The sequence below is a fragment of the Acinetobacter portensis genome (assembly GCF_009372215.1).
Lineage (GTDB): Bacteria > Pseudomonadota > Gammaproteobacteria > Pseudomonadales > Moraxellaceae > Acinetobacter > Acinetobacter portensis.
In genome coordinates this window covers 1-95718 of the sequence record NZ_LWRV01000082.1, presented here as the reverse complement: position 1 = coordinate 95718, position 95718 = coordinate 1, and the positions used below count along the sequence as shown (strand labels likewise).

General features: G+C 37.3%; 94 protein-coding genes and 3 pseudogenes. 42 read left to right on the top strand and 55 right to left on the bottom strand.

The genetic code is table 11. From position 1 onward, the window contains the following. The first annotated feature begins 177 nt into the window (after window positions 1–177). The 7 genes and pseudogenes from A6M14_RS10250 to A6M14_RS10220 all read left to right on the top strand — a co-directional run bounded on the left by A6M14_RS10250 (window position 178) and on the right by A6M14_RS10220 (window position 6086). Window positions 178–1065, top strand: coding sequence for an MlaA family lipoprotein (locus A6M14_RS10250; RefSeq protein WP_152874843.1), 888 nt, complete (start codon window positions 178–180; stop codon window positions 1063–1065). Window positions 1066–1168: 103 nt separating this feature from the next. Continuing rightward, entirely contained in the window at window positions 1169–2137 is a 969-nt protein-coding gene (gene gigA, locus A6M14_RS10245) for an RsbU family protein phosphatase GigA (protein WP_152874842.1), read from the top strand. A gap of 112 nt (window positions 2138–2249) precedes the next feature. Then, window positions 2250–2768 (top strand): anti-anti-sigma factor GigB, encoded by a 519-nt coding sequence (gene gigB, locus A6M14_RS10240; RefSeq protein WP_152874841.1) that lies wholly within the window; start codon window positions 2250–2252, stop codon window positions 2766–2768. 23 nt (window positions 2769–2791) lie between these two features. Continuing rightward, window positions 2792–3616 carry a carbon-nitrogen hydrolase family protein gene (locus tag A6M14_RS10235; protein WP_152874840.1) on the top strand — a complete coding sequence of 275 codons (825 nt, stop codon included), beginning with the start codon at window positions 2792–2794 and terminating at the stop codon, window positions 3614–3616. 94 nt (window positions 3617–3710) lie between these two features. After that, a pseudogene (locus A6M14_RS10230) lies at window positions 3711–4102 on the top strand (DUF4951 domain-containing protein). Window positions 4103–4334: 232 nt separating this feature from the next. Next, the gene (locus tag A6M14_RS10225) at window positions 4335–5156 is read left to right on the top strand and encodes a hypothetical protein (protein WP_152874839.1); all 822 of its coding nucleotides are present in this window, start codon (window positions 4335–4337) and stop codon (window positions 5154–5156) included. Between the two features lie 9 nt (window positions 5157–5165). Then, a complete protein-coding gene (locus tag A6M14_RS10220) occupies window positions 5166–6086 on the top strand; it encodes a mechanosensitive ion channel family protein (RefSeq protein WP_152874838.1) in 921 nt (306 codons plus the stop codon). A 70-nt stretch (window positions 6087–6156) separates the two neighbouring features. Here A6M14_RS10220 and A6M14_RS10215 read toward each other — a convergent pair whose 3' ends face one another. Then, the gene (locus A6M14_RS10215; RefSeq protein ID WP_152874837.1) at window positions 6157–8877 is read right to left on the bottom strand and encodes a DUF2339 domain-containing protein; all 2721 of its coding nucleotides are present in this window, start codon (window positions 8875–8877) and stop codon (window positions 6157–6159) included. 163 nt (window positions 8878–9040) lie between these two features. Between A6M14_RS10215 and polA the strand changes: the two genes are divergently transcribed. Then, a complete protein-coding gene (gene polA / locus A6M14_RS10210) occupies window positions 9041–11806 on the top strand; it encodes a DNA polymerase I (protein WP_152874836.1) in 2766 nt (921 codons plus the stop codon). 147 nt (window positions 11807–11953) lie between these two features. On the opposite strand, the gene A6M14_RS10205 is transcribed toward polA, so the two are convergent. Genes A6M14_RS10205 through ppx form a run of 5 tightly spaced genes read right to left on the bottom strand, consistent with a single transcriptional unit; the run spans window position 11954 to window position 17068 of the window. Beyond that, entirely contained in the window at window positions 11954–12523 is a 570-nt protein-coding gene (locus A6M14_RS10205; RefSeq protein WP_152874835.1) for a YggT family protein, read from the bottom strand. Between the two features lie 27 nt (window positions 12524–12550). Beyond that, window positions 12551–13381 (bottom strand): pyrroline-5-carboxylate reductase, encoded by an 831-nt coding sequence (gene proC, locus A6M14_RS10200; RefSeq protein ID WP_152874834.1) that lies wholly within the window; start codon window positions 13379–13381, stop codon window positions 12551–12553. A 9-nt stretch (window positions 13382–13390) separates the two neighbouring features. Further along, a complete protein-coding gene (gene tilS, locus A6M14_RS10195) occupies window positions 13391–14755 on the bottom strand; it encodes a tRNA lysidine(34) synthetase TilS (RefSeq protein ID WP_152874833.1) in 1365 nt (454 codons plus the stop codon). Then, window positions 14692–15516: an acetyl-CoA carboxylase carboxyltransferase subunit alpha gene (locus tag A6M14_RS10190; protein ID WP_152874832.1), complete on the bottom strand. Its 825-nt coding sequence runs from the start codon at window positions 15514–15516 to the stop codon at window positions 14692–14694. The genes tilS and A6M14_RS10190 overlap by 64 nt, the downstream gene beginning before the upstream one ends. A 31-nt stretch (window positions 15517–15547) precedes the next feature. Then, window positions 15548–17068, bottom strand: coding sequence for an exopolyphosphatase (ppx, locus tag A6M14_RS10185; RefSeq protein WP_152874831.1), 1521 nt, complete (start codon window positions 17066–17068; stop codon window positions 15548–15550). 266 nt (window positions 17069–17334) lie between these two features. Here ppx and trxA point away from each other — a divergent pair, with 266 nt between their 5' ends. From trxA to A6M14_RS10170, 3 genes are all read left to right on the top strand, one after another. Next, on the top strand, window positions 17335–17661 hold the full coding sequence (gene trxA, locus A6M14_RS10180; protein ID WP_152874830.1) for a thioredoxin: 327 nt from the start codon (window positions 17335–17337) through the stop codon (window positions 17659–17661). A gap of 324 nt (window positions 17662–17985) precedes the next feature. After that, complete coding sequence (gene rho, locus A6M14_RS10175; RefSeq protein ID WP_152874829.1) at window positions 17986–19254, top strand: transcription termination factor Rho; 1269 nt, start codon at window positions 17986–17988, stop codon at window positions 19252–19254. Window positions 19255–19672: 418 nt separating this feature from the next. Then, window positions 19673–19906: a hypothetical protein gene (locus tag A6M14_RS10170; protein ID WP_152874828.1), complete on the top strand. Its 234-nt coding sequence runs from the start codon at window positions 19673–19675 to the stop codon at window positions 19904–19906. Between the two features lie 182 nt (window positions 19907–20088). On the opposite strand, the gene A6M14_RS10165 is transcribed toward A6M14_RS10170, so the two are convergent. The 3 genes from A6M14_RS10165 to pheS form a co-directional block, all read right to left on the bottom strand. Beyond that, window positions 20089–20385 (bottom strand): integration host factor subunit alpha, encoded by a 297-nt coding sequence (locus A6M14_RS10165; protein WP_004649746.1) that lies wholly within the window; start codon window positions 20383–20385, stop codon window positions 20089–20091. Then, on the bottom strand, window positions 20382–22763 hold the full coding sequence (pheT, locus tag A6M14_RS10160) for a phenylalanine--tRNA ligase subunit beta (protein WP_152874827.1): 2382 nt from the start codon (window positions 22761–22763) through the stop codon (window positions 20382–20384). Before pheT ends, A6M14_RS10165 begins: the two co-directional genes overlap by 4 nt. 147 nt (window positions 22764–22910) lie before the next feature. Further along, window positions 22911–23891, bottom strand: a complete 981-nt coding sequence (pheS, locus tag A6M14_RS10155) for a phenylalanine--tRNA ligase subunit alpha (RefSeq protein WP_152874826.1) — start codon at window positions 23889–23891, stop codon at window positions 22911–22913. 157 nt (window positions 23892–24048) lie between these two features. Here pheS and A6M14_RS10150 point away from each other — a divergent pair, with 157 nt between their 5' ends. Beyond that, window positions 24049–25101: a hypothetical protein gene (locus tag A6M14_RS10150; RefSeq protein WP_152874825.1), complete on the top strand. Its 1053-nt coding sequence runs from the start codon at window positions 24049–24051 to the stop codon at window positions 25099–25101. A 101-nt stretch (window positions 25102–25202) separates the two neighbouring features. Next, the gene (locus A6M14_RS10145) at window positions 25203–25607 is read left to right on the top strand and encodes a DUF1398 family protein (RefSeq protein WP_152874824.1); all 405 of its coding nucleotides are present in this window, start codon (window positions 25203–25205) and stop codon (window positions 25605–25607) included. 57 nt (window positions 25608–25664) lie between these two features. On the opposite strand, the gene rplT is transcribed toward A6M14_RS10145, so the two are convergent. Beyond that, entirely contained in the window at window positions 25665–26024 is a 360-nt protein-coding gene (rplT, locus tag A6M14_RS10140; RefSeq protein ID WP_152874823.1) for a 50S ribosomal protein L20, read from the bottom strand. Window positions 26025–26036: 12 nt separating this feature from the next. Then, on the bottom strand, window positions 26037–26231 hold the full coding sequence (rpmI, locus tag A6M14_RS10135; RefSeq protein ID WP_004278281.1) for a 50S ribosomal protein L35: 195 nt from the start codon (window positions 26229–26231) through the stop codon (window positions 26037–26039). Window positions 26232–26455: 224 nt separating this feature from the next. On the opposite strand from rpmI, the gene A6M14_RS10130 reads away from it, so the two are divergent. Continuing rightward, the gene (locus tag A6M14_RS10130; protein WP_152874822.1) at window positions 26456–27709 is read left to right on the top strand and encodes an MFS transporter; all 1254 of its coding nucleotides are present in this window, start codon (window positions 26456–26458) and stop codon (window positions 27707–27709) included. A gap of 110 nt (window positions 27710–27819) precedes the next feature. Continuing rightward, window positions 27820–28551 (top strand): TonB family protein, encoded by a 732-nt coding sequence (locus A6M14_RS10125; RefSeq protein ID WP_152874821.1) that lies wholly within the window; start codon window positions 27820–27822, stop codon window positions 28549–28551. Window positions 28552–28619: 68 nt separating this feature from the next. Here the strand turns inward: A6M14_RS10125 and A6M14_RS10120 are convergent, their stop codons facing one another. From A6M14_RS10120 to A6M14_RS10080, 9 genes are all read right to left on the bottom strand, one after another. Beyond that, window positions 28620–29048 carry a YqaA family protein gene (locus A6M14_RS10120; RefSeq protein ID WP_152874820.1) on the bottom strand — a complete coding sequence of 143 codons (429 nt, stop codon included), beginning with the start codon at window positions 29046–29048 and terminating at the stop codon, window positions 28620–28622. Between the two features lie 6 nt (window positions 29049–29054). Beyond that, window positions 29055–29342, bottom strand: coding sequence for a hypothetical protein (locus A6M14_RS10115; protein WP_152874819.1), 288 nt, complete (start codon window positions 29340–29342; stop codon window positions 29055–29057). Between the two features lie 63 nt (window positions 29343–29405). Then, entirely contained in the window at window positions 29406–30023 is a 618-nt protein-coding gene (locus A6M14_RS10110) for a glutathione S-transferase family protein (RefSeq protein WP_152874818.1), read from the bottom strand. Window positions 30024–30299: 276 nt separating this feature from the next. Beyond that, entirely contained in the window at window positions 30300–30848 is a 549-nt protein-coding gene (infC, locus tag A6M14_RS10105; RefSeq protein ID WP_163124574.1) for a translation initiation factor IF-3, read from the bottom strand. A gap of 5 nt (window positions 30849–30853) precedes the next feature. Beyond that, window positions 30854–32776: a threonine--tRNA ligase gene (thrS, locus tag A6M14_RS10100; RefSeq protein ID WP_152874816.1), complete on the bottom strand. Its 1923-nt coding sequence runs from the start codon at window positions 32774–32776 to the stop codon at window positions 30854–30856. 224 nt (window positions 32777–33000) lie between these two features. Then, window positions 33001–33777 carry a ChbG/HpnK family deacetylase gene (locus A6M14_RS10095; protein ID WP_152874815.1) on the bottom strand — a complete coding sequence of 259 codons (777 nt, stop codon included), beginning with the start codon at window positions 33775–33777 and terminating at the stop codon, window positions 33001–33003. Continuing rightward, window positions 33774–34199, bottom strand: a complete 426-nt coding sequence (locus A6M14_RS10090; RefSeq protein WP_152874814.1) for a GtrA family protein — start codon at window positions 34197–34199, stop codon at window positions 33774–33776. Before A6M14_RS10090 ends, A6M14_RS10095 begins: the two co-directional genes overlap by 4 nt. Further along, entirely contained in the window at window positions 34172–35161 is a 990-nt protein-coding gene (locus A6M14_RS10085) for a glycosyltransferase family 2 protein (protein WP_152874813.1), read from the bottom strand. Before A6M14_RS10085 ends, A6M14_RS10090 begins: the two co-directional genes overlap by 28 nt. 9 nt (window positions 35162–35170) lie before the next feature. Continuing rightward, window positions 35171–36649: a glycosyltransferase family 39 protein gene (locus A6M14_RS10080; RefSeq protein ID WP_152874812.1), complete on the bottom strand. Its 1479-nt coding sequence runs from the start codon at window positions 36647–36649 to the stop codon at window positions 35171–35173. Between the two features lie 284 nt (window positions 36650–36933). Here A6M14_RS10080 and A6M14_RS10075 point away from each other — a divergent pair, with 284 nt between their 5' ends. Next, window positions 36934–38574: an acyl-CoA synthetase gene (locus A6M14_RS10075; protein ID WP_152874811.1), complete on the top strand. Its 1641-nt coding sequence runs from the start codon at window positions 36934–36936 to the stop codon at window positions 38572–38574. A gap of 83 nt (window positions 38575–38657) precedes the next feature. On the opposite strand, the gene yjgA is transcribed toward A6M14_RS10075, so the two are convergent. From yjgA to A6M14_RS09950, 25 genes are all read right to left on the bottom strand, one after another. Continuing rightward, window positions 38658–39191 (bottom strand): ribosome biogenesis factor YjgA, encoded by a 534-nt coding sequence (yjgA, locus tag A6M14_RS10070; protein WP_163121293.1) that lies wholly within the window; start codon window positions 39189–39191, stop codon window positions 38658–38660. A gap of 2 nt (window positions 39192–39193) precedes the next feature. Next, the gene (locus A6M14_RS10065; RefSeq protein ID WP_152874810.1) at window positions 39194–39463 is read right to left on the bottom strand and encodes an HPr family phosphocarrier protein; all 270 of its coding nucleotides are present in this window, start codon (window positions 39461–39463) and stop codon (window positions 39194–39196) included. Beyond that, window positions 39460–40311: an RNase adapter RapZ gene (gene rapZ, locus A6M14_RS10060; RefSeq protein WP_152874809.1), complete on the bottom strand. Its 852-nt coding sequence runs from the start codon at window positions 40309–40311 to the stop codon at window positions 39460–39462. The genes A6M14_RS10065 and rapZ overlap by 4 nt, the downstream gene beginning before the upstream one ends. A 24-nt stretch (window positions 40312–40335) precedes the next feature. Beyond that, a complete protein-coding gene (gene panC, locus A6M14_RS10055) occupies window positions 40336–41181 on the bottom strand; it encodes a pantoate--beta-alanine ligase (RefSeq protein WP_152874808.1) in 846 nt (281 codons plus the stop codon). Between the two features lie 2 nt (window positions 41182–41183). Further along, a complete protein-coding gene (gene panB, locus A6M14_RS10050; RefSeq protein WP_152874807.1) occupies window positions 41184–41993 on the bottom strand; it encodes a 3-methyl-2-oxobutanoate hydroxymethyltransferase in 810 nt (269 codons plus the stop codon). A 40-nt stretch (window positions 41994–42033) separates the two neighbouring features. Next, complete coding sequence (gene folK, locus A6M14_RS10045; RefSeq protein ID WP_152874806.1) at window positions 42034–42522, bottom strand: 2-amino-4-hydroxy-6-hydroxymethyldihydropteridine diphosphokinase; 489 nt, start codon at window positions 42520–42522, stop codon at window positions 42034–42036. Further along, window positions 42519–43979, bottom strand: a complete 1461-nt coding sequence (gene pcnB / locus A6M14_RS10040) for a polynucleotide adenylyltransferase PcnB (RefSeq protein WP_152874805.1) — start codon at window positions 43977–43979, stop codon at window positions 42519–42521. The genes folK and pcnB overlap by 4 nt, the downstream gene beginning before the upstream one ends. A gap of 133 nt (window positions 43980–44112) precedes the next feature. Further along, a complete protein-coding gene (locus A6M14_RS10035; protein ID WP_152874804.1) occupies window positions 44113–44547 on the bottom strand; it encodes a ComEA family DNA-binding protein in 435 nt (144 codons plus the stop codon). Next, entirely contained in the window at window positions 44525–45319 is a 795-nt protein-coding gene (mazG, locus tag A6M14_RS10030; protein ID WP_152874803.1) for a nucleoside triphosphate pyrophosphohydrolase, read from the bottom strand. The genes A6M14_RS10035 and mazG overlap by 23 nt, the downstream gene beginning before the upstream one ends. 507 nt (window positions 45320–45826) lie before the next feature. Continuing rightward, complete coding sequence (der, locus tag A6M14_RS10025; RefSeq protein ID WP_152874802.1) at window positions 45827–47236, bottom strand: ribosome biogenesis GTPase Der; 1410 nt, start codon at window positions 47234–47236, stop codon at window positions 45827–45829. 168 nt (window positions 47237–47404) lie between these two features. Beyond that, window positions 47405–48553: an outer membrane protein assembly factor BamB gene (gene bamB, locus A6M14_RS10020; protein ID WP_152874801.1), complete on the bottom strand. Its 1149-nt coding sequence runs from the start codon at window positions 48551–48553 to the stop codon at window positions 47405–47407. Beyond that, window positions 48550–49254, bottom strand: coding sequence for a YfgM family protein (locus A6M14_RS10015; protein ID WP_152874800.1), 705 nt, complete (start codon window positions 49252–49254; stop codon window positions 48550–48552). The genes bamB and A6M14_RS10015 overlap by 4 nt, the downstream gene beginning before the upstream one ends. A 30-nt stretch (window positions 49255–49284) precedes the next feature. Further along, complete coding sequence (gene hisS, locus A6M14_RS10010) at window positions 49285–50580, bottom strand: histidine--tRNA ligase (RefSeq protein WP_152874799.1); 1296 nt, start codon at window positions 50578–50580, stop codon at window positions 49285–49287. Between the two features lie 3 nt (window positions 50581–50583). Beyond that, window positions 50584–51705, bottom strand: coding sequence for a flavodoxin-dependent (E)-4-hydroxy-3-methylbut-2-enyl-diphosphate synthase (gene ispG, locus A6M14_RS10005; protein ID WP_152874798.1), 1122 nt, complete (start codon window positions 51703–51705; stop codon window positions 50584–50586). A 23-nt stretch (window positions 51706–51728) separates the two neighbouring features. After that, window positions 51729–52523, bottom strand: a complete 795-nt coding sequence (locus A6M14_RS10000; protein WP_152874797.1) for a helix-turn-helix domain-containing protein — start codon at window positions 52521–52523, stop codon at window positions 51729–51731. Beyond that, window positions 52514–53317: a type IV pilus biogenesis/stability protein PilW gene (gene pilW, locus A6M14_RS09995; protein ID WP_187349135.1), complete on the bottom strand. Its 804-nt coding sequence runs from the start codon at window positions 53315–53317 to the stop codon at window positions 52514–52516. Before pilW ends, A6M14_RS10000 begins: the two co-directional genes overlap by 10 nt. Window positions 53318–53335: 18 nt before the next feature. Beyond that, window positions 53336–54571 (bottom strand): dual-specificity RNA methyltransferase RlmN, encoded by a 1236-nt coding sequence (rlmN, locus tag A6M14_RS09990; protein WP_152874796.1) that lies wholly within the window; start codon window positions 54569–54571, stop codon window positions 53336–53338. A 122-nt stretch (window positions 54572–54693) separates the two neighbouring features. Further along, window positions 54694–55125, bottom strand: coding sequence for a nucleoside-diphosphate kinase (gene ndk, locus A6M14_RS09985; protein WP_120401584.1), 432 nt, complete (start codon window positions 55123–55125; stop codon window positions 54694–54696). A gap of 107 nt (window positions 55126–55232) precedes the next feature. Then, window positions 55233–55433 (bottom strand): Fe-S cluster assembly protein IscX, encoded by a 201-nt coding sequence (gene iscX, locus A6M14_RS09980; RefSeq protein ID WP_152874795.1) that lies wholly within the window; start codon window positions 55431–55433, stop codon window positions 55233–55235. A gap of 128 nt (window positions 55434–55561) precedes the next feature. Further along, entirely contained in the window at window positions 55562–56113 is a 552-nt protein-coding gene (locus A6M14_RS09975; RefSeq protein WP_152874794.1) for a phosphatase PAP2 family protein, read from the bottom strand. A gap of 30 nt (window positions 56114–56143) precedes the next feature. After that, entirely contained in the window at window positions 56144–57418 is a 1275-nt protein-coding gene (locus A6M14_RS09970; protein WP_152874793.1) for a glycosyltransferase family 4 protein, read from the bottom strand. Window positions 57419–57539: 121 nt separating this feature from the next. After that, window positions 57540–58490, bottom strand: coding sequence for a hypothetical protein (locus A6M14_RS09965; protein ID WP_152874792.1), 951 nt, complete (start codon window positions 58488–58490; stop codon window positions 57540–57542). A 164-nt stretch (window positions 58491–58654) separates the two neighbouring features. After that, a complete protein-coding gene (gene ilvC, locus A6M14_RS09960; RefSeq protein WP_152874791.1) occupies window positions 58655–59671 on the bottom strand; it encodes a ketol-acid reductoisomerase in 1017 nt (338 codons plus the stop codon). 112 nt (window positions 59672–59783) lie between these two features. Next, a complete protein-coding gene (gene ilvN / locus A6M14_RS09955; protein ID WP_152874790.1) occupies window positions 59784–60275 on the bottom strand; it encodes an acetolactate synthase small subunit in 492 nt (163 codons plus the stop codon). After that, window positions 60272–61999 carry an acetolactate synthase 3 large subunit gene (locus tag A6M14_RS09950; RefSeq protein WP_152874789.1) on the bottom strand — a complete coding sequence of 576 codons (1728 nt, stop codon included), beginning with the start codon at window positions 61997–61999 and terminating at the stop codon, window positions 60272–60274. The genes ilvN and A6M14_RS09950 overlap by 4 nt, the downstream gene beginning before the upstream one ends. 722 nt (window positions 62000–62721) lie before the next feature. Here A6M14_RS09950 and A6M14_RS09945 point away from each other — a divergent pair. The 8 genes and pseudogenes from A6M14_RS09945 (at window position 62722) to A6M14_RS09915 (ending at window position 72426) form a co-directional block, all read left to right on the top strand. Next, the gene (locus A6M14_RS09945; RefSeq protein WP_378226893.1) at window positions 62722–63018 is read left to right on the top strand and encodes a DUF4124 domain-containing protein; all 297 of its coding nucleotides are present in this window, start codon (window positions 62722–62724) and stop codon (window positions 63016–63018) included. A gap of 142 nt (window positions 63019–63160) precedes the next feature. After that, the gene (gene leuS, locus A6M14_RS09940) at window positions 63161–65782 is read left to right on the top strand and encodes a leucine--tRNA ligase (RefSeq protein WP_152874788.1); all 2622 of its coding nucleotides are present in this window, start codon (window positions 63161–63163) and stop codon (window positions 65780–65782) included. Between the two features lie 256 nt (window positions 65783–66038). After that, window positions 66039–66566, top strand: coding sequence for an LPS-assembly lipoprotein LptE (locus A6M14_RS09935; RefSeq protein WP_152874787.1), 528 nt, complete (start codon window positions 66039–66041; stop codon window positions 66564–66566). Window positions 66567–66583: 17 nt separating this feature from the next. Continuing rightward, on the top strand, window positions 66584–67573 hold the full coding sequence (holA, locus tag A6M14_RS09930; protein WP_152874786.1) for a DNA polymerase III subunit delta: 990 nt from the start codon (window positions 66584–66586) through the stop codon (window positions 67571–67573). Between the two features lie 121 nt (window positions 67574–67694). After that, a pseudogene (locus tag A6M14_RS09925) lies at window positions 67695–68690 on the top strand (efflux RND transporter periplasmic adaptor subunit); the annotation flags it as partial. A gap of 72 nt (window positions 68691–68762) precedes the next feature. Then, window positions 68763–69017: pseudogene (locus tag A6M14_RS14430) on the top strand (permuted SH3 domain-containing protein); the annotation flags it as partial. A 1-nt stretch (window position 69018) separates the two neighbouring features. Further along, window positions 69019–71001, top strand: a complete 1983-nt coding sequence (locus A6M14_RS09920; protein WP_152874784.1) for a MacB family efflux pump subunit — start codon at window positions 69019–69021, stop codon at window positions 70999–71001. 9 nt (window positions 71002–71010) lie between these two features. Beyond that, window positions 71011–72426, top strand: a complete 1416-nt coding sequence (locus tag A6M14_RS09915) for an efflux transporter outer membrane subunit (protein ID WP_152874783.1) — start codon at window positions 71011–71013, stop codon at window positions 72424–72426. A gap of 74 nt (window positions 72427–72500) precedes the next feature. Here the strand turns inward: A6M14_RS09915 and A6M14_RS09910 are convergent, their stop codons facing one another. The 3 genes from A6M14_RS09910 to orn form a co-directional block, all read right to left on the bottom strand. Further along, the gene (locus A6M14_RS09910; RefSeq protein WP_152874782.1) at window positions 72501–73304 is read right to left on the bottom strand and encodes an enoyl-ACP reductase FabI; all 804 of its coding nucleotides are present in this window, start codon (window positions 73302–73304) and stop codon (window positions 72501–72503) included. Window positions 73305–73447: 143 nt separating this feature from the next. Next, window positions 73448–74182, bottom strand: a complete 735-nt coding sequence (locus A6M14_RS09905; RefSeq protein ID WP_152874781.1) for a Bax inhibitor-1/YccA family protein — start codon at window positions 74180–74182, stop codon at window positions 73448–73450. Window positions 74183–74348: 166 nt separating this feature from the next. Continuing rightward, window positions 74349–74906: an oligoribonuclease gene (gene orn, locus A6M14_RS09900; protein WP_152874780.1), complete on the bottom strand. Its 558-nt coding sequence runs from the start codon at window positions 74904–74906 to the stop codon at window positions 74349–74351. 123 nt (window positions 74907–75029) lie between these two features. On the opposite strand from orn, the gene rsgA reads away from it, so the two are divergent. The 4 genes from rsgA to secB all read left to right on the top strand — a co-directional run bounded on the left by rsgA (window position 75030) and on the right by secB (window position 77362). Continuing rightward, window positions 75030–76088: a ribosome small subunit-dependent GTPase A gene (gene rsgA / locus A6M14_RS09895; protein WP_152874779.1), complete on the top strand. Its 1059-nt coding sequence runs from the start codon at window positions 75030–75032 to the stop codon at window positions 76086–76088. A 94-nt stretch (window positions 76089–76182) separates the two neighbouring features. Next, window positions 76183–76590 carry a rhodanese-like domain-containing protein gene (locus A6M14_RS09890; protein WP_188110892.1) on the top strand — a complete coding sequence of 136 codons (408 nt, stop codon included), beginning with the start codon at window positions 76183–76185 and terminating at the stop codon, window positions 76588–76590. Between the two features lie 23 nt (window positions 76591–76613). Then, window positions 76614–76871 carry a glutaredoxin 3 gene (gene grxC / locus A6M14_RS09885; protein ID WP_152874778.1) on the top strand — a complete coding sequence of 86 codons (258 nt, stop codon included), beginning with the start codon at window positions 76614–76616 and terminating at the stop codon, window positions 76869–76871. A 35-nt stretch (window positions 76872–76906) separates the two neighbouring features. Then, a complete protein-coding gene (gene secB, locus A6M14_RS09880; RefSeq protein ID WP_152874777.1) occupies window positions 76907–77362 on the top strand; it encodes a protein-export chaperone SecB in 456 nt (151 codons plus the stop codon). 59 nt (window positions 77363–77421) lie between these two features. On the opposite strand, the gene A6M14_RS09875 is transcribed toward secB, so the two are convergent. Together A6M14_RS09875 and coaBC are read right to left on the bottom strand one after the other, a co-directional pair. Next, entirely contained in the window at window positions 77422–77814 is a 393-nt protein-coding gene (locus A6M14_RS09875; protein WP_152874776.1) for a cytochrome b562, read from the bottom strand. Between the two features lie 77 nt (window positions 77815–77891). Next, window positions 77892–79166 carry a bifunctional phosphopantothenoylcysteine decarboxylase/phosphopantothenate--cysteine ligase CoaBC gene (coaBC, locus tag A6M14_RS09870; protein WP_188110891.1) on the bottom strand — a complete coding sequence of 425 codons (1275 nt, stop codon included), beginning with the start codon at window positions 79164–79166 and terminating at the stop codon, window positions 77892–77894. A gap of 113 nt (window positions 79167–79279) precedes the next feature. On the opposite strand from coaBC, the gene radC reads away from it, so the two are divergent. Further along, complete coding sequence (radC, locus tag A6M14_RS09865; protein ID WP_152874774.1) at window positions 79280–79966, top strand: RadC family protein; 687 nt, start codon at window positions 79280–79282, stop codon at window positions 79964–79966. A gap of 79 nt (window positions 79967–80045) precedes the next feature. Further along, complete coding sequence (locus tag A6M14_RS09860) at window positions 80046–80957, top strand: bestrophin family protein (RefSeq protein ID WP_152874773.1); 912 nt, start codon at window positions 80046–80048, stop codon at window positions 80955–80957. Between the two features lie 102 nt (window positions 80958–81059). Here the strand turns inward: A6M14_RS09860 and A6M14_RS09855 are convergent, their stop codons facing one another. Then, the gene (locus tag A6M14_RS09855; protein WP_152874772.1) at window positions 81060–81911 is read right to left on the bottom strand and encodes a PHP domain-containing protein; all 852 of its coding nucleotides are present in this window, start codon (window positions 81909–81911) and stop codon (window positions 81060–81062) included. Window positions 81912–81956: 45 nt separating this feature from the next. On the opposite strand from A6M14_RS09855, the gene A6M14_RS09850 reads away from it, so the two are divergent. The 4 genes from A6M14_RS09850 to mnmC are packed head-to-tail and all read left to right on the top strand — an operon-like array spanning window position 81957 to window position 85382. After that, on the top strand, window positions 81957–82568 hold the full coding sequence (locus A6M14_RS09850; RefSeq protein WP_152874771.1) for a septation protein IspZ: 612 nt from the start codon (window positions 81957–81959) through the stop codon (window positions 82566–82568). 29 nt (window positions 82569–82597) lie between these two features. Next, entirely contained in the window at window positions 82598–82900 is a 303-nt protein-coding gene (locus A6M14_RS09845) for a YciI family protein (RefSeq protein ID WP_152874770.1), read from the top strand. 5 nt (window positions 82901–82905) lie between these two features. Then, window positions 82906–83409 (top strand): SH3 domain-containing protein, encoded by a 504-nt coding sequence (locus A6M14_RS09840; RefSeq protein ID WP_152874769.1) that lies wholly within the window; start codon window positions 82906–82908, stop codon window positions 83407–83409. Between the two features lie 47 nt (window positions 83410–83456). Next, window positions 83457–85382, top strand: a complete 1926-nt coding sequence (gene mnmC, locus A6M14_RS09835) for a bifunctional tRNA (5-methylaminomethyl-2-thiouridine)(34)-methyltransferase MnmC2/FAD-dependent 5-carboxymethylaminomethyl-2-thiouridine(34) oxidoreductase MnmC1 (RefSeq protein ID WP_152874768.1) — start codon at window positions 83457–83459, stop codon at window positions 85380–85382. A gap of 145 nt (window positions 85383–85527) precedes the next feature. On the opposite strand, the gene A6M14_RS09830 is transcribed toward mnmC, so the two are convergent. Next, complete coding sequence (locus A6M14_RS09830; protein WP_152874767.1) at window positions 85528–85842, bottom strand: rhodanese-like domain-containing protein; 315 nt, start codon at window positions 85840–85842, stop codon at window positions 85528–85530. A gap of 91 nt (window positions 85843–85933) precedes the next feature. Between A6M14_RS09830 and A6M14_RS09825 the strand changes: the two genes are divergently transcribed. Together A6M14_RS09825 and A6M14_RS09820 are read left to right on the top strand one after the other, a co-directional pair. Continuing rightward, a complete protein-coding gene (locus tag A6M14_RS09825) occupies window positions 85934–86422 on the top strand; it encodes a YajQ family cyclic di-GMP-binding protein (RefSeq protein WP_152874766.1) in 489 nt (162 codons plus the stop codon). A 26-nt stretch (window positions 86423–86448) separates the two neighbouring features. Further along, complete coding sequence (locus tag A6M14_RS09820; RefSeq protein WP_152874765.1) at window positions 86449–86949, top strand: DUF4442 domain-containing protein; 501 nt, start codon at window positions 86449–86451, stop codon at window positions 86947–86949. A gap of 53 nt (window positions 86950–87002) precedes the next feature. Here A6M14_RS09820 and A6M14_RS09815 read toward each other — a convergent pair whose 3' ends face one another. The 3 genes from A6M14_RS09815 to A6M14_RS09805 form a co-directional block, all read right to left on the bottom strand. After that, on the bottom strand, window positions 87003–87368 hold the full coding sequence (locus tag A6M14_RS09815; protein WP_152874846.1) for an acyl-CoA thioesterase: 366 nt from the start codon (window positions 87366–87368) through the stop codon (window positions 87003–87005). 72 nt (window positions 87369–87440) lie between these two features. Continuing rightward, complete coding sequence (trxC, locus tag A6M14_RS09810) at window positions 87441–87872, bottom strand: thioredoxin TrxC (RefSeq protein ID WP_152874764.1); 432 nt, start codon at window positions 87870–87872, stop codon at window positions 87441–87443. After that, window positions 87873–88769, bottom strand: a complete 897-nt coding sequence (locus tag A6M14_RS09805) for an alpha/beta hydrolase (RefSeq protein ID WP_152874763.1) — start codon at window positions 88767–88769, stop codon at window positions 87873–87875. A gap of 136 nt (window positions 88770–88905) precedes the next feature. Here A6M14_RS09805 and A6M14_RS09800 point away from each other — a divergent pair, with 136 nt between their 5' ends. From A6M14_RS09800 to A6M14_RS09775, 6 genes are all read left to right on the top strand, one after another. Further along, window positions 88906–89241 (top strand): protein tyrosine phosphatase family protein, encoded by a 336-nt coding sequence (locus A6M14_RS09800; protein WP_152874762.1) that lies wholly within the window; start codon window positions 88906–88908, stop codon window positions 89239–89241. Beyond that, on the top strand, window positions 89234–89656 hold the full coding sequence (locus A6M14_RS09795) for a protein tyrosine phosphatase family protein (RefSeq protein WP_152874761.1): 423 nt from the start codon (window positions 89234–89236) through the stop codon (window positions 89654–89656). Before A6M14_RS09800 ends, A6M14_RS09795 begins: the two co-directional genes overlap by 8 nt. Window positions 89657–89862: 206 nt before the next feature. Further along, window positions 89863–91233: a dihydrolipoyl dehydrogenase gene (locus tag A6M14_RS09790; protein WP_152874760.1), complete on the top strand. Its 1371-nt coding sequence runs from the start codon at window positions 89863–89865 to the stop codon at window positions 91231–91233. A gap of 141 nt (window positions 91234–91374) precedes the next feature. Beyond that, complete coding sequence (locus A6M14_RS09785) at window positions 91375–91998, top strand: CDP-alcohol phosphatidyltransferase family protein (protein ID WP_152874845.1); 624 nt, start codon at window positions 91375–91377, stop codon at window positions 91996–91998. Between the two features lie 16 nt (window positions 91999–92014). After that, the gene (locus tag A6M14_RS09780; protein WP_152874759.1) at window positions 92015–93763 is read left to right on the top strand and encodes a bifunctional alpha/beta hydrolase/class I SAM-dependent methyltransferase; all 1749 of its coding nucleotides are present in this window, start codon (window positions 92015–92017) and stop codon (window positions 93761–93763) included. Window positions 93764–93783: 20 nt separating this feature from the next. After that, window positions 93784–95163: a phosphatase PAP2/dual specificity phosphatase family protein gene (locus tag A6M14_RS09775; protein WP_152874758.1), complete on the top strand. Its 1380-nt coding sequence runs from the start codon at window positions 93784–93786 to the stop codon at window positions 95161–95163. Window positions 95164–95718 lie beyond the last annotated feature (555 nt).

Sequence of the window (95718 nt, the reverse complement as noted above, 5' to 3'; positions counted from 1 at the left end):
CCCCCTTTTTTAATTTATTTCAATTTTTTTATCCGTCTGTTTATTTATTCTACAAAATGGAGGTTTTTTTCTCATATTTGTTTAATTTAGGAGCATTACGAATACTAAAAATACTGCTATTATTGTTTTACTACTTTCTTCATTTGCTTTTTTATATAGAAAGCACTGGAATTACTTATGCAAGATAAAAAAATTATTGGGTTAGCACTTTGCTCATTTGGGATTTTTTCTGGGCTTACTCATGCATCTGATAGCACGGCTAATACAACCAATAGTAATCAAGAAATGAGTATCGATGAGACATCATCTACATCAGCTTCCATTAAAGAGTTAAGAAACATTAAAGCAAAAAACTTTAAAGTTAATGCCAATGCTGCTCAGCCAGATGAAGTTAAAGATCCATTACAACCTTTAAACCGAAAAATATTTGCATTTAATGATGCCTTGGATAGAACAGTTGTGCGCCCTATCGCTGTTCAGTATCAAGCAAAAATTCCAACTGATGTTCGTGAGTCTCATCAACAGTTTCGTTCAAATTTGGGTGAACCTTGGAATGCAGTAAACCAAACCATTCAAGGTCGCCCTTTACGTGCGCTTAAAACTTTAGGTCGTTTTACCTTTAATACACTTACCACTTTAGGTCTTGCAGATCCTGCTCGTAGACTTGGTTTAGATGCCGAGAAAGAAAACTTCGGAACAACGCTAGGCTACTATGGAGTTTCATCTGGACCTTACCTTGTTTTACCTATTTTTGGTCCAAGTACAATTCGTGATGGTTTTGGCTTAGCGGTTGACACTTTTGGTCGCCCTCAAGCATATATGAATAAAAATAGTCTTTATTGGTCTGACCAAGCTTTACGTGGTATAGATGCTCGATCTCAATTGCTTGACCTTGAAAGCGTTTTACAAGGTGATAAGTATTCCGCAATGCGAGATATTTATTTACAACGTAAAAACTTTGTTATTGCAGAGAAAAAAGGTCTCGATACAGATGGTCTTAGCTTTATTGATGATATCTCAGATGATGATCTAGACGACACAGATACGACTCCAGCTAGCAAGTAAACACACATTACAAGAGATGGAGATGATTAACTTTTTCTAGTAATTCTCCATCTTATTGTTATAGTACTTTTATATTTACCATTTAGGCCCATACACACTTTCTATGTATTTCATTCAGCCCACACGCAATATTCCTCAATTAGATTATGTACTTGAGACGCTTCCGAGTGTGCAAATGATTCGCATAGAAGATATTTCTTTGTATGATCCAACCATTATTGCAATTGCAGATGTTCAAGACTATTTAACGCATCAATGGTCTTTACCAACTATTGTTTTGGCTTTCGATTCTGAGGGAATTGCTTTAGCCCAAGCTTGGGAAATGGGCGCTTTAGCAGGATGGTTATGGAATAATTTACCTAGTAATCCACAAAAAGCCCTTTCTAAAATTGATGCACAATATAAACGCAATCAAGATAGTCGTGATTTACCATCAGCAGCAGAATTACAAAAACGCTTACTTCCAAATCCTATTGAACTAACGAACTATAAAGTTGAAACATTATTTAAGCCTTCAGCTTACTTATCTGGTGATTGGTTCGATTATTGGAAAATCAGCGATAAAGAAATTATGTTTTACCTCGCCGATGTTTCAGGCCACGGTGTAACGAGTAGTTTATTAACGTCTTGGATGGCTGCCTTTCATGGTCGTTCAAAATCTCCAAGAGAATTAATTAAAAAATTAAATGGCATGCTTGTTCAAGAAAATATTGAAAAGCATATCACGATGATTAGCGGTATTTTAAACTTAGAAACACATCAATTACGTTGGTCTAGTGCAGGACATTATCCTCCTGCAATTATTTTTGAACCCAACCAAGCACCCAAAGTTTTAAATACCAGTAGTTTCCCTTTGGGCTTAACGGAAGATTTAGAAGTTGAAGAGTTTGAATGCACTTTAAATAAACAAGCTCGCTTTATTATTTGCTCAGATGGCGCACTTGAACCCTTTGATGGTGGACTGAGTGAGCAGTTCGAACAATTGGTCTTCCATTTGAAAAACCAATCTTTTCAAGCACCTGAACATGTTGCTGATGATATTGCTATTCTCAGCTTAAAAAGAATGAATTAATTTAATTTTCAATTGCTTATAGAATAAACCCATCGTATACGACTGTTTAATACTTGAGTCTACAGATTGGCTATGGGATAATTTTCTATCCTTCTCTGCAAATGGCATTTATATGTCAACAGGTCATGTTGAATACGCAAGCTTGGATGGAACGCATATATTTAAGCTTATTGGCGAAGTGCGTGCCCAATCTTGCATCAGTCTAGACAAACTACTTAGTAAAATTGAACAGCAACAAAATGTCGTTGGCGCTATCGTAGATATGACGCAAACAACATTTATAGATAGTACAGTTTTAGGCATTTTGGCAAAACTGGGTTTAAAACTTAAACAAGTTCATAAAATTCAGGCCGTAATGCTATCTACAAATCCGGACATTACCACCTTAGCCAATAGTATGGGCTTGGGTCAGGTTTTTGTGATCTTAAATTATTGTGGCGATCCATCTGTTTGCACACTTGCTCTTATGGAAGAACATATTACGCATAGCGCAATGCTCACCACCGTTTTAGATGCTCACAAAACACTTATGAAGCTAAACCACAGTAACGAAAATATGTTCGAACCTTTGGTGAAACAACTTCAGAAAGAACAAGATAACCTTGAACAAACGTCTAATCAGAACGTTTAATCTACTTTTTGGTATCTCCTCCCATGACTTTACTTTCCGTTGCACAAATGAACTCCCAAAACAGCATTGAAGCAAATTTCATTGTTGTTGAATCATTAATTCAACAAAGTAAAGCAGATGGTGCCGAACTTATTGTATTTCCAGAAAACTTCATTTGTTTTGCTGCTGGAAAACAACGTGAAACTGCTGAACAATTTCTAAGTATTCAGAAACGTCTTGAAGACTTAGCACACAAATATCAAATTTGGATTATTGCGGGCACTCTCCCATGCCCGTTCCGTCCAAATGGTGATGTCATTTCAGATGGTCGAGTAAGGACTTCTAGCTTATGCATTAGTCCCGAAAGAACCGAAGCGCGTTACGACAAAATTCATTTATTTGATGTTCAAGTGAGTGATGCTGTTGGTGGATATCAAGAATCTAAAAACTTTGAACCGGGGACAGATGTTGTTGTTGCAAAAACACCATTTGGCAATATTGGTTTAATGGTTTGCTACGATTTAAGATTCCCAGAACTTGCACTAATACTTCGTAATCAAGGTGCTCATATTTTGACTGCGCCTGCCGCTTTCACCTACACCACAGGTGAAATGCATTGGCAACTTCTATTACAAGCGCGTGCAATAGACAGCCAATGTCTAGTTTTAGGTGCAGCACAACAAGGTTGGCACGGTGAAAAACGTCAAACATGGGGACACACCGCCGCATCCAACTCACGTGGAAAAATTTTAGCTAGCGTTGAAAATGAAGGCGCTCAACTCATTACTGTTCCTTTTGATTTAGCAGAACAGCAAATTATTCGTAACTCTATGCCTCTAATGCAGCATCGTGTATTGATCAAATACTAAACCTTAAAATCTATTCAACTTTTATATTCATATTTTAAATTTATTGATTCCTATATATAATAATGATTCTTATTTACAGCATCTCCCAAAAATCATGTTTAAAACCTCTTTAATCGGTGCATTACTTATTTGTATTTCTTCATCATCATTTGCAGAAATTCAAATTTCAGAAAAGGTTAGACCTCAAGCTAAATCATTGGTGAATCCTAATATTCAACGCCTAGATATCCCCCCACACCAAACAACATGAGTCTTCCCTCTTTTGGACAAGGTATTATTGGCTGGGGAACTGGTCCAGATGGTGCAGAAAAACGATTAAATAACATTACAAAACAAGATGTCGATCATTTAAAAACTCAAGATGTTTCTTTGGAGATGATTCAAACTTGGCAAAAATTTTATGAAAATGAAACACATCGTAACGCAGGTAATCCTACTGCACCATTTCGCGCTCAGCTCATGAAAAAAATTACCGAACTTTGGTAAAACCATTTATAGATATTAGAAAGTCAGTAGTCAAAACTACTGATTTTTCTTTTTTGTAGATTAAAAAGAACTTTTAAAATTGTGTTATATATTTATATTTACTGATTTGTAATTATTTAACCAACTTGTGTTTGTTTCCATAATAATAGTGAAATAATTAAATTTGCGTATACTTTAGAAAATAGCAGCGCAAAGCCTGCTTTAGCGCTTAAAAATTGAAAGGGATATTGAATTGTCAGAAAATAATACTTTCTTAAAATCTAATCTTCACGATATTCAATGGTGGGGAGAAAAAGAATTTGAGCTCAATATTCCTCAAGCATGGCAATTTGGTTCTTTACTCTTTCGCATTACGCGTAGCATGCAAGAATGGCGTTTAGAATACCATCGCCCACAAGTTCAGTATGATTATGAACAAGCTTGGCATAAAATTGATGATCCCAACTTTGGGTTTCCTCAGCCTGTAGAAATTGAACGCTACATGTTTAGAAGCACGCAAAGTAAATTACAGCTCAAGCCTCGTCTTGCAAACCGTTCTGTTGTGATTAAACCTGTAGATCCAATTTACATTCCTGCGGGTCAACGCGGAACTTTGTATATTAGTACGCCTTTATGGTTATCTGGTTTTATTGAAGGTCATAAAGAACCTATTTTCGATTTACCTATTATTTTGCCAAAAGACACTTGGTTTGGACCTAATCCACGTACAGGTGAAATTTGTTATGCCACTTCAGTAGATGGTCGTACCGAGTTAAAGAATCTTACACGTCGTGCTTTTCGTGCAGTCACGCCTATTGAGTTTCACAACACAAGCAATCAGCAACTTCGCTTTGACCGAATGAGTGTTCCTGTTCCTGCCTTACCCCTGTTTTATAGTGAAACTACAGGGCGTTTGTGGACATCACAAATTAAAGTGATACATGAAGGTTTAGATAAACCACCACGCATTCGTTTAGAAAACAGAACTCCACCACTTGCAGGTGAAGTCACTTATCTTCATCCTCCTCGTGAACCCGCAGGTATGTTGTTTAATATGTTTGAATCATTTTTCTAGGGGGATAACATGTCACAAAATCAAATTACAAAAGATGTTACCCAAACCCTCACAGGTATTTTTACCAATATTAATACAGATCGATTAACTGAGTTTTTAGTTGCGATTCTTTTATGTTGTATTGGTTTTTTGATTGCACGTTTTATTTCAAATACCTTTATTCGTACTGTTGGTTCTCGTTTCAATGCGCATCAACACCTGATTTGGCGACGTGGCATTTTCTACACAATCTTCCTATTTTTTATCATAGCAAGTTTAAAAGAAGCAGGTTTCAAACTCAGTGTTTTTCTAGGTGCAGCAGGTATTTTAACGGTTGCTCTTGGTTTTGCATCGCAAACATCTGCATCGAACTTAATTAGTGGTATTTTCCTGATTGGTGAGGGTTCATTTGAAATTGGCGATACCATTCAAATTACCCTTATTCGTGGACACACCATTGAAGGTGAAGTAATTTCGATTGATTTACTCTCTGTCAAATTACTTACTCAAGATAATATTTATGTCCGTTTGCCCAATGAGCAACTTATTCGAGCCCCTGTGCAAAACTTATCTAAGTTCCCCATACGGCGAATCCCGATTACGCTTGCCATTAACTTCCATGAAGACATTATTAAGGTTCGTGAAGTTTTATTGGATGTTGCCAATAAATATCCGTTGGTACTAACAGATCCAAAACCTGCGGTTACTGTAACAGCATTCCGTGAATCTTCTATTGAATTGCTATTTGCAGTTTGGTGCCAACAGCAAAACTTCTTAAAAGTTCGAGATGAAATGCAGGAACGTATTCGAAATGGTTTCCTTTCAAATCAAATTGAAATTCCTGTACCCAAAATGGGCTTTGTTGATCACCCACTTCGCCCATTAAGCAATGAAGATATTGATCAATATGCGAATGCCAAAGAGATCATCCGAGAACCCGACTTGAAGTAATCTATAAAAAATCCCTCATATAAGAGGGATTTTTTATGCTTTAACAATTCTAAATTGTCTATGGATTGGCTTACTGAGATTTTAAGATCTCTTTTTCACCTTCTGGCATAGGTGCTATATACGCAATAACTAACATAATAAAACCTGCACCTAAAAATGAAATCACCCGTGTTAATGTTCCAATGTGAGATAAATCGAAAAGTACCAGTTTTAAAGTCACAATCACTAAAATGCTTCCGCCCAAAATCCACATCGCACGTAATTGTTTACGACTCGCAATACTCATGGTGATAAATGCCAAACTTACCCAGAGCAAAGTTAAACTGAGTTGAATAATGGCATGATCCCAAATGGCTAATTCATTAATTGGTGTTCCCAAATAAACATGTAAGGCACGTAGCACCATATAACTACTCAGCCAAAGCAAACTCAGCACCATGAGAACAGCAACCATGCCTTTGTCTAAACCTGTTTTAATTTGCAAAGAAAGCATCCAAATAAAACTTGCAAGAATTGCCAAACTCACTAAATCAAATGGATTAAGAATTGGAAAAACATAGCCATAAAATGCTTGCTGTGAAAATAATTGCGAACAAATAATCCATGCTGCGGTTAACAACAAAGTGCTTCGAGCTTGCCAAAATATTTTCCAATCTGAATCTTCAACTTTCCAATAGCACCACGCACAAAATACCAATGGAAGAATGACCATACTAATAAATGGCATAGTCGGAAAAATGGTTAAGCTTGCTAAAGCTAAACTGCTTAATGTTCCTAGACTGACCCACTCTTTTTCAGCACGAACACCCATAAGTGGTCTTAACCATAAAATGGTAAATAAAATACCAACCACCGCAAAACACACACGCTCTATAGATGAATCCCAAACTAAATAACCTTGTTCCGAATAACCCACAACTAAAAGTGTTGCATAGATATAGATTGGAACAAGTCCCGCCCACTTCGGAATAAGCCAAGACCACGTTGCTTTGGCAGAAAGTAGCAACTCATTAATCATTAAATAAAGTGTACTGATGATGAGAAGCACCAATACATCGGTGAGCTTTCCATGTATTTCGTATTGCAACAAAACAATCAATAAAATGGTCGATGAAAAACTGAGAAAGCTTAAAAAAGTAATGGTTGCCGTACTGAGTTGTTGTTGAAATTTTTCGGTACAATTCGCAATGATCACCACCAATAAATAACAAACACTTAATACCCAATACATTGTACTTGGGAACGTACTATGCTCTGCCACAGAATGAAAACTCGATAAACCTGCGACAACTAACAACCCCATCGCCAAGTAACGACTCATTGCAGATTGTTGATATAAAGAAAAAGTGAAGATGAGTAATCCTTCTATCGCCCATCCCATCACACTCCATTGATCTGGCAATAAAATAGGTGGAATAAGCGCAAGAAAGATGAGCGCAAGACTTAAATAACTTTGTGAAATGAAATCAACCATCTGACTTCGTTTTAAAAGCAGATAAAGCAGAGCAAATAAAATTGCGAAAATAAAACTTAATCCTGCTTGCCATAAAGTTTCATCAATATGCATAACATATAAAAATGCATACCCCACAATAGGCGCACCAAAAATAAGGGCAATATCTAAAGCAGGCTTGAACTTAAATTCGGATAAATCTGCTTTTGCAATCAATTGACTAAAACGAAATCCAAGCCAAATAAATACCGCGCTATGTGCAAGAACAAGCGCAGTGAGTTGATTTTTTTCTGTAATGTATCCTTTATAAAGTGCATATCCACCACCAAAGAATACAGTCATTAAAAATGCAATTTGATTGAGGAACTTCCATGGACGTAAGGTGCTTAATATCGCTACGGCTACATTAATCACCAAATAATATGCAATAAATTCTACGGCTGTTGCATCTCGAACAGGTAGCGTAAATGGGGCTAAATATGCAATCACCATTGCCATAATCGCCAATTCAACAGATTGCTGTTTTAAACTTAGCCACAATGTTGGCAACATAACAGCAATAAAGCAGATTGAAGCGATGGCAATATTTGGAATCACACTATTGTAATAAGCAAAAAATAACGTCAAAAATAAGCCTGCTAAACCCAAGCCTTCTAAAGCCAAAGCAAAACTACGATTATTTTTATATAAGGCATAACCTAAAACTGAAACGCTTCCACTCACCAAAGCCACAATAGCAAGTTTCATCACTAAGCTTAATTGCCAATGTTCCGTAGCAAAGCGAAGTAAAAGTACAACGCCAATCACTAAAACAACAATTGCAACTTTTAATACAGGATTGCCCTGAAAAATCCATTGTTTAATTTGTTCAGACAAACTTTGTTCTGAATTTTCACTTAATTGTTCAGATGCCACTATTGGAACAATGGGTGGTAGCTGAAAATTGTCTTGATGTGTCACAAAAGGCTGTTGTTGTAATTTAAGTTCAACATGGATGAGTGAATTTTCTATTCGTTTTAGCCATCTTAAAAAGAAGAAAATCCAAGCCGTAATACCAATGGTTAGCCCTAAATGCCACTCCATAAACCCTGAAATAAGTGCAAAAAACGATGATAAATACAAAGGCACTTTAGATGTGGGTTGTAATGATACATGCGATTTTTGAGATAGGTCATCCATAGAATGACTAATTCCATCTGCATATTGCATGACGCTCATTACAAAAGCGATTCCACAGATATAAGTCAGAATGCGAATATCTAAAAACCATGCAGAGACTGCAACAATAATTAGCACCATCAACCAGATCATGCGAATTTCATTTTGCCTTTTTAACATCTTATAAATTGGCTCATTACATTTTTAACCATCATAACACCCACATTCATAGAGATATTTAACATTCATCAGATATTCGGTAATCTAGAGTTGTAATCATGTTTCTGCGACAACCTTAAAAATCACGTACAATAATGCTGTTATTTGGATAAGGATTTTATCAATGCCACCATTTGTCTTGGTCGATGGCTCATACTTTTTATTTCGTGCATTTCACGCTGTGCCCCCATTAACCACGTCAACAGGTTTGCAAACAAATGCAGTCCGTGGTGCAATTGCCGCAATTCAAAAATTAATGCGTCGAATTCAACCTACGCACATGGCTGTTATTTTCGATACGCCAGAACCTACTTTCAGACATGAACTTTCACCTATTTACAAAGGTGACCGTCCAAGTATGCCTGATGAACTATCACAACAAATTCCATATTTACATGCACTTATTCGTGCCTTAGGTATTCCTTTACATACACTTCCAGGTGCTGAAGCCGATGATGTTATTGGTACTTTAGCAAAACGTGCAGAAGCTTTAGGTCACCAAGTTCTTATTTCAACTGGCGATAAAGACATGGCGCAGTTGGTTACAGACAAAGTCACTTTGGAAGATAGCTTTAAAGAACGCCCGCTCGATATAAATGGCGTATTTGAAAAATTTGGCGTTTGGCCAAATCAAATGATCGACTACCTAACCCTTATGGGCGATGCCTCTGACGGTATTATGGGTGTTCCGGGTGTTGGTGCTAAAACTGCTGCAAAACTTTTAACCGAATATGGCTCTATTGGTGGCATTTTAGAAAATGTCGACAAAATTAAAGGCAAAGTCGGTCAAAATATTAAAGACAGTGTTGAAGGCATTACGCTCGATCATCAACTTGCAAGTATTGTCATCAACCTCGATTTAAACTTTGGCTATGATGACTTAAAACTACAAGATCCAAATGTCGAAGCGCTTCGTAATTTATATACAGAACTCGAATTCCGTAACCAATTACAATCTTTAGATCATCCGAATAATCCAAACAACTCAAGCTACAAACAAACAGCAAAAGCCGTTGTGAAAAATGCAACTGAAGATGCGCCTGTAGCCAATGAAGATCAAGCTTCTGTTACGAGTATCGATGATCAATTGGGTCAAGCAACGTATCACTCTGTTTTAACGCAGGCAGATTGGGATAACCTATTCCAACGTTTAAGCACAGAAAAACGCTTTGCTTTTGATACAGAAACTACAAGCTTAGATTATCGTATTGCACAAATTGTTGGTTTTTCTGTGGCTTTCGATGCGAAAGATGCTTATTACGTTCCGCTTGCACATGATTATGAAGGTGCTCCTGAACAGCTCAATCGTGAAACAGTTTTAGCTCAAATTAAACCAATCTTAGAAAATCCTGAAGTTCAAAAAATTGGTCATCATTTAAAATATGATGCTCACGTTTTAGAAAATCACGGGATTCAGCTACAAGGTTGGTATTTCGATACCATGCTTGCATCTTATGTGTTGAATTCTGTTGCAACACGTCACGGCATGGATGATGTTTCACGTTTGTATTTAAGTCACTTAACCACAACGTATGAACAAGTTGCGGGTAAAGGCGTTAAACAAAAAACATTTAATCAAATTGAGATTGAAACTGCTGCACATTATGCTGCTGAAGATGCGCATGTCACTTATCGTTTATACGAAGTTTTTGATGCAAAGCTACAGAAGCATCCTGAACTATTAAATCTTCTTCATAATATTGAAATGCCTGTTGCTCGTGTTCTAACCATGATGGAAGAAAACGGGATCGAACTTGATTTAAGTTTCTTAGATCAGTTAGGCGTTGAATTTGCTAATACCATTCAAGACTTAGAAAACCAAATTATTGAAATTGCAGGTGAAAGCTTCAATGTCAGCTCACCAAAACAAGTTGGTGAAGTTTTATTTGATAAGTTAGGTCTAAAAGGTGGCAAAAAAACATCGACTGGGCAATACAGTACAAGTGAAAGTGTTTTAGAAAAAATTGATCATCCTATTACAGATTTAATTTTGGAATATCGTGGTTTATCTAAACTCAAAAGTACATATACAGATGGTTTATTGAAGCAAGCAAATGATGAGTCGCATCGTGTACATACAAGCTATCACCAAGCTTTAACAGCTACGGGGCGTTTATCTTCAACAGATCCGAACTTACAAAACATTCCTGTACGTGAAAAAATTGGACGCCAAATTCGTAAAGCATTTATTGCTCCGAAAGGTCGAATTTTACTTGCAGCCGATTATTCGCAGATTGAATTACGCTTAATGGCACATTTTTCACAAGATGAAGCCTTGGTTGATGCATTTAAAAATGGACAAGATGTACATAGTCGTACAGCTGCCGAAGTTTTAGGAATTGCACTTGAAGATGTAACGAGTGATCAACGTCGTCAAGCCAAAGCGGTGAACTTCGGTTTACTTTATGGCATGTCAGAATTTGGTCTAATTCGTCAACTTGGTTTTACTCGCCAAGAATCTCAAGACTATATTAAGCAATATTTCCATCGTTACCCTGGCATTTACGAATATATGCAACGTACTCGTCAAGTTGCTTTGGAACAAGGTTTTGTAGAAACTATTTTAGGTCGTCGTTTATATACACCAGATATTGATGCTCGAAATATGATGGTTCGTAAAGCTGCTGAACGTGCTGCCATTAATGCGCCACTTCAAGGTTCTGCTGCCGATATCATTAAAATAGCAATGATTGAAGTGGAAAAAATGCTTCCGAAAGATCAAGCCAAAATGCTGTTACAAGTACACGATGAATTGGTATTTGAAGTTGATGAAGATATTGCAGATGAGCTTGCACCAAAACTTGCTGAAGTGATGCAATCTGTTCTACAAATTTCGGTACCTCTTATTGTAGAAGTAGGTAAAGGCAAAAACTGGGATGAAGCGCATTAATGTAAAGCTCCTTCCTCCTTGTAGGAGGAAGGTTGGGATGGAGGTTTTCAGCCTAAGACCTCTCCTTCTAGGAGAGGGTCAGGGAGAGGTGTTCAAATCGCCCAAAATAAAAAAGGACGCATCAGCGTCCTTTTTTATTCGGTCAAATTAGAGACCCGTAAGCAACACAATTGCCACTTCATTCATAATAATTTCAATTACGAACAACGTTAAGAAAGCAAAAATTGGCGATAAGTCAATCATCCCCATATTCGGCAAAATACGACGAAATGGTGCAAGTAAAGGTTCAGCCAATTCTTGAATGACTTCAATATAAGGTGAACGTGATTGTGTAAACATCACCACCCAACTTAAAATAATCGTTGCGAAAATTAAATAACGACAGAAACGAATTAAGTCTTGAATCATCGTTACAAAAGTCAAAATCATCAAATGAATTGGACTATTTGGCATTGCACCCGACAAATACATCACACCAAAAATTTTTAGTAAATACAGCACAATAACCAAAGCTAATGCCGCTAAATTTACTCGACCTTTTGCAACTGTTGGAAAAATGCGACTAAAAACATCGACAATTTTCGTTGCTTTCACCGTTGAAAGAACAACTGGGTTATAAGGACTTACCGCAGCTAATTGCATTAGAAAACGGAAGAATACGAGCAAAATCGCTACGTTAATGATGATGCCAAAAATTAGCGCAGAATTTGCACCCATATATAAACTTTCCTAATTAAATCAATCTTATTTAACGCTATCACTCAAATCTTGTGCAAGCACTTGACTACGTTTTTGTGCAGCAGCCAAAGCAGCTTGAATGGTTTGTGAAACTTGACCATGATCAAACACTTCAATCGCAGCTTGTGTTGTACCATTTGGTGACGTTACATTTTTGCGTAATTCAGCAGGCGTATTTGCACTTGTAATTGCCATTTGCGCTGCACCCAATGCAGTTTGCAAAGTCAAATCCGTTGCAACTTTTTCATCTAAACCTAAATTTTTACCTGCACGAATCATACTTTCCATTAAATAGAAAAAGTACGCAGGGCCTGAACCTGAAACCGCAGTTACAGCATCAATTTGTGCTTCAGTATTTACCCAAATGGTTAAACCTGTTGCAGCCAAAACTTGGCTTGCTAAGTTACGGTCTTTTTCAGATACAGCTTCTGTCGCATATAAACCATGTGCACCTGTTTGAACCAATGCAGGTGTATTTGGCATAACACGCACAACTTGGTCTGTGCCAAGTAATTCTGAAATAGTTGAGATTTCTGCACCAGCAACAATTGAAATCACTAATTTACCAGCAAAAAGACCTTTTAATGGCTTTAAAACTTGTGCCAAAACTTGTGGTTTTACTGCAAAAACAACAACATCTGCTGTTTGAATTGCCGCCATATTATCTTCAGTAACTTGCACATCCTTTTCTTGCAATAACTGACGTACTTGTTCTACTGGATCTGAAACTGTAATACGAGTTGCAGGCAAACCTCGAGCAATCAAGCCACCAATTAAGGCTTGAGCCATGTTACCGCCACCAATAAAACTAATATTACAATCTAAAACTGCCGTCATTTTTCACGCTCATCTATGAGTTTGATCTTTGTTCATTAACTTTGGTTGCCAACCACCTGTTTCACAATACACAGATTGTGCCAACCAAAAACCTTTCGGTGTAAACGCACCTAGCATAACATTATCTATGCTTAATATTTGAATTGTATGACGCTGCCACGGAAAAATATGTGCTTCTTGTATGGCTTTCTTTAACGGCCAAGAACCAATACGTCCGTACAAATGAATTTTTTCACCACCTTTTCGTTGCTCAATAGTGAGCTTCTTATTTAACAACTCAAAAGATAGTCCAATATTTTCAGTTTGAATTTTATATTGCCCAGATGCTAACGAAACAGATTCATTTAGCTCAAATTTAATATTTTGAATTTCAAAAATTTCTGTCTTTTCAGCTAAATATTCTTCTTTTTTAATGCGATACAATTGATCTTGATAGCGCACGTAAAAATAACCATTCCAATGCAAAGCTGCTTGAGAATCTTTCTTTGAATGAATGACTTCATTTTGAATACGCTCAACCATATCAAAAGATGGACGATACTGATCACCACCTTTCATCCAAGCAGACAATAATTGACGTTGTCTTGGCGGATTAAGCTGATTAAAAATATGAAGACCTAATTCAACGTCATTTCCACATAAGGCTAAATCTTGCAATAAAACCTCATGCAAAATATCTTCAGCATCTTGCATTAAATAACTGGTTCGACTTAAAGCTTGCTGCATTTTAGAATAGCGACTTTGCAAAATATGCCACAATTCTTCACGGCACCATGCTCGATCATAATGTGTGTCGTAATTTGTTGGATCTTGAATATTTTGCACATTCAACTGACTTGCCCATTGGCAAATTTGCTCATGCGAAATATTTAAAAGTGGTCGCCAGATGGTTAAATTTTGCCGAACATCTATTTCACGCATAGCAGCCAAACCATGAATTCCTGCACCCGAAAGTAATCGAAGCATTAATGTTTCAGCTTGGTCTTGTTGATGATGTGCAAGTAATAGAATTTCGTGAGGCTGAATATGATGTGAATAGGCTTGATATCGTGCAGATCTAGCTTGGCTTTCTAAATTGCCATCCGCAACATCTACCGTTTGAACAATACAAGGAATATTCAGTTGCTGGCATTGCGCCAAAACAAACTGTCCCCATTGCTCGCTTGAAGATTGCAATTGATGATCGACATAAATTGCACGAACTTTTTCAGGGCACAAAAATGACATTAGATGCAGAAGCAACATGGAATCCATGCCACCGCTACATCCAATTAAAAACGAAGAATTTTCTGAAAAATTCTGAAGCTGTTTTAAGCAGTTAGACCTAAATTGTCGCTGCCAAACTTCATTAAACGCTGGTAACGCGCTTCGCATCGTTCATTCGCATCCATTGGTTGCAATTCTTCAAGTGCTTGTTTTAACACAGACTTGAGGCTTTGCATAACTTGTTCAGGATTTAAGTGAGCACCCTCACCTTCATCGACAACATATTCAACAATGCCCATCTTTTTCAATTTTTCAGCTGTAAGAGCTAGTGCTTCACTTGCTTGCTCAGCTTTTTCAGCCGTTTTCCACAAAATAGATGCACAACCTTCAGGTGAAATCACTGAATAGATACTATGAGAAAGCATCACCACACGGTCAGCAACGCCAATACCTAAAGCACCGCCCGAACCACCTTCACCAAGCACTGTTGCAATAACAGGTACTTTCAAGTTTGAAAGTTGTGCAAGACTTGTTGCAATTGCTTCAGCTTGACCACGTTCCTCAGCACCAACACCTGGGTACGCGCCCATTGTGTCAATAAATGTCAAAACAGGAAGATTAAAACGCTCAGCCATATCTAAAAGACGCTGAGATTTACGATAACCTTCTGGGTTACTCATACCAAAATTATGTTGTAGTTTTTCACGCGTGCTACGACCACGATGTTGACCAACAATCATCACAGGTTGACCATCAAAACGCGCTAAACCACCGACCATTGCACCATCATCACCAAATAAGCGATCACCATGCAAAGCATCGAATTCTGTAAAAATTTCACCAACGTAATCTAAGAATTGCGGACGTTCAGGATGACGTGCAATTTGAACTGTTGCCCATGCTTTAGATTGGGCTGTTTTATTTTTCATAGGTCGACCTTATCCGTAAATTAACCATACGTTAATGAATGAATTGTTCCGCCTGAATATTCAATTCAATGTCACAATGCTTGAACTGCGCTTGCTCATCGTGCAAGTCTGCAACAAGTAAAGGCCACTGTTTTGCATCGCCAGAAACACTTAGTTGCCATTGTTGCGCATTATGTACTATCAATTCAATGGCAGGAAGCATCTCATCGCTACGACTGTGATTTAATAAAACAGATAATCGAAGCAATAGACATAAGTGCAGTAATTTGCTACCACCCACTTTCATAATGTCAAATTTAGCGTCACTTCTAAGCTTTCTACGATGATGTGCAACTAAATGCGAAAGATGATTTTGGTCAATTTGCGAGAAACCAGCAATGTCCGAATGTTGCAATAAATATGCACCATGACGATGATATCCTGCATGACTAATTGCTAAACCGATTTCATGTAAATATGCCGCTCTGCGGAGCAAATCACCATCATCTGAGGTTAAATCCAACTCTTTTGCAACACCATCAAATAAGTTTTGCGCAGTTTTTACAACACGCTCAGCTTGTTTAGCATCTGAGCTATAACGCCCCATTAAAGCTTGAACACTTCGATCTCGGATATCTTCGTGCTGGAAACGACCTAAAAGATCGTACATTACGCCTTCACGCAACGCACCATCGGAATATAAAAGTGAATCGATTTCCAAAATATCAAATACCGCATATAAAATCGCAATACCTGCTGGCAAAACTGCTCGACGATCTTCTTTTAAACCATCAAATTCCATATCGGAAACATGTTTATATTTAAAGAGCTTATCTTTTAATTTATCTAGACCTTCGCGCGTTAAGCTTTCTTTTTCATCGCTCCAGCCCATATTAACGACAATTTGGCGACAGGCTTTAATTGTTCCACTTGAACCAACTACCGTATCCCAACCTTCTTTTTTATATGTATTGGCAATACCAGACAATTCTTTACGGGCAGCAACAACGGCTTTATCAAAAGCTTTATGACTAATTTCACCGTCTTGGAAAAACTTTTTGGTGAATGCAACACAACCCATTTGCAATGATTCCGTATGAATGGGTTCAAATTCTTCACCAATAATCAACTCGGTAGAGCCACCACCAATATCGACAACTAAACGTCGTCCACTATTTGCCATGGTGTGAGATACACCCAAATAAATTAGACGAGCTTCTTCACGCCCCGCAATAATTTCAATAGGCTTTGGTAAAATTTCAGCTGCTTTTTGGATAAATTCGTGACCATTTTTTGCTTGACGCAAAGCATTGGTTGCCACAATACGCAAGCGATTAGGCTGAACTGCTCCCAAACGTCCAACAAAACGCGCCAAACATGCTAATCCACGTTGTTGCGCAGCTTCTGTTAAGTTTTTATTTTCATCTAAGCCTGCTGCCAATTGTACTTTTTCTGACATTGACGCAACTTTTTTTACTTCTCCGTGATCAACACGGGCAATTGCCAAATGAAAACTATTTGACCCCATATCAATGGCTGCAAGTAACTCTTCATCAATTAAAAAATCAGACATTCTTTAAACAAACCTATTCAGAACTACGACTAGAGTAATTCACCTACATGCAATTTAAAAGCCATTTATAATGTGTTTTTTTAACACGCTGATATTTCCCTTATTTATGACAATTGTGTTACACGATAATCACCATCGTGAGCATCAATTAGACAAAAAATTGCGAAAGGTTGAAAATTTAGTTATACCCCTACATTGTTAAAGATGGCTATGTAATACTAAGAACATTGATACCATCTTTAAAAGATTATTTTTGGAGCAAAACCATGTCTGGCAATATTGTAAACACAACAGATGATAACTTCACAGCAGACGTATTAGAGTCTGACACACCTGTACTTGTAGATTTTTGGGCAGGTTGGTGTGCACCTTGTAAAGCAATTGCACCTGTATTAGAAGTTTTAGCTTCAGAATACGAAGGTAAAGTTAAAATTGTTAAAGTTGATGTAACTTCATGCGAACAAACTGCTGTGAACTACAACATCCGTAACATCCCTGCACTATTAATGTTCAAAAATGGTGAAGTTGTAGCGCAACAAGTTGGTGCTGCACCTAAATCAAAATTAACTGCTTTCATTGATGAAAACATCTAAGAAGTTAGTCTTTTTAAAATACGCTATTAAAATATAGCGTATTTTTTTCGGCTATAAATTGACAAACCACAAATTCTCTCTTATATTGCATAATCAAGAAATGTAGGGTTTCTATTCCCTTTCTTTCTTACAAGACACAACACATAAGATGCCGCTCGGCAACAGAAATTGTTTTCACACTTCTTTTTATTTTAAATAAAATTTCAGTTCTTTGAATTGTTATTGTGCGAACCAATTACTTTCGTTTTTTGCATGTCTGCGGCCTACTCATTGTGCTTCCTATCTAACTTGTACCTCAGAATTTCACATTCTATCTGATCACATATGAATTTAACCGAACTCAAGAAAAAACCGATTGGCGAACTCATCAAAATTGCCGAGTTTATGGGCCTCGAAGGAGTTGCTCGTAACCGCAAGCAAGACATTATTTTTGCCATCTTAAAGCGCCATGCGATGAATGGTGAAGAGATTTTTGGTGATGGCGTTCTAGAAATTCTAACAGATGGCTTTGGCTTCTTGCGCACAGCTGCAGGTTCGTATTTAGCTGGCCCAGATGACATTTATATTAGTCCATCTCAAATTCGTCGTTTCAACCTTCGTACGGGTGATACCATCACTGGTACTATTCGCCCACCAAAAGAAGGCGAACGTTATTTTGCATTACTAAAAGTAAATCAAATTAACTACGACACACCTGAAAATGCACGTAATAAAATCTTATTTGAAAACTTAACCCCTTTATTCCCGACTGAACAGTTAATTATGGAATTAGGTAATGGTACAACTGAAGATTTAACTGCGCGTGTTGTCGACTTAGTTGCTCCTATTGGTAAGGGTCAACGTTCAATTATTGTTGCTCCGCCAAAAGCGGGTAAAACAATGTTGTTGCAAAACATCGCACAATCAATTGTACGTAACAACCCTGAAGTCTTCTTAATCGTTCTTCTTATCGATGAACGTCCTGAGGAAGTAACTGAAATGGAGCGTACTGTTCGTGGTGAAGTAATTGCATCTACATTTGATGAATCTCCTGCTCGTCACGTTCAAGTTGCCGAAATGGTCATTGAAAAAGCAAAACGTTTAGTTGAGCACAAGAAAGATGTTGTTATTCTTCTTGACTCTATTACCCGTTTGGCACGTGCTTACAACACTGTTATTCCATCATCGGGTAAAGTATTAACTGGTGGTGTAGATGCGCATGCTTTAGAACGTCCTAAGCGTTTCTTTGGTGCTGCACGTAACATTGAAGAAGGCGGCTCACTCACCATCATTTCTACTGCTTTAATTGAAACAGGCAGTAAAATGGATGAAGTGATCTACGAAGAATTCAAAGGTACGGGTAACCAAGAGATTACACTTGATCGTCGTATTGCAGAGAAACGTGTGTTCCCTGCTATGAACATTAAGAAATCTGGTACTCGTCGTGAAGAACGCCTTATGAGCGAAGATAATCTACGTAAAGTGTGGATTCTACGTAAGCTTCTTCATACTCAAGACGAATTAGCTGCGATGGAATTCTTGCTCGACCGCATGAAAGAAACCAAAACAAATGATGATTTCTTTGATCAAATGAAACGTAAAGCTTCAAATTAATTTTCATTTGATTTAAAAATAGAAAGGCTATCGTAATGATGGCCTTTTTTTTAATTGGTTGACTTTAATTACATAACGCAACAAACATCATAAATTCGTGTAAAGTTATTTTTAAGTTAATGATTATTAAAATAAATAGAAATAAAACATTAATAATTTTAGAGGGTTATATTGTATTTATCCAATCTACTTTCAATTATTAATAGTTATTTTCTGTTAACAAATAGCCAATTTACCCACTTTTAATACACTTTTTTTTTATCAACCAGTAGCAATTCAAAAGGCTCAGTGATAGCATAGCCGCAGACCAGTTAGACTGCTCCTGCATTGTTACTGCCTAACAAATTTAGGAATAATAAGAGCATACTACAGGCTAACGTAGGTTTTTTTTAATCTAATTCTTTTAGAGAGTGATGCCATGTTATTCAAAAAAATCGCTATTGCTGCTGCAGTTGCTACTACTTTAGCTTTCGTTGGTTGTGCTAAAAAAACTGAAGAAGCTCCTGCTGCTGCATCTGAAGTTGCTACTTCTGAAGTTGCTGCTGCATCTGATGCTGCTGTTCAAGCTGAAGCTGCTGCTTCTGAAGCTACTGTTGCTGCATCTGAAGCTATCGATGCTGCTTCTGAAGTTGCTGCTTCTGAAGCTAAATAATCTAACGATTATTTACTTAAAAAAAGAGAACCTTACGGTTCTCTTTTTTTATACCTGAAATTTATAGAGTATGAACAACAATTAGATTATTCCTCGCCAAACAAAAGAACTAAAAATAATTAGGACTCACTCGAATTAAAATTTAAGACACATCATCAAATTTAAAGCATTAAAAAAGCAGATCAATCGATCTGCTCATTTCCAACGCGTTGGCGGAATTTTTGTCCCGCACGGAAGGTAACTACACGGCGAGCGGAAATCGGAATTTCCTCACCTGTTTTAGGATTACGACCTGGACGTTGACGTTTGTCACGTAGTTCGAAGTTCCCAAAACCTGAAAGTTTAACTTGTTCCCCAGAGATTAGCGCTTGGCTAATCTCATCGAAGAATAACTCGACCATTTGTTTTGCTTCACGTCGATTTAAACTCGTGAGCTCACTTAAATGATCAGCCATTTCTGCTTTTGTTAGTGCTGTCATGAGGCCCTCAATGTTGCTTGGTAAGTTTGTTCTAAAATTTGAAGTATGTTGTCCATACCAGATTTAATTTCAGCATCTTCTAGTGTACGTGATGGATGTTGCCATAACAATGCAAATGCGAGTGAACGCTTGCCTTCTTCAACACCTTGACCAGTATACACATCGAACAACCAAGTAGAGTCTAATAACTCTCCACCTGTTTTTTCGATAAGCTTCTGAATTTCGCTAACATTAATCTTATCATTAATTAAAAGGGCAATATCACGTCTAACTGAAGGAAAACGTGATAATTCTGTAAAATTAGATACATAAGTTTGCAAAACAGCCTTTTGATCGAGTTCAGCAACCCAAGTTGTGCCCAAATCTAGTGCACTTTCTAAAGATGGATGTAAACGACCTAAATAACCAATTGATTGACCATCTACTAAAATTTCAGCAGATTGACCTGGATGTAACCAGGATTTTTCTGAACGCACATACTCAACATTCAAACGAGCAGCAGCTAAAACCTCTTCTACTTCACCTTTGAAGTCGAAGAAATCCATTGCTTGTGGCTTAGCATGCCAAGATTCAACAGTTTTTGAACCAACCGCAATAAGCGCTAAAGTTGGAATTTGTTTTAACTCTTGAATTGAAGATGCATTTTGATAATCAAAACGCAAACCTAATTCAAAGAAGCGCACACGACTTTGTTGACGATTAATATTGTGTTGAACACATGGAATTAAACTTGAAAGCAATGTAGAACGCATTACTGCTAAATCGCTTGAAATTGGGTTAGCCAATGCCAATGGATTTACCTCAGGATTCAATTGCTTCTCAAGTTTCAAATCTGCAAAGCTAAAGCTAATTGCTTCTTGATAACCTAAAGCAACAACTGTTTGACGTAATTGAGTAAGTTCAAACTGATCTTGATATTTCGCAAGTTTGACATCAATAACAGGCAAGCTGATTTGAATGTTGTCATAACCGTGAATACGTGCAACTTCTTCAATTAAGTCTTGGTAAATAACCATATCAAAACGGTGTGATGGAGGAAAAACTGTCCACTCACCTTCCGCTTTCACAGTAACATTACAACCTAAACGTGTTAATGCATCTGTAATGAAATCGCTTTCAACTTTATAACCCAGTAGTTGATCGACTTGAGCTTGATTTAATTCAATCGCATCACGCTTTGGTAATAGCTCTGTTTTTTCTGCAACAGTAATTGGACCAAATTCACCACCTGCAAGATCAGCAATCAACTGAGATGCACGGTGCATAGCAACCAATGGCAATTCAAAATCTACACCACGTTCATAACGTTGAGATGCATCTGTATGTAAACCAAAGCTACGCGCACGACCTGCAATATGTAATTGATCGAAGAATGCAGATTCTAAGAAAATTTCAGTTGTTGTATCTGAAATAGCTGAAGATAAGCCACCCATGATGCCTGCAATTGCCAATGCTTTATTGTCATCTGCAATAACCATGATTTTTTCAGAAAGCTCAACTTCTTGCTCATTTAACAGTGTTAACTTTTCAGCTGCAGTTGCTTGACGAACATGTACAGCACCTTCAACTTTACCACCGTCAAATGCATGAAGTGGTTGACCCAACTCCATCAATACATAATTGGTAATATCGACAAGAATACTGTGTTGACGAATACCTGAACGAGCCAAAGCACGTTCCATCCATTCAGGTGTTGGCGCTTTAGTATTTACGTTTTTGATCACACGACCTAAATAACGTGGGCAACCATCAGTTTCAACAACAACTTTTTTCTCATCTGAAATTGTTGCAGCAACTTCTTTAATTTCAGGTGCTGTTACAGGAAGTTGGTTAATTACACCAATTTCACGTGCAATACCACGAATACTGAAACAATCACCACGGTTTGGCGTAATGCTGATATCAATCACATTGTCATCTAAGTTTAGATATTCACGGATGTTGACACCAACAGGTGCATCAGCAGGAAGTTCTAAAAGACCATCAATTTTGTCTTCTAAGTCAATTTCAGATGCACCGCAAAGCATACCTTGTGATTCAACACCACGTAGCTTGCCTTTTTTGATTTTGAAATCGCCCGGTAATACAGCACCAATCGTTGCTACAGGCGCTTTCATACCTTCACGTACGTTTGGTGCGCCACATACAATTTGTAAAGGCTCGCCAGTACCAATGTTTACAGTGGTTACACGTAAACGGTCAGCATCAGGATGTTGTACAACCGTAAGCACTTCACCAACAACAACACCAGTAAATGGTTTTGCAGCAGGAGATAAATCATCAACTTCTAAACCAAGCATTGTTAGTTGGTCTGAAAGTGTGTCGCTATCAATGGCAGGATTTACCCACGTACGTAACCAATTTTCGCTAATTTTCATTTATAAAAACCTATATATCTAAATTCTTAATCCCCCTCTAACTCCCCCATTATTTAAGGGGGAGGACTCCTCTACTTTTAATTGATTTCGAGAAGTCCCTCTCCTTTTATAAAGGAGAGGTTAGGAGAGGATTTACAAAAAATCTGTTTAAGCAAATTGGCGTAAGAAACGCACATCATTTTGATAGAACATACGCAAATCGTTAATGCCATAACGAAGCATTGCAAAACGCTCTACACCTAAACCAAATGCAAAACCTTTGTATTTGTCAGGATCGATACCCGCAGAACGTAATACATTTGGATGCACCATACCGCAACCCAAAACTTCTAACCATTTACCGCGCTCATCCATAATATCCACTTCAGCACTTGGCTCAGTGAATGGGAAGTAAGATGGACGGAAACGTACTTTCAAATCTTTTTCGAAGAATTCGTTAAGCAAATTAACCAACAAACCTTTTAGTTCTGCAAAGCTTGTGTTTTCTGCAACGTATAAACCTTCAATTTGATGGAACATTGGTGAATGCGTTTGATCTGAGTCACAACGATACACACGACCTGGACACACAATACGAATTGGTGGCTGAGTTGTTTCCATCGTACGGATTTGCACACCTGAAGTATGCGTACGAAGTAAATGATTAACATCAAAATAGAAGGTATCGTGCATTGCGCGTGCAGGGTGATGACCTGGAATATTCAATGCTTCAAAGTTGTGATAATCATCTTCAACTTCAGGGCCAGTCGCTACAGTAAAACCTGCTTTAGTAAAGAACTGACAAATGCGTTCTTGTACTTGAGTAACAGGATGAATACTACCAATCGTTTGACCGCGACCTGGTAATGTAATATCTACAGTTTCGCTTGCAAGCTTTTGTTCTAGTACTGCTTTTTGCAATTCTGCTTGGCGTTCAGTTAGTGCGCCAGTAATTGCTTCACGTACAGCGTGAATTTGGGCACCAAAAACTTTACGTTCTTCAGGATCCATCTTACCAAGCGACTTCGATTGTTCAGCAAGCTGGCTTTTTTTCCCTGTAAATTGCACTCGTACTTGATCGAGTGTAGCAAGGTCCTCTGCTGCTGCAATTGCAGCAAGCGCTTCAGTGGTCAGGGCTTCCAGTGACATAGTAACTCTCAAAGCAACAATTTAAAAAATATAATAAAACCACATATTCTAACAGTTTTTAGTCGCTTTTATGAAGTTATGCTGTAAGTAAAATTTGATTAGCATCTAGATTTATAAAAAGTATAAGATAAAGCGAATAACGACGAGATCATTCACGATGGCACTAGATCAAATTTGGAAACAACAATTAGCCTTAGTTACTTACGGAAATGAGTTTTTAAATCAGGATTTAAACTTTAATCGTTGGATTAACCACTCTATTTTCGATCAACATATTTTTCTATTTCGAGATTTAATTTCTCAGCATTTACTCGCTCAACATTTTCATATTTGGCTAGAAGGCTTAAAAAAACAAGGCGTTCAGCGTTTAAGCCTACATAATTCAGCACTATTAGCAGATGAAAAAAATCCAAATGTAAATGTAGAACTTCTTGCCTACCCTCATTTTATTGTGAGCCATGCAGCCAATAAAAAAACAGCATGGATTTTTGGTAAAGAGCTACCTGAATGGTACTTATCTGAAGATGACTACAAAGCTCCACAAACACAATCTAGCCCTTTACGTCATGAAATTTTATGGCGATATGAACTTAACCCAAAACTAATAAAGCTTTTAGATGCCGATTTCAAACAACCGCAATGGGATGATATTCACACATTCATGGCGAATGAGTTATTCAACCACCCATATGCAATGGGCTATAAAGCACCATTAAGTTTAAATGCACCCTATTATGGAATTGCATCATCTAATGCAACATCATTAAATGAACCACAAACATCACACGCCAATCATCTCGCTTTATTACCTACAGAATATCAAGCAGATTATGCACACCAAGCTCTACATGAATTAGATGCGCTATCTGAATACATTGAACAGAAAATTCAACATCCTTACCATAAAGATGGCAGTGTCATTAATCCTGAGGAACAGTTAAATATTCGTAATTTTGCGCAACATATTGATGATTTACATGCCAAATTCATTACAAAAGTTGCAAATCATTATAAAACTGCGCAATTAACGCCAATTGCTGTGAAAGACAATCCGTTAGAGCCTTTAGAAGAAACAACAACCCCAAATAGTGTAATTTTCAAAAAGGAAAATAAGCCCACCCCTGAAACAACTTCTGGAAAATCAGGCGTGTTCACATTAATTATTATCACCATTATTATTTGCCTCATTGGCTATTATTTTGGTTTATAACCACTGTTTTGACATGCATTTTAAATGCGCTAAAATGCATGTCGACATTTGAATAAAATTATAAATCGATAAACTTAACAATCAATAAAAGTAGAAGCTTGATGTCTCATTTTAATCAACAACAAATTTCCATTATTAATAATGTATTCACCAAATCCAATACAGGCAAAATCCACTTTGGTGAAGTTATTCAACAACTTATTTCAATAGATATTGAATCGTATAATGTTAACTATCGACGTGGAGAAACGACCTACTATCTTTCAAATGGAAGTAGCTTACGTTTAGAGTTTGAAGCACATCCTGAAAAGATTTCTAAAAATTTTGATGCTGCAAAAATTAAATCTGCAATTTTGCAAACTCAATCAGGTACTGTGATGTATCCCGAGTTTAAAGACCTCACTTATGAGGCTGGCTGTATTGGGTATATTGTTTGGATTAACGGTGCAAAAGTTCAATATTTCGGTTGCAATGGGGATATTCACACAGAATTATTCCCACAGTAAATATTAGGCAATAAAAAAGACCGCTAAAAGCGGTCTTTTTTAAATCATCTAAGATGATTAAGCAGCTAATGCGCTTTTCGCTTTTTCAGCGATAGCAGCAAATGCAACTGAATCATGCATAGCGATGTCAGCAAGTACGCGACGGTCGATGATGATCTGAGCTTTTTTCAAGCCAGAAATCATACGGCTGTACGACAAACCATTTTGACGTGCGCCAGCATTGATACGCGCAATCCATAAAGCACGGAATTGACGTTTCTTTTGACGACGGTCACGGTAAGCATATTGACCTGCTTTAATTACTGCTTGGAACGCTACACGATAAACACGTGAGCGAGCGCCGTAGTAACCTTTAGCACGAGCAAGAATTTTTTTATGACGACGATGCGCCTGAACACCACGTTTTACACGAGCCATTTATAAATCTCCTTAGATGTATGGGCACATACGGCGAACTGAAGCAACGTCACTTACGTGAACCATTACACAGCCGCGTAATTGACGAATACGCTTAGCAGATTTTTTGGTCAAAATGTGGCGTTTGAACGCTTGTTTACGCTTAAAACCGTTAGCAGTCGCTTTAAAGCGTTTAGCTGCACCACGGCGAGTTTTCATCTTAGGCATAACAACCTCTTTTGAACACCTGTTCGGAACGTCTGCACCATTGCAAAAACGACCTGCAGGTAAGGGAGCGCATATTCTAATGCATCCCTGCTCAAAACAAAAGCAATTATTTTTATTGAGATCAAGATTGTCTTCAAATTTTGCGCTATATATTTAAAAAATGAACATATAAACTTACAGATATTCCGCAGTATAATTTTCCATCTCTTTAAAAATAGTACAACATGAAAATAGCACAGGACGCTTTCGCGGCACTTCGGTATCGTGACTTTTCAATTATTACCTTAAATCAACTTTTTTTAACTTTAGCTATTCTTATTCAAGAAATTATTGTTGCCTATTCTTTATATCAAATTACCAAAGACCCACTTACGCTTGGCTTAATTGGTTTAGCAGAAGCCATACCGTATATCGGCTTGTCGCTTTGGGGTGGTTATTTTGCAGATCGTTTTAATAAACAAATCATTATGAAAATATGTTTATTTTTTGCAGTGCCCATGCCCATCATTTTATGGTGGTTATTTCATAGCTATGGCTTAGGTCAAATTTCCACACATACTCTTGCTTGGAGTATTTATGCCGTCATTTTTGGCTTAGGTACAATTCGAGGCTTATATAGTCCATCAGCAACATCATTAAAACCATTTTTAATACCCAAAGATTTATATGCCAATGGCGCGACATGGACAACCATTGGCTGGCAAACGGGTGCAATTTTAGGACCAATGCTTGGTGGTTTTATGTTGGCATTTTTAGGTCGTGAAACGAGCTTAATCTCTGTCGCTATTTTATTAACAATTTGCTTTATCCTCGTCAACCTCTTAAAAAAACGTACATTCCCGTCAATAGAAACTGAGAACATAAGAGAAAGCTTAAAAGATGGTTTTAAATTTATTTTGAAAACTAAAATTGTACTTTGGGCAATTTCATTAGATTTAGTTTCTGTACTTTTTGGTGGTGTGATTGCCCTACTTCCTATTTTTGCAGAAGATATTTTAAAAGTTGGACCCGAAGGACTGGGTTATTTACGTGCAGCACCAGCGATTGGCGCACTCATTACCATGATGATATTAACCAAGTTCCCACCAACACATCATGCATGGCGCAATATGCTACTTGCAGTTGCTGGCTTTGGAATATTCACATTAGTTTTCGCATTTTCAAACTATATGTGGCTATCATTATTCGCACTGGCAATGACGGGTGCTTGCGACAGTATTTCTGTTGTTATTCGACAAACGATTTTACAAATTTATCCACCTGAAAATATGCGTGGACGCGTTGCCGCAGTAAACGGTATGTTCGTTTCAAGTAGTAATGAGCTTGGTGCTTTTGAGTCTGGCTTTGCTGCGAAGTATATGGGGGCTGTTATGGCAACAGTTTTTGGAGGATGTATCACCATGGCTGTCGTTACGGTGAGTTGGATTAAAACCAAAGATCTATTCTCTGTCGATATTAATAAAGGTAACAACACATAAGAAATTTCACTTAATTTTATTTAATACTTGCGAGTATTTTCAATTCAGGAAATACTTGCTGAGTTTAATTCACTATTTTCGATATACAACTCGATTAAGATATTCAAATTATGAAAAGTATCCTGTGTGCTAGTTTATTGCTTGTATTACCTTTTTCTACAGCATATAGCCAAGAAAATAATACATCTAAAAAATTGAATACCCAAAAAAGTGCAGCATTAGGTGCGCATTTAACCACACGTATTCAGTGGGAAAAATTTCCCCAACCTAAATACAAAAATGAAGATTTAAAAGAAAAAAATCGTGCTGCTATTTTACGCGTATATGCCGATGAATCGGGTAATGTCACCAAAGCAACGGTTCAAGAAAGTACAGGATTAAAAAATTTAGACGACCTTTTAATTCAAGCTGTTCGTGTATCTAAAGTTAAACCGTATATTGAAGAAGATAATGCTGTCGCAACCATTGGTTTTCAAACATTTAATTTAAGATTCATTGAAGAAGATGAAGTTCAATGTTCATATGATTTTAATTCTAAAAATTGGGCTGCACAAAAATCAGGTGAGAAAACATCTTTCCAATATCGTGCACAACCTCAAATTTCTGTAAATACAGATAATTTAAATGGTCATAATCGTAGTGTCACTTTTAGCTTTAAAGTAGACAAACATGGCGATGTGAAAAAAGTCAAAATTAAGAAAGGTTCTGGTGTTTACGACTTAGACCAAAAAGTAATTCAATCTATTTCGAATGCTCATGTTGATGTACCGCGTAAATTTTGGATTTATAAAAAGTCTCACTTAAAAGATGAAATTCAATTTAAGTATGATGGTTGTGCTTAAATCTTAAAATATGGATGACTAAATTCATTTACTTCTAATATGTTTTAGTCATCTTCCTTTATGAATAATTAGAAAAAATCTCTAAAAATCCAATAAACACACAAATAACGACTTACTTTAGCAACACTCACAACCAATAAAAATCGAACAAAATTTTCTTTTAAAAGCCCTGCGATTAAAGTAATGGGATCTCCAATAATAGGCACCCAACTCAGTAACAAAGACCAAAAGCCATATTTCTGATAGATACTCTGCGCTTGAAGCATTTTAGCTTCAGAAACAGGAAACCACTTTTTATTTTTATAATGTTCTATCTTTAAACCTAAATACCAATTCACGCACGAGCCAAGGACATTTCCCAAACTCGCAACCACAATTAACCAAAAAATAGATTGGCTCCCTTCTGCAAACAAACCAAGAAGAACGGCTTCTGACTGTAGTGGCAATAATGTTGCCGCACCAAAAGCAGAAATAAAAAGTAAAAAGAAAGCCCACATCTAGATTTACTTCAAGCCTAATTTTTTCTTGGTTTTTAAATATTCAAAATTTGCCCAAATCACCATTACAACAATAACAGCCACACGTACCCAAAAATAAATTTGTGAAATAGGATCGATGGTTGTTTTCATTAGAATTTGGTCTTTGGTATTAAGTGCTGCCAAAATATTTTGCACATGTATGGCCTCAACCACAAATAATGCTAAACATCCAACAATACCAATAATGATACTCCAATAGACTTTAGCGTTATTTTCCAGAATTCGGGTTAAGTTTAAAATGAAGTCTTTCATGCAATTTTATCCAATAAAAAACCACCGCTTTGGGTGGTCTTTCATCTTAGCATAAAAGAAATTTTAAACTTGTATCGCTAATGCTTTCTGTACAGCAGGACGAGCATCTATTCGCTCCATATATGCTTTCACATTTGGATATTCATCCAAATTAATATTTTGCCATTCATAGCGACGTATCCAAGGATAAATTGCGATATCTGCAATTGAATACTCACCTGCAACAAATTGCTGTCCAATGAGTTGATTTTCTAACACACCATATAATCGTTTTGCTTCTTTATTAAAACGCTCAATTGCATATGGAACCTGTTCAGATGCAAATTTATTAAAGTGATGATTTTGCCCCAACAATGGACCAAAGCCCCCCATTTGCCACATCAACCATTGCTCAACATCAACACGTGCTTGTTCATCTTGCGGATAAAACAAACCTGTTTTACGTCCTAAATATTGCAAAATAGCACCAGATTCAAACACTGAGATGGATTGATGGTTTGGACCATCCTGATCGACAATGGCAGGAATTTTATTATTAGGTGATATTCTTAAAAAATCTGCTTGAAACTGATCATCTTCTAAAATATTAATAGGGATAATTGCATAATCTAAACCCATCTCTTCCAAAGCAATTGCTATTTTCAGACCATTGGGTGTTCCCCAATAATATAGATCTATCATGTTTTATCCCTTTGGTTTTTTCTATTCTTAACTATATAAAACTGTTATAGCATGATTAATAAACTTGAATTGTTGCTAATACTTTAAATTTCACAAAATTAATCGATATAATTTTTCATTATTTTAACGTTTATTTAAGCACATATAGCCTTATAGAAACGCCAATAACTTACCTATTTACCTCTCTATTTATATGATTAAAGCCAAACATATACAAATCATTTTTATACATAAAAAAAGCACTGCAAGTGCAGTGCTTTTTTTATCAAGAGATGCTTACTTTTTCTTTTTAGGACCAAGTAGCATACCCATTTGACGACCTTCCATTTTTGGCGTTTGTTCAACAACACCATAATCTGTTACGTCAGCTTCAATTTTTTGTAATTGAGCAAGACCTAACTGCTGGTGAGCCATCTCACGACCACGGAAACGTAAAGTGATTTTTACCTTGTTACCTTCTTCAAGGAACTTGATAATTGAACGTAATTTTACGTTGTAATCACCTACATCAGTACCAGGGCGTAGCTTGATTTCTTTCACCTGTACTTGATGTTGTTTTTTCTTCGCTTCTTTCTGCTTTTGCTTAAGATCAAACAAATGCTTGTTAAAGTCCATGATTTTGCAGACTGGTGGCTCTGCATTTGCAACAATCTCAACCAAGTCAAGATCTACGCTTTCAGCAGCGCGAACTGCTTCTGCAAGGCTAACAATACCTTTTTGCTCACCATTTTCGTCTACAAGACGGACTTCTTTTGCACGAATTTCATCATTCAAAGCAGGACGGTTTGACTTTCCGCCCTGTTGATTACGGTCAGGCTGTTTAATCGCTGTTACTCCACAATGTACCGGCCGCGTTCGGCTACGGCTGCTTTTACTAAATCAACGAAAGCATCGATTGACATAGTACCCAAATTTGTTCCTGAGCGAGTACGAACATTTACTGTTCCTTCCTCTACTTCTCGGTCACCTAAAACCAATAAGTAAGGAATACGCTCTAATGTACGTTCACGAATCTTAAAGCCGATTTTCTCATTTCTCAAGTCTGAAATAGCTCGAATACCGTTTTCTTTAAGTTTTGCGACGACTGACTCACTCGCAACTGCTTGTGAATCTGTAATATTCATCACACACGCTTGAACTGGTGCCAACCATGGTGGCATAAATCCTGCGTAATGTTCAATTAGTATACCAATAAAACGTTCGAAACTGCCAAGAATTGCACGATGCAACATAACTGGTTGATCTCGATCATTATCTTCAGTTACATAAGACGCATCTAAACGTTCTGGTAAGTTGAAGTCACATTGTATTGTACCGCATTGCCAGATACGACCTAAGCAATCTTTTAATGAGAATTCAATTTTCGGACCGTAGAATGCACCTTCACCAGGCTGAAGATCCCATTCAAGACCTGCTGCATCTAAAGCATCTGCTAAAGATTTTTCAGCCATATCCCAAAGTTTATCATCACCCACACGTTTTTCAGGACGTGTTGAAAGTTTCATTTGTACTTCTTCGAAGCCAAAGTCTTTATAAACATCTAAAGTAAGTTTAATAAAGTCTGCAACTTCTTGACCAATTTGTTCTTTAGTACAGAAAATATGTGCATCATCTTGGGTAAAACCACGTACACGCATAATGCCATGTAATGAACCTGATGGCTCGTTACGGTGACATGAACCGAATTCTGCTAAACGTACAGGTAAATCACGGTACGATTTTAAACCTTGGTTGAACACTTGTACGTGACAAGGACAGTTCATTGGTTTAATTGCATAGTTACGATTTTCAGAATGCGTCGTGAACATGCCATCTGCATAGTTTGCAGCATGTCCTGATTTTTCCCAAAGCGAGAAGTCAACCACTTGCGGTGTACGAATTTCTTCGTAGCCATTCGCTTGTTGAACTTTACGCATGTATTGTTCAAGTACTTGGTAAATTGTCCAACCGTTCGGATGCCAGAACACCATACCTGGTGCTTCTTCTTGCATATGGAATAAATCTAGCGCTTTACCAATTTTACGGTGATCGCGTTTTTCTGCTTCTTCAATACGTTTTACATACGCTGCAAGCTGTTTTTTATCTGCCCAAGCTGTACCGTAAATACGTTGTAACTGTTCGTTTTTCGCATCACCACGCCAGTAAGCACCTGACATTTTAGTGAGTTTGAATGATTTTAAGAATTTAGTATTTGGAACGTGTGGACCACGACACATATCTAAATAATCTTGATGGTAGTACAAGCCCATTTCTGTTTCTTCAGGCATGTCTGCAATCAAGCGTAATTTATAGTCTTCACCACGTTTGGTAAATTCTGCAATCACTTCATCACGCGGTGTCATTTTTTTAATAACATCGTAGTCTTGATCGATGAGCTTTTTCATACGCTCTTCAATTGCTGCTAAGTCATCTAGAGTAAATGGCTTTTCACTGAAGATATCGTAGTAAAAACCATCTTCAATAACAGGGCCAATCACCATTTTCGCTTCTGGGAAAAGTTGCTTAACAGCATGACCTACTAAATGTGCGCAAGAATGGCGAATAATTTCTACGCCAGCTTCATCTTTAGGCGTAATAATTTGTAAGGTCGCATCTTCTGTAATTAAGTCGCTTGCATCTACAAGGCGGTCATTTACACGACCTGCAACTGTGTTCTTTGCAAGACCAGGACCAATGCTTAGTGCAACGTCCATAACAGAAACAGCATGATCAAATTGTTTTTGATCGCCATTTGGCAAAGTAATAATAGGCATAAAAAATCCTTAAGGAGTGATGCCCCGCACAATGGAGCATATCACCGCGAGATTATGATCGAGGGAAACCCTCAAAAGATAAAAACGGTGGATAAATAAAAATCAGCTAGAATTTTACACGTCTTAGCCATTTTAATAAACCGTTAATGCCTTTTTAAGCGTATCAATCCTGATTTGGCTTGTTTTTCAATGACTCAATATAACTTGAAATGTATTTTTAAATTTTAAAGCGCCAAGTTTTTCCAAGATTGCGCATGACAATGGTATTTATTCCAAAGTTCCAAGAATTCATCACTTAACAACCACTCATACTCAATGCAACGCGCAGCATAAATTTCATCTGTCCAATTTGGATCTATTTGTGCAGGATGGCACATAATGACACTATTATTGGGCGCATTTTCAAGCCAACTTTCCCATAATCCCTTCAGGCCATCTAAGCCTGTATTAAAACCATAGATACCTGCAAATGATGGATTATGAGGCCATTGTTGTTTGATTAATTCCTGTTTTAAAGCAGATCCACCTAAAAAGTAGATGATTTTTGCTTTTAAATCTGTTTGATAGGTTTGAGTATTTCTTAAAGGAATTTTCTGGTTATATCGTTGTTCAATACACGCCAATAAAGTCTGACGCACTTGAGGAAACTGATGTACATGCTGATGACCATCAATAAAACTGGGGATGTTTCCAATTTTATTTTCAAAGTGATCAAATTGTTGATGAATAATTACTTCAAGCTCAGATCGATTAAATTTTCTTAAATATGCTTTTAATAACACATCTTTTAAGCTTCCCACACCTGCTAAGCCAGTTAAATCAAAATGTAAACCAATATCAATGTGATGATTTTTTAAGGCTTGAACTTCATTTTGATGAATTTCACCTAAGCTCATAAAACTCGTTGCTTGAATTCTTTTCTTTTCCGCTAAGTCAATTACCGCTTGATTCACTGCATGTGAAAAGCCCAAATCATCTACATTAATAATAATACTTTTCATGAATTACTCTTCGCTTGAAATGCCCAAAACTTAGCAAGTAGAAATGTACAAACGGTCACAAGAGCCGTCGCAACAATCCAAATAAAAATGTAGTACTTTTCACCTAACAGATAGATTCCAGACGCGAACATTGCTTGATTTAGTGCAAAACCAAACACAGAACTTGCAAACCATTTTCCAAGCTTTAATTTCCATTCACTTTTTTGACTTTGTGAACGGAAAGTAAAATTAAAATGCCCTGTAAATCCAAAAATAAACGCAATTAAAAAAGCAAAAAAATTAGCAAAATTCGGATGGATATTTAAAACTTGGACAAAGAATATCAGCGATAGAAAATGTACTAGCGCCGTTAAGCTTCCTACAATGAAGAAGAATAAACCTTGTTTTTGCAGGTTTACTGATCTTGCTTTTTGTTGTTCCATTTTTTATCCACTATGTATAACGGTCTTTGTTTGACTTCATCATAAATACGACCAATATATTCACCAATCACACCTAGGCAAATCAGTTGTAAACCTGCTGAAAACATAATACCGACAGCAAGTGTTGGCCAACCTTTCAAATCTTTACCAAAAAATAAGGTATCTCCAATAATAAAGAGACCATATAAAATTGCGATCACAGACACCAAGAACCCCATACGAGTAATCCAACGTAAAGGTTTCAATGAAAATGAAGTTACCCCAATGACTGCTAGCTCAAATAAACCACTAAAGTTAAATGAGCTTGTACCCTCTAAGCGCTCTTGTGCTTGAAATGGCAAATATAAAGTTTTAAACCCAACCCAAGAATATAAGCCTTTCATAAATCTTTGGCGTTCTGGTAAAGCGAGAAGTGAATCGACCACTTTTCGCTTCATTACTCGAAAATCTCCTGCGTGAGGTTCAAGCTTATAGCGTTGAGAATCTTGCATAAAACGATAAAAAACATGTTTATAAAGCTTGAGAAGAATATTTTCATGCTCACGCGTTTCTTGAACTGCCGCCACCATATCTATTGCAGGGTTCTGAATTGCTTCAAGCATTTCTTCGAGTACAGATAATGGATGTTGACCATCTGAGTCCATCATTGCGACAAGCTTACCTTGTGACTCTTTTAGCCCCGCGCTTAAAGCAGCTTCCTTACCAAAATTTCGAGAAAACTGAATTAAATTAAATTCGATATTGATGGGTGTAAGATTTAGATGTTTCTCATAAACTTCATATAAATTATCTTTACCACCATCATCAACAAGAATAATTTCACAATTTACTTGCTTCTTTGCAAGCATTGTAAAAAGCAACGGTAAAAGAAGATCTACATTTTTCGCATCATTGTATGCAGGTAAAATAATAGATAACTCTATTCCCCGATTATCTAAAACATCATTATTTTTCGTAAGCATAAGATCAGTCTATTCTTTTGGTTGAATGCATGATTTCGGCACAAAGGCTTGCCACTGAATAATTAAAGGTTGTTTATTGGGTACTTTAGCCCAAGTGATTTGCCACTCACCATGATAAATAACCAATTGATCATTTTTTTCTAAGTCGGAAACATATGGAAGTATTGGCTTTTGATCTTTTTCCCAAAGCATAAAACTCCCCTTTTGTTCCAAACGTTGTAAATTCATCCATGGTGAATACGCTGCTGACGTATCCATCATCACTGAAGGCATTTGATTCATTTTAGTTGCAACAAGAATTGCAAGCCAGTTATCTCCACCAATATTATCTAGCTGACAATGGCTTATTTGCTTCCACTCTTGCTCTGCTTTCAAACTCAATTCTTGCTGAGGCCAATCCATTCGAGATGGCTTATGACGGAGTTGACCACCAAACTGAATATAACAAGCCATTAATACGCTAATAATAAACAACCAAATGACTAAACCTTTAGCCAAACCTTTTTTATGGTTTTGAAAGATATTTTCGGGAATCATTGCAACCAAAATTAAGCCAACAAGACTCCACATAGGAGACGCCCACATATCTCGAATATTTGCCCCAGAAACTAAGCCTAGTAGAAATAAAAACAAGCCAGGAAAGATCCCAATAAAAAACAAGAAGTTTCTATCGTCTATTTTAATATTTCTAAATTTAAAAGATAAACTTTTATTGCAAAGCAAAATTAAAAGTAAAGGTAGGCAATTCACGATTTGAGATGCCAAATACTTAAATGCAGCTAAATGATTTACACCGCCACCATCTTCATGTGAGCGTGACTGAATATATGTAAAAGTTAACCAATCGTGTTGATACAACCACCAAACATGCGGACTAAAAAGCGCGAGTGCAACTACAACAGCAACCCATGGTTTAGCCGTCAACCATAATCGTCTATATGACGTTAACAAAGAAAATAAAACGATTGCGAAGACTAAAATTGCAACCGAATATTTGGTGAGCATACCAATACCAGTAACTACACCAAATATTAACCATGCACTCCATGTATTTTTTTTCAGTGCTAAATAAAATACATAAATTAAGCCCGCCCAAATTGGCATTTGAGCAACATTATGATTGAACTCAATTGAAGGCCATGTGTAATAAAAAATCGAAAGTACAAATACTCCTGAATAAAATGCTTTTTCTTTAGAAACGATGTTTTTTCCGAGTAAATAGACAAAAAAGATCGTTAAAGAAATACAAATTTGACTGAGAATATATGGACCAAATACACCAAAAACAGCATAGAAACTATATAAAATCCATGAAGAAAATGGAGGATGTTTATAATATCCAAGTTGAAACTCTTTCCCCCAATAAATGCCTTCTGGCACATCTAAAGGAAAGCTTGAAGAGAATACAGGTGGAATAACCATCCAAAATAAAAAATATATAATTAAAACTAAGATGAACTTTTTTTCAAAACTTATTTTTTCTAACATGACTAAATTGCTGCTAATTTTTAAAAAACATTATACAAGCTGATTGATGATAAAAGATTCCAATCATAAAAATACTTAAACAAAAAACCATATCATCATCATATTTAAGACATAAAATTTTGATCTTTGTTCAATTCCAGCTTTCCATTTCTCTTTCAAATTTGATCATTAATTAAATTCCCACTATTAGAGTAAATACTCGACCAAAGAATAAAGGAAATTATCCTTAAAAATGCATATCTTCAAAGCATGGGGAAATAATTAAATTACATGGAGTAATAATAATGGTTAGCGCATATGATCAATTGCCACGTACACCTGCAAATTTTGTTGCACTTTCGCCTCTACGCTATTTAGAACGTGCAGCCTATATCTATCCTAACCAAGATGCCATTATTCACGGTTCTAGACACATTTCTTGGCGCGATACATATAAACGTTGCCGCCAATTCGCACATCAGCTTCAAAATTTAGGTGTAGGTAAAAACGATACCGTTTCAGTTTTACTTCCTAATATTCCTGCCATGATCGAAGCGCATTTTGCAGTTCCAATGGCAGGTGCTGTTTTAAACACACTCAATACGCGTTTAGATGCAAAAACATTGGCATTTATGCTTGAACATGCAGAATCTAAAGTTTTATTGATCGATCCTGAATTTGCCAATATCGCAAAAGAAGCTTTAGCGCTGATATCCCAAGAAATTTATATTATTGATGTTGCAGATGTTGAATTTGATGGTGAAAGTCAAAGCATTGGGCAAATTGAATATGAAGCATGGCTTACTCAAGGTGATGAAAACTTTGAATGGCACTTACCACAAGATGAATGGGATGCCATTAGCCTAAACTACACATCAGGCACAACGGGTAATCCTAAAGGTGTTGTTTATCATCACCGTGGAGCTTATATCAACGCAGCAAGTAATATTATTGCCTGCGGTATGACGCCACGTGCAACCTATCTTTGGACACTTCCACTTTTCCACTGTAATGGTTGGTGTTTTGCTTGGACAATTGCGGCAAATGGTGGAACCAATATTTGCTTACGTAAAATTGATCCTGAACTTATCTACAAACTCATTGATACACATCGTGTCGATTATTTCTGTGGTGCGCCCATTGTTTTATCTATGCTTATTAATGCACCCGATGAACATAAAATTAAAATTGAACATCGCGTAGAAGTGATGGTGGCAGGTGCAGCCCCTCCTGCGGCAATTATTGAAGGTATGCGAAATATTGGCATCAACGTTACACATGTTTATGGCTTAACTGAAACTTATGGCCCATCTGCACTGTGTGCATCACAGGCAGGTTGGTCTGATCTTTCCATTCAAGAACAAGCTCAACTACATTCTCGCCAAGGTGTTCCATATCCGTTACAAGATGGCATGAAAGTTTTAGATCCTGAAACCATGCAACCCGTTCCCAACGATGGAACAACAATGGGTGAAATTATGTTCCGCGGCAATATTGTGATGAAGGGTTATTTAAAAAATGCCGAAGCAACAGCAGAAGCATTTGCAGGTGGATGGTTCCATACGGGTGATTTAGCTGTTTGCCAACCCGATGGCTATGCAAAAATTACCGATAGATCTAAAGATGTGATTATTTCAGGCGGTGAAAATATTTCATCACTTGAAGTTGAGGAAGTGCTATATCAGCATCCTGCAATTTTAACTGCTGCTGTTGTAGCGAAACCCGACCCAATTTGGCAAGAGGTTCCGTGTGCATTTATTGAATTAAAAGTTGGAAAAACGGCAACGCCTGAAGAAATTATCGCGTATTGCAAAGAACATTTAGCACGCTTTAAGGTTCCTAAAGATGTCGTTATTACTGAAATCCCAAAGACATCGACAGGTAAATTACAAAAATTTGTACTTCGTGAATGGGCAAAAGAACGTGCTACAGGTAAATTTGATTAATTTACATTTACTAATGTGAATTTTAAACCCAATAAAAAAGCGACCTCAAAGGTCGCTTTTTTAACATAGAAAATAACTAAAATTTAGTTATCTGAAATTAAAGCAACTTGTTGAATGTAGTTAAACAATTTCAACTTAGCAGCTGCAATTTCTTCTTCAGGTAATTGTTTCGAAATATCACGATTAATACGCAATATATGTTGGCGAATTGGATGATGTTCAGCAGCATTATGCGCTTTCATAAACTCTTTAATCGCAGGTTCTCCTTGAACAACCATACGATCTACCCAACGATTGAGTTGAGCTGTTTTCTTTGCACCTTGTTTTGGCGTTAAGTAAGATAAAATGACGGTTTCATCTTCATTACGCAACAATTTACCAATGCGTAGAAATTGACGACGACGTGCCTCACCTGAAGTAATGAGTTTCACATCTTCCAAAGCTTCAATTAAACGCTCTTCCACAGGAAGATTCTTAATTTGTTTGGCGCTCAATTCTGCTAATTGTTCACCTAAAGCAGCCATGCGTTGAACTGCTTTCTTTTGTTCGGTTTTGCTTGCACGCCCTTCTAAAGATTCAAAGTCATCTTCAGTAAAACGTTGCGATCGACGTGCCACGATTAATCTGCCTCGTAAAATTTTGCCGCAAACAGTGCTTGAATCTCAGATAAAGCTTTTTCTTCATCTGCACCTTCAATCACTAAGCGTAGAGTTGTGCCTTTACCTGCACCTAGCATAAGTAAAGACATAATATTTTTAGCGTCTACTAGTTTACCATCTTTCCCTATTTGAATAGATGAACGAAATTTAGTAGTGACTTCAATGAGTTTTCCAGACGCACGCGCATGTAACCCTAGTTTATTAATTACGTCAACAGTTGTGTCAATCATGACCAGTGCTTCATTTCTCTATGTAAAACCTGAATAGACCATTTTGCCTCAAGGGCTTTTTTGAGTCTATCCACAATATAAACTGAACGATGCTGCCCACCTGTACAACCAATAGAGATCGTAATGTAGTGACGATGACCCTCGGAAAAAGCAGGCAACCATTTATCTAAAAAATTATAAACATCTTGGAACATTTCGGTTGTTTGACCATTCGATTCCAAGAATTTTTGTACAGGTTCATCTAAACCTGAATACTGACGTAACTCTAAATCCCAATGTGGATTTGGCAAATGACGCATGTCAAAAACATAATCGGCATCTAAAGGTATACCATGCTTATAACCAAAAGATTGCAAAATTACAATTAAGTTATCAGTTTGTCCCAGTCTAGACAACAGCATATGTTTTAAATCATGTACGCTTTTGTCAGTCGTATCAATTTGAATTGTTGCTCGGAACTGAATTGGAATAAGTAAGGTTTTTTCTTCTTCAATACATTGCGTTAAGGTATTAAAACGATTTGATAATGGATGCGGACGGCGTGAAGCACTAAAGCGTGTAATAATTTCTTGATCTTGGGTGGTTAAATAAATGATATCAACCGAACCATGCTTTTGTAATTGCTCAAATACTGAGTCGAATTCTTGTAAATCCGCACGTGTACTTCGAACATCAACCCCCAAAGCCAACTGCTCTAAATTATTTTCACGGTCTAGCTTTGCAACAATTTCAGGAAGCAATGCCAAAGGTAAATTATCAATACAGTAATAACCTAAATCTTCAAGCACCTGTAAAGCAGATGATTTCCCTGAACCTGATTGTCCTGTAACGATCAATATACGCTTCATGGCATGCTGTCCTTTAAAAGCAAGTTATGCGTTATGCTGAACCTGTAAATTATCAATTAAGCGTGTTACCCCAATTTTAGCAGCAACAAACAACACAATATTTTGGTTAAATTCTTCAATTTTTTGAAGTTCTGGCGTACGAGCTTCAACATAATCCACAACAAAACCAGCTTGTGTTAATGTAGATGCAATATTTGCCAATACATCGGCCAATTTTTTACCTTGTTGTAAATCTTGCTCTGCTATTTTTAAAGCTTGATGAATTGTTGGCGCAATTTGACGGTTTTCTTCAGATAAATAACCATTACGAGAACTCAGTGCTAAGCCATCTTCTGCACGTGCAATTGGAACACCCACAATTTCAATTTGCATATTTAAATCACGTACAAATTGACGAATAACAGCAAGCTGCTGGAAATCTTTTTCACCAAAGAATGCAAAATTAGGACGTACGATGTTAAATAATTTTGTTACCACAACGGCAACACCATCGAAATGACCTGGACGTTGCAAGCCACATAAATCGGCAGTGATATCACTAACTGAAATATTGGTTAAACGTGGTTGATTGCCATACATTTGCTCAACAGATGGTGCAAATATAAAATCGCAACCCACTTCTTCCAATAATTTACTATCTTGTTCTAATGTACGTGGATAACTGTCGTAATCTTCATTTGGTCCAAATTGAATTGGATTAACAAAAATACTTACCACAACAATATCGCACTTTTCACGTGCTTCACGAACAAGATTTAAATGCCCTTGGTGTAAGTTCCCCATTGTAGGAACTAAACCAATAATTTTCTGATTCGTTCGAGCTGTTTTAAGCGATTCAGATAGACCTTGGATAGTGGATTCAATTTTCATATTTACAGCTCTACTTGGAAAGTTTGCTCAGGTGCTGGGAAAGAACCTTCTTTTACCGCAACATGATACGCTTTGAACGCATCAAGAATTGCATTTTCCCCTGATTGCTCTTTCATAAAATTACGAACAAATTTAGCAACACGACCGAAAGTTAAACCTAACATGTCTTGTACAACTAGAACCTGCCCATCGGTTTCATGACCTGCCCCAATGCCTATAACAGGAACATCTGGGAACAGTTCAGTAATTTCTTTGCCTAATTGTGCAGGAACACATTCAAGTAATAATAATGCTGCGCCAGCTTCAACCACCGCGCGACAATCGGCAATGAGTTTATCTGCTGCTTCACGTGTACGTGCTTGTAGTTTATAACCACCCAATACATGTACAGATTGCGGTGTTAAACCTAAATGCACACAAACAGGAATACCATTACGCGTTAGAACTTGAACCGTTTCACTCAACCATTCACCACCCTCTAGCTTCACCATTTGCGCGCCAGCCTGCATTACAGTCTTTGCACTTAGCAATGCATCATTTAAGGTTGCATAAGTCATAAACGGCAAATCAGTCATAATAAACGAATGATTATTACCACGACGTACAGCAGCGGTGTGATATGCCATATCTTCAATGGTCACAGGAAGTGTTGAATCACGTCCTTGAATGGTCATCCCCAAAGAATCGCCAATTAAAATGCTGTCAATTTCAGCAACTTCCATCGCTTTTCCCATGCTTGCATCATAGCAAGTGAGGCAAGAAAATTTACGTCCATCGGCTTTAAATTTTTTTAAATCGCTGAGACTAATCATGAAGATGTTCCTCTAAAAAATGCATAGAACATGTTTTAAATTATAAACCTGCCCAATCTCCGTCATCTAAGACTGTGACAGTAGGATGTTCTAAAATAGACAGATTTTTTAACACATGTCCCTTTAGTTGCATTTCTGCATCTAAATCTAACAATGGTATTACTACAAAATCACGTTCGAGGATGCCAACATGTGGCACAGTTAAACGTTCATTTTGAATATTCTCTTGACCATAAATAAGCAAATCTAAATCGAGTGTGCGCTCGCCCCAACGACGTAAACGTACACGACCAGATTCATTTTCAAAGCGTTGTAATTCATCTAATAAAACCAAAGGTTCTAAATGCGTTTCTAAACGTGCAACTGCATTTAAATAGTTTGGCTGATCTTGTGGCCCCATTGGCGGGCTTTCATACAATTTAGATGTCGTCACTTTTCCCAAAGTTGCAAGATTTTGAACAGCTTCAATCAAAATTTGACGAGAATCGCCTAAATTGCTACCCAAACCAATATAAGCCACTACACTCATTGAGTTGGTCCAAATACAACTTGGGTTAAATCACGTTTCACACGACGACGTTTCATAATTGGATGATCTGCACCAATTTCACCATTCACAGTTGAAGCAACAGGCGTTCTGTTTTCTTGGTGTTGTTTTGACTTACGTGTACGACGGCTACGTGTTTCAGGCTCATTCACTAAAGGTTCAATTTCATCTTGGGAATTTGAACGTGTATCAACAACATCTTCTTGAACAACAGCCTTACGACGACTTTTTGCACGTTGACGATTATATTGACTAATCGCACGTTCTTTTTCGTCAGACGTCATGTTTTGATAGTTATCCCACCACATGCCCATGCCTTGAGTTTCAGTATCACCTGATTTTTCACGCAATAACAAAAAGTCAAAACCTGCACGGAAACGCGCATGATTAGATAAAGCTGCAATTTGTTGTGGTTTGGGATTCAACAAACGTGTTTGCATTTCCCAAACTTCACGAATAAACGTTTCCGCAAAACGAGGAATAATGGTACGTGTGCCTTGACGTTTAAGCACATCTAAACCAGCTTGTGCACGTGCTTCAGCAGGTGTTATGCCTTTTGCTAAATACACTTCGCTACGCTTTAAGAATAGTTCCCACAACAACACAGCATAGAAAAATGCAGGATTGATGGTTTTACCCATAGAAATACGTTGATCTGTATTTTTTGCAGCACGTTCTATAAAAGTATTTACTTTGGGTTGAATCTCGGCAAACAGTTGTGGCCAAATGCCAAAATCAATCAACATTGGAAGCACACGATTTAAGTGCCCCATCGTGAATAATTTTTGCGATTCATCATATAAACGATGTGGAGACACATCACGCAATAAGTTCGTTAACTCAGGCGTGAAAACGTCTAAAATTTCATCTGCAATACTGAAGTTTAATTTGGCTGCAAAACGCAATGTACGTAACATACGTACAGGATCTTCTTCAAAGCGAGTTTTTGGATCACCCAATAAACGAAGAGTTTTGTTTTTAATATCATCTACAGCATTACAAAAATCGAGAACAATGCCTTTTCGTGGCTGATAATACATCGCATTAATTGAAAAATCGCGACGAGCAAAATCCTCTTCGATTGTTCCCCAATTATTATCTCGTAAAATCATGCCTGCGGCAGAGGTCACTTCTTTCTTTGGTGGGGCACGAAAAGTAGCAACTTCAACCAATTCGCGACCAGAATATACATGAGCAAGTTCAAAGCGTCGCCCAATAATACGGCAACGACGACCAAAAACATCTTTGATTTGTGAGGGGGTCGCATTCGTAACGGCATCATAATCCTTAGGATTTAGACCCAACATTAAGTCACGAACACCACCACCTACGATATAGGCTTCATAACCTGCTTTTGTTAAAGCATCAATAACATCTAAAATGTAAGAAGGTAATTGAGCGGTTGATAAACCACATTTTGACGCGCGCAAAGTTTGCAAAAGACGCTGTCTCCTACGTCTGAACGTAAAATATATAAGATGTCGCTAATGATATATCTTACACAATCAAAGGGCAATTTGATTATCCACTTCTTGATGAACCATCTAGCGCAAAAAACCATTTTCAGTATATCTACAAAGCTAATTTATCTTTGTTTTTATTGAATAATGCAGGGCCAACGCCCTTAATTTTCATGAAATCTTCCACAGAATTGAATTTTCCATTTTGATTGCGATATTCCACAATTGCCTCTGCTTTTTTCTGCCCAACACCATTTAATTGCATAAGCTGTTCAATACTTGCAGAATTTAATCGAATTTTAGAACCACCACTTGAAACATTTGTAGCAGATGAACTAGGTTTCGATAAGCTCGGCTTTGATAAATAATGGTTTGAACTTGCTTCTACCTTATTTTTTAAGCGTTGATCTTGCTGTTGTTGCGCCTCTTTCCATTGCGTATATTTTTTCTCATATGTATTTTGCGCCATACTTAAAGTTGAAATTGAACCGAAAACAAAAGTGACAAATATAAGATGTAAAATCTTACTCAATTTTTTTATTGTCATGATTAACCTGATGTTTTAAATAATTTTTCGCTTGCTCCCAAAGTTCATCCATTTCTTCTAAAGACATTTCTTCTACATTCTTATTTTGAATAACAGCCTGATCTTCGATAAAAGCAAAACGAGATCTAAATTTGTGAATAGTGCTTAATAACGCCATTTCACTCGAAACATTCAGTTTACGTCCAACATTGATTAATGAAAATAAACAATCACCAAATTCATCGAGTATTTCGTCGGAATTATTGGCTGCCATTGCCTGTTTAAACTCTTCTAATTCTTCTTCAAGTTTTTCATAAGCACCTTTTACATGTGGAAAATCGAAACCAATTTGCGCTGCATTCTTTTGAATTTCATGTGCTTGTTGTAATGCTGGGCCATGTTTTAACTGATCTAAACGATGCTTAGCTTTATCTTTCTTTTCATCTTTCTTAATTTTTTGCCAAAGCTCTGATACTTCATCTGCATTGAGTTTAGAAAATTCGTCTGCACGAAAAACGTGTGGATGTCTGCGAATTAACTTTTCACTGATTGCTTCAACCACATCATTAAAATTGAATAACCCCTGCTCACTATACATTTGAGATTGGAAAACCACTTGAAGTAATAAATCGCCCAATTCTTCTTTCACATCGTTAGCACAACCTGAACGTACAGCAGCCTCGACCTCATAAGCTTCTTCAATTGCATATTTCGTAAGTGTTTCAGGCGTTTGTGCTTGATCCCAAGGACATTCAGCACGTAACTGTTGCATGATTTTTAATAACTGTTCCATAAAAACACTCTTGCTATACGGTTTTGCAACTTTTGTTCTGCTCAAATTAAATGAAAATTCGAATAATTAAAGCAATACAAGACGAAGTAAATGAACAGTAAGTATATTCATTAGCGATGTAGCATAAGGGACTCATGCCGCTGTTGCGATACCATTCTACAAGCAAGGCTATCAAGTTTGTATTCATGATTTTAATTTTGAAAAAATCACAATAACGTGTAAATCAACTTAGTGAACATAAGAAATCAGAACCATCCAAAATATAAATTCACTTAATGGATTATAAGATCTTGCACAAAAAAATTATCGTTGTAGGTAATGGATTTTATTTTCGCACCAACACATAAAGAAATAGAATTTAAATCTAAGTTCCCATTTAAACTTTCAGACTTAACACCTTATTTTATTAATCATCTTTCTAATATGTATTTAGAAAAGCACTCCTATAATCGCTAAAATAAAAAAGCCCACATAAGTGGGCTTTTTTACATCAAAGAAATATAAATCTTAGTTTTTATATTTCTTTTCTGCTTTCTTAAATTTCTGAACATAACGACGCTTACGCGCTGCAATACGTTCATCCATAACTGTCTTACGACCTTCAAATGGATTTTCAGATGTTTTAAATTCAATACGTACGGGTGAACCTTCAAGTTTGTAAACACGACGGAATACATTCTCTAGGTAACGACGGTAATCCGCAGGAGTTTTATCTACTTTATTACCATGTACAACAATCGTTGGTGGGTTTTGTCCGCCCATATGCGCATAACGCATTTTAATACGACGACCTTGTACCATTGGTGGTGCATGTGCTTCAACAGCATCACTTAAAATTTGAGTGATTTTCGCTGGAGATACTTTCAAATGCGAAGAATCGAATGCACGATGAATTGATGGATACATCTCACCAACACCCGTACCATGCAACGCAGAAATCAAGTGTACTTTTGCCCAAGGAATAAAGTCAAAACGACGATCTACATCAAGCTTACATTGCTTACGATCGTACTCACTCATGTTATCCCATTTATTAATGGCGATAACCATGGCACGACCCGCTTCTAATGCATAGCCAATTAAATGTAAATCTTGCTCTACCACACCTTCACGTGCATCAAGAACAACAACAATAACATGTGCATCTTTAATTGCTTGTAGCGTTTTCACGATTGAGAATTTCTCAATCATTTCATCTACTTTACCTTTACGACGTACACCTGCAGTGTCAATTAGCGTGTATTTACGACCATCACGTTCAAATGGAATATAAATCGAGTCACGTGTAGTACCTGGTTGGTCAAACGCAACAACGCGTTCTTCGCCCAATAAACGGTTAACAAGTGTAGATTTACCCACGTTTGGACGACCAATGATCGCTAGACGTAGACCTGTTGCTTTGTCATGCTCTGCAGCATCTTCATCTTCAGGTACTTCTGAAAGTACATCTTCAAGCATTTGCTGTACACCACGACCGTGGCTTGCTGCCACTTGCATTGGTTCGCCCATACCTAACTTGTAGAATTCTACAAGTGCGGCTTCAGCGTGTACGCCATCGACTTTATTGGCAACAAGATAAACTTTTTTACCAAGAGTACGAAGTTCACGAGCAATTTGCTCATCTGAAGCAAGTAAGCCTGCGCGTGCATCAACAACAAATACAATAATATCTGCTTCATTGATGGCAGTTTTTGACTGTTCTGCCATATATGAGTCGATACCGCCTTCATTTTCGCCAATACCCCCAGTATCAACAACAATGAACGATTTATTTTGGAACACAGCATCGCCATACTTACGGTCTCGAGTAAGACCAGCAAAGTCAGCAACCAATGCGTCACGGCTCTTGGTTATCTGATTGAACAGTGTTGATTTTCCGACGTTCGGACGACCAATGAGCGCAATTACGGGTTTCATAGATTAACCTTTAAAACAAGATCAGCCAGTTTGAGTGGCCTGAACATCAGAAACTTGGAAGAAAAAATAGATGAATAATCTAAATAAAAACACGGGGCATTGAATTTTCAATCACCCCGCGTTAAAAAATACGGATATTCGCTTAGTTTAACATAAGCGAAGAAAAAATTAACGATTCTGCCAAACTGTCAACGCACCCTTTTGAGTTGATGCATAAAGTTGGTTATCAATTACACGCAATGAACGTACTTCACCACTTGTTTTTGAGCGACCAATAAGCTGACCAGATTGTGGATCTACAATGTGTAAATAACCATCTAAGTCGCCTACAACCAATTGTGTGCCAAGAATTACAGGATTACTCAATTTACGGTTAAGTAAACTATCATTTTCCCACAATTTATGACCTGTTGTAATTTCGTACGCAGTCAGCTTACCATCTGTAGAGGCAACAAATACGCCATTCCCTACCACTTCAGGGCGTTTAGTACTGCTTGAATCTTCACTCCACACCACTTGTTGTGAAGCCAAATCTAAAACTGTTACTTGACCTTGATAGCTTGTCGTTACAACAAATTGACCCGCTACAACAGGATCGCCATCAACGTCATTTAATTTTTGCACATCTGAACGACCATCACTTACAGCAACTCGACGTTGCATACGTGGTGTGCCCGTTAACACATCAAGTGCATAAACATATGCATTTGAAGATGCAATTAGAACCGTTCTTGGGTCGATTGCAACAGGCGATGCCATACCACGCAAACTAAATTGAACGCTTGGTAGGTCATAAGTCCATAATTGCTGACCTGTCACTGTGCTATGTGCATATACAGTGCCGTCATTTGTAATAGTAACAACACGATCAGAAATAATTAAAGATGGTGCTAAAATGGCACTCGATAATTGTGCTGTCCATTTTTGCTCACCCGTTGCTTGATCTAAAGCAAAGAGTTGACCTTTTTCACTACCAACAATAACAAGACCATCGGATGCTTCAACACCTGAGCTTAGACCTTGTTTCGTTACTTGTTTTTGCCAAACTTTTTGCTTACCACGATATGCAGTTACACTACCTTTTGGATCTACCGCAAAAATAACGCCATCTGAAGCATCAAGTTGCAAACGCAATGGATCTTTTGCTGATGTTGCAGAAACACTTTGTGAAAATACAGGAACAAGGCTTGTGGTTTGTGTAATTTTTGGAAGAGGATTTGGTTTCACCTCTTCAACTTTTACTTTATTGCCAGAACATCCAGCCAATGCAAGTGCTAAAACTGTCAGTACTAAAGGTATTTTATTATTTCTGCTCATGAAGTCTCATCCACTTGAGTGTCTAATATTGGGCGTTCTACATCTGCATCTTCTACTAAAACGCCAACGCTTTCGAGTTTAATTTGTAAAATTTGACGATCTTGTTTATGTTCTAATAATTCATTCCATGCACTTTGGTACGATTTTTTTGCATTTTCAATATCTTTTTTAGCAACATATACATCGCCACGAGCTTCATCTACAACCGCTTTGAATGATGGCTCTGTGACTAAATTAAATGTTTTAATTGCTTCATCATATTTATTTTGTGCAAGTTGAGCATAACCCAAACGAAGTTTCAAAATTGAAACTAAGCCTTCGTCTTTAACTTTTGAGTTTTCAACTTTCTTTAATGCTTTTTCAGCGCCAGCATAATCAGATTTATCATATGCAAGTTTAGCCATAAGCAATTGAACTTGAATCGCTTGAGCTGAATCTGGAGCTTCTTTCACAATTTTGTCAGCAGTCGCGACTAAATCATTATATGCATTTGGATTTGATTCTGCATTTGCAGCATCATCCATAAGTTGTTGAACTTTGGCTGTATTCATTTGATTTTCAGCCAAAGTCTTTTTTTGCCACCATTGCCACCCGAAAAAGGCAATCAACGCAATTAAAACCCCACTAATCATGGCAGAACCATACTTCTTAGTAAAAGATTTTAAACTATCAAGTTGTTCTTCTTCACTTAATGCGCTCATGTGATTACCTTATTCCTCGTATTTTTTGGCTTATTTTGAAGAAAGTTTTTCAATAATGAAAGGGACGATTTCATTAATTGCAACTTCAGTTTGTTCTGCTGTTGCTAACTCTTTCACGTTAATTTTCTGAGCATCCCATTCACGTTCACCTAAAATCAACGCGAAAATAGCACCAGACTGATCGGCTTTTTTCATTTGGCTCTTCATTGAACCTTGTGAACCCACCTTGAAACGAATAGAACTTGCTGCATCTTCTAATTGGTTACGAATTTGCTCTGCAAGTACAAGTGCTTTACCTTGAGATGCAGGATCTGCCAATAAGAACACTTCACAATCACGTACTGGCGTATTGTCTTCAACTTGTTCAAGAAGAAGTAATAAACGCTCCATACCCATTGCAAAACCAACAGCAGGAACAGTTTGATCCGCTTTACCTTTCAGCTGACCAACCAAACCATCGTAACGACCACCGGCACATACAGTTCCTTGAGAACCCAAATGTGTCGTTGTCCATTCAAATACAGTTTTGTTGTAATAATCTAAACCACGAACGAGTTTTTGATTAATCACAAAGCTCACACCAGCATCCGTTAAATACTGTTGCAATTGATTAAAATGTGCCAATGTTTCTTCACCCATAAAGTCGTGAAGTTTTGGCGCATTTTCTAAAATTGCTTGAGTTTTAGCATCTTTAGAATCAAGGATACGCAATGGGTTTGTAGTTAAACGACGTTGTGAATCTTCGTCTAAATTTGCTTTATGAACTTCTAAAAATTCAACCAAAGCCGCACGATATGCTGCACGTTCGTCAGACTCACCCAAAGTATTTAATTCAAGTTGAACTTTATCTGCAACACCCATACGTTTCCATAAACGTGCAGTCATTAAAATAAGTTCAGCATCTTGATCTGGCGTTGCAACACCAAAAGTTTCCACACCAAATTGGTGGAATTGACGATAACGACCTTTTTGTGGTTTTTCATAGCGGAACATTGGTCCCACATACCACACACGTGGCGTAGCACCACGAAGCAAATTATGCTCAAGCATTGCACGTACACAACCCGCAGTGCCTTCAGGACGTAAAGTCAAAGATTCTGGCGGATTACCTTTATCAAAAAAGGTGTACATTTCTTTTTCTACGATATCTGTCGCATCACCAATTGAACGCTTGAACAAATTTGTTTGCTCAACAATGGGCAAACGAATTTGTTGATAACCGTAAGCATCCATCAATGCCGATAGATGTTGTTCTAAACGTCTCCAAGCAGGTGTTTGCGTTGGGAGAATATCATTAAAACCTTTAATTGCTACAATTGAACTCATGATCTACTCAGAAAAACTTGTGCGAATAATCTCTTTCGACTTAGCGTCTTCAAGCTCGATAACACGTTGACGAACCATATTTTCAATTTCGTCAACCAATTGATTGGTATCGATTAAATGGCTTTTTTCACCATTACGATAAACTAATGAACGTGGTGCAGCACCAACTACGCCAATATCAGCTTCTTTAGCTTCACCTGGACCATTCACTTTACAACCAATCACTGAAACATCCATTGGTGTACGAATATCTTCTAAACGCTCTTCAAGCGCTTGCATGACCTTAATAACATTGAACTCTTGGCGTGAACAACTTGGACATGCAATAAAATTAATGCCGTTTGAACGAAGACCCAATGACTTTAAAATATCAAAACCAATTTTAATTTCTTCTTCAGGTTCTGCAGCCAAGGAAATACGCATGGTATCGCCTATACCGTCCATCAACAAACCACCTAATGCGATTGCCGATTTGACTGAACCTGTACGATATACCCCTGCTTCGGTTACACCCAAATGCAGCGGATTATCAATTTGCGCAGACAATAAACGATAAGCATCCATGGTTAAAAACACATTCGATGCTTTTACCGAAACTTTAAATTCTTTAAAATCTAAACGGTCTAAAATATCGATATGGCGCATTGCCGATTCAAGCAAAGCTTCACCTGTCGGTTCGCCATATTTTTTCTGAATATCTTTTTCCAATGAGCCTGCATTTACACCAATACGCATTGAAATATCGTTATGACGTGCAGCTGCAACCACTTCGCGAATTTTGGCTTCTGAACCAATATTACCAGGGTTAATACGCAGACAATCTGCGCCCAAGTCTGCAACAGCAAGTGCAATTTTATAATCGAAGTGGATATCTGCAACCAAAGGTACATTTACACGCTTACGAATTTCACCAAATGCAGCAGCTGCCTCCATTGATGGAACAGATACACGCATAATATCGGCACCAACATCTACACAACGTTGAATTTGCGCAACTGTTGCATCGACATCACATGTTTCTGTGTTGGTCATACTTTGGATGCTGATTGGCGCATCACCACCAACATACACAGAACCCACTCGAATTTTACGAGTGGGACGGCGTTTAATTGGGTTTACAATCATGATTTCGCTCTACTCTCGATCCATTAACGTGATAAACGGAATTCTGCTTTACCGTTCACTGTGTATGGAGACAATGAAATATCTTCGTTATTAAGACTTAAAGATACTGCAGATGCATCATCCAAGCGAATTTGGAATGGCGTTTCACCATGAAGTTTTAATTCTGATGATTGACGACCTGTAGCAAGTACTTTGCTTGTTGAGTCAACAATGTGTACTGACGTAGGACGATTAAATTTCAATACCAATTGATCGCCAGACACTACAGCAGCGTCATTCATTGTTAATACTTGAACGTCCGATTGCTCTGATGTCGTTACTTCAGGTTTTTCAGATTCATCTGATTTTGAAAAATTCTGAATAGCCGCAATAACACCCCAAATAACGACAACAACAAGTACAAGCAAAGCAAAACGCTTTAACCACTTGCGATTACGCTCACTATTAGAACCTGGCAATTTGCCCATAAATTTAATAGGAGAGTTATTTAAGGCATGATTTGGAAGCAAACCCGTATCATTGGTATATATTTCATCGAAACGTTGAATGACTGCTGTCGCATCAACATTAAGAAATTTTGCATAAGTACGGTAATAGCCTTTAATAAACGTTGCTTCAGGTAAAGATGTATATTCATCTTTTTCTAAAGCCGTTAAAGTCTTTACTGAGATCTTAAGTTCAGCTGCAACATCTTCTAATTCTTTCTTTTGATTCAGACGAATTTGACGAAGGTATTCACCCGGACGCTGTACATTTCCTAATGCATTTGGTGTGGCATTTAAACCTGTCGGTTGCTGTGAATTAGGATTTACTTCCATACGACCTCAGTACTGTACTGTAATTGCAAATAACGTTGATATTCAGGGCTATCTGGATATAAAGCTCTCAGTTGATTAACCAAAACTTGCATTTGCATTGGATTATCATTTGCGCGTGCAAGTCGAATACCTACCCATAACGCACGTGCATTTTGATTATTTTGCCCAACCAAACTAACAGAATTATCATAAAGTTTAGTTGCAGCAGGAATATCTTGTCTTAAATAATGAATTTCTGCTAGCTCAACCATAGAGAAATACGAGCTACGGTTAACATTTAAGGCATGATTAAATGCTTTTTCGGCATTGGCTACATCACCAAGCTTTAAATAAACCCTACCCGCACTTTCTAGTGCAGTATAACGCTGATCATAACCAAGTGTTGAGCCTGCAATATTAAATTGCGTTAAAGCATCATTATACCGTTCTGTTTGGTACAAATAAGTACCATAGTTGTTACGAGCCTGTGCATTTTTAGGCGCTGAAGAAACCGCAGTTTTAAAATAACGTTCAGCTTTTTGTATATTGAGCGCACTACCTTCACGCTGTAACAACACACCCATCATCATATTTGCAAGCGCATCTCGTGAATTTAGTACCATTGCTTGGTCTAATTCACGTTTAGCTGCGTCAAAATCACCTGTTTTAATATATTCAGCAGCCAATTGAGTTCTCGCTTGAACTGCTTTTTTAGGATCAACCTTGCGATCAGAAACCGTCTGACAACCCACAACCAAAAAAGTAACACTCACCATTAAAGATGAGATTAAGATTTTTAGATTAGGCTTACGCAATTGACTTCCCCTATTTCATTATCCTTGCGAGCGTATGATCTCATTTTGCGCTGCAACTTTCTTTTTCCATTGTTCTGCACGTCGAGTACGATCTGCAACTTGACCAACCAATTGACCACATGCAGCATCAATATCATCACCACGTGTCTGACGAATCGTACACACAAATCCTGCATCAGACAAAGCTTTTTGGAAAGAAATAATTTTATTTCGACTTGAACGTTCGTATGGTGCATGTGGAAACGGGTTAAATGGAATCAAGTTGATTTTGCTTGGTAAATTTTTCAACAACTTAATCATTTGTTCTGCGTGAACCAAACTGTCGTTCACACCGTCTAACATAACATATTCAATAGTGACATGTTTACGTGAACTTTCGTTGCCGTCTTTTGTTATATAACGTTGACACGCAGCAATCAATTGTTCAAGTGGATATTTTTTATTAATCGGTACAAGTTCATTACGAAGCTCGTCATTTGGTGCATGCAATGAAATCGCCAAAGCGACATCAATATCTTTCACCAATTGATCGATTTTAGGCACAACACCTGAAGTCGATAAAGTCACACGGCGTTTTGACATACCATATGCAAAGTCATCGAGCATAATACGCATTGAATTAAGCACGGCGTCGTAGTTAAGAAGTGGTTCACCCATTCCCATCATCACTACGTTTGTTACCGAACGCTCACGCTCAAGAACTGGCACATCTTCCATATATGAATAGTTAGCCACCCAAAGCTGACCAATAATTTCAGCTTGGTTTAAGTCACGTTGGAAACCTTGTTTACCTGTCGAACAGAATGAGCAATCTAGCGCACAGCCTACTTGTGAAGAAATACATAAAGTACGACGTAAGCCACTACGATGCTCTGCAGGAATAAGTACGGTTTCAACTAAAGAACCATCACCTTCGCCTACACGGAAAACCCATTTACGAGTGCCATCTTTAGAATAGTTTTTATGAACAACTTCTGGTGCTTCAATAAAGCTAATTTTTTCCAATTTTTCACGTAACTTGCCAGAAATATTGGTCATTTCTGCAAAATCAGTTACAAAAAATTGATGAATCCATTTCATCACCTGTCCTGCACGGAATTTTTTCTCTCCAATTTCTTCGAAGAATTTTTCCATTTGCGGACGTGACATGCCAAGTAAGTTCACTTTCGTAACAGTATTTTGCTGCGTCGGAGCGGATGGAGATTGTTGCTGTGCATCAGAAATTGCTGATGTAGCGACTACTTCAGTACTCATGTGTATTACCTAAACTATGTCTAAAGATGAAGGGAGAAGCTCAATATGCGAGCAAAGCATTATTCAGAGAATAAAAAAACCAGATAAGTATAATAACACTTATCTGGTTTGAATACTGCGAATTAACGAGTACGTGGAGCAATCTCAGTTTGAGCGAAGAAGTAGTTAACTTCACGATCAGCTGATGCTACAGAGTCAGAACCGTGAGCAGCGTTTTCGTCGATGCTTACAGCGAAGTCTGCACGGATAGTACCAGCAGCAGCTTCTTTAGGGTTAGTCGCGCCAAGGATGTCACGGTGAGCAAGAACAGCGTTTTCGCCTTCAAGAACTGAAACAACAACTGGACCAGAAGTCATGAAAGCAACTAAGTCAGCAAAGAAACCACGTTCTTTGTGCTCAGCGTAGAAGCCTTCAGCTTCAGCTTGAGTCAAATGTTTCATTTTAGTTGCAACGATTTGAAGACCAGCTTTCTCGAAACGAGCAAAGATGTCACCAATGTGGTTTTTAGCAACTGCATCTGGTTTAACGATAGATAATGTACGTTCAATAGCCATGATAGGCTCCTTAAGTCAATGTAGACACGAAATTTTGGCGCATTATACCGAATAATGCGCTTTTTTCCGCTTTTGATATGTAAATAATTTGATTTTTAATGTGAAAATCAGTTTGCTTCGTCAATCCAAGCCATTTGAATTGCCTCTAACAAACCTTCTGTCGATTTTGTTGGGTCATCGCTAAATTGTGGCAATGCACATACCCAAGCATGTAAATCTGTAAAGCGAATCCATTGTGGATCGACATCGGGATGTGCTTCATACAGCTCAATCGCGATATCCATTGTATCTGTCCAACGTAAACCCATGGGATTTCCTAAAACGTCAAATATTTCTTATTTTATCAAATTTTTTGAAAATTCAGTGAATCTTTCATCACACTCATCTTTATTTTAATTGCAAACGCACTTCAATGCCATGAATTGAGTTTTTAAAGTTAAATCATCACATTAAAATAAGGTGCACTTAAAACAATGCCACTTGCAACAGCACCACCAATAACAGCACCAACCACAACATCACTCGGATAATGCAAACCTAAAATCATTCTAGACACTGCAACCAATACGGTAAACGGCAACATAAGCACAAGTAAGATAGGTTGAATATATCCAAAAATAATGGTCGCCATAACAGCATGTAGGGTATGACCCGATGGAAAACTAAAATGATCGAGCGGTCTTTCACCTAATCGAATTACCTGATGCACCTGATAAGGTCGTGGTCGAACTGTTTTACTTTTTAGAATTTTATAAATCAGCGTTCCAACCGCTCCACCCAAAACCACGTAAAGTATCTGTGGCGTATATTGCACACCCTGTAACACCCACACAGAAACGAGTATGACATACCAAAATGCACCATCACCTAGTTTACTAATGATTTTAAAAAAAGTAGCTACACGTTCTTCATGTGAAAATTGATTTAAGTACAAGCAACCTTTGAGGTCGAGATCTAACATTCTTATTTTTACAGTTTGAAAATTCATTATATTTCTCCTTAAGCTTTTGCTTAATATTTAGGACGTCATTTGCGTCTCCTTAACCACTGCATACAAAGCCTGCTCAAATTGCTGAACAGGATGATTCCAACCAATATTTTTCACCATTTTTCTGGCTTCTTTACCCATCTCGGCAAGTTCTGAACGTTGCGGTAAATTTTGCACATTTTTAAAAAAGTCGACCGACCTACCCAATTCAGATAACCAACCCGTTGTGCCATGTGAAACATGTAAGTGTGCACAGGCATAATCGTAGGCAATAACAGGTAATCCACTAGCCATAGCTTCAAGTACAACATTTCCGAATGTTTCTACTTGGCTTGGAAATATAAAAACATCGGCGCTTGCATAGGCTTCCGAAAGTTGTTTTCCGCTCAAACTACCTGTAAAGATTACATCTTCATAATCAATGACAGATTCAAGCCTTTGTCGATCTGGTCCATCTCCAACAATGACCAATTTAGATGGGTATTTTTCTGTTTTCTTCATGCTTTGAAATGCGTAAATGGCAACATCCGTTTCTTTTTCAGGCGATAAACGCCCGACTGAAATCATCACTCGGGTTTCATCACTTGCGCCCCATTTTGCACGTAGTTCAGCAGATCTAAATTCAGGTGAAAAGCGAATGGTATCCACACCTCTTCCTACAACAACCAATGGGCATTTCACGCCAAATTCTCTTAATGTTTTTTCTGTATCTACACTTGGAACGCATGTGACATTGGTATTGTTATGAAACCAACGAAGATAGTGTTGGATGGGTTTAAGTAAAAATGCCAAATCGAAAAAGCGACTAAAATCGTGAAATGATGAATGAAAGCCACTTGAAATAGGAAGTTTTTTGGCTTTTGCTACACGTAATGCCGTAAAGCCTAAAGGGCCTTCTGTCACAATATGAACGACGTTTGGCGCAAATTTTTCGATGGCTTGCGATACTTTATTGAGTTGTGGCCAACCAAATTGTAAATGTGGATATTTTGGAATACTTTGCGCTTTTACCAAGCATTCTTGGTTTGGTTGAAACTCTTCACATGATTTTTTTTGTTCTGGTCTAATCAGTAGTATTTTATGACCTTGTTTTTGTAAGCCTTTGCATAATTGTAGAAGTGATAATGCCACTCCATTTATTTCAGGTGGCCAAGTTTCTGTGACTATTGCGATTCTTAAGCGTGGGCGAACCAAGTCTTCTAAAAATGGATGTGTTATCGAAACTCGTTCTTTCTTTTTAAAGTAGAAATGATTTTTTTCGAAGATGTTTGGTTGTTTTAATAAGGCTGTATCGATTGTTGTCATTTCCACACCTATCTATACTTTATGTACTTTTATTGAGCATAGATAGAATGTGTGACAGTTTGATGATGGTTAAACGTAAACTTTATATGTAAATTTAGTAAATAATATCTATTTAAACAAACTAAAGCTCTCTAATTTTAGAAATATAAATAGGCTTATTTTTCTCACAATATACCTCAATACCAAATTTTGTTATCAAAGCAACTAAAGATGCTACTACCATTGTCGCACCAAATCCTAATGTTGTCAGAGAGCCAACTACTGCTGTTAAAATATATTTCTTATTTAAAAAAACTTGTAATCCGTTTGTATACCATGCCTTATATATCTCACTCTCTGGGTTACACATAGAGTTATATAACACTCTTTTTACTGCTTCATAAACAGTCAAACCAACCTCCTTATCTTTAACTTTTTGATCAGGACTAGGTAGCATTACTCTTTGTGAAAAAGGTAATTGTTTCACAGAAAAATCATGAACCACATAAATTAAATCTTTGGTGGATTGAGGTGAAAATTTACCTATCTCTGCATAAATCTCATCATCTGACAATGTCTGAATAATACGTATAGCCTCTCTTTCTACTTCATCTTGATCTATTGTTAAATCATGAAACCCAGTCAAAGTTGCAATTGCCACTTCCTGATTAAACCTATCAATAATTTCACTATGAAAAATTTTCCGAGTTCTCTCAGTCTTTATAACAGTATGATTCTCCAAAACTTCTTTAATATACTTTTTAGCCTTTTCAACATCCTTAAGACGCAAATAGTAGATTACCAACAATGATATCGTCTCTATATAAATTCTTGTTTTAGGTTTTAATACCTTAATATTAGATTCCAAAATTTTTAAAATAGAATCAAACTGCCCTAATTCAATTGCTAACTCACATAATTTATTTTTTGATTGTACTAATCGAACAAAGTGCCGTGTCGGTCTCAAAACAGATTGCAAGTCCACCACTATCTCTTTAGCAAATTTTAGATTTTGATCAAGAATAGCCTGTTCTAATCTTGGCTCTAAAATTTTTAACCTTCTTTTTTGCTCATCACTTAATGGCATATTCATTATCATCACTCATAAAAAAACCCCGCTTACGCAGGGCTTTTTATAACATGAAAATCGGCTAAATAAAGAACTTAGTTCTTTTCTTTATCAACGATTTTGTTTGCTTGAATCCAAGGTACGAAAGATAAGTAAAGCACTGCTTTACTTATCTTAAGGCACGTAACTTAGTTCTTTTCTTTATCTACAATCTTGTTTGCTTGAATCCAAGGCATCATCGCACGTAACTTGTTACCAGTTACTTCAATACCGTGAGCAGCATTTTGACGACGACGCGCAGTCATAGAAGGATAGTTTAAAGCACCTTCGTTAATGAACATCTTCGCATATTCGCCAGATTGAATACGTTTAAGCGCATTACGCATAGCTTCACGAGACTGTTCGTTAATAACTTCAGTACCCGTTACATATTCGCCATATTCAGCATTGTTAGATACTGAATAGTTCATGTCTGCGATACCGCCTTCAAACATCAAATCAACGATCAATTTAAGTTCGTGTAAGCATTCGAAGTAAGCCATTTCTGGTGCATAACCAGCTTCAACCAAAGTTTCGAAGCCCATTTTAACCAATTCAACAGCACCACCACAAAGAACTGCTTGCTCACCAAAAAGGTCAGTTTCAGTTTCTTCACGGAATGAAGTTTCGATGATACCCGTACGACCACCACCTACGCCTGAAGCGTAAGAAAGCGCAACGTTACGTGCATTACCAGAAGCATCTTGGTGAATTGCGATTAAGTCAGGAACACCTGAACCACGCTGGTATTCAGAACGTACTGTGTGACCTGGTGCTTTTGGAGCAACCATGATTACGTCTAAGTCAGCACGTGGAACAACTTGGTTGTAAAGAATTGAGAAACCATGAGCAAACGCTAAAGTAGCACCTTGCTTGATGTTTGGCTCAATCTCATCACGGTAAAGTTGAGATTGGAATTCATCTGGAGTTAAGATCATTACTACGTCAGCTTGCGCTACAGCAGCAGCAACTTCAGCAACTTTAAGACCTGAATTTTCAGCTTTTTTCCAAGAAGTAGAGTTAGCACGTAGACCTACAGTTACGTCAACGCCAGAATCTTTAAGGTTAAGCGCATGCGCGTGACCTTGTGAACCGTAACCAATAATTGCTACTTTCTTAGATTGAATGATAGATAAGTCAGTGTCTTTATCGTAAAAAATTTGCATTGCTGTCTCCGCTTAAATGCTTTTTGCTTCCCTTAACTCAACCTTGTGATTTTTGTATTCACTGGGTTCAGTTCTCTCCTTTTCAGGAGAGAGAATTTGTTAAATAAAAATATTAAATACTTAAAACTTTTTCGCCACGTGCGATACCAGATACACCTGAACGCACAACTTCTAGAATGGTATTTTCTGCTAACGCATCAATAAAACCATCAATCTTTTCTGTTGTACCTGCAATTTGAATGGTGTAAGTCGTTGGTGTTACATCAACTACTTGCGCACGGAAAATATCTGCTGTGCGTTTAATTTCGTCACGTGCAGCACCTAAAGCTTTCACTTTAATGAGCATGAGTTCACGCTCAATGTGCGCACCCTCAGACAAATCAACCACTTTTACAACTTCAACCAATTTATTCAGCTGTTTGGTAATTTGTTCGATTTTATGATCATCACCATACGTTGTAAGTGTTAAACGCGAAAGTGTTGGGTCTTCTGTTGGAGCTACGTTTAATGTCTCAATGTTATAACCACGTTGAGAAAATAAACCTACTAAACGAGAAAGCGCACCCGCTTCGTTTTCAACAAGCACAGAAATTATATGTCTCATTTCGTACGCTCCCCTTTAGCTAACCACATATCTTCCAAAGATTGACCAGCAATCAACATTGGGTAAACGTGTTCTGAACGGTTCACCATTACATTGATAAATACGCACTTATCGTTAATTGCCATTGCTTCAGCAAGTTTCGATTCAAGCTCATCTGCATGGTCAATTTGAATACCAACATGACCATAAGCTTCCATAAGCTTCGCAAAGTCTGGTAAGGATTCAACATAAGAACTTGAATGACGACCTTCGTAGTTCATATCTTGCCATTGTTTAACCATACCTAAAGCACGGTTATTCAAGCATAGAATTTTCACATTTAAGCCATATTGCTTACATGTAGAAAGCTCTTGGATACACATCTGAATAGATGCTTCACCTGTAATACAAACCACTTGCTGATCTGGGAATGCAAGTTTTGCTGCCATTGCATATGGCAAGCCAACACCCATCGTTCCCAAACCACCAGAGTTAATCCATTGACGTGGACGTTTATAACGGTAGTAAAGCGCACCAAACATTTGGTGTTGACCAACGTCTGAAGTAATAATTGCTTCGCTATTTGTTATTTTATCTAGCGCAGCTACAACTTGTTGTGGACGCATTTCACCATTTGGAAGCGCGTCATATCTTAGACCATGAACTTTGCGCCACTCATCAATTCTTACCCACCAAGCCGCAATATCTTCTGGGTTTGGTTTTGAAACTTTAAGTTGTTTCAATTGAGCCAACATTTCTGTAAGAACAGGCTCTACTGCGCCCACAATTGGAATGTGCGCCATAATGGTTTTTGAAATCGCAGCAGGGTCGATATCAATATGAATGATTTTTGCATTTGGGCAGAATTTAGCAGGATTATTGGTTACACGGTCATCGAAACGCGCACCAATGGCTAAAATTACATCTGCATTATGCATGGTCATATTGGCTTCATATGTACCGTGCATACCCAACATACCCACAAATTGTGGGTCATCACCAGCAAAAGCACCTAAGCCCATCAATGTGCTTGTTACAGGAAAACCAAGTACATGAGCAAGCTCTGTTAATTGTTCAGATGCATTGCCTTGAACAACACCACCACCCGAGTAAATCACTGGGCGTTTAGCATGTAAAAGCTCATCAATTGCTTTACGAATTTGACCTGAATGACCACGATGTGGCGGTTGATACGAACGCATCTTCACTTTGTCAGGATATTCGTATGCAAACTTATCTGTTGGATTTGTAACATCCTTAGGAATATCGACAACAACAGGACCTGGACGACCTGAAGAAGCGATATAGAATGCTTTTTTAATAATTGCAGGAATTTCACTTGCATGACGCACTTGGAAACTATGTTTTACGATTGGGCGTGAAATCCCGACCATATCTGTTTCTTGGAATGCATCTTCGCCAATAAGATGTGATGCAACTTGACCAGACAAAATCACCATTGGGATTGAGTCCATGTAAGCAGTTGCAATTGGGGTAACTGTATTTGTAGCGCCTGGACCTGAAGTAACAAGAACAACACCTGTTTTACCTGTAACACGCGAGTATGCATCTGCCATGTGACCAGCAGCTTGCTCGTGACGTACTAAGTAATGGTTAATTTTGTCTTGTTGAAAAAACGCGTCATAAATATGTAAAACCGCGCCGCCTGGGTACCCAAATACATGCTCAACGCCTTCGTCCGCCAATGCGCGAACGAGCATTTCACCACCAGATAAAAGTTCCAACGTAATTCACCCTAATCTTTTTTCATTGCAGAATGAGAGACATTTGCAATGTTTAATTCATTAATTGTCTGCACTGTTATAGCACACATATTTCATAGTTTTCATGGCAATAGGAAAAATTTCTGACCTGAGTGCTGTTTGAGCAATATGGGGTCTAAAACATGTTGGGATAAACACATTTTTTTCATTTTGTTCAGCTTCTCGGCTAGAGAAGTTGTCCATTGCATGACATGACACTTACTCGAAGGGTGATCGATTTAAGGCATATAAAACTAGACTGCATTTTTGTTGTTTAAGGTAGCCTTGTCAAGTTTAAAAATTGGCTTTTTCCCCGACATTCATATAGAAACTTTTTTTTTAGCTTTATAATGTGTACATCTTTCTCCCAAAAAAAGAAGAATAAAATGTAAGTTGCTAATATATTTTAATTTTATTATTTTTACTTATAATTATTTCGCATTTTAATTATAAAAATAAAGAATGAATAATTTTAATTAAAAGAAAGTTTTTTATGTAATTCGTATAAAAAAAAAGCATATATTTTATTTATCCAAAATGCTTTTTACATATATCATCACTAAGTTTCACAATAACAACACACCCCAATTAGATTAAAAAACACTCGAAATCATTTTAAATTTTTCAGGCTTTGCTAGAATACGCAACATGGCTTTATTTTTATTATTTGGGGACTCAACATTGTGAAAAAAACTACAGCTCAGATTTGCTTATTAAGCTCATCAATTATACTTAGTCTTAGCTCAAGCTCTGTAATGGCGAAAGAATATTACAAATGGGTAGATGCCAAAGGTTCTACACATTACACAGCCACACCTCCGCCTAAAAATGCGAAAAAGAAAGGTCGTGTAGAAACTTACGGATCTAAAACTGCAACAGTAGCCAAAGCTCAAACGCCATCACCTGCAACATCTGCTACAGCTCCTGCAACCGAACAAACCCAACCAAATTCAGTAGCTCCTAAAGAAACACCAACTCCAATTGAATCGACTTCACGTTAGTTTGCATTCTACCGAATAAAACTGAATTCAAATATTTCTAATTTTTCCTAAAGAATCACATAGCCAAAATTCACTTTTAGGTGCGTTTTGCGCTATGCTGTGCAACAAACTTTTTTAACCGTTGTTTTTATAGTATACGTTTATGACTACTCACATTGACCCAGAATATCAAGCCAGTGCGATTGAACCTACTGTCCAACAGGACTGGGAAACTCGCAAAGCCTTTAAAGTTGCCGACACAGTAGAAGGTCCACGTCGTTATATCCTCTCGATGTTCCCATACCCAAGTGGCAAACTACATATGGGTCACGTACGTAACTATACAATTGGTGACGTTATTAGCCGTTTTCACCGTTTAAAAGGTGAAACGGTACTTCAACCTATGGGTTGGGATGCTTTCGGTTTACCTGCAGAAAATGCGGCAATTGCACACCAAGTTGCCCCTGCAAAATGGACCTTTGAAAATATTGATTACATGCGTGATCAACTCAAAAAATTAGGTCTATCTGTAGATTGGGATCGTGAATTTGCAACATGCACACCAGAATACTATCGTTGGGAACAATGGTTATTTGTTCAGCTTTATAAAAAAGGTCTGATCTACCGTAAGCTTTCAACAGTAAACTGGGATCCTGTAGATCAAACAGTTCTAGCAAATGAACAAGTTGAAAATGGTCGTGGTTGGCGTTCAGGTGCATTGGTTGAAAAACGTGATATTCCAATGTACTACTTCCGCATTACAGACTATGCACAAGAATTATTAGACGATTTAGACACATTAAAAGATGGCTGGCCACAGCAAGTTTTGACCATGCAACGTAACTGGATTGGTCGTTCACAAGGGATGGACATTACTTTCCCTTCTGCCAACCCTGAAGTGTACGCTGATGGTTTAACTGTATTTACAACACGTGCCGATACCTTAATGGGTGTGACTTATGTTGCTGTAGCAGCAGAACATCCTATGGCGCTTAAAGCGGCAGAAGCAAACCCTGAATTGGCTGCATTTATTGAAGAATGCCGTATGGGTTCTGTAGCAGAAGCTGACCTTGCGACTGCTGAAAAGAAAGGCATGGCGACAGGTTTATCTGTTAAGCACCCTGTAACAGGTGAAGAAGTTCCTGTTTGGATCGCAAACTACGTTCTTATGTCTTATGGTTCAGGCGCTGTAATGGCAGTTCCTGCACATGACGAACGCGACTTCGAATTTGCGAATAAATATGGCTTAACCATCAAACAAGTTATTGATGCTAAAGGCGCAGACGATGCTGACTTTAATGCAAATACTTGGCAAGAATGGTACGGCTCGAAAGAAGGTAAACTGGTAAATTCAGGCGAATTTGATGGTCTAGCTTTCCAAGCTGCATACGATGCATTCATTGTTAAATTAGAACCGACAAAACTTGCGAATTCTAAAGTTCAATTCCGTTTACGTGACTGGGGTGTATCTCGTCAGCGTTATTGGGGTTGTCCAATTCCAATGATTAACTGTAACACTTGTGGTCAAGTGCCAGTGCCTGAAGAACAACTTCCTGTTGTACTTCCTACGGATGTAGTTCCAGATGGTTCTGGTAACCCACTGAACAAAATGCCTGAATTCTACGAAACAACGTGTCCTTGCTGTGGTGGCGACGCACGTCGTGAAACAGATACATTGGATACATTTGTAGAATCATCTTGGTACTATGCACGTTATGCATCTCCAGACTTCACTGGCGGTATGGTTAAGCCTGAAGCAGGTCAAACTTGGCTTCCTGTAAACCAATACATTGGTGGTGTTGAACACGCGATTCTGCACTTGCTATACGCACGTTTCTTCCACAAGTTAATGCGTGATGAAGGTGTAGTTCAAGGCAACGAACCATTCACGAACTTGTTAACACAAGGTATGGTACTTGCAGATACATTCTATCGTGAAGCAGATTCAGGCAAGAAAACGTGGTTTAACCCTGCCGATATCGAATTAGAAAAAGACGAAAAAGGTCGTGTTCTTTCTGCTAAATACACAGGTGATGGTCAAGAAGTTGTGGTTGGCGGTCAAGAAAAAATGTCGAAATCGAAAAATAACGGTATCGACCCTCAAGCCATCATTGACCAATATGGTGCAGATACTGCACGTGTATTTATGATGTTTGCTGCTCCACCAGATCAATCACTTGAATGGTCTGATGCAGGTGTTGAAGGCTCTAACCGTTTCCTAAAACGTGTTTGGCGTTTGGCAACAGGTTTCCTTGAAAAAGGCAACAATGCTTCGAACATCGACAAAGCTGCACTTTCAACTGCTGCACAAGATTTACGTCGTAAAACACACGAAACGATTCAAAAAGTGGGTGATGACATTGAGCGTCGTCATGCATTTAACACAGCCATTGCAGCAATGATGGAATTGTTAAACGCAAACAATAAGTTTGAAGTAAAAGATGATAATGACGTTGCTGTTGCACGTGAATCAATCATCACACTTCTTACATTGCTTGCACCATTTGCACCACATTTAAGCCAAACTTTATTGGCTGAGTTTGGTATCGAGTTAACATCTGCTCAATTCCCAACTGTGGATGAGTCTGCATTAACACGTAATACACAAACAATTGTGGTTCAAGTGAACGGTAAGCTTCGTGGTAAATTAGAAGTATCTGTAGATGCTTCTAAAGATGATATTTTAGCGCAAGCAAAAGCATTACCTGAAGTTCAACAGTTCTTAACAGGTCCAACTAAGAAAGAAATTGTTGTTCCAAATAAACTCGTGAATTTGGTGGTTTAACCCTTTATTCCCTCTCCTTTTAGGAGAGGGTTAGGGAGAGGTTAATTAAAAAACCACCCTCATCCTAACCTTCTCCCTGAGCCATATATGGCGCAAGAGAATGGACTTTAAGGACTAATCCCTCCAAACCTCCTTTTACTAAAGGGAGGCTGAAAAAACACAAAGCCCGTTGCCAGCCAACGGGCTTTGACTTTACAATCAATAACGCTCAGAAAAAAATTCTTCCATAAATGGAATATAAATTAGAGGACATCGCATGTATTTAGGACAACGTGTTGCAGCAATTGTACTAACTTTGGGTCTAAGTGCAGGCTTAGTCGGTTGTGGCTTTCATTTGAAAGGTACAAACCCATCAAGTGTTCCTGTGGCTTATTCTAAAATGAATATTGTTTTACCTGAAAACACTGCTTCTTTAGAAGAAAAACTATCGCTTTACTTAACATCTGCGGGTGTAAAACTGAGTAATGGAAGTGATGCTTATACGTTACATGTACTTGATTACTCTGAACGTAAGTTAGAGCTTTCTGGTAAATTACGTGAAAACATTTTACGTTTGAATGTTACTTTCCGTATTGATGATGCTCAAGGAACGCCTTTAACAGAACCTCGTACTATGATGGCAACGCGTAGTTACCAATATAATGACGAGACTGTAAACACTGAAAATCAAGAGCAAACTTATTTAACAGAAGTTTTAATTGATGATGTTGCGCAACAAATTGTTCGCCAAATTTCATCGAACCGCTTACAACAAATTGTTGTTAAACCGACAGTATCTGAATAATTTTAGAGATTTAAGCAATGAAACTTGACTATCTACAAGCACTTAAACGTGTAGATGAAGCCCGTGGTGCTTGGGTACTACATGGTCAAGAGCCGTTGCTTGAACAAAACTTAATTGATGCTTTTCGTGTAAGTTGGCAGAAGCAAGACATTGAACGCCAACGCTATGACATTACAAGCGTAAGTGATTGGAAAATTGTATTTAATGCTTTAAACAGCTTATCTCTTTTTTCCAATCAACTTGCAATTGAAGTTCATGGCAACATTAAGCCAGATGCAAATGGTATTAAAGAATTAAAAAGCTATATACAAAATAATGAACAAAATTTACTTTTGATCGTTATGCCTAAGCAAGATAGTAGTAGCTTAAAAACAAGCTTTTTCCAAGTGATCGATGCCAATGGCGTTAATGTTGCGCTTACCGCAAATTATCCTAAAGATCGTCAGCAAATTTTAGCTGTTGAAGCACAAAAGCTTGGCATTCAATTAGCCAATGATGCATGGCAATGGCTTGAACAACATCATGAACATAACTTACTTGCAGCAAAAAATAGCTTAATGCGTGTTCGAGATACTTTTGCCGATGCAGAAATCATCCAAATTGATCATTTATATGCATGTTTACAAGATCAATCACGTTATAGCACTTATGATTTAAGCGATGCTCTCCTTGCAGGCAACCTTGCTCAATCGATCAAAATTTTTCAATATTTAACCGATTCTGGTGAGCCGAATAGTCTAATTCTATGGAGTTTGAGTAAAGAAATGCGCTTACTCATGCAACTATTTGAACAACCAAATCATGCATTGCAATTGGGTATTTGGAAAAACAAAGTGGGGGCATATCAACAAGCGTTGCGTCGTTTAAACCCCAACGATTTTTTAGCATGGCCCTCTTTATTGCTTAGAATTGACTCATCCATTAAAGGATTAGGTCATGAAAATACTGAACATCTGATTCAACAAGCCATAGCCAGTTTTTGTGGTAAAACCTTATTTCACGCTTAATTCATTTAAAAATCATAGCCCCATAAATAAGAATCACTATTATTTATATAAAAAAGTTCACTATTTATCCTCAATTAACTCTTATAATTACATGCATTATCTATGACTTTGCTTAATGATTATGCCAAAAATAAAACCAACCAAAATCTTTATTGCTGCAATTTGTGCTCTGGCTATTGCGCTTACTGCTTGGTACTTCTTTAAGCCCAAACAAGAACAAACTCAGTTTATTACTGCTGAAGTTTCTCGCGGTGATATTGAAAACTCGGTATTAGCGACAGGTGTGCTTGAAGCAACTAAAATGGTCAGCGTAGGTGCTCAGGTTTCGGGGCAAGTCAAAAAAATGTATGTAGAATTGGGTGACCAAGTTAAACAAGGTCAACTGATTGCACAAATTGACTCTGTACGTCAGGAAAATGAATTAAAAACTGCTGAAGCAAATATTAAAAATCAACAAGCACAGCTCACAGTAAAACAAGCTAATTTGGCAAAAGTTGAAGCTGAATATAAACGCCAGCAAGCCATGTATGCCCAAGATGCAACATCAAAAGCTGAGCTTGAATCTGCACTAGCAAGTTATAAAACGGCTCAAGCAGATATTACAGCCATCAATGCACAAATTGAACAATCTCGCTTAACACTTGCGACAACAAAAGAAGACTTAGGCTACACCCAAATTGTTGCTCCAATGGATGGAACAATCGTTGCCATTGTCACTGAAGAAGGTCAAACCGTTAACGCCAATCAAAGTGCACCAACCATTGTTAAATTGGCAAAGCTAGACACCATGACCATTAAAGCTGAAATTTCTGAAGCAGATGTCATGAAAGTTGAAGAAGGTCAAACGGTTTACTTCACAACTTTAGGCAATAATGATAAGAAAATTTATGCAAAACTTCGTCAAGTAGAGCCTGCACCTAAGTCAATTAATACTGAAAGTAATAATTCAACATCATCATCTTCAAGTACTGCTGTTTACTACAATGCTTTGTTTGATGTACCCAATGAAGATGGCAAATTACGCATTGATATGACTGCACAAGTTTATATTATTCTAAGCGAAGCAAAAAATGCGCTCACTGTTCCTGCCGCTGCAATTCAAGCTTCAAACCGTCCACAACGCAAAGCATCAGCAGATAAAAATACGGCTCAAAAAGAACGCCCTGCAGGTAAAGAAAATAATCCAGATCGTCCGAAACGCTTAGAACTTACCGATGCTGAAAAACAATTGGTTCAAGATGGCAAAGCATCAATGAATATGGTTCGTGTTGTTCAAGCAGATGGTTCAGCTAAACCGCAGCCTGTTTTAATTGGCTTAAACAACCGTGTAACAGCACAAGTTTTACGCGGTCTAAAACAAGGCGATAAAGTTGTCATTGCAGACGGTTCAGACTCATCAAACAACGCTGCAAAACGTAGTGGTGGTCCAGGAATGAGAATGTAATATGAGTCAAAATCTAACACCTCTACTCGAGGTCAAGAATCTGACTCGTGAATTCCCTGCTGGTGAAAACACAGTTCAGATTCTTAAAGGGATAAACTTAGAAATTTACCCAGGTGAACTTGTCGCAATTGTAGGTCAGTCGGGTTCTGGTAAATCTACACTCATGAATATTCTAGGGTGTTTAGATCAACCATCAGAAGGCAGCTACAAAGTGAGTGGCCGTGAAACGCGTGAACTTGAGCCAGATGAACTTGCACAATTACGTCGTGAATATTTTGGCTTCATTTTTCAGCGCTATCACCTACTTGGCGATTTAAACGCAGCAGGAAATGTCGAAGTTCCCTCTATTTATGCAGGTGCAGATGCAACTGAACGTCAAAAGCGTGCAACTGAACTTCTCACCAATTTAGGTTTAGGCGATAAAACACAAAACAGACCAAGTCAGCTTTCTGGTGGTCAACAACAACGTGTTTCTATTGCTCGTGCTTTAATGAATGGCGGTGACGTTATTCTTGCCGATGAACCAACAGGTGCATTGGACAAAAATAGCGGTATTGAAGTAATGCGTATTTTACGTGAACTTAATGCCAAAGGTCATACCATTATTTTAGTCACGCACGACCATAACGTTGCTAAAAATGCCACGCGAATTATTGAAATTAGTGATGGTAATATTATTTCAGACCTACCTAATGTGCCTGAAAATACTGAAAATGAAGTCCTAGAAAAACAAACTTTAGTTCGTGCACCTCAGAAAAAAATTCCTGCTTGGCGAGCGCTTGCAGATCGTTTAGGTGAAGCATTCCGTATGGCGTTATTAGCCATGAATGCACACCGTATGCGTACATTCCTGACCATGCTAGGGATTATCATTGGTATCGCATCTGTTGTATCTGTGGTTGCTTTAGGAAATGGCTCACAAAAGCAAATTCTAGAAAATATTAGTAGCTTAGGAACAAACACCATCACCATTTATCAAGGTCGTGGTTTTGGTGATAACTCACGAGCATCTCAAGTCAAAACCCTTATTCCTGCCGATGGTGAAGCACTTGCAGATCAACCTTATGTCGATGGTGTAAGCCCATCTGTAAATTCGAGTGTAACTGCTCGTTATAAAGACACAGAAGCCTCAGCCACTGTAAATGGTGTAAGTGCAGACTTCTTTTATGTGAAAGGCTTAACTTTTAAATCGGGTCAAGCATTCGATAAAAATAGTGTTATTGAACAAGCCCAAGATGTTGTGATTGACACCAACACAGAGAAAACATTCTTCAGTGATGGAACTAATCCTGTTGGGCAAGTTGTACTTTTAGGTAGTGTGCCAAGCCGTATTATTGGTGTAGTCGATGCACAACAAGGCATGATGGGAAATTCTGACAGCTTAAATGTCTATCTTCCTTATTCAACAGTTATGAGCCGTATGTTGGGGCAGTCGAATGTACGAAGCATCATTGTGCGTATTAAAGATGAATATCCTAGTACTGCCGCTGAAAATGCAATTTTAAGCTTACTTGAACAACGTCACGGCGCTCAGGATGTATTTACGCAAAACTCTGACAGTATTCGTGAAACTATCCAACAGACCACGCAAACAATGACACTACTTGTTTCAGCAATTGCTGTAATTTCCCTTGTGGTGGGTGGTATTGGCGTAATGAATATTATGCTTGTATCTGTGACCGAACGTACCCAAGAAATTGGTGTTCGTATGGCTGTTGGTGCGCGTCAAAGTGACATCTTGCAACAGTTCCTGATTGAAGCCGTTTTGGTTTGTATTTTGGGTGGTATTTTAGGTGTGCTCCTTTCTTTAGGAATTGGTCAGCTCATTACTCATTTTGCAGGTGGATCATTCCAAATGGCATATTCAACAACTTCAATTGTTGCAGCCTTTGTATGTTCAAGTTTAATTGGTATTGTGTTTGGCTTTATTCCTGCACGCAATGCTGCGCAATTAAACCCTGTCGATGCACTCTCTAGAGAATAGGAAACAATCATGCAAACACATTTAACTAAGCTTGCAAGTGCTTTAATTCTAGGTAGTTCATTGGTCGGTTGTGCGGCTCTGGTGAAATCACCCTATGAACAGCCCACTATTTCTACACCATCTAGCTTTCAAAATTCAAAAAATGTCAGCAAACAAATTTATGCAGATGCTTATGCTGACCAATGGTGGACTTTGTTTGGTGATGCTCAACTCAATCAATTGGTCGATAAAGTTCTATCGGCTAATACAGATTTAGCAGTTGCAGGGATTAACTTGCAACAAGCACGCATTCAAGCCAAACAATCTCAAAGTCAGCAAGGTATTCGCGTTGGCAATGCAGGTGCAAATATTGGACATCGCTTTAGTTTAGATGGCGATGGAGATTCATCACAAGGAATTTCACTTAGCTACCCTGGCTTGAGTTATGAACTAGATTTGTTTGGTAAACTTGCCAATCAAACCGAAGCTTCGCGTTGGGAAGCTTTAGCATCTGAACAAGATTTACAAGCAACAGCACAAAGCTTAATTGCAACAACAGCACAGCTTTATTGGCAACTGGGCTATTTAAATGAACGTCTTTCGGTTGCAAAGCAAAACTTAGCAAGTACTCAAAAAACCTATGATTTGGTTAAAGTGCAATATCGTGCAGGTGCTGTTTCAGGTTTAGATTTAAGTTCTGCAGAACAAGCCGTTCAAAGTCAAAAAGCAAGCTTAAGCCAAATTGAACAACAAAAAGTTGAAACACGTACAGCTTTGGCTGTTTTGTTAAATCAACCTATTCAACAATTAAATATTAATGAACCGCAACACTTACCACAGTCTAATCTACCTAAAATTTCTGCGGGCTTACCTGCGGAGCTTTTATCACGTCGTCCAGATTTAAAAGCAACTGAACTACGCTTACGTAAAGCTTTAGCCAATAAAGATGCCAACAAAGCAAGCTACTACCCTTCTATCAATTTAACAGGTAGCATTGTAACTGGTGGTACAAGTACTTCATTATCTCAAGTGCTTTCAAACCCTGTTGCAATTTTAGGTGCAGGATTATCACTTCCATTTTTACAATGGAATGATATGAAACGTGATTTGAAAGTAAATGAACTAGAATATGAAAAGTCGATTATTCAATATCGTCAAACCATGTACAAAGCTTTTGCAGATGTTGAGAATGCCCTTTCTGCTCGTAATGAGTTAGATAAACAAGTTGCCTTACAAGAGCGTAATGTTCAGCTTGCCGAAAAAACTGAATATTTAACTCAAGTTCGTTATAAAAATGGCGCAATTGCATTGAAAAACTTAATTGATGCTCAAAAGACCACGCGTGAAGCACGTTTATCTTTAGTGCAAACAAAGCAAAGCCAATACAATGCTTATGTGACTTTAATGCAAGCTTTAGGTGGTAGCCCAATTAAGCAATTACCTTAAACCTTAAATTTGTTTTATGAGCAATAAAAAACGGTGCATCAGCACCGTTTTTTACATCTTAAAAATGGAAAGACTTATTCGCTATCCATTAAAGATGCGCTCATACCTACAGTATTATAACCAGCATCTACATATAAGATTTCACCAGTAATACCATTTGCCCAAGGTGAACATAAGAACAATGCAGCATTACCAACATCTTCAATCGTTACGTTGCGTTTAAGCGGTGCAACTTTTTCATTAATGTCTAACATTTTACGGAAAGATTTAATACCTGAAGCTGCAAGTGTACGGATAGGACCTGCTGAGATTGCGTTTACACGAATACCTTCAGCACCCAAGCTAGATGCTAAATAACGTACGCCTGCTTCTAAAGATGCTTTTGCCATTCCCATCACGTTGTAGTTTGGCATTACGCGCTCAGAACCTTGATACGTCAGCGTTAATAAGCAACCTTGACGCGCAGCCAATAAAGGCTTCGCAGCACGTGCCATCGCAATAAAGCTATATGCGCTAATATCATGAGCAACTTTAAAACCATCACGGTCAGTTACATCAGTGAAATCGCCATCTAAAGCATGTGCAGGTGCAAAACCAATTGAATGCACAAGACCATCTAAACCATCCCAATGTTTTGCAAGTTCTGCAAAAGCACTGTCAATTTCAGCATCAACACCTACATCACAAGGAAATACTAAAGTTGAACCGAATTGTGCAGCAAAATCATCTACACGTTTTTTTAATTTTTCATTCGGGTAAGTAAATGCTAACTCTGCACCTTCACGATGAAGAGCTTCTGCAATACCAAATGCAATTGATAATTTGCTTGCAATACCTGCAATAAGAAAGCGTTTACCTACTAATAATCCTTGTGCCATGAGATTCTCACTTAATATAATCTGTTCACATAATGCCTAAAATTTATAAATTACTAAATTGCATAATGCATCTTTTTTCATTTCTATAAATTTTAAATACAAAAAACGCCCCAAATTTGGAGCGTTTTATTATTTATAGCAAATTAGTCATCGCTATTGAGCATGCCCAATAAACGTAAGAATGAATAATACATCCAAACCAATGTTGCCAATAATGCAATTGCAGATAACCATTCCATTGATTTTGGCGCGCCTTGTGCTGCACCATTTTCAATTAAATCGAAATCTAAAATTAAATTTAAAGATGCAATGACTGCAACAAATGCAGCAAAACCAATTCCAAGAGGACTTGTTTCAAACAAGAATGGAATGCTTGAACCGAAAGCCATACGCATTACAAACTGCACAACAAATACAATGGCAATGGCGATTGATGCAGACATCACCACTGATTTAAATTTTTCAGTCGCACGAACAATTTCGTATTTATACAAACCAAACATCACTAAAGTCGTGACGAATGTTGCCAATAAAGCTTGTAAAGGAACACCTGGATATTTCAATTGGAAAACAACAGAAATACCACCTAAAAAAGCACCTTCAAATAATGCATAAGGAATAGCTAAAGTACGAGCCGTATTGGGTTTAAATGTTGCAATTAACGCAAGAATTAAACCACCAATTGCACCAACCATTGCCCCTGTATATGCAAGTGACAAGTTAGCCGTCATAAACACATAAAAGAAAAATGAAACACCAACGACTGCTGAAATAACAGTAAGAAGAGTTGCCTTTTGAATTGCACCTTGAATGGTCATAGGCGCTGAATAGTCATGTTGGATTTCAACACGAGATAAAATAGGGTTATTACTTTGCATAATAAAACTCGTTGTTATAATTCATCATTCAATTTTATACGTCATCATCTTCATAAAAATGAACAACGTAAATCATTTTTGTAACATGTATAAATTATACGCATATTTTAAGCGTCAGCCAATAAAAAAGAGGCTTTCGCCCCTTTTCGATTACTTATAACAAGTATTAATCTTTATTCATAATAAAGAAATAATCACGATAATATTTAAGTTCTGCAATTGAATCACGAATATCATCCATTGCTAAATGTGATGCATTCTTTTTCAATCCACCCATAATCTCTGGGCGCCAGCGTTTAGCCAATTCTTTTACAGAAGATACATCTAGGTTGCGATAATGGAAAAATTGTTCTAGTTCAGGCATTAAACGGTGCATAAAACGACGGTCTTGGCAAATTGAGTTACCGCACATCGGAGATGATTTTGGATCTACCCATTTTTTTAGAAATTCAAGCGTTTGCTGTTCTGCATCTTGCGCAGTGAGCTTACTACGACGTACACGCTCAATTAAACCCGATTGTCCATGTTGGCGAGTGTTCCACTCATCCATTGCATTAAGCTTAATTGGAGACTGATGTATAGCAAGCACAGGACCTTCTGCCAAAATATTTAAATTATCATCTGTCACAATGGTCGCAATTTCAATAATTTCGTCGTTATCTGTATCTAGACCTGTCATTTCAAGGTCAATCCAAATGAGGCGTGTATCAGGAGTGCTGCTCATAAATGTGCAATCTTATTGGGCTTAAAAACAACATAGTAGCAAATTTCTTGAATGATAGCTGTAATTGTCCCCCTTCTTCGTGCTATTTTTGCCATCTTAGATTCAAGGTTTTTTAGGATATGAATGGCTTTAATTCGTAAACGACGTTTAACCGAACAGCAACAACGTCGTATTGAGAAACAACATAAAACACGTCAAGAAGATTTAGATACTTCAAATGATTTAGAAGGTCTGGTGGTTCAACATTATGGACGCCAACTTGAAGTGCAAACACTCTCGACTCCTGACGTACATCCTGAAAAACCGATTGTTAAAGATGGCGAACCTGAACCTTTTTGGAAACCCATTGAATTGGGTAGCGTTTGGCGTTGTCATACCCGTACCAATTTAGAATTATTGGTGACAGGTGACCGCGTAAAATGGCAAGCAGACCCTATTACGGGTTTAGGTATTATTACTGCCATTCATCCACGTCAATCTTTACTTACACGACCAGATCGTTATCACAAAGTGAAGCCTGTTGCGGCAAATATTAGTTTAATTGTCATTGTATTTGCACCTCTTCCTGAACCTGCTCCAGGTTTAATCGATCGTTATTTAGTGGCCTGTGCAGATGCTAAAATTCCTGCATTATTAGTCATGAATAAAACCGATTTACTCAAAGAAAATGATCCTATTCTAGATTTGGTAAAAGATTACCAAAATTTAGGCTATGAAATCATGCTTACGCAGTCTATGGATAATGTGTCTAAACTTGCGGAAAGATTAGCAGGTGAAACCGTTGCTTTTGTGGGTCAATCGGGTGTGGGTAAAAGCTCAATCATCAATACTATTGTTCCCGATGCAACCCAAAAGACCAATATCATTTCTGAAAACTCTGCGCTTGGTCAGCACACAACAACATCTACCCGCCTGATTGGCTTTGGTGATGGTGCTGCGCTCATTGATTCTCCAGGAATTCGTGAATTTGGTTTATGGCATTTAAACATAGACAAAGTGCAAGAAGGTTTTCCTGAAATTGATAAGCTTTTGGGATATTGCCAATTCAGAAACTGTACGCATAAACATGAAAAACAATGTGCACTGCGTTTAGCGGCACAAAATGGTGAAATTTTACCTCGTCGTTTAGACAGTTTTTTACGTTTAATTGATGAAATTGCTGAAGCTCAGCAAAAAAATTAATTTTTATTCAACATCAGCCCTTGAAGACGCGATTTTGATCGCCATATTTATAGGCTATACTCTTCGACAATATTAAATTGTAATTAGGTGATTTGTGGAACGTTGGTTCGAGTTTATGGGGAATCATCCCCTCTTATTTGGAACACTTGCTGTACTGGTAGTGTTGTTCTTCGTTTTAGAAGGTCAACGTAATGGTCGTAAGATCTCTCCGCAATCTTTAGGCATTTTAGTGAAAGCTAAAAATGCAATGCTTGTAGATTTACGTGACGCTAAAGATTTCAGCGAAGGTCATATTAGCGGCAGCCGTAATATTCCTTACAGCAAAATTACAAGCCATATCGAAGAGTTAAAAACAGCAGAACGCCCAATCGTGTTTATCTGTAACTTAGGTCAAGTTGCAGGTACAGCATTACAACAAGTGGGTCACTCAGATGCTTATCGCTTAGATGGTGGTGTTAGCAATTGGAAAGCTCAAGGCTTACCACTTGTGAAAGCAAAATAATTTACGTTTCAGGAGAAAATAGAATGGCTAAAGTGACTATTTATTCAACAAATTCATGTCCTTACTGCGTTCGTGCAAAACAACTTCTAGAACGTAAAGGTATCGAATACAACGAAATTAATTTATCTCAAGAACCTGCTGAAGCACGTATTGAGTTGATGCAACGCACCAACCATCGTACTGTTCCACAGATTTTTATTGAAGATCAATTTATTGGTGGTTTTGACCAGCTTTATGCTTTAGATCGTGAAGCGAAACTAGACCACTTAGTAGTAGCGTAATTTTTAATTAACTTAGAAATATTAAGGATCCAATAATGAGTGAACAAGAAACTCAACCACAATTAGCATTAGAACGTATTTACACTAAAGATATTTCTTTTGAAGTTCCTGGCGCTCAAGTTTTTACCAAAGCTTGGGAACCTGAATTAAACATCAATCTTTCATCTTCTGCTGAAAAAATTGATGAGACTCACTTTGAAGTTTCTTTAAAAGTGATTGTTCAAGCAGAAAATGCTGGCGAAACTGCTTTTATTGTTGATGTAACTCAATCTGGTATTTTCTTGGTTGATGCTGTTGAAGAGGAACGCCTTCCATATATTCTTGGTGCATACTGCCCAAATATTTTGTTCCCATTCTTACGCGAAGCTGTAAATGATATGGTAACAAAAGGTAGTTTCCCTCAATTACTTCTTACTCCAATCAATTTTGATGCTGAGTTCGAAGAAAATATGAAACGTGCTCAAGCTGCTGCTGCCGAAGGCAATGCATAAGCGTTAAGCAAAAAAAGACCGCATAATGCGGTCTTTTTTTATGTTTGAATATTTTAAAATTAAAATCGATACGCTTTATGACCTTGTTTCTTAATTTCATTAAATTTCTCTGAAATCAATTTAGCTTCATCTAATTTATTTTCATGTACAAGATGTTGTGCATGCTCAATTTCAATAAATAAGCGATTAAAGGTTTCTTCGTACGCGATAACTTTCGCATCTGTTTCAGCCAATTTTCTTAATTTTTTGGGCTTATTTTCCTTTGCCAATTGCGTTGCATTCGCCATTTCAGCTAATGCTTTATTCGCCACGTCAACATTTTGTGCTTGATCAAATACTTTAGAGTTTTTAGCCAAAGATTTCATTGCATCTTCTAATGGTTCTGCTGCCTGTGCAGTAGCTAAAATTAAAAATGTCGCACTAAATAATCCTACTTTTATAAATTTGTTCATTCCTTTCCCTTTTGAGTTTGCAAAAAAAATGCAGCCTAGGCTGCATTTAATATGGAACAAATTTCAAACGCTGTAAATTAAAAATCTTCTTCAATTTCAGCTGTATGATTTAAAGCATCGTGAATTGCATCCACCAATTGTTGTGAAATTTCCTGCTTAGATGCTTTTTCTAAATCACGTTTTTGCATTTGATAATGATCGGCAAAAAATACGGTCATTGCATTTTGATCTGATGCAAAGCCAATATCGGCTCGTGAAACATCATTACATGCAATCATATCGAGTTTTTTCGCAACCAATTTCCCTGCGGCATATTCTTCAACATTGCGTGTTTCCGCTGCAAAGCCCACCATAAATGGTCGTTTCGCTTGCTGTGCAATAGTTGCCACAATATCAGGGTTTTTAACCAATGACACATTGAGTTCATCACCTGATTTTTTAATTTTATGCTCAGCAACTGATGCCACTCTATAGTCTGCAACTGCGGCTGTCGCGATAAAAATATCACAGCCTTCATCTAGCATTTGCATACTTGTATCAAGCATTTGCACCGCAGATTGAACATTAATACGGCGCACGCCATTTGGCGTATCTAAGCTTACAGGCCCAGCAATAAGCGTAACTTTTGCACCTGCCGAATAACACGCTGCTGCTAAAGAAAAGCCCATTTTCCCTGTACTATGATTTGAAATATAGCGCACAGGATCAATAGATTCACGTGTTGGCCCTGCGGTAATCACCACATGCTTACCTGCCAATTGACCAAATTTTTCAGCAATTGTACGTTGCGCTTTATGGAAATATTCAGTCACTTGATAAGCAAGTTCCTCAGGCTCAGGCATACGTCCTAAACCAATATCCCCACACGCTTGCGCACCTGCATCAGGCATAATGACATGCACACCATCTTCAACAAGCGTATTTAAATTTCGTTGCGTTGCTTTAGCTGCCCACATTTGCTGATTCATTGCAGGAGCAACCCAAACAGGTGCTTTGGTCGCTAAATATAAAGTTGAAAGTAAATCATCTGCCAAACCTGCTGCAAATTTTGCCAAGGTATCGCAAGATGCCGGTGCAACAAGGACAAGATCTGCCCAACGCGCTAATTCAATATGCCCCATTCCTGCTTCAGCTTCAGGATTTAATAATTCCGTATGAACAGAATTCCCCGATAAAGCTTGAAATGTAAGTGGCGTGATAAAGGCTTGTGCACCTTTGGTCATCACAACGCGAATATTAAAGCCAGCATCTTTTAAACGACGAACTAAAATCGCACTTTTATATGCAGCAATACCGCCTGTTACAGCGACAATGATATTTTTATTTGGAATTACACTCAGGTCAAAACTCACAAACAGCTTACCTTTCTGTTGCAGTGGCGCTCACAATATCATTAAATAATACCTTTCCCAAGTATGTGACTTGGGAAAATATCTTACATTTATAATAAATAAGTCTTAAAACAATGAATTTTTCTATTAAAAACTGGCCCGAACAAGAACGGCCACGTGAACGGTTAATGCAACAAGGTGCGGCAAGCTTATCCGATGCTGAACTTCTTGCTATATTTTTACGTTCAGGCTCACAACAACATTCCGCTGTAGAATTGGCGAGAATCTTAATTCAACATTTTGGTGATATTACCGCTTTACTTGATGCATCTTTGGAAGATGTAAAACACTTTCATGGCATAGGAAATACCAAATATGCACAATTGATGGCTGTAAAGGAACTCGGTCGTCGCTATATTTCACAACATTTAAAACAAGAAAAATTAGAAATCAGCAACTCAAAATTACTGATGGATTTTTTGAAATTTGAACTGTTAGGAGAGACTCAAGAAGTGTTTGCAGTGTTATGCCTAGATGCACATTTAAGAAAAATTTCATTTAAAAAATTATTTTATGGTTCGATTAATTCGTGTGAAATATCCATGAATCAACTTCTTCGTTTTGCCATTAGCCAACATGCGACTTCAATTGTGATTGCACATAATCATCCATTTGGTTCAGCTCAACCTTCTTCGGCAGATTTACGCCTCACACAACAGATTAAAAAAGCCTGCGAAATGGTTGAAATCAACTTAGTCGATCATTGTATTATTTCGCCCGATGGTACATTTTCTTTTGCTGAACAGCATCTTCTAAAATAAGGTTAAGCTTTTGTTAATAAAGTTGACAAATAACGCTTAACCCATGAAGATCAACCCAAAATAGTGATGATTCTAATAAATGATTGTTCGAGAACAGGCAAGTATATTTAAGCTTCTATTTTCATGGAAAGGTACAATTTTACCTAAAGTTCTTCCGCCTTTGGGTGTCGTGATGCTGTTGTCGACCATTATTGGTGGTCTGTCTTATATTGGCTTTTTTAATTTTCCAGAATTACCGCTTGTTGGCTTCACCTTAATTGGTGTTGTTCTTTCTATTTTCTTAGGTTTTAAAAACTCTGCCTGTTATGACCGTTGGTGGGAAGCGCGTAAACTTTGGGGGTTATTAATAGCCAATGCTCGCCATTTTGACCGTGATTGTAGAATGCTCAGTCAAGGTCGTCGCGAACGTGTGATTCATCATGTGATTGTGTTTGCAAATGTACTTCGAGATCGTTTGCGTCATCAAACAGCAAATCCAACTGAACTTGTTGAAACCAGTGGTATGAGTCAGCAAGCTTTGACCCAACTTTATCAACAAGTGAATGCTCCTCAATACACATTAAGCCTGATTCAATGGGAGCTAATGCAAGCCCTAAAAGATGGTGAAATTTCCGATATTATTTATACGCAAATGAATGCACATGTAACTGAACTAAGCTTGGTTCAAACAGGTTGTGACCGCATTGCAACAACACCATTACCTTTTGCTTATTCTGTACTGTTAAACCGTACCGTTTACTTTTTCTGTTTTATGTTGCCATTTAGTTTAGGTTCAACACTTGGACTAGCAACACCACTTTTAGTGGGTATTTTGGCATATACCTTTTTAGGTTTAGATGCTTTAAGTTCTGAAATTGAAGAACCCTTTGGTACGCAAAGTAATGATTTACCTTTAGATGCCATGGTTCGTACAATTGAAATTGAATTATTAGGTACTTTAGGCAAACCTACACCACCGCCTATTCAAGCCATGGATCATAATTTACTTTAAATTTTTTGACCTCTCCTCTTACGAAACCATGTTTCTCATCTCCTATAAAGGGAGGAAACTCCTTCTCCCTTAGGGAGAAGGTTGGGATGAGGGAAATATAAATTAAACAAAACTCTCCCAAATACCCATTTGCCCTTCTTTCACTCGTGGAATATTTCCCAAACGAATCCAAGGCATATTCTCGCCATGAAAGTCACTTCCGACGGATACTTTCAAACCAAATTCAGCAATCATGCGATCGACCATTTGTCGTGTTGATGCAGGCTCAACCGCAGGTGGAAGTTCTACAGCATCTCCACCAAATTTAGCGAATATTTCAATTAAATAACGAATATTGGTTGCAGATAAATCGTAGCGTGTAGGATGTGCAAGTACTGCAAAACCACCACTTTGATGAATAATATCTACAGTTTCTGCTAAGCCTAAGCCATCAAATTTTACGTAGGCTTTTTTGCTCTCCTTAATGTATTTATCGAAAGCCTGTTGTGGTCGACTTACAAACTTCTTTTCCACTAACACTTTTGCAATGTGAGTTCGTGTAACTCGATCAGGAATATGATCAACCTTCGCAATAACATCTAAATAGATATCTTCACCAATTAGAGGCGTTAGCAAATCGCAAATTTGTTTAGCACGTTCTGCACGAATCTTTTTTTGTTGCTCAAGTAGTGCTTGTAAAGGTGCAGGATTTTGCATATTTAATGCAACCACATGAACACCATAAGATTTTTTTGTCGCAGGACGTGACCATTGACTAGATATTTCAACACCAGAAATAATCTTAATCTGAGCATCTTTCACCGCTTGCTCCGCTAAAATCAGACCATCCATCGTGTCATGGTCTGTTAATGCAAGCGTGTGAATGCCTTTTTCAATGGCTGCATGCACAAGTTGCTCTGGAGACAAAGTTCCATCAGAAATATTACTATGTGTATGTAAATCTATGCCTTCCATCACTTATACTATGTCAATTATTTAATCAGATTTAGATACTCTAACATGAAAGCACTTTTAGACTTTGTGCCACTCATTATTTTCTTTTATTTATATAAAACTGTAGATCCTAAGAATACTGAGCATCCGCTATTACAATTTATTGGTTCTACAGGGGGCGTAGATAATAATAATATTTTAGTTGCAACCACAGGCTTAATTTTTTCAATGTTGTTGGTATACGGTGCTTTGTTCTTTATTCAAAAGTTCCGTTTAGATAAACAACAATGGATTGTATTGTTTATGACGGTTATTTTTGGTGGCATCACCTTGATGCTTTCAGATGATTTTTACATTAAATTAAAAGCAGCTTTACTGAATTTAGTGTTCTCTGGTGCATTTTTGCTTTCACCATTTTTCACTAAAGATAAAAAGCCACTCATTCAACGTTTATTTGGCCCCGTCTTTAACTTAACTGAAAAAGGTTGGAAAAATTTAAACTATGCTTGGGCTGCAATGTTTGCTGTCATGTCATTTTTGCATGTATTTTTTGCATTTCTTTATGCAAATGGAAAATATTGGGGTGAATTCACCGCATTTGGTGACATGATCGTGATGTTTTCCTTTATTATTATTCAGTTTATTGTATTACGAAAATACTTTAAATCTTCTGAATAACTATTTTGCTATAAGAAACGGATTAAAACATGCCATTTTTCGTCGTAAGCTGTACAGATCATGAAGGGACAGTAGAAAAACGCTTAGCCGCTCGTCCTGCACATGTAGAACGATTACAAAAACTAGATGATGAAGGTCGTTTAATTGTGGCTGGCGCTATGCCAAAAGATCCAAGTAATCCTCAAGCAGGTTTTTACGGTAGTACAATTATTGTCGAGTTCGACAGCCGTGAAGCACTTGATGCTTGGTTAGCAGAAGAACCATTCTTGAAAGAAGGTGTTTATAGTCATATTGACGTTAAACCTTTCAATAAAGCATTTCCTAAAGGATAAGGTATATGCGTATCGTTGTTTCTAGTGTTTTAAGCCTCACACTATTAGGTTCAGCTGCTTGGGCTGTTGAACCAACTCCTGCAGTGGTCGCTCCGACTCCAACGCCTGCAGTTACGGTCGCACAAAATCCATTACAACCGATTCCTGCGGATAAACCAACGACCGCGCGTAATACTATTGTAGGAAATACGCCTCAAGATATCGAAAATAAAAAGCTGACTGCTGAACAAATTGCTAAAAATAAAGTGCTACACGAAGCGAAAGTGAAAGCTTTAGTGAGTGATCAAGCAACACGTTTACAGCAACTTGAAAAAGCCAATTTAGATGCTTTAACTCAAAACCAAGAGTTACAATTGAAAAATGATAATTTAGGCGTTCAAGTTCAAGTTTTACAAAGTGAACGCAGCGCTCAAATGTTTTTGTATGGGGCAACGACCCTTGCTGTTGGCGTATTACTTGGCTTCTTAATTGCAAGTTATGTATATGCAAAACGTCGTCGTCAGTGGTAAAGCTTTTACATTCTTAAATTAATATTTGATTAAAGGTTACATATTTTTTGTCTAATGTCATTCAAACTGCCAATCTCGATTGGCATCCTGTAGATGGAATTGATGTTCCTTTTTCAAAGCAATTTAGTGATATTTATTTTTCAAAAGATAATGGTCTTTTAGAAACTCGCCATGTGTTTTTAAATGGTAATGATCTTCCTGTTCGCTTAAAAAACTTAAAAGATTTTGAATATTTTTGTGTGGGTGAAACAGGTTTTGGTACAGGCTTAAATATTCTTGCTTTATGGCAATTGTGGCAACAAATTCGCCCAAATAACCAAAGTCATCTTCATGTTATTTCTGTCGAAAAATTTCCACTCACCAAAGAAGATTTAATCCGTGCTTTAAATGTCTGGCCAGAATTAAGCAATTTATCGGCTCAACTCATTGAACAATACCCGCTTCCCATTGCAGGTTGCCATCGTCTTTCATTTCCTCAAGATCATTTTTCCATAGATTTATGGTTGGGCGATGCCCACGATATTTTCCCTGTCATGGAAAAAACCAAAGCGGTAGATGCATGGTTTTTAGATGGTTTTGCACCGTCTTGCAATCCAGATATTTGGGAAGAAAATGTTTTAAAAAATCTTGTCCGCTTATCTGATATTGGAACGACTTTTTCATCCTTTAGCGTTGCGGGTGTTTTGAAACGCGGTTTAAAGGAAAATGGAATTACCGTTTCACGTCCTCGCGGTTTTAAGCACAAACGTGAAATGTTAAAAGCGATTTGGGAAGCACCTGAAACAACCGAAGATTTGAATCATTCATCTGAAAAAAATATTGAATTATTATCTAACCAAGAAGAAAAACTCAAAGAAGAAGCTCAATCACATTTTAAACAACGCCAAATTGCGATTATTGGCGCAGGAATAGCAGGTTTAAGCTCAGCGTGGGCATTTGCTCAACGAGGTCATAAAGTTGTCATTTACGACCAATCAGCGCCTCTTTCTGGTGGTTCAGGCAATCCACTTGCATTGTTAAATCCAAAACTTTGTCCCATCGAACAAAGTTCAGAACATTTAATGACTTTGGCTTGGCAACATGCAATTCGTCATTACCAAAAGTTTGATGCATTTCGACCAATTCAAGTGAATCAATTGGCTTTGAAAAATGCGGATGATTTGCTTTGCTTAGCCGAACAATATCCTCAAAATGTGCTTAAAGCGCAAAAAGAAAATGCAGGTGATTTATACACTGAATTTTCAAGCTTAAACCTATTACATGCGGGTGCGGTATCACCACATCAATTACGTGATCAAATCTTAGAATATCCGCTCATTCGCTTCGAACAAGCAGAGATTACTCAAGTCGCTCAAAGCGAAACTGGCGTTGCTGTTTGGTCAGATAATCAAATTATCAAACACTTTGATCATGTGATTGTTTGTGCAGCTCGGAATAGCCAACGACTCTTTGAAAATTACCCAAACTTAAAGCCAATTCGCGGTCAAGTGAGTTGGGTTAATAATGAAAATCAACCATTAGCCATGCATCAAGCACAGAGCTATGGCGGTTATTGCATGCAGTTAGATGCTCAACATTTAATTTTGGGCGCGTCATTTTATCCAAATAGAGATGATAACGACGTTTTATTAGAAGACCATGTTCATAACTATAATCTTATCCACAGTGTATTTCCTGAATATGCGGAAAAATTAGCAGATGTTTCAACTTGGCAAGGTCGTGCTTCGGTTCGAGCACAAAGTCAGGACTATTTCCCTCTTTTAGGAAAATTGAATCCTAAAGATGAAATTTATACTTTTGCTGGCTTAGGTTCTAAAGGCTTTTTATTTGCGCCACTTTGTACCGAAATTTTGATTTCTCAAATTTTAGGTGAAGCTTGTCCTGTTCCTTCAAGTTTAGTCAAAAAATTGAGTGCAACTCGTTTTCAAAAGAAAGTAAAAGCAAAAAAGCCTTATTTTAAGCCTCAGCTTTAAAGCGACTCCCTTTTTCAAAGAGAAGTTGGGAGGGATGAAATATTAAAAACATTATTTCCCCTCACCCTAGCCCTCTCCATTAGGGAGTGGAAATAAACTTCTCGACCAACAAAAAAAGCGCCTTTCGGCGCTTTTTATTTTGCATTTATGCACCTTGTTCTAAGGGCAAGCCTGCATCACGAGCGGCACGAGTACCCCCCATTAATACAACATATTCACGCTGACTATCGAAGCCTTCTAATAATTCAGCAGCACGAGGTGCTTTACTTCCACCACCACATAAAATGTAAATGGGTTGATCCGCTGACACTTGAGTTAAACTATCTACTGATAAGCTAGTAATGGGCTGATTCACAGCACCTTTAACATGTGCTTCAGCAAACGCATTTGTATCTCGTACATCCCAGATAATTGAATTTTCTGGAAACTCAAATGATGTAATATCTTGTTTACGGATCATTACGCACTCCTTTGATGTAAACAGCACTTGGCAAATGAAGAAAACATCCCTAGCATCTCAGATATTCTTTCCACTTGTAAAGGTCTAAAATATGCCATCTTTCGATATTGTTTCAGAATTAGAGATTTTTGAAGTAAATCATGCAGTTCAAAACACTGAAAAAGAAATTGCGACACGTTTCGATTTCCGTGGACAAGATGTAAAAATTGAATTGAGTGAAAAAAACAAAGAAATCAAAATTTCAACTGAAAGTGATTTCCAATGTGAGCAAGTTTATAGCATGCTCGAAAATCATTTCTTTAAGCGCAAAGTAGATATTCAAGCGCTTGATCCACAAAAAATGACGGCATCTGGTAAAAATGTCATTCAAGTGATCAAACTTAAAGATGGTCTTGACTCAGATACTGCGAAAAAAATTAATAAAGCCATTAAAGAAAGTGGCATTAAAGCGCAATCTTCTATTCAAGGTGACAAAATTCGCGTGACAGATAAAAAACGCGATACTTTGCAACAAATTATGGCTTTCTTAAAAGAGCAACAATTTGGCGTACCTTTGCAGTTCAATAACTTTAAAGATTAAGGCAAAACTGCCTAAAAAGGACATTCATGGCTCAGATCAATCGCTTATCGAAACTTGTTAAAACGACGTCTAAATTTCCAAAGAAGATTCGTAATGTACTGTGGAACAAAGCTTTTGGTCGAATTGTTCCAATGGTTGGCACAGCAAAAGTTCAATATATAGAAATGCAGTCCAATAAAGTTGTGGTTCATCTTGCGAATCACAAAGGCATGCAAAACCATATTGGGCAACTTCATGCTTGTGCAATGGCACTTATTGCAGAAACAGCAACAGGATTTGTCACCGCAATGAATGTTCCAGATACTGCAATTGTGCTGATTAAAAGCTTTAAACTTGATTTTAAGCGACCAACTAAAGGTGCAATGACTGCTGTAGCAACGTTAACGACTGAGCAACAGCAGCTTATGCAAACCACAGCAAAAGGTGAAACTTTGGTCTCTGTATCTGTTACAGATGAAAGCAATGAAGAGCCGATTCAATGTGAAATGCTATGGGCTTGGGTGTCTAAAGATCAGTTAAAAAAATAAATGATCTTTAAAATAAAAAATCCCAGATTTATATCTGGGATTTTTTATATCTATTACTTTTGAGATTCAGCATATTTCAACTTAACTTCTTCAGGAATTTGACGTTTATTGCCTTTTACATCTACAGCAACAAAAGTGAAAACACCTTCAGTGACACGTTTTGCTTCACGTGAACTATCGTGACTATCCCAAACTTCAATTTGCATTTGAATTGAAGTATTACCCACCTTTAAAATTTTGGTGTAACAACTAATCACATCCCCCACTTTTACAGGTACAAGGAATGTCATTTGATTAATTGAAATGGTTGCACAGCGTCCTTTACTAAAGCGCTCTGCATGAATTGCACCAGCCAAATCCATTTGCGACACAATCCAACCACCAAATACATCGCCACTCCAGTTTGTATCTGCTGGCATTGCAATAGTTTGAAGGGATAGAGTACCTTCAGGCTTTACATGAGAATCTGACACGTTCACTCCAAATTGAGTTTATTTATGGGCATTTAACTGTTGATCTAACCACTGTTGTAACTCGGTCGATCTTAATGCTCCGCTTATTCTAGCAATTTCGTTGGTTTTATTCATTAAAACCAATGTAGGAATACTGCGAATATTAAATGCGGCACTAAGTCGAGGGTTTGCTTCAGTGTCTATTTTAGCGAAAACTACATTTGGATAATGCTTAGCGACTTGAGCAAAATGCGGTGCCATCATTTTACAAGGACCACACCATTCTGCCCACAAATCAATCAAAATAGGTAAATCACTATTTGAGATGAAATTACTAAAATTTTTCTCATTCAGCTCAATGGGTGCTAGCGGAATTAATGTATCGTGACATTGTCCACATGAAGGGCTTTGAAAGAAGCTTTCCTCAGGCACACGATTTTTCGCACCACATTCAGGGCATACAATAATCATCTAACAGGCTCCAAAATGCTGTTGTAGAAATTCTAATTGGGTTGAAATTGCTTTTTCAAACCATTTCCCATGAAAAATATCATAATGTTTCATATTCCACTCATGATATTCGACATAAGGGGCAATATTTGTCGCAGTTTCACGGCTAGACTCAATAGGAACAATGCTATCTTGCTCTGCTGCAATAAATAACGCAGGTACAGAAATTTTTCGTACGATTTGTATAGGGCGATAACGCATTAAACTAAATAATGCCCGTGCAGGAATTTCTCCACTACAAAAATAATCCGTATTTAGAATAGATAAATATCCTTCATAACTATCATTTGACGGTAAAAAACATAAGTTTGATGTATCTACAACTGGAAGGGTTTTCGGCAACAAACCGACTTTAGCGCCCATATAATCTTGAGTAGATATTTTTAGTGCTTTAGATAATTGCTGTAACGGATAATTCTTTACACTTGCAGCCCCATCGACATATGGAACTTGAGCAATCACCGCTTTAATATTTTTTAATGATGATGCCAACGATAAGACATAGCCGCCACTTAAACCTGTGCCCCATAAAACTATGCGTTCTGCATCAATAGATTGCCGTTCGCTCAAATGTGAAATCATGGTACGCCAATCATCTAACTGGGCTTTTAAAGACACCAATTCACGAGGTCGCCCTGTACTTCCGCCCCAATATCGATAATCAAATAAAACAACGGCATAACCTGCTCGTGCAAATTTTTTCGCAAATTGAACGAGCTTAAACTGACGTAAAGCTGCCAAACCATGCGCCATAATAATAACAGGTGGTTTTTCTATATTTTTAGGATGATAAAAATCTGCAGCAATGACATCTTGCCCACTTTTCACATATAAGGGTTCAACCGTATAAGCGAACATATGCACTCCATGGCAATTTTTTAATTATCTATATGCATAAAAACTTATCTATAAAAATGAAAGAACAATGCGTTCCTTTTTCATCATAATGCTATCATAAAGCATAAATGTATTGATGAACTTATGGAGTAATGAAATGAGTGAAAATGTAGGATTTGCAGGTCAAATTGCGCCAGAACATGTATCTCAAGTTGTTGAAAAAGGCTTTAAATCGATTATTAATAATCGTCCAGATATGGAAGGTGGTCCTGATCAACCAACAAGTGCTCAAATTGAAGAAGTTGCTCGTACTGCAGGTCTAAACTATGTTCATCAGCCTGTTGTTGCAGGTCAAATTACTGAATTAGACGTACGTGCTTTTGCAAATCATTATAACGAATTACCAAAACCCGTACTCATGTTCTGCCGTACTGGTAATCGCTCAAACAACTTATTCCAACTTGCAAAACAAATGGATTTGTTAGATGACTAATCATGTCTTCAAAAGACTTATTTGTTGTTTGATTTTAAGCTGCTCCACGACAGTTTTTGCAGAAGAAAGTTTAAGTAAAGCATTAACCAATACACTTAGTGTTTCAGGTCAAATGTCTTCTGAAAAGTTTAGTCAATTATTACAGCAAGGCTTTAAATCTGTTGTAGTGAACCGACCAGACAATGAAGAAGGAAATAAAGTTAAAGTTAGTGAATTAAGAGAAATTGCGGAACGTCAGCATGTGAGTGTAATTTATCAGCCTGTCACGAGCGGTAAAATTACTCAAACAGACATTGCGGAATTTGCCAAATATTATAATGAACTACCAAAACCAATTTTAATGGTTTGCCGAAGCGGAACTCGCTCAAGTACATTATTTAATCAAGCAAAAACACAAGGCTTACTCCATGAATAAATTTTTAATTGTGCTACTTTGCTCTGCATCACTTTTTGGATGTAGCTCTATGGAACTTAAACCTACTGTTGGCATCAGCATGGGTACAACAATATAGTCAAACTAAAACGGCAATTCATTGCCGTTTTTTTATTTACAAATAAGCATAATTTCAGCCTATAAATATGATATGAATAATATAAATTCATTTAAATTTATAATTCACTATGTACGATATTATTATTATTGGTGCTGGAACGGCAGGCATTGCAGCGTATAAAGAAGCTGTTAAATACACACAAAACATCCTCATTGTAAATGATGGGCATTGGGATACAACCTGTGCCCGTGTCGGTTGCATGCCAAGTAAAGTCCTTATTTCAACGGCCAATCGTATGTATGATATTCAACATGCAGATGAAGTTGCGCTAAAAGTAAAAAGCACGATAGATACATCAAATGTGATGTCACATGTAAGACAGCTACGAGATCGTTTTACAGCAGCCACAATTAAAGATGTAAATAGCTGGTCTGATGCACATAAAATTTCAGGAAAGGCATCATTTAAAAATAAAAATACAATTTTCATGAATAATCAAACATATCAGGCTAAATCATTCATTATTGCAGTCGGTTCTACCCCAACCTTTGAACAAAAATGGAAAGATGAATTAGGTGATCGCCTCATTACATCAGATCAAGTTTTTGAGCTAGAAACATTACCAAAATCTATAGCTATAATTGGTAGCGGTGTAATTGCTATTGAGCTTGCACAAGCTATGCATCGTTTAGGAGTGGATACAACTGTATTTGCTAGAAGTCGGAAGGTTGGGGCTTTAACAAGCCCAAACCTACAAAAACTTGCACAACAAACATTGAGTAAAGAATTTAATATTAAGTTTGAAGTCTTGCCTGAATTTGTAAGTAAAACTGTAGATGGAGTGAATATTCAATTTATTGAAAATAGCCAACCACAAAATATAGATGTCGAGTATTTACTTGTCGCAACAGGACGACGTAGTTATTTAAATACGCTTCATTTAGAAAATATTGATGATTCATTCAACGATTTAAAAACTCTTCCTGTCGACCCTAAAACCAAGCAACTCGCAGATTTTCCTATATTTATTACAGGTGATGCATTGACCAACACCCCACTTCAACATGAAGCTGCAAATGAAGGTCGAGGTGCTGTTCATAACTGTTTAAATTATCCACAGATTAAAAATATTAAAACACTCACACCATTAAGTATAGTGTTCAGTTCACCTGAAATGGCAACAGCAGGACGAAGCTATAAACAGTTAAAACAGCAAAATATTGATTTCATTACAGGTTTTGTTTCTTATGAAAAACAAGGACGTGCAATTGTTCTAGGTAAAAACAAAGGTGCGATTGAAGTTTATATAGATAAAACAACTAGAAAAATTTTAGGTGCAGAGCTTTTTGTAGACTCGGCTGAACATATGGCACATTTACTTTCATGGATGATTAATCAAGAAGTCACTTTAGATGATGTTCTCGATCAAGCGTACTACCATCCAACACTTGAAGAAGGTTTGAGAACAGCATTTAAACATGCAAGAAGGCAATTTTAAGCATCATGAAAAACCAAGTTTTTAGTAAATTTGGTTTTTCATGACTAAACACATGCAAAATTAATCTCACTATCCAGAAAACTTGTGTTTCAAAACACTTTTTGTTTAAATATCAAACTAACAGCAAATAACTCTAAAATAATGCTATCTATTTATGCACTAAAACCAGCCTTTCAAAATTTACTTCGACCTTTTGTTAATTTTCTATATCGTAAAGGAATCACAGCGAATCAAATTACGCTTTTAGCAATGTTTACTTCCTTAGGAATTAGCGCCTTTATTTATTTTTATTTCAACAAATTCTCAGTTAATTATTTTTTACTTATTTATCCAATTTGGATGCTTATTCGCATGGCATTTAATGCAATTGATGGCATGTTAGCACGTGAATTTAATCAACAATCTAACCTTGGTGCATTTTATAACGAGCTGTGTGATGTTATTTCAGATTCTGCCTTATTTTTCAGTTTAATTGTTTTTAGCATCATTAATTCTGAACTCCTCTTATTCATGATTTTTTTATCAATATTAAGTGAATATTCGGGAGTTATGGCTCCTCTCATAGGTAAAGAACGACGCTATGATGGGCCAATGGGAAAAAGTGATCGTGCATTTTGGACGAGTCTAATTACCATCATTTTAATATTCAGTAGTTTATTTGATTTATCAGAAGCACTTTTGTCTTACACCATTAATGGTTTATTCAGTGCAATCTGTATCCTTTTGATTCTTACAACATACAACCGTATAAAAAATAGTATTTAAATTATAGGCTTAAAATATGTATAGCACTTCAAAAAATACTTTTACAAGTTTTGATAACACTGAAATTTTTTATCAACATTGGGAAAGTTCTTCAAATTCAGTACCAAAGAAAGCGATCATCTTATTTCATCGCGGTCATGAGCATTCTGGTCGTATGGCTCATCTAGTTGAAGAACTCCAACTTCCTGATTATGACTTTTTTGCATGGGATGCACGTGGTCATGGTCACTCACCAGGTGAGCGTGGCGATGCACCTAGCTTTTCAGCTTGTGTGAAAGATATTCAATATTTTGTACAACATATTAATGAAAAATACAGTATCACTACTGAGAACATAGCCGTCGTAGCACAAAGCGTTGGCGCAGTTTTAGCTGCGACATGGGTTCACGATTATGCACCTAAAATTCGTGCTTTATGCTTAGCGTCTCCTGCATTTGATATCAAACTATATGTTCCATTTGCAGAACCAGGATTAAGAGCACTAAATAAAATCAAAGGTAATTTCTTTATCCAAAGCTATGTGAAATCTAAGATGCTTACACACGATATAGATCGTGCTGCATCTTATGATTCCGACCCACTTATTGCTCGTGCAATTTCTGTAAGAATGTTACTCGGACTTTATGATGCATCTAAACGTATCGTACAAGATTCATATCATATTTATGTGCCAACTCAAGTATTAACTTCTGGAAATGATTTTGTCGTTTTCCAAAAACCACAACGTGAGTTTTATGAAAAATTGCCACATCCAAATAAAGAGTTTCATGTTCTTGAAGGTTTTTACCATGACACCTTGGGTGAGTTAAATAGAGAAATCGCCTTACATAAAATTCGTCGTTTTATTCTTCAAACATTTAAAGAAGAATACGTAGCACCTCAATTATTAGATGCTGATAAAATTGGGCATAGTTGTGCAATTGCTGAAGAACTAAGTAGTCCACTACCAAAGAACTCGATCAAAAATAAATTTTGGGAACTTACTAAGCAAAATCTTAAGTTTGGTAGTCGTTTTTCAAAAGGTCTAAAAATTGGTGAAGATACTGGTTATGACTCTGGTAGTACTTTAGATTTCGTCTATAGAAATAAAACAGAGAGTAAACATCCGTTAGGTAAGTTAATCGATCAGCGATATCTTAATGCGATTGGTTGGCGTGGTATCCGTGCAAGAAAACAAAATATTGAACACCTACTTGCTAAATACATAAATAAACTTCATGAGCAGAAACGTACCATTCGAATCATGGATATCGCTGCTGGACATGGCCGATATATCTTAGATTCAATTCAGCAATTGCAAAAAAAACCTAATTCAATCTTACTTCGTGATTACAGTGATTTGAATGTTGAAGCTGGACAAAAGCTCATAGAAGAACGAGGTTTAAAAGACATCGGAAAATTCATTCAAGCCGATGCATTTGATGAAAATTCTTTAGCCTCTACAACGCCTAAACCAACAGTTGTTGTAGTTTCAGGGTTATACGAGTTGTTTAATGAAAACTCATTATTACAACAATCTCTAAGCGGTATTTACCAAGCAATGGAAAAAGGTGGTTACCTTATTTACACGGGACAAATTTGGCACCCACAACAAGAATTTATAGCACGGGCACTTACCTCTCACCGTCAAGGTAATGCATGGGTAATGCGACTACGCTCTCAAGCCGAAATGGATGCACTTGTTGAAAATGCAGGCTTCGAAAAAATCGATCAATGTATCGATGATTTTGGAATATTTACAGTTGCAGTTGCGAAAAAAATTTAAATAATTGAGCGATCGTTTAAATGGCCATAACTAATTTGCTAATCAATCATAAAGAAAAAAATACTTGGAAATATGGATTAATTATCCTGCTATTTTTGGCACCATTTTTCTTTTTAACTTATGGTTTTGCAAATGACTACGCTTCAAGTTTAAACAGTGTTCCAAGCATTATGTTTGACTGGGAAAAACATATTCCGTTATGGCCTTGGACGATCGTTCCTTATTGGTCGATAGATCTCTTTTATGGACTTTCATTACTATTATGTTGGAACAAGTTCGAACTTAAGCAACATGCTCTACGTTTATTCTGTGCGCAAGTTATTTCAATAACTTGCTTTTTATTATTCCCACTCAAATTTTCAATGAATCGCCCAGAACTCCATGGATTTTTTGGAATGTGGTTTGATATCTTAATGGGATTCGATAAACCTTTTAACCAAGCCCCATCTCTACACATTGTTTTATTAGTTATCCTTTGGGATTTTTATAGAAGACACAGTAAAGGTCATTTAAAATATTTTGTAGATTTTTGGTCTATATTAATTGGTATTTCAGTGCTGACAACATGGCAACATCACTTTATTGATATTCCAACAGGTGTAATTGTAGGTGTAATCTGTTTGTGGTTATTTCCTATTAGTGTTCAATCACCATTTTCTGAATCAAATCAAAAGAAAACAAATAAGCATTTAAAACTCGGTATCTTTTATTTACTCGGAAGTGCTTTATTAATAATACTTTCAGTCATATTTAAAGGATATATCCTGTGGTTGCTATATCCAGCCCTAAGTTTGCTCATCGTTGCTATAGCATATTTAACAAACCGTGTTCATTTATTCCAAAAACAAACAAATGGGGATTCAACAATAGCCGCGAAAATTATTTTTGCTCCATATACATTTTTTGCTTTTATAAATAGCCGCTTATGGACAAAAAAGAATCCAGATGATTCTTTTATTATAGAGTATAAAAATGTTCGAATTTACTTAGGAAGATTTCCAAGTACAAAGCATCAAACCAACTATGATGCATTATTTGACTGCTGTGCCGAAATTCCAAGAAACACCCATCTTAATAGCTATACTCATTATTCGACATTAGATTTAATACCAGTTCAATCTCAACAACTTGATATAACTACACAAGAATTTAATAGACTTTTCGACAATATCAGGTCATCCGACTCTTCAGCATTACTTATTTACTGTGCCTTAGGATATTCAAGAAGTAGTGCTATTTTAATTGCTTGGTTAGTTCAACAAAAGGTATTTAATACAGTTGAAGATGCATTAAATACAATTAAAACTGCTAGACCTTGGATTGTATTGAGTAATGAGCAAATTCAGGAAATTGCTTTCTTTCATCAAAATCTAGAATCAAATAAAGATAACAAAGAATAGTATACAAGATTTAAAATTTATACTCATTAGCGAGCTTTTAAAATGTGCAAAGACCTTATGTTTAAGTTCTTATTTCTGCATATTTTTATCAATAATCATATTCATCAACTTGCCTAGTAATTTTTTAAATTATAGTTTAGTGATTATTCTGACTGTAATTTTATTAATTCAGCATTATTTTTATATTCGGATAGAATTAGATTTAAATATTTTCAAGCATCTTTCCGAACTCAAAAATATTGATCAAGATAAAGCTCTTATGCTACTCGATGAGACTTTTCTTGAATTAGATTTAGTATCGGACAAAAAAATTAATCGTACACTAATTGAAAGATTTAAAGGCTGTAAGAGGTTAATAAAAAATCAAATTATTCTGATATCTTTGCAATACATTTGTCTTATTATTTTAATTCTATCCACTTAATCACCACTAACAGTTTAATATTTATAACTCCATTAACATCTCTTATTTTTCATATTTCTAATTTTATATACATAAAAAAACACCCCCTGTCATAAGACAGGGGGTGTTTTAGAATTAATGAGCTGGCGATG

Coding starts and splice junctions, on each gene's coding strand:
- A6M14_RS09825 (WP_152874766.1), top strand. CDS start 85,934: ATGCCATCTTTCGATATTGTTTCAGAATTAGAGATTTTTGAAGTAAAT.
- A6M14_RS10130 (WP_152874822.1), top strand. CDS start 26,456: ATGAAAATAGCACAGGACGCTTTCGCGGCACTTCGGTATCGTGACTTT.
- iscX (WP_152874795.1), bottom strand. CDS start 55,433: ATGGGTTTACGTTGGACAGATACAATGGATATCGCGATTGAGCTGTAT.
- rpmI (WP_004278281.1), bottom strand. CDS start 26,231: ATGCCTAAGATGAAAACTCGCCGTGGTGCAGCTAAACGCTTTAAAGCG.
- A6M14_RS10095 (WP_152874815.1), bottom strand. CDS start 33,777: ATGAAAAGTATTATTATTAATGTAGATGATTTGGGCTTTTCACATGCA.
- thrS (WP_152874816.1), bottom strand. CDS start 32,776: ATGCCTATTATTACTTTGCCAAATGGCGATCAAAAACAATTTGATCAT.
- A6M14_RS10205 (WP_152874835.1), bottom strand. CDS start 12,523: ATGGGTGCAAATTCTGCGCTAATTTTTGGCATCATCATTAACGTAGCG.
- A6M14_RS09860 (WP_152874773.1), top strand. CDS start 80,046: ATGATTGTTCGAGAACAGGCAAGTATATTTAAGCTTCTATTTTCATGG.
- orn (WP_152874780.1), bottom strand. CDS start 74,906: ATGAGCAGCACTCCTGATACACGCCTCATTTGGATTGACCTTGAAATG.
- gigA (WP_152874842.1), top strand. CDS start 1,169: ATGTATTTCATTCAGCCCACACGCAATATTCCTCAATTAGATTATGTA.
- A6M14_RS10035 (WP_152874804.1), bottom strand. CDS start 44,547: ATGACAATAAAAAAATTGAGTAAGATTTTACATCTTATATTTGTCACT.
- A6M14_RS10090 (WP_152874814.1), bottom strand. CDS start 34,199: ATGGAACAACAAAAAGCAAGATCAGTAAACCTGCAAAAACAAGGTTTA.
- rsgA (WP_152874779.1), top strand. CDS start 75,030: ATGGCTTTAATTCGTAAACGACGTTTAACCGAACAGCAACAACGTCGT.
- rlmN (WP_152874796.1), bottom strand. CDS start 54,571: ATGAGTACTGAAGTAGTCGCTACATCAGCAATTTCTGATGCACAGCAA.
- A6M14_RS09805 (WP_152874763.1), bottom strand. CDS start 88,769: ATGTTCGCTTATACGGTTGAACCCTTATATGTGAAAAGTGGGCAAGAT.
- trxA (WP_152874830.1), top strand. CDS start 17,335: ATGTCTGGCAATATTGTAAACACAACAGATGATAACTTCACAGCAGAC.
- A6M14_RS10065 (WP_152874810.1), bottom strand. CDS start 39,463: ATGATTGACACAACTGTTGACGTAATTAATAAACTAGGGTTACATGCG.
- A6M14_RS09795 (WP_152874761.1), top strand. CDS start 89,234: ATGACTAATCATGTCTTCAAAAGACTTATTTGTTGTTTGATTTTAAGC.
- ispG (WP_152874798.1), bottom strand. CDS start 51,705: ATGATTGTAAACCCAATTAAACGCCGTCCCACTCGTAAAATTCGAGTG.
- folK (WP_152874806.1), bottom strand. CDS start 42,522: ATGAGTGTAGTGGCTTATATTGGTTTGGGTAGCAATTTAGGCGATTCT.
- grxC (WP_152874778.1), top strand. CDS start 76,614: ATGGCTAAAGTGACTATTTATTCAACAAATTCATGTCCTTACTGCGTT.
- holA (WP_152874786.1), top strand. CDS start 66,584: ATGAAACTTGACTATCTACAAGCACTTAAACGTGTAGATGAAGCCCGT.
- A6M14_RS10000 (WP_152874797.1), bottom strand. CDS start 52,523: ATGGAAGTAAATCCTAATTCACAGCAACCGACAGGTTTAAATGCCACA.
- A6M14_RS09970 (WP_152874793.1), bottom strand. CDS start 57,418: ATGACAACAATCGATACAGCCTTATTAAAACAACCAAACATCTTCGAA.
- A6M14_RS09840 (WP_152874769.1), top strand. CDS start 82,906: ATGCGTATCGTTGTTTCTAGTGTTTTAAGCCTCACACTATTAGGTTCA.
- A6M14_RS09800 (WP_152874762.1), top strand. CDS start 88,906: ATGAGTGAAAATGTAGGATTTGCAGGTCAAATTGCGCCAGAACATGTA.
- hisS (WP_152874799.1), bottom strand. CDS start 50,580: ATGAGTTCAATTGTAGCAATTAAAGGTTTTAATGATATTCTCCCAACG.
- A6M14_RS09935 (WP_152874787.1), top strand. CDS start 66,039: ATGTATTTAGGACAACGTGTTGCAGCAATTGTACTAACTTTGGGTCTA.
- mazG (WP_152874803.1), bottom strand. CDS start 45,319: ATGGAACAGTTATTAAAAATCATGCAACAGTTACGTGCTGAATGTCCT.
- secB (WP_152874777.1), top strand. CDS start 76,907: ATGAGTGAACAAGAAACTCAACCACAATTAGCATTAGAACGTATTTAC.
- A6M14_RS10235 (WP_152874840.1), top strand. CDS start 2,792: ATGACTTTACTTTCCGTTGCACAAATGAACTCCCAAAACAGCATTGAA.
- ndk (WP_120401584.1), bottom strand. CDS start 55,125: ATGGCTATTGAACGTACATTATCTATCGTTAAACCAGATGCAGTTGCT.
- A6M14_RS10190 (WP_152874832.1), bottom strand. CDS start 15,516: ATGAAAAATAAAACAGCCCAATCTAAAGCATGGGCAACAGTTCAAATT.
- A6M14_RS09975 (WP_152874794.1), bottom strand. CDS start 56,113: ATGAATTTTCAAACTGTAAAAATAAGAATGTTAGATCTCGACCTCAAA.
- A6M14_RS09830 (WP_152874767.1), bottom strand. CDS start 85,842: ATGATCCGTAAACAAGATATTACATCATTTGAGTTTCCAGAAAATTCA.
- A6M14_RS09845 (WP_152874770.1), top strand. CDS start 82,598: ATGCCATTTTTCGTCGTAAGCTGTACAGATCATGAAGGGACAGTAGAA.
- tilS (WP_152874833.1), bottom strand. CDS start 14,755: ATGCGAAGCGCGTTACCAGCGTTTAATGAAGTTTGGCAGCGACAATTT.
- A6M14_RS09875 (WP_152874776.1), bottom strand. CDS start 77,814: ATGAACAAATTTATAAAAGTAGGATTATTTAGTGCGACATTTTTAATT.
- A6M14_RS09775 (WP_152874758.1), top strand. CDS start 93,784: ATGGCCATAACTAATTTGCTAATCAATCATAAAGAAAAAAATACTTGG.
- A6M14_RS10250 (WP_152874843.1), top strand. CDS start 178: ATGCAAGATAAAAAAATTATTGGGTTAGCACTTTGCTCATTTGGGATT.
- rho (WP_152874829.1), top strand. CDS start 17,986: ATGAATTTAACCGAACTCAAGAAAAAACCGATTGGCGAACTCATCAAA.
- A6M14_RS10115 (WP_152874819.1), bottom strand. CDS start 29,342: ATGAAAGACTTCATTTTAAACTTAACCCGAATTCTGGAAAATAACGCT.
- A6M14_RS10170 (WP_152874828.1), top strand. CDS start 19,673: ATGTTATTCAAAAAAATCGCTATTGCTGCTGCAGTTGCTACTACTTTA.
- polA (WP_152874836.1), top strand. CDS start 9,041: ATGCCACCATTTGTCTTGGTCGATGGCTCATACTTTTTATTTCGTGCA.
- A6M14_RS09965 (WP_152874792.1), bottom strand. CDS start 58,490: ATGAATATGCCATTAAGTGATGAGCAAAAAAGAAGGTTAAAAATTTTA.
- A6M14_RS09815 (WP_152874846.1), bottom strand. CDS start 87,368: ATGCCAGCAGATACAAACTGGAGTGGCGATGTATTTGGTGGTTGGATT.
- A6M14_RS09780 (WP_152874759.1), top strand. CDS start 92,015: ATGTATAGCACTTCAAAAAATACTTTTACAAGTTTTGATAACACTGAA.
- A6M14_RS10215 (WP_152874837.1), bottom strand. CDS start 8,877: ATGTTAAAAAGGCAAAATGAAATTCGCATGATCTGGTTGATGGTGCTA.
- ilvN (WP_152874790.1), bottom strand. CDS start 60,275: ATGAGACATATAATTTCTGTGCTTGTTGAAAACGAAGCGGGTGCGCTT.
- A6M14_RS10150 (WP_152874825.1), top strand. CDS start 24,049: ATGGCACTAGATCAAATTTGGAAACAACAATTAGCCTTAGTTACTTAC.
- proC (WP_152874834.1), bottom strand. CDS start 13,381: ATGACGGCAGTTTTAGATTGTAATATTAGTTTTATTGGTGGCGGTAAC.
- A6M14_RS10015 (WP_152874800.1), bottom strand. CDS start 49,254: ATGAGCGCATTAAGTGAAGAAGAACAACTTGATAGTTTAAAATCTTTT.
- A6M14_RS10075 (WP_152874811.1), top strand. CDS start 36,934: ATGGTTAGCGCATATGATCAATTGCCACGTACACCTGCAAATTTTGTT.
- A6M14_RS10110 (WP_152874818.1), bottom strand. CDS start 30,023: ATGATAGATCTATATTATTGGGGAACACCCAATGGTCTGAAAATAGCA.
- A6M14_RS10145 (WP_152874824.1), top strand. CDS start 25,203: ATGTCTCATTTTAATCAACAACAAATTTCCATTATTAATAATGTATTC.
- trxC (WP_152874764.1), bottom strand. CDS start 87,872: ATGATTATTGTATGCCCTGAATGTGGTGCGAAAAATCGTGTGCCTGAG.
- A6M14_RS10120 (WP_152874820.1), bottom strand. CDS start 29,048: ATGTGGGCTTTCTTTTTACTTTTTATTTCTGCTTTTGGTGCGGCAACA.
- rplT (WP_152874823.1), bottom strand. CDS start 26,024: ATGGCTCGTGTAAAACGTGGTGTTCAGGCGCATCGTCGTCATAAAAAA.
- A6M14_RS10125 (WP_152874821.1), top strand. CDS start 27,820: ATGAAAAGTATCCTGTGTGCTAGTTTATTGCTTGTATTACCTTTTTCT.
- A6M14_RS09850 (WP_152874771.1), top strand. CDS start 81,957: ATGAAAGCACTTTTAGACTTTGTGCCACTCATTATTTTCTTTTATTTA.
- ilvC (WP_152874791.1), bottom strand. CDS start 59,671: ATGCAAATTTTTTACGATAAAGACACTGACTTATCTATCATTCAATCT.
- panC (WP_152874808.1), bottom strand. CDS start 41,181: ATGAAAATTGAATCCACTATCCAAGGTCTATCTGAATCGCTTAAAACA.
- leuS (WP_152874788.1), top strand. CDS start 63,161: ATGACTACTCACATTGACCCAGAATATCAAGCCAGTGCGATTGAACCT.
- A6M14_RS10080 (WP_152874812.1), bottom strand. CDS start 36,649: ATGTTAGAAAAAATAAGTTTTGAAAAAAAGTTCATCTTAGTTTTAATT.
- A6M14_RS09855 (WP_152874772.1), bottom strand. CDS start 81,911: ATGGAAGGCATAGATTTACATACACATAGTAATATTTCTGATGGAACT.
- A6M14_RS10220 (WP_152874838.1), top strand. CDS start 5,166: ATGTCACAAAATCAAATTACAAAAGATGTTACCCAAACCCTCACAGGT.
- A6M14_RS09820 (WP_152874765.1), top strand. CDS start 86,449: ATGGCTCAGATCAATCGCTTATCGAAACTTGTTAAAACGACGTCTAAA.
- A6M14_RS10085 (WP_152874813.1), bottom strand. CDS start 35,161: ATGCTTACGAAAAATAATGATGTTTTAGATAATCGGGGAATAGAGTTA.
- gigB (WP_152874841.1), top strand. CDS start 2,250: ATGTCAACAGGTCATGTTGAATACGCAAGCTTGGATGGAACGCATATA.
- A6M14_RS09915 (WP_152874783.1), top strand. CDS start 71,011: ATGCAAACACATTTAACTAAGCTTGCAAGTGCTTTAATTCTAGGTAGT.
- A6M14_RS09790 (WP_152874760.1), top strand. CDS start 89,863: ATGTACGATATTATTATTATTGGTGCTGGAACGGCAGGCATTGCAGCG.
- A6M14_RS09905 (WP_152874781.1), bottom strand. CDS start 74,182: ATGCAAAGTAATAACCCTATTTTATCTCGTGTTGAAATCCAACATGAC.
- A6M14_RS09785 (WP_152874845.1), top strand. CDS start 91,375: ATGCTATCTATTTATGCACTAAAACCAGCCTTTCAAAATTTACTTCGA.
- A6M14_RS09910 (WP_152874782.1), bottom strand. CDS start 73,304: ATGGCACAAGGATTATTAGTAGGTAAACGCTTTCTTATTGCAGGTATT.
- A6M14_RS10165 (WP_004649746.1), bottom strand. CDS start 20,385: ATGACAGCACTAACAAAAGCAGAAATGGCTGATCATTTAAGTGAGCTC.
- ppx (WP_152874831.1), bottom strand. CDS start 17,068: ATGTCTGATTTTTTAATTGATGAAGAGTTACTTGCAGCCATTGATATG.
- panB (WP_152874807.1), bottom strand. CDS start 41,993: ATGATTAGTCTCAGCGATTTAAAAAAATTTAAAGCCGATGGACGTAAA.
- pheT (WP_152874827.1), bottom strand. CDS start 22,763: ATGAAAATTAGCGAAAATTGGTTACGTACGTGGGTAAATCCTGCCATT.
- radC (WP_152874774.1), top strand. CDS start 79,280: ATGAATTTTTCTATTAAAAACTGGCCCGAACAAGAACGGCCACGTGAA.
- der (WP_152874802.1), bottom strand. CDS start 47,236: ATGAAACCCGTAATTGCGCTCATTGGTCGTCCGAACGTCGGAAAATCA.
- pheS (WP_152874826.1), bottom strand. CDS start 23,891: ATGTCACTGGAAGCCCTGACCACTGAAGCGCTTGCTGCAATTGCAGCA.
- bamB (WP_152874801.1), bottom strand. CDS start 48,553: ATGAGCAGAAATAATAAAATACCTTTAGTACTGACAGTTTTAGCACTT.
- rapZ (WP_152874809.1), bottom strand. CDS start 40,311: ATGAAGCGTATATTGATCGTTACAGGACAATCAGGTTCAGGGAAATCA.
- A6M14_RS09920 (WP_152874784.1), top strand. CDS start 69,019: ATGAGTCAAAATCTAACACCTCTACTCGAGGTCAAGAATCTGACTCGT.